This is a genomic window from Cryptosporangium japonicum, assembly GCF_039524755.1.
Lineage (GTDB): Bacteria > Actinomycetota > Actinomycetes > Mycobacteriales > Cryptosporangiaceae > Cryptosporangium > Cryptosporangium japonicum.
The window spans coordinates 1-115,343 of sequence record NZ_BAAAGX010000037.1 but is presented as its reverse complement, the minus strand read 5'-3'; the positions used below and the strand labels follow the sequence as shown (position 1 = coordinate 115,343).

Genomic DNA, 115,343 nt, shown 5'->3' with positions numbered 1-115,343 from the left:
TCCGCGTTCGTCGCGGTCGAGGAGGAGAGGCTGGCCCAGCGGAAGTGCCAGACGGACGTCTGGACGTCGCCGATGATCGTCAACGGCTTGAGCGACTCCTGGTAGATCGCCTCCGCCCGGTCGGCGATCCGCTTCATTTGCACCAGGCTGACCCCGCCGATCAGCACCGCGACGGCCAGCGCCACGGCCGCGGTGATCAGCATGTTGCCGCGGATGCTCATCCGGTGCAGCGAGAACGCCGCCATCGTCTCTCCTCGTTCCTGCGGTGACCTGGTCGACTCATCGGCGCGATCGTGCCGTTGTTGAGTGGTCGCGGGCGGGCGATAGGGTGCCGGGAGCACCGAGCCCCCTCGAGGAGAGGCACGCAGTGGCGACCAACGAAGCACCAGGCACGGCAGGAGCGGACTACGCCGAGCGGCTCCGGCGGCTGGAAACCGCCCGCTGGAAGCAGGTGCTGAACGTCCAGGCCCCGTACCGGTGGAACCTGCGCCGGCTCCGGCTCGGCCGCACGCTCGACGTCGGCTGCGGCATCGGCCGTAACCTGTCGCACCTCAAGGACGGCAAGAACCCGGAGCCGGTCGGCGTGGACCACAACGCCACCTCGATCGAGATCGCCCGGCAGCGCGGGTTCACCGCGTACACGGTGGACGAGTTCCACGCCTCGGCGGACGCCAAGCCCGACGCGTTCGACGCGATCCTCGCGTCCCACCTGGTCGAGCACCTGCTCGAGCCGGAGGCGAAGGCCGTCGTCGAGTCCTACCTGCCGTACCTGCGCTCCGGTGGGCGCATCGTGTTCATCACGCCGCAGGAGAAGGGCTACACCACCGACGCGACCCACGTGCGGTTCAGCGGGTTCGACGAGGTCTCGGCGCTGGCCACCGACGTCGGCCTGGCGGTGGAGAAGACGTACTCGTTCCCGTTCCCGCGGTTCGCCGGGAAGTTCTTCGCGTACAACGAGTTCGTCACCGTGGGGCGCAAGCCCTAGGTCCGGGGCCGCTACGGTGACCGCGTGAAGATTCGACCCCTGAGCATCGACGGCGCGTGGGAGATCACGCCGGTCCAGCACGGCGACCCGCGTGGGCTGTTCACCGAGTGGTACCGGTTCGACCATCTCGCCGAGGCGGTGGGGCACCCGCTGCGGCTCGCGCAGGGCAACCTGTCGGTCTCGGCGCGGGGCGTCGTGCGGGGGATCCACTTCGCCGACGTGCCGCCGAGCCAGGCCAAGTACGTCACGTGCGTGCGTGGTGCCGTGGTCGACGTCATCGTGGACCTGCGGGTGGGCTCGCCGACGTTCGGTCAGCACGAGCTGGTGCAGCTGGACGAGACCGACCGGCGCGCGGTGTACATCGCCGAGGGGCTCGGGCACGGGTTCTGCGCGCTCACCGACGACGCCACGCTCACCTACCTGTGCTCGGAGACGTTCGCGCCGACGCGTGAGCACGCGATCCACCCGCTCGACCCCGATCTGGGCATCCAGTGGCCCGTGGACGAGCCCCAGCTGTCCGCGAAGGACGCGGCCGCCCCGTCGCTCGCGGCGGCGCGTGCGGACGGGGCGCTGCCCGACTACGAAGAGTGCAAGCGCTACTACGCGTTGCTGAACCAGGGCTGAACCGAAACGGAGAGCGACTGTCCTACGGGGTAAATCGGGCACGCTCGCTGTTGCCGGGTGCGGGCGTGCAACGACGGCTAATGTTCAATCATGGAGCGGCGGATCTTCGGTCTCGAGACCGAGTACGGAGTCACGTGTACGTTCCGGGGCCAGCGGCGTCTCTCGCCCGACGAGGTGGCGCGGTACTTGTTCCGGCGCGTGGTGTCGTGGGGCCGGTCGAGCAATGTCTTTCTCCGCAACGGTGCCCGGTTGTATCTGGACGTGGGCTCCCACCCCGAGTACGCCACCCCGGAGTGTGACTCGGTCGCCGACCTGGTCACGCACGACCGGGCCGGCGAGCGCATCCTCGAAGGACTGCTGGTCGACGCCGAGCGCCGGCTGCGTGACGAGGGCATCGCCGGGGACATCTACCTGTTCAAGAACAACACCGACTCGGCCGGCAACTCCTACGGCTGCCACGAGAACTACCTGGTCTCGCGGCACGGGGAGTTCGCCCGCCTGGCCGACGTCCTGATCCCGTTCCTCGTCACCCGGCAGCTGATCTGCGGCGCGGGCAAGGTGCTGCAGACGCCGCGCGGCGCGGTGTACTGCCTCTCGCAGCGCGCCGAGCACATCTGGGAGGGCGTCTCGTCGGCGACCACCCGCTCGCGGCCGATCATCAACACCCGCGACGAGCCGCACGCCGACGCCGAGCGCTTCCGCCGGCTGCACGTCATCGTCGGCGACTCGAACATGAACGAGGTCACGACGCTGCTCAAGGTGGGCGCGGCCGACATCGTGCTGCGCATGATCGAGGCCGGCGTCACGATGAAGGACCTCACGCTGGAGAACCCGATCCGGGCGATCCGCGAGGTGTCGCACGACATCACCGGCCGGCGCACCGTGCGCCTGGCCAACGGCAAGGAGATCAGCGCGCTCGACATCCAGATGGAGTACCACTCCAAGGCGTCGGAGTTCGTCGAGCGCTACGGCGGCGGCCCGGCCGCGCGTCGCATCATCGACCTGTGGGGCCGCGTGCTCAAGGCGGTCGAGGGTGACGACCTGGCGTCGGTCGAGCGGGAGATCGACTGGGTCACCAAGCTCAAGCTGATCGAGCGCTACTCCGAGCGGCACGGCCTGTCGATGTCGAGCCCGCGGGTCGCCCAGCTCGACCTGGCTTATCACGACATCCGGCGGGGCCGGGGCGTGTTCCAGGTGATGGAGAAGCGCGGCGCGGTCGAGCGGGTCACGCGTGACCTGGACGTCTTCGCGGCCAAGTCGGTGCCGCCGCAGACCACGCGGGCCCGGCTGCGCGGCGAGTTCATCCGCAAGGCCCAGGAGCGGCGGCGTGACTTCACCGTGGACTGGGTGCACCTGAAGCTGAACGACCAGGCGCAGCGCACGGTGCTGTGCAAGGACCCGTTCCGGTCGGTGGACGAGCGGGTCGACCGGCTGATCGCGAGTATGTGAGGCCGCGCGCTACCAGTTGATGATGTCGGTCGTGGTCGGCTGGAGCGAGCCGACCAGGATCGAGCTCACCGGGAACCCGTTCCGCTCGACCGTCGAGAACCCGCTGAGCTCGGCCGGCGCGGTGCCCGAGCCCGGCGCCCCCACCCGGAACCCGTCGCCGCTCCGGCACCCGGTGGCGGTCGGCGGGCACCCGCGCCACTGCAGACCGGCGAACGCGGTCCGCTGCGGCTGAAGCGCCATCCCCACCGGCTTGCGCGGCTTGTTGACGTTCGTCGCCGGGACGCCCAGTAGCGTCCCGGCCTTCGTGAGCCCGACCGACGGCCACCCACTGAGCCCACACGTCTTCGTCCCGGTGTTACGGAGCGCGATCAGCCCGACGCCGGGAGCGTTCTTGCTGGTGCCGAGCTGACGGATGACCCGGATGTTCAGCCCCGCGGTTTTGCAGGGCGCGAGATTACCCGGCGCGGGCGGCGGCGCCTGCGTGGCCGGGGTCGGCAGAGCGGTGGCCCCGAGCGACGGCGGTGCGGTGGTGAGCACCGGCTCGAGCGGCTGCGAACTGGCCTGCTCTTCCTCGTCCGCCGGCGTGGTGAAAGGCGCGAGGCCACCGGGAGGACGCACGTTGGGCGTCCCGGAGCTGTCCGAGCCGCCGCACCCGGCGGCGGCGAGGAGCGCGCCCACCCCCACCAGCACTGCCCCCGTGCGTGTCCTCATGCGCCCACCCCGTTCGCCGCTGGTTGCCTGGCCCCTGATCAGCCACTGCGCGCTTCCGCTCAGCGTGCCTCCGGTCCGTGCCGAACCAACCCCGACGCGCCGGGGTCGCGCGGATATGTCCGCGAAAACCAGTAATAGCGACTAAACGAACATATCGTCAGTTAGTCGCCGTAAAAGACGAGGCCGGCGCGGTCACCGTTCATCGGCGTGCCACGAAGCTCTCGAGAGGACCCGTGAGATGCAGTTCGTTCACCTGGAGCGTCGCCGCGTCGGCGGCGCCGGTCTGTTGGCCGCCGGCGCCCTCCTCGGCGCAGTGCTGGCTCCGGTTCCCGCCGACGCCGCGGAGATCGTCGGCACGATCACGGTCAGCACACCCTCGAACGCGAGGATCGCCGCGGGCTCGGCGAAACAGGTGCTGGCCTTCTCGGTCTCCGGTAACGACGTGCCCGCGCTGTCCGAGGACAACGTCAACGACGTCAGCCTCAAAGGCAACAACGCCTCCGGCGTGGCGACGACCTGCGCGGTGACGTACGTGGTGACCAGTACGACCACCGTGATCGGCAAGACGGCTACGAACTGCGCGATCCTCGGGGCCGCCAGTCTCGTCGTCACGCTCGCCAACGGGAGCGGTACGGACACGCTGACCAAAGCGAATGCCCTGACGCTGGTCACGCCGCCGTCGATAGCCGATGTCACCGGGACCGTGCCGCCGGTGATCAACGACAACAGCGTGCTGTTGAACGCGGCGAATCAGACCGCGCGGTTCTCGGCGAGCGGCGGCCAGACCGTACGGGTCCGGGCCGGAGCGTCGTTCGGGTTCGACCCGACGACGGCCGCCGGGCTCGCCGTCACGATGAACGGCAAGGCGGGCTCCAACTTCAAGGTGTACACCGGGGCGACCGGTCTCGGGGCGCTCGTCCAGACCACGACGTCGTCCACGCCGGGCAACTCGATGACGTTCACGACCGGCGCCGGTATGACACCCGGTCCCGTCTCGCTCACGATCACCCAGGGCGGAATCAGCAAGACGTTCACGGCGACCGCCACGCCCAACGGGCCCACCCCGCTCGTCGTCAGCCTGCCGAACGTGTCCAGCCTGTCGGTCAGCGGCGGCCGTGCCTCCCAGCAGGTCTCGACCACGATCACCGGAACCGGTCTGCCCAGGGCGCTCGGGGACGCCCAGGACCCCTCGAAGTGGTTGATCACCTTCTGCGGCGCTGCCGTGGCGGGCAGCGACGTCACCGCGGTCAACGATTCGGGCACGTCGGTCACCGTCAACGTCCCGCCCGTCTCGGGTCTCAGCCCGGGTCTCGGGGCGGGCGTCTACGCCGGGATCTGCCCGGTGGCGGTCACCGACCTGACGCAGACCCCGCAGCAGACCAGCCCGATCGCTCTCGGGGCGTACTACACGGTGCTCGCGGAGTGAGCCCGAGGTGAGCGCGGCGGCCCGGTCTCAGTTCGAGGACCGGGCCGCGTCAATTTAAGTGACATATCGCCTAGAAAAGGACAAAAGCGGTGTTAGTCTCCGTGGGAACACGAGGCTCGTGCGGCCACCGTTCACCGGCGTGCCGCGCAGCACCCGAGAGGATTCTGCGAAAAATGTCATTCGCTCATTCGCGGCGGCTGCGCCGCGTCGTTGCTCCTGCGCTGGCGGCCGCTGCCGCCAGCGTTGTCGTCTCAGCGATCCTGCCTCCGGCGGCGGCCCAGGCCGCTGCCATCACCGGAACGATCACGGTCAGCTCGCCGACCAACGCCAAGGTCGCGGCGCTCACGAACAAGCAGGTCGTCAACCTGACGGTGGCCGGCGCCGCGGTCCCGGCGCTCTCCGAGGACAGCGTCGCCTCGGTCGGTCTGGGTGGGTCGCCGTGCGACGCCCTCACCACCTACGTGGTGACGAGTGCGACGACGATCTCCATCAAGACTCCGGCCACCTGCCCGGCCGGAACCGGGGACATCGTCATCACCTTCGCGAACGGCGACACGCTGACGAAGACCGGCGGCATCACGTTCGTCACGCCGCCCGCGATCGAGGCGGTCGCCAACCGCCCGCTGATCAACGACAACAGTGCGCTGCTCGCGACGGCCAACCAGTCGCGTCGTTTCGGCACCAGCGGCGGGCAGACCGTGCGGGTGAAGGCCGACCCGGCCTTCGCGTTCGACCCGCGGTCGACGTCCGGACTGGCGGTCACGCTCAACGGCAAGGCCGGTACGAACGTCAAGGTCTACGCCGACGCGACGTCGAGCACGCCGATCACCACCGTGGCCGGTGCGATCAGCGCGCTGAACGGTAACTCGTTGACCTTCACCACCGGGCTGGGTATGACGGCCGGTGACCCGGTGCTCACGATCACCCAGGACGGCGTCAGCAAGACGTTCCAGGTGGCGGCGACGGGCGGTGCGGTGGTTGCGGCCCCGATCGTCACCGGGCTGTCGGTGGAGGCCGGACGAGCGAACCAGACGAACCTGGCGACGGTCATCAGCGGCACGAACCTGCCCAAGGTGCTCGCCGACGCCAACGACTCGTCGAAGTGGCTGATCCGGTTCTGCAGCGCCACCGCGACCGCCACCGCGGCGAACACGACCGGTACGTCGCTCACGGTGACCGTGCCGAACAACCTGGCCGGAGACGCCGCCGGGCTGGGTGCGTCCACGTATTCGGGCACCTGCTCGGTCACGGTGACCGACGTCGCGGCCTCGCAGACAAGTGCGATCACCGCGGGCTCGCACTACGCGGTCCTCGCGGAGTAAGCAGGTCTGAGCGTGGCGGCCCGGTCCCGTTCGGGGGCCGGGCCGCTTCGTGCTCAGAGCAGGGAGGCGGCGTGACGCCCGCCGGCGGCGGCCGCGTCGAAGTAGACGCGGTCCTCGTCCAGGCCCCGGCCCATCGACGACAGCTTCACCGGCAGAGCACGCAGCGCCTCGTCCAGGCCGGTGATGTCCACCCGCACCAGACGGTGCCGGTCCGGGAGACCGGCCAGTTGCCCCTCGATCCGGCCCGCCGACGGCTCGGGCAGCGGTGACGGAACGACGAGGTCCGCCGGCGCCAGCGCCACCCGTCCGTAGGCGGTCAGCGAGTGGTGCGACACGCCGAGATGCCGCTCCCGCGCGTCCCCCGACGAGATGCGCAGCGACCCGATCGGACGCCCACCCAGCACCGACACCGCGTTCACCGCCTCACCCACGGCGACACCCGAGAACCCCCACGGCGTCCCCGTCCCCAGATTCCCCGGACCCTGGGCCACCACCGCGATATCGGCCGCCAGCACGTGACGAGCGGCCAGCAACCCCGTGTGCAGCGTCACCGCCTCCAGGTCGCCCCCGAAGGACTGGCCCACCGTCACGGTGCCCGCCAGCAAACCGGCCGAGCGCAGGGTGGCCACGGAGCGCGAGAACCACAGCGGCAGTGCGCCGCCGTCGGTCATCACGTACACCACGCGTCGGCCCGGTCCGATCCCGGCCAGGATCGCCGGCAACGCGGAGTGCAGGTCGGCGACCACGACCGGCATCCCGTCCAGCGTGACGTCGGACGCCAGCAACGAGTGGTGCGGCGAGTCCTGCTCGTCCACGCCCAGCACCGTCACCTGCTGCGGTGTGTACCGCCCCTTGACCATGTGCCCCGGCCCGTCGAGCACGTCCGGGTCCGGGGGCAACCGGTCCGGCAAGGCCACCACCAGCGCGTACCCACCCGTACCGAGGCCGAGTGACAGCGCCGTCGTGTTGAGGAGGACCGCGTCCCCGACGACCGGCGCCCCCACCAACGCCGGATAGGCCAGGGCGCGGACCGGAGAAGAATCCACTGTCACGGTCAGCTCGACCGCACCTTCCCACGAGCGCCCCACCGACGAAACAACCCCGCGCCGCCACCGAATCACGCCGCACACCGTAACGGGAGAACTCGTCAACAGGCGGCCGGGCCGCGCCACGCTGGTCGCAGAAGTGAAGTAGCGTCGTTCGGTGTGTCCCGTCGACGCACCGAACGCCTGGTCAACCTGCTGCTCTGCCTGCTCTCCACCCGCCGGTACCTCACCGCAGCGCAGATCGCCGCCATCGTGCCCGGGTACGAGCACGAGGAAGAAGACCCGAAATCGCACGAAGCGTTCCAGCGTATGTTCGAGCGCGACAAAGGCGAGCTTCGTGACCTTGGCGTGCCGCTGGAAACCGGCACGAACAGTGTGTTCGACACCGAACCCGGCTATCGCGTCACCCGGGGTGACTACGCGCTGCCCGAGGTGCACCTCGATCCGGAGGAGGCCGCCGCCGTCGGCATCGCGGCCCGGCTCTGGCACCACGCCGAGCTCTCCACCGCGGCCTCCAGCGGCTTGACCAAGCTGCGCGCCGGTGGCGTCGAACTGGGGGAGGGCCCGCCGCTCGGCATCGAGCCGGTGGTCAACGCGGATCCGGCGCTCACCCCGATGCTCGCCGCGATCGACGTCCGCCGCGCGGTGAAGTTCCAGTACCGCACCCCGCGTGACGATCAGCCGCGCCAGCGGCGGCTGCAGCCGTGGGGCGTGGTGTCCTGGCGTGGCCGCTGGTACGTGGTCGGGCACGACCTCGACCGCGGCGCCACCCGCTGTTTCCGCCTCTCGCGCATCGCCGGAGCGGTGAGCCCGTTCGGCGCGGCCGACGCGTTCGCACCCCCCGAGGACCTGAACCTCCTCGCCCAGGTCCAGGCCTTCGACCCCGAGCCCACCGAGCAGCGCGCCGCCCGCGTCCGCGTGCGGGTCGGCTCGGCGGCCGGCCTGCGCCGGTGGGCCGAGGACGTCCGCCCGGAGGAACACCCCCACCCCGAACTGCTCGATGCCGACGTCGATCGAGCCGTCCTCGACCACGAGGTCACCGTCGACGACCCGGCCGCGCCGCCGGCCCTGACCCCGCCGCCCGGGGAGGACGACGCCGACGAGTGCGGCGAACCCGCTCCCGACGCGAAAGCGGCCTGGGACGTCGTCACGCTGCGCTACTCCGACCCGGAGGCGCTCGCGGTGCGGCTCGCCGGGTACGGCTCCGCGGTGGTCGTGCTGTCACCCCCCGACGTCCGGCAGGCGGTCATCCGCCACCTGACCCGGATGGCGGCCGAGATCGCGCCGAACCGCCCGCCCGGCCTTCCGGGGAACCGCCGAAGCGCCGAGAACACGGAGCCCGTCCGATGAGCGGTACCGGAACCGACCGGCTCGCCCGCCTGCTCGCGCTGGTGCCGTACCTGCAGGCCCGGCCGGGCGCGCTGATCTCCGAGGTGGCGGCCGACCACGGCGTCTCCGAACGGCAGTTGCGCGACGACCTGCAGCTGCTGTTCGTCTGCGGGCTGCCCGGCTACGGCCCGGGCGATTTGATCGACATGTCCCTCGACGACGACACCGTCACGCTCACCTACCACGCCGAGCTCGACCGGCCGCTCCGGCTCACCGCCGACGAGGCCCTCGCGCTGATCGTCGCCCTGCGTGCGCTGGGGGAGACCCCCGGCGTCGACGGTGCCGCGGTCGGGCGCGCGCTGGCCAAGGTCGAGAGCGCGGCCGGGGAGGCCGGCCGCTCGGCCCAGCGGGTGGCGATCACCGGCGGTTACGAGGACACCGGCCTGGCCGCCCGGGTGCGCGGTGCCCTCGAACGCGGCCGCGCGCTGCGGATCGTCTACTACACCGCCGGGCGGGACGCGACGAGCGAGCGCGTCATCGATCCGATGCGGCTGCTCGTCGTGGACGGCCGCGCGTACCTGGAGGCCTGGTGCCGCCGGGCCGAGGCGGTCCGGATGTTCCGCCTCGACCGCATCGACGAGCTCACCGAGCTGACGGAACCGTCGGTGCCCGCCCGTGGGATCGGCGTGGCCGACGGCGGGTTCCGGCTCGCCGACGGCGCGGTGTTCGAACCACCGGCCGACAGCCCGCTCGTGACCCTCCGTGTCGGTCTCGGCAGCCGGTGGGTCACCGAGTACTACCCCTGCGAGGACGTCCGGGCCGAGCCGGGCGGCACCTGGCTGGTCACGCTCAAGGCCAGCGACCTGGAGTGGGCGCGGCGCATCGTGATGGGGCTCGGTGAGGACGCCGAGGTCGTCGGGCCGCCCGAGCTGGTGGAGCTGGTGCGCTCCGAGGCGCGCGCGGCGCTCGCCGCGTACAGCGTCTAGGGTGGCCAGCGTGACCCTTGCGAGCTGGATCGTCGTGGCGCTGGTGGTGCTGGGTGTCGTCGCGCTGGGCCTGGTGGCCGCGCCGCTGCTGCCCAAGCTGCGTCGTCTCAAGCGCGCCGGCGACGTGCTGAAGGGCCGGGCCGAGGAGGCGCAGACGCTCCAGGTCGAGCTCGAAACGCTCCAGGCGCGGGTGCTCGAGGTCCAGGCCAAGGTCGAGCGGGTCCGTCCCGCTCGCTGAGACCGAGCTGAGAGTGGGAGGGCCTGGTCGTTTCCCCTCGGTCCTAGGGCCTATCCTTCCGATCGGTGGGCCGGTGAGACGTACGATGAACCGGTATCCGATTCGAGAGGTGTCGTCATGGGTGCTCTCAAGCCCTGGCATATCGCAGTGCTCGTCGTCGTGCTGCTTCTGCTGTTCGGGGCGAAGCGTCTGCCCGACGCGGCGCGCGGCCTCGGCCGTTCGTTGCGGATCTTCAAGGCCGAGACCGAAGGCTTGATGAAGGACGACGTCAAGGGCAAGGCAGAGGCGAAGCACGAGCGTGCGCCGCTGACCGATGACCGCGTCGACCCGGCCGACCAGTTCGGCGAGCGGCAGAACCCGGTCGTCGATTCCCGGGTGGTCGACTCGCGGAGCGAGACCCGCGACCAGCGGTGAGCCCAGCGCTGCGGCTGCGCCGGCGGACGCCGAAGAGGCCGATCTCGCCGGACGGCTCGATGACGCTCATGGAGCACATCCGTGAGCTGCGTGACCGCCTGTTCAAGGCGTGCCTGGGGATTCTCCTCGGTCTGTGCATCGGTTTGTACTTCTCGAAACCGGTGGAGCGGTTCCTGACCGATCCGTACTGCGAGCGTTTCGCGGCCGGGTGTTCGTTCAACGCGGCCACCCCGCTCGAGCCGACGATCGTCCGACTGAAGATCGCGCTCTACCTGGGCCTGATCATCGCGTCGCCGATCTGGCTGTACCAGCTGTGGGCGTTCATCGCGCCCGGTCTGCACTCGCGTGAGCGCAAGTGGGCCTACGGGTTCATCGCGATCGCGGTGCCGCTGTTCGTCGCCGGCGCGGTGCTCGCGCACTTCGTCATCGCCAAGGGCATCCAGTTCCTGCTCCCGGTGGACGGCGACTACCAGCTCACCACGAACATCGCCGGCTACATCGACTTCGTCACCGGGATGTTGCTCATCTTCGGCGTCGGGTTCGAGTTCCCGCTGATCGTGTTCATGCTGAACCTGGCCGGTGTGGCGAGCGCGCGGCGCCTGCTCGGGTGGTGGCGGGCGGCGGTGTTCCTCACGTTCGCGTTCACCGCGGTCGTGACGCCCACGCCCGACCCGTTCGGCATGACCGCGCTCGGCGCCTGCATGACCGCGCTGTACTTCGCCGCGGTCGGCGCGGCGTTCCTCAACGAGAAGCGGCGCGCGAGGGCCGCGGCCCGGAGCTCGTACGCCGGCATCGACGACGACCAGGCGTCCGAGATCGAGACCGTGCTCGACCCGGTCGAGACCAGCGGTCCGGTGCGCAGGAGCGGCCCGGTCGAGCCCAGTGAGGCTCCGCGCCCGACGCGCGACGAAGACCTCTGACCCGCGATCCGCCCTCGCCGGCCGGCGAGGGCGGATTCGGCGTTAGAGTTCGCCGTGCCTCCCGACTACTCGCAACGCCTGGTGGTGCTCGCCCACCCGCGTGCCGGGCGCGGCCAGGTGGGGCGGCGTCTGCCGGCGGTGCTGGCGGCCCTCGGCCCGGCTGACCCGCTGCTCCTGCCGGCCACCACCCGGGCCGACGCCCTGCGCGCGGTCACCGAGGCCGTGGCGGCCGACGCCCGGGGCGTGATCGCGGTGGGCGGCGACGGCACCGCGCACCTCGCGCTCCAAGCCGTGGCCGGCACCCGGGTCCCGCTCGGCCTGGTTCCGCTCGGCACCGGCAACGACCTGGCCGACGCCGTCGGTGTGCCGGCGGACCCGCCGGCCGCGGCGCGCGCGATCCTCGCCGACCTCGACGCCGGCCGCACCACGACGATCGACGCGGTCCGGATCGACCGGGACGGCCCGGAGCGCTGGTACGCCGCGATCCTCTCGGTGGGCTTCGACTCCGCGGTCAACGCCCGCGCCAACCGCATGCGCTGGCCCCGCGGCCCCCGCCGCTACGACCTGGCGATCCTCGCCGAGCTGGCCCGCCTGCGCACCTATCCGCTGACGCTCCGGCTCGACGACACCACCGTCGAGACCCCGGCCCTGCTCGCCGCCGTGGGCAACACCCGCAGCTACGGCGGCGGCATGCGCATGTGCCCGGCCGCCGACCCCACCGACGGCCTGCTCGACGTCACCGTCGTCGAACCGGTCAGCCGCCTCGAGCTGATCCGCGTCAAACCCCGGCTCTACTCGGGCACCCACGTCGATCACCCGGCGGTCCGTACCTACCGCGCCGCCCGCATCCGGGTCGACGCACCGGGTGCCGCCGTGTTCGCCGACGGCGAGCCGTCCGGCGCGCTGCCGCTGCTGCTGGCCGCCGTGCCCGGCGCGGTGCGCCTGCTCGGGGCGTCGGGGCAACCCTCGAGCTGACCGTGAGACCGCTCAACTCCGACCACGGCGTGCCGATAGGGCGGTGAGCTACCCGAGAGGATGGATCCCGCCGTGCCCGTCAGACACCGCTGGAGCGCCGTGCGTGCCCGGGTGGGCGCCGCGCTGATCGGGCTCGCCGTGCTCCTCGGCGCGGTCGTCGCACCGCTGCCCGCGCAGGCCGACCCGTACTGGCGGGTCCGTGTCTACGTCGCCCCCGGGAAGTCGTCGTGCACCCTGCGGTGGGTCCGCAGCTACTGGGACGGCCCGGTCAACGCCTACAAGGTCTGGGTCGTGCCCCAGGAGGTCGGCCCCAACGCCCCGCAGACCTACCGGCAGATCAGCGTGACGCCGCCGCTCGCCGGGCGCGCCGCGAACGTCAGGGTCGGCGGGCTGACGCGCGGCGCCGCGTACGTGTTCTGGCTGCAGGCGTTCTACCCGAGCTACTTCCGCAGCGGGCCGATCAACATGCAGGTGGCCACGACCGAGGTGTGCGTCCCGACCTGAGAACTGTCGGCGGGGGATGCGAGGATGCATCCCGGCTGATCGGCGAGCGGGCGGGGGCGGGAACGGTGCTGGCGGACGTCGTCGATCGCCTGCGGTGCCCGCACTGCGCCGACGACGCGGTCGGCCTGGCGCTGAGCGGGCGCACCCTGCGCTGCCCCAACGGCCACTCGTTCGACGTGGCGAAGCAGGGCTACGTCAGCCTGCTCACCGGCCACGCCCCGCCGGTACCCGGTGACACCGCCGCGATGGTCGCCGCCCGCGAGGCCTTCCTCGCCGGCGGCCACTTCACCCCGATCACGTCCGCCCTGGTCACCGCCGTCGCCGGGGTCGCGGGATCCGCGCCGGGCGTTCACCTGCTCGATCTGGGGGCGGGCACCGGGCACTACCTCGCCGCGGTGCTCGACGAGGTGCCGGGCGGGGTCGGGGTCGCGGCCGACATCTCCGGCTACGCGCTGCGCCGGGCGGCCAGGGCACACGCGCGTGCGGGTGCCGTCCGCTGCGACGCGTGGCGGCCGCTCCCGCTCCGATCGGGCGCGGTGGACGTCGTTCTCAACGTTTTCGCACCGCGCAACGGCGCGGAACTGAACCGCGTGCTGAACCCCGGCGGGGTCGTCCTGGTGGTCGCCCCCACCGACCGGCACCTACGCGAGCTCGCGTCCGCGGTGGGCGCGGTCTCGGTCGATCCCCGCAAAGCCGACCGCCTGGACGCGGCGCTCGGCCCGTACTTCACCCGGGCCGGGGGCGAGGTCGTGGAGGCGAGCTTGCGTCTGACCCACGCGGAGGCGGTCACCGCGGTCGCGATGGGGCCGGCCGCGTGGCACGTGGAGCCGGCGGTGCTCGCCGCCCGGGTCGCGGCGCTGCCGGAGCCGGTGGACGTCACGCTCTCGGTGACGCTCAGTACCTACAGGAGGTGACGGTGGAGCTGTTCTCGCTGGCCGGACGAGTGGCCCTGGTGACCGGCGGTAGTTCGGGCATCGGCCGGGCGATGGCCTCGGCGCTGGTGCGCGCGGGCGCCCGGGTGGTGGTCGTGGCGCGGGGCCGGGAGGCGCTCGACGCGACGGTGGCGGAGCTCGGCGTCGCGGCCGTGAGCGCGGATCTCGGTGTGCGTTCCGAGGTGGTTCGCGCCGCGGACGAAGCCGCCGCCATCTACGGGGAACCCGACATCCTGATCACCGCGGCGGCGATCAACCACCGCCCCCCGATGGACGAGCTGACGCTCGACGACTGGGACGCCACGATCGAGCTCAACCTCACCGCGCCGTTCCTGCTCGGGCAGCGCTTCGGGCCGCGGATGGCCGAGCGGGGCTGGGGCCGGATCATCCACGTCGCGTCCCAGCAGGCCGTGCGGGCGTACCTGAACAGCGGCGCGTACGGCGCGTCGAAGGGCGGCGTGACCGCGCTGACCCGCTCGCAGGCCGAGGCGTGGTCGTCGCGCGGCGTGTGCGTGAACTCGGTGGCACCGGGCGTGGTGCGCACTCCGCTGACCGCCCCGGTCTTCGCCGACCCGTCGAAGGCCGCGGCGATGGCGGCACGCACGATGATCGGCCGCAACGGCGAGCCCTCCGACTACGAGGGCGTGGCCGTCTTCCTGTCCGGCGACGCGTGCGCCTACGTCACCGGCCAGACGCTCTTCGTCGACGGCGGCTTCTCCGTGCACTAGAACGGCGGGCCCCCGAAGGAGCCCGCCGCCCGGGTCAGCCGAGGTCGGTGTACGTGTACGTCGAGGCCGCCGTGATGCCCTGCGTCGCGCCGTTCGCCGGCGTGAAGTTCACCGTCACCGGTCCCGCCGTGCCCGCGGGGATGTTGGTGCAGGTGACCGTCGTGTCTTCCTTGCTGCCGCTCCCCGCGGAACAGGTCGCGCCGACCGCGTCGAACTGCCAGCCGGTGGCGCCCTTGAGGCCCACCCCGGTGATCGTGATGGCGGGCTTGTCGCTGGAGCCGGTCGTGCCGGCCGTGGGCCCACTGACCACGCTGAGCTTCGTCACGACGGCGACGTACTTGGCGTTGGACGCGTCGGGGGTGCCGGTGACGCCGTCGCTGAGCACCATCACCGAGACCGTGCCGCTGGTTCCGGTGGGTGTTCCGGCGGGCGCGGTGATCGTGAGCGTGTCGGTGGTCCCGCCGTAGGCGACCTTCGCGGTGGCGCCGTTGACCGTGGCGGTGATCTTCTTGGTGGTCACGTCTCCCGAGGAGGTGACGCCCGCGCCGGTGATGCTGGCGGTGAAGTTCGTTCCGCCCGCCGCGCTCAGCTTCGTGTTGGCGGGAACGGTGACGGTGATCGGCGCGATGTAGCTGAAGTTGTCGGTCGAGGTGTCACTGCTCGCTCCGTTGGCGTTCGTCACGAAGACGGACACCGCACCCGTTCCGGCCGGGGCCTTGACCGCGATCTGCGTGTCGGACAGGACGATGACGTTGGTGGCGGGCGTGCCGCCGGCCGCGGTGGCGCCGAACGTGACGCCACTGGACTCGTTGACGCCGTTGAAGCCCGTGCCGGTGATCAGGACCGCCGTGCCGCCGGACGTCGAGCCCTTGGTGACGCTGAGCGCCTTGACCGTCGGTTCGCCCGCGGCCTGGGCGATGTCCGCGAAGCCGAGGGCGCCGATCATGCCGCCGAAGGCCAGGCAACCGGCCAGCACGGTCGCCGTCGCGCGACGCGGACGGCAGGAGGTATCGAGCATCTCTGTCTCCATGCGAGAGCGGGGTGGTGTGTGCCGCGTCGATGCACGGCCGTAACTCGTCGCGAAACAGACAAACATGAACTAAAGGGCTTAACAACTACCGAGGTGGCGAATCGGCGCATCGCCGACCCCCGGGTGGGGTCGGCGATGCGAGCGGAGGGTCAGAGATCCGAGTACACGTAAATCGAGCCGGCGGTGACGCCCGCGACGCGGCCGTCGGTGAACGTCGGGAGCACCGGAGCGGCACCCGCCGTGCCGGCCGGCACGTTCGCGCACGTCCAGAGCGTGTCGTCCTTGCCGTTGACCGGCGCGCACGTCGCCTTGGCCGAGCCGATCGAGAACCCGGTCGCACCGCTCAGGCCGACGCCGGCGATCGTCAGCGCGGGCTTGCCGGCGACGCCCGGCGTACCGGAGACCTTGCCGGAGACGGCGCTGAGCTTGGTCACCACCGCCACGTACCGGGCGTGCGTGGTGTCCGCCGCGCCGGCTACGCCGTTGTTCAGGATCACGACCGAGACCTTGCCGCCGGTCTTCGTCGGGGTGCCGGCCGGGGCGACCAGGTCGACGTGCGTGGCGTCGACCCAGGTCAGGCCGGCAGCGTTCCCGTCGACCGTCGCGGTGATCTTCCTCTGTGCGAACGTGCCGGTCGACGTGCCGAGGTCGAGGGCCTTGGCGGTCAGCGTGACCCGGACGCTGGTGCCGCCGGCGGCGGAGAGACTCGTCTTGTCCGGAAGCTGGACGCTGATCGGCTCGAGGTAGGAGAAATCGTCGGCGGGGGTATCGGGGCTGGTGTTCGCGCCGTCGGTGACCGAGATCTGAACCTTCGTGCCGGTGCCCGCGGGCGCGGTGGCGGCGATCTGCGTGTCGGAGAGCACCAGGAACGTGCTGGCCGGGGTCTTGCCGAACAGCACCGCGGACTTGCTCTTCGGGTCGACGCGGCTGAAGCCCTTACCGGTGATCACGGTGTTCGTGCCGCCGGCCGTGTTACCGAAGGCGCTGCTCAGCCCCGAGATCGTGATCACCGCAGGAGCCGTGGCCGTCGGCTTGGGTGAGCCGCTGGGCTTGGGTGAGCCACTGGGCTTGGGCGTGGCGCTCGGTTTGGCGCTCGCCGGAGCCGTGGGCTTGGGTTTGGCCGACGCGGCGAGTGCGGGTGACGCGGTCGCGAGCGTGCCGACGCCGAGGGCACCGGTGCCGAGCAGGGCGACAACGGCGGCGGCGCGGCGGGCGCGGGTGTCGAGGGTCACGGGACGTCTCCTCCGGACGACAAGTGTCGGTTCGGAGAAGACGTCGGCGCCCGCCGGTGCCGCCGGGTGCTCAGCCGGTATCAGCCGGGGAGCGGCCCCGCCCCGCCCCCGATCCGCACCTCGGGCGGTACACCGGCGAGCGCCAGCACCGCGGCCAGGCCGTGCACCGCACCGGGCGGGCTGGCCGGCAGGACGAGCGCGGGCATCTCCACCTCGACCGCCCCCGCGTCGGCCGTCGTGTCGCCCACCATCAGCGCCCGCTCCGGCTCCACGCCCAGCTCCTCGCAGGCCACGCGGAAGATCTTCGGGCTCGGCTTCATCGCGTCGACCTCGTACGAGAACACGAACGCGTCGACGAACCGCGTCAACCCGTGGTGGTCGAACGTCGGCCGCAGATCGTGGGCGATGTTGCTGACCACCGCGATCTTCACCCCGTGAGATGCCAGCGCGGACAGCACCGGTTCGGTGTCCGCGTACGGAACCCAGGCCTCCGGCGGGAACATCGCGTCGTACAGCGCCGACGCCAGCCGCGGGTCCGGCAGGTCGGCGCGCGCCATCAGCGCGGTGTACGCGTCGCGGTGCTGCTCGACCGACAGATCACGCGACGCGTACGCCTCGATCAGCGCGCCGGTCAGGTCGGACGGGGCCGGGCCGCCGGGCCGCCCGGCCCACAGCAGCCGCTCGACCAGCGCGGACGACTCGGCGTCGGTGAAGGCCAGGCCGAGCGGGCCGGCGGCGCGGCGCAACCAGTCCGCGGGCGGCTCGACCGCCAGCAACGTTCCGGAGAAATCGAACAGGACGGCGTCGATCGGACGAAGAGACACGCCTCAATTTATCTCTCGCGTTCTCGCGTAGCCTTGGCCGCATGAGCAGCCCCGCCGAGCAGTACGCGGCGGCACGTCGGCGCGCCGGCCACCCGGCCTACACCGACTTCACCGCGCAGCTGTCGTTCGATCTTGATGACTTCCAGCGGGAGGCGTGCGAGGCGCTCGAAGACGGGCGCGGGGTGCTGGTGTGCGCCCCGACCGGTGCCGGCAAGACCGTCGTCGGTGAGTTCGCCGTGCATCTGGCCCTCCGTCAGGGCACCAAATGCTTCTACACGACGCCGATCAAGGCGTTGTCGAACCAGAAGTTCAACGACCTCGTCGCCCGCTACGGCGCCGACAAGGTCGGCCTGCTGACCGGTGACAACGCGATCAACGGCGACGCGCCCGTGGTGGTCATGACCACCGAGGTGCTGCGCAACATGCTGTACGCGAACTCCGCGACGCTGGAGCACCTGGCCTACGTGGTGATGGACGAGGTCCACTACCTGGCCGACCGCTTCCGCGGCGCGGTCTGGGAGGAGGTGATCATCCACCTCCCCGAGTCGGTGTCGCTGGTCTCGCTCTCGGCGACGGTCAGCAACGCCGAGGAGTTCGCGGAGTGGCTGGTCACGGTCCGGGGCGACACCGCGGTCGTCGTCTCCGAGCACCGCCCGGTGCCGCTCTGGCAGCACGTCCTCGTCGGCCGCCGGATGTTCGATCTCTTCACCGAAAAGAAGACCGAGAACCTCACGAACAAGGACGTCGATCCGGACCTCACCCGGTACGTCCGCGAGCAGCTGCGCAAGGTCCAGTACACCCGTTCCGGCCGCCCGATCCGGGCCAAGAACCTGGTCCCGTTCCGATCCGACGTCATCGAGCGCCTCGACCGCGAGGGCCTGCTCCCGGCGATCACGTTCGTGTTCAGCCGCGCGGGCTGCGACGCCGCGGTGCAGCAGTGCATGGCCGCGGGGCTGCGTCTGACCACACCGGACGAGCGGGCCGAGATCCGCGCGATCGCCGAGGAGCGCACCCGCGACCTCGCCGCCGAGGACCTGCAGGTGCTGGGCTACTGGGAGTGGCTCGACGGGCTGCAGCGCGGCCTGGCCGCCCACCATGCCGGGCTGCTGCCGGTCTACAAGGAGGTCGTCGAGGAGCTGTTCGTCCGCGGCCTGGTCAAGGCGGTGTTCGCCACCGAGACGCTCGCGCTCGGCATCAACATGCCGGCGCGTTCCGTCGTCCTCGAGCGGTTGGTGAAGTTCAACGGCGAGACCCACGTCGACCTGACCGCGGGGGAGTACACGCAGCTCACCGGCCGCGCCGGGCGCCGCGGCATCGACGTCGAGGGCCACGCGGTCGTGGTCTGGTCGCCGGAGATCGACCCGCGTCACGTCGCCGGCCTCGCGTCCACCCGCACGTACCCGCTGCGCAGCAGCTTCCGGCCGTCCTACAACATGGCCGTGAACCTGGTCGGTTCGGTCGGGCGGGAACGCGCCCGCGAGCTGCTGGAGACGTCGTTCGCCCAGTTCCAGGCCGACCGGGCCGTCGTCGGCCTGGCCAAGCAGGCCCAGCGCCAGCACGACGCGCTCGACGCCTACCAGGAGTCGATGACCTGTCACCTCGGTGACTTCGCCGAGTACGCGGCGCTGCGCCGCCAGATCAAGGACCGCGAGAACGCGCTGGCCCGGCAGGGCGCCAACCAGCGCCGGGCCGCGGCCGCCGATTCGCTGGAGAAACTGCGCATCGGCGACGTCATCATGGTGCCCACCGGGCGCCGGTCCGGCCTCGCGGTCGTGCTCGACCCCGGGGTCCAGCCGCTCGGCGAGGCCCGCCCGCTCGTGCTCACCGCCGACCGCTGGGCCGGGCGGCTCTCCCTGGCCGACTTCACCGCCGAGATCGACGTCCTCACCCGGATGCGGGTGCCGAAGCACTTCAACCACCGCTCGCCGCAGGCCCGCCGGGACCTGGCGTCGGCGCTGCGCACGGCCGGGTCCGACCTGACCGGCGTCCGGAAGCGGAAGGGGCGCGCCGCCGCCGCGGACGACGAGCTGCTCGGGGAGCTGCGCACCGCGCTCCGGCGCCACCCCTGCCACGGGTGCAACGACCGCGAGGAGCACGCGCGCTGGGCCGAGCGCTTCGACCGGCTCTCGCGGGAGACCCACCAGCTCGAACAGCGTGTGCACAACCGCACGAACTCGCTCGCGCGCACGTTCGACCAGGTCTGCGGCCTGCTGGAGAGCCGCGGCTACCTGGACGGCGAGCGGGTGACCGACGCCGGGCGCGGGCTGGCCCGGATCTGGTCGGAGTCCGACCTGCTGGTCGCCGAGTGCCTGCGCGCCGAGGTCTGGGAGGGCCTGTCCGCGCCGGAGCTGGCCGGAGCGGTGTCCGCGCTGGTGTACGAGGCGCGGCGCGCCGACGAGAGCCCCACCCCGGTGCCCAACGGCCCGCTGCGTGATTCGCTCGCCGTCGTCGGCCGGCTGGCGTCCGAGCTCGCCCGCGACGAGGGGGAGCGCGGCCTGTCCCTCACCCGCGAGCCCGACTTCGGGTTCGTCTGGCCGGCCTACCGGTGGGCGCGTGGTGAGCCGCTGGAGCGGGTCCTCACGTCCGTCGCCGGGATCGAGGGCGAGATGCCGGCCGGTGACTTCGTGCGCTGGTGCCGTCAGGTGCTCGACCTGCTCGACCAGATCGCGTCGGCGGCTCCGGCGGGCAGCGGCCTGCGCTCCACGGCCCGCGCCGCGATCGACGCCACCCGGCGCGGAGTGGTCGCCTACACCGCCTTGTAGCGCGCCGATCGCCCGGTTAATGCCGTTTCTTGTGCTTTGATTCCGGCGTTCCGGGCGATCGGCGTTCCTACTTGACAGGGGGTTCGGTGCGGCACGAGGGCAGTGGGCAGAACGGACACGACCGCACTTTCCTCGCAGACAGTGCCCGCGAGTCGGCGGACGGTGTCGACATCGCCGCGGACCACGCGGCGTTCTCGGCCGCGTTCGCGGCTCCCCGGGAGCACCACGACTTCATCGACGACTTCGTCGATCTGGTCGGCCACCACCTGCGGACGCCGCTGACCGCGATCCGCACCCTGCTCGAGCTGCTCGCCGACGACAGCGGCGGCGGCCTCGACCCGGCGACCGCCCGGCGGCTCGTCGGCGCGGTGCAGGCGAACTCCGACCGGATGCTGCGCGTGATCGACACGCTGCTGCTGCTCGCGCGGGCCCGGCACGCCGAGTCGGCGCGTGACCACGTGCCGGTCGACCTGGCGGCGGTCGTCGACCGGGTCGGCTCGGCGATGGCGCCGGCCGCCGACGGCAGCGGCATCTCGATGACCGTGGAGGCCACCGATCCGGTGTGGACGGTCGGCGACCCGGTACTGCTCGAACGCGCGATCGGGCACCTGGCCGGCAACGCGCTGCGCTTCACCGACCGCGGCGGCCGGCTCAGCCTGCGTGCGCTGGCCGAGCCCCGTCCGGCGATCGAGGTGCAGGACACCGGCGTCGGCATCCCGCCCGAGCGTCAGCCGGGCCTGCTGCGGCCGCTCGTGCTCACCGCGGGAACCGGCGCCGACGACGACGCCCACCTGGGGCTCGGCACGGTCAGCGCGATCGCCCGGGCCCATCGGGGCGACATCGACGTCCGGTCGGCGCCCGGCCGCGGGACGACGTTCCGGATCACGTTCCCGACAGCGCCTTCGTGAGGCGGCCGATCGCGCTCTCGAGCCCCCACCGCTCCGCCAGGGCTTCGACCCGCTCCGGGTCGACCGGGGTGCTCGGGAGCGCGTCGGTGACCGGCGGGATCGGGACGTTCCGCGCCACCCGCACGACGTCCGGCGCGACCGCCAGGTACTCCCGGGCCGCGTCCAACCGCTTCCACGACGACGCCGGCAGCGCCGCGTTGCGCGCGTCGACGGCCGCGAGCAGCCCGGTCAGGTCGCCGAACCGCCCCAGCAGACCGGCCGCGGTCTTCTCCCCGATCCCGGCCACGCCGGGCAGACCGTCGCTCGGGTCGCCACGCAGCGTCGCGAAGTCGGCGTACTGGCTCGGCTCGACGCCGTACTTGGCCCGCACCGCCGCCGCGTCCATCTCCTCCAGCTTCGCCACGCCCCGGCCGGTGTAGAGCACCCGCACGCCGCTCGTGTCGTCGATCAGCTGGATGAGGTCGCGGTCACCGGTCACGACGTCGACCGGACCGGGGCCGCGGGTGGCCAGCGTCCCGATCACGTCGTCGGCCTCGTAGTCGGCGGCGCCCACGCTCGCGATGCCGACCGCGGCGAGCACCTCGAGCAGCACCGGCACCTGCGGGCTCAGCTCGTCGGGGATCTCCTCCTCGTCGGGTGCGCCGGCCACCCGGTGCGCCTTGTACGAGGGCACCAGCGCGACCCGCCAGGCCGGCCGCCAGTCCTCGTCCAGGCAGGCCACCAGCCGGCGCGGCCGGAACCTCGTGATCAACGTGGAGGTCATGTCGAGGAAGCCGCGCACGGCGTTGATCGGCGTGCCGTCCGGCGCCGTGATCGACGTCGGCACGCCGTAGAACGCCCGGAAGTACATGCTTGCGGCGTCGATGAGCATCAGTGAGCCGGGTGTCGTGATCACGGGGTCAGCCTGCCAGACTTCGCCTCACCGGTCGCGCAGGGACAATGGGACGCATGGACAACGTGAAGATCAGCGACGCCCCCGACGAGAGCCGGTACGAAGCGGACCTCGACGGTGCACTGGCCGGTGTGGTCGAGTACCAGCTCGACGGCGAGACCATCGTGTTCACCCACACCGGGGTTCCGCCGGAGTTCGAGGGCCGCGGCATCGCCTCCCAGCTGGCCCGGCACGTGCTCGACGACGCCCGCCGCCGTGGCCTGCAGGTCTTACCGCGCTGCCCGTACATCGCCGGCTGGATCGCCCGCCACCCCGACTACCTGGATCTGGTCCCCGAGGCGTCACGCGCGCGGTTCAAGTTGCCCGCTTCGTCCTGAGGGCCGCGTTCCTGTCGGGGGTCCGTCGTACTGTGAACGGCATGTCTGACGCCCTCTACCCGTCCGACCGGCTCCGGGTGGCCCAGCGGGCCGCGGCCGCGGCCGGTCTGGACGCGCTCCTGCTGACGCCCGGCGCCGACCTGCGTTACCTCACCGGCTACGACGCGCACGCGCTGGAGCGGCTGACCTGCCTGGTGCTGCCCGCCGACGGCGACCCGGTGCTGGTCGTGCCGGCCCTCGAGGAGGCGGCCGCGAAGGCGTCACCGGCCGGCGGCCTCGATCTGGAGATCCGCGCCTTCGCCGAGGGCGCGGACGCGTACGGGCTGATCCGCGATCTGATCCCGGCGTCGCGGCGTCTCGGCCTCGCCGACCGGATGTGGGCCGAACAGGTGCTCGCGTTCCGCGCGGCCTTCCCGGCCGCCGAGCAGGTGCTGGCCGGCGGCGTGCTCCGCCCGCTCCGGGTGCGCAAATCCCCGGCCGAGGTCGAGGCGTTGCGCCGCGCCGGCCAGGCCATCGACCGCGTCCACGAGCGGATGGGCGAGTGGCTCGTCGCCGGCCGCACCGAGGCCGCCGTGGGCCGCGACATCGCCGACGCGATCCTGAGCGAAGGGCACGCCACCGTGTCGTTCGTGATCGTCGGCTCCGGCCCGAACGGCGCCAGCCCGCACCACGCGGTGTCCGACCGGGTGATCGAGGACGGCGACCCGGTGGTCGTCGACATCGGCGGCGTCACCGTGGACGGCTACTGTTCCGACTCCACCCGCACCTACGTGCTCGGCGCCCCGCCGGAGGGGTTCGCCACCGCGTACGCGGTACTGCAGGAAGCCCAGGAGGCCGGCGTGGCCGCCGTCCGCCCGGGCGTCACCGCCGAGTCGGTGGACGCCGCCTGCCGCGACGTCCTGACCGCGGCCGGTTACGGCGACGCGTTCATCCACCGCACCGGTCACGGGATCGGCCTGGAGGAACACGAGGAGCCCTGGATCATCGGCGGGAACCCGACGGTGCTGGAGGAGGGGATGGCCTTCAGCGTGGAGCCGGGCTTCTACCTGGCCGGGCGCTACGGGGCGCGCATCGAGGACATCGTGGTGTGCGGCGCCGACGGCCCCGATCGCCTGAACGTGACGCCCCGCACGCTGACGTTGCTCTGAGCCCGCGGGAGTGGGCCGTCGCCGACGTCAGAAGAGCCAGCGGTCGAGCACACCGGGCCAGAACTGCCGCTCGTGATCGCCGTCGGCGATGGCGGCCGGATCGATGGCTTCGATCCGCCGGAGCAGCTCGGCGAGTTCGGACAGTGCCTGCGCCTCGGCCTCGGCGCTCTCCTCCCAGCGGTCGAGGACTGCGGAGTCGGCGAGCCAGCGGCCGACCAGGTGCAGCGAGCACAGCCATAGGCTGATCGAGGAGTTGACGAAGGAACTGGCTCCAGCTTTCGACCAGAGGCGAACCTCGCCGGTCTCCGGTGCGGCACCGAACTCCCAGGTCGTGTGCCCGAGCGTGGCGTCTTCGTCGCAGTGCCGAGCGAGCCGGTACCTGGTGGGCTCGGCGCGAAAGGAGACCTCGACGACGAGGTCGTCGACGAGCGGGACGCCGGTGAAGATCAACGCGTCCTTCGCTGATTCCGGGAGCGCCCAGGCCTCGATGCCGGTCGGGGTCGCCCGTCGGACACGCCCGCGGCCGGCCCATGACTCGAGCTCCTCCGCCGTGGGCGGCGTCAGAGGCGGATCAGAGAACACGTTCCGACGATAGTTCGACGGCTTCCTCCGCTGGGCGTCTGCGGGGGTTCCACTCATCTACGCGAAACCGGATCCTCGTTGCCACGGCTGCCGCCAGCGCCATGACCACCCGAAACTCGGCGCCCTGCGTGCCTGTGTCGTGCGTGCCAGCGCTGTGCGTTTGTGCCCGTGGCGCACGTGCCCGTGCCGTATGCGCCTGTTCTGTGCGTGCCTGTTCTGTGCGTGCCTGTTCTGTGCGTGCCTGTTCTGTGCGTGCCTGCGCTGTGCGTGCCCGCGCTGTGCGTGCGTGCCCGCGCCTGCGTGCCCGCGCCGTGCGTGCGCGTGTGCCAGCACCGTGCGTGTGTGCCAGCGCGCTTCAGGAGCGCGCGGCGGCAGGGCGTCGGCAAATGCCGGTCGCTTCCGACCGAGGAATCTTCATGGATCTGCTCACGCGAGGCGGGCCGGGCGGGGAGCGCTTGGAGGAGGCGCTTTCCAGGACTCACGGCGCCCTTGGAGGGCTGGAGGGGCGATGCGCAGGGCTTGAAGGTGCGCCGGTGGGCGGGCAATCGCAGCACTCTGAGCAACCTCGGCAGGGCGCGAGTCAGCTCGGCGTCGCGCTCGCATCTTCACCGTGGACCTGCTCGCGCGAGCCGGGCCGGGCGGGAGTGCTTGGACGAGATACTTTTCCCTGCTTCGCGGCGCCCTGGAGGGGTGAAGCGGCCACGCGAAGGGCTTGAAGGTGCGCCAGTTGGTAGGCAGCCGTAGCGCTCTGAGCAACCCCGGCGCGGTGAGAGGCGGGTAGGTCGCATCTTCACCATGGATCTGCTCGCGCGAGCGGGGCCGGGCGGGAGAGCTTGGGAGAGGCGCTTTCCAGGCCTCGCGGCGCCCTTGAGGGCTGGGGGTCATGCGTAGGGGCTTGAAAGGCCGCCGGCGGGCGGGCGATCGCGGCGCTCCGCGCAACCTCGGCAGGGTGCGAGCCAGCTGGGCGTAGTGCTCGCATCTTCACGATGAGGCTGCTCGCGCGAGCCGGGTCGGGCGGGAGTGCTTGGAAGAGGTGCTTTCCCAGCCCGCGGCGCCCTTGAGGGGTGAAGCGGCCACGCGCAGGGGTCGGAGGTGCGCCGGTGGGCGGGCAATCGCGGCGCTTCGAGCGACCCCGGCAGGGTGGGAGACAGCTGGGCGTAGTGCTCGTATGCGAGCGGGCACCTCTGTGCATCCAGGGCCATCTGCGCGGCTGTCGGGGGCCGGAGGGAGCAGCGTCACGTCAGGCCTCGGTCGCGGGCGTAGAGGGCGGCCTGGGTGCGGTCGCGGAGGCCCAGGCGGCTGAGGATGTTGGACACGTGGTTCTTCACGGTGCCCTCGCTGACGACCAGGGCGGCCGCGATTTCGCGGTTGGTGGCGCCTCGGGCGAGGCAGCGGAGGACGTCCACCTCCCGGGCGGTGAGGCCGTCGGGGGCGGGGGACGGGAGCGGGCCGCCTCGGTCGGCCACGGCGAGCAGGCGGGCCGTGACCGCCGGGTCGAACTGGTCGACGCCGGCGTGGGCCATGCGAACCGCGCGGGCCAGCTCCGCCGCGGGGAGATCTTTGAGCAGGTATCCGTTGGCGCCGGCCCGCAGTGCCCGCACGACGTAGTCCTCGTCGTCGAAGGTCGTGAGCATGACGACGCGACTGTCGGGCGCCTGCCGGCGTACCGCGGCGGTGGCTTCGACGCCGTCGGAGGCCGGCATGCGTACGTCCATGAGGACCACGTCCGGCCGGAGCCGCACGGCCAGCGCGACCGCTTCCCGCCCGTCAGCGGCCGTGCCGATCACCGAGATGCCGTCTTCCAGCTCGAGCAGCGACGCCACCCCCTCACGAACCAGCCGCTGATCGTCGACCACGAGCACCCGAGTCAGACCGACCACGCCCCGGTCGCCGCTCGAGCCCGCCCCGCCGCTCGAGCCCGCCCCGCCGGTCAAGCTCACGTCGCTGGTCATGCCCGCCCCGCTGGTCATGCCCGCCCCGCCGGTCATGCCCGCCCCGCCGGTCATGCCCGCCCCGCCGGTCAAGCTCGCCCCGCTGGTCATGCCCGCGTCGCTGGTCGGGCTCGCGTGACCGGTCGGGCTCGAGTGATCGGTCGGGTTCGTCACACCGGCTCCGGTCGGGCCGCGGTGTGCGTCGGGATGCGTGCGGTGAGCGTGGTGCCCGCTCCGATCGGCCCGTCGACCTCCAGCGCCCCGCCGACCGCACTCACCCGTTCACGCAACCCGACCAGCCCGAACCCCGAACCACCCCCGGCCCCGCTCGCCGGGGTGGACGCGAGTAGGCCGGAGCCGTCGTCGTGGACGGCCAGCGTCGTGGCGTCGGCGGCGAAGTGAACGGTCACCGAGATCGACCGGGCACCCGAGTGTCGCAGTGCGTTCGTGAGGCCCTCCTGCGCGACGCGGAACAGCACGTCCTCCGACCCCGCCGGGCACGGTGCCGCGCCGGACGCAGCGCAGGTGACCGCGACCCCCGTCGACCCCAGCCGCGCGACCAACTCGCCCAGCCGCCCCACCAGCGCCTCCGCCGCCCCTCCGCGCTCGGAATCCGCCCGCTCGGCCCACACCGGCGCCGCGGCCCGCGCCGCGAAGAGATCCGGCGCCGCGGCCGACGCCGCGACCAGGGTTGACGCCGCGACCGGGTCCGACGCCGCGACCGGGTCCGACGCCGCGACCGGGTCCGACGCCGCGACCGGGTCCGGAGCGCGGGGCTCGGGCGGTGGGGCGCGCAGGGCGGAGACCGAGCGGCGGACGTCGGCCAGAGCCTCGCGGGCCGACGCGCGCGCGTCGGCGACCGCCCGGTCGGCCACGCCGGGGTCACGCGGGCGGTACGCGGTGGCCTTCTCCAGCTGGATCGTCACCGCGGTGAGGTGGTGGCCGAGGCTGTCGTGCAGGTCGCGCGCGACCCGGTTGCGTTCGTCGGCGGCGGCGAGTGCGGCCACCCGTTCCCGGGACGCGGCCAGCTCACCCACGAGCCGCTCGGCGCGGGCCCGGTCGGTGTCCGCCGCGACGGTGGCCGCCGCCATCGCCACCGCCAGCACCAGCCCGACCGCGAACATCACCAGGTCACCGAGCGCCTCGCGGTCGGACGACCAGCCCGGCTCGGCGAACGTCCACCACGCGACCAGCGCGACGCCGCAGCCCGCCGCGGCCAGATGACCCGCCCGCCGGCCCCGGGTGAGGTAGACGGCGAACGGCACCAGCAGGAACAGCACCCGTGCGAGCCCGGACGTGTCGGCCGCCACCACGGCCACGATCAGTGCCGCCCGGCCGAGCAGCGTGGCCCGGCCGGAGCGCTCGAGGGCGACCAGCGCCAGCAGCCCGACGACGAACACCGCGGCCCGCCACGGCACGACCGGCGCCAACCCGGCGACCCCGAAGTACAGCCCGCCGGCCAGCACGGTGCCGTACAACGTGGACGCCACCTGAGCCAGCCGCATGGGTTCACGCTAACCGGACCGCGACCTGCGGAGAATCCGTCGAACGGCATAGGTCGGCAGTCACGGGCACCCGTGCCGTCCGGCGTCGGGATGCGCCCGGCGACACTGCCGCCGGCCGCCGCCGCGTCCCTACCGTCGAGGCTCCTCGACCACAAGGAGCGCTTCGATGACCGACTCCGCCCGCTACCGGCTGGCCGGTGCCGCCGGCCTGCTCACCGGCGTCCTGCTGCTCGTCAACGACCTGCGCCGGGAGGACCTCCTGCCGGAGAACGCGGTCACCGAGAGCATCGCGCCGGTGCCCGCGGTGCTCGCACTCTTCGCCCTGACCGGCCTCTACCTCTGGCAGCGGCACACCGCGGGCACGCTCGGCCTGGTGGGCTACGCGCTCAACCTGGCCGGCGTCGCGGGCCTGCTGATCGCCGAGTTCGCGAGCCACTTCCTCTTCGCCGACCTCACCACGGCCGAGGTCGAGGCGCTCGTGGACGGCCGGGCCCGGGTGGGCTTCCTGGTGATCGCGGCGGTGTTCGCGCTCGGCACGGTGCTGTTCGCGATCGTGTCCTGGCGGGCGTTCCCCCGGTGGGCGGTGGCGCTGTACGCGGTCGGGTTCCTGCTGGCGGCGCTGCGCGGAGCGGTCCCCGACGTCGTGGTCTCGGTCGGTTTCCTGCTCGGCTCCGCGGGGCTTCTCGGGCTCTCCTGGACGCTCTGGCGCGCGTCGTCGTCCGCACCGGCGCGCGTGGTGGCCGCCCCGGCGTGACCCGGCCCACCCGGTCCGACGCCGGGCGGGAACTGTCGGGGGCGGGGAGCACAATGACCTCCATGGCGACGCTCTACCGCAACGGCGAGGTCTACAGCCCCGCGGATCCTTTCGCGACCGCGCTGCTGGTCGAGGGCGACCGGGTGCTGTTCGTCGGCTCCGACGACGCGGCCGAGGCCGCCGCGTTCGGCGCCGACGAGGTCGTCGACCTGGCCGGTGCACTGGTCGTGCCGGGTTTTGTCGACGCACACGTGCACACCACCCAGACCGGCATCGGCCTGCTCGGTCTCGACCTCGCCGGCACCCCGTCGCTCACCGCCGCGCTGGATGCTCTCGCGCGTCACGTCGCGGCGCATCCCGGCGTCGTACTGGGCCACGGCTGGGACGAGACGGCGTGGCCGGAGGGCCGCCCGCCCACCACCGCCGAGCTCGACCGGGCGGCCGGTGACCGCCCGGTCTACCTAGCCCGGGTCGACGTGCACTCGGCCGCGGCGTCCAGCGCGCTGCGGTCGACCGTGCCCGGCCTCACCGGCCTTCCCGGGTACGACGCCGAGCAGCCGGTCACCCGCGACGCCCACCACGCCGTCCGGGGCATCGCGCTGGCGTCGGTCACCCCCGCCCAGCGGGCCGACGCCCAGCGCGCCACCCGCGCGCACGCCGCCGCGCGGGGAATCGTCGCGCTGCACGAGTGCGGCGGGCCCGACATCGGCGGCGAGGACGACTTCACCGGCCTCCTCGCGCTGGCCGCCGAGGAGCCCGGCCCGGACGTCTACGGCTACTGGGGCGAGTGGCGCGCGGCGGCGAAGGCCCGCGAGCTCGGCGCGGTCGGCGCCGGGGGAGACCTCTACGTCGACGGGGCGCTCGGCTCACGCACGGCTGCGCTCTCCACGCCCTACGCCGACGACGCCGGCACCAGCGGCCACCTCTACGCCGACGCCGACCAGATCGCCGAACACCTGGTCGACTCGGTGCGCCACGGCACCCAGGCCGGCTTCCACGCCATCGGCGACCGGGCGCTGGCCGCCGTCGCGGAGGGATTCGCGCTGGCGGCCGGAACCGTCGGTCTCGACCGGCTGCGCGTCGGGCGGCACCGGGTCGAGCACGCCTCGATGCTCGACACCGCGCTGATCAAGGCCCTGGTCAACCACGGGGCCGTGGCGAGCATGCAGCCGGCGTTCGAGGCCGCGTGGGGTGGCCCCGGCGGCATGTACGTCCAGCGGCTCGGTGCGGAGCGGGCCGAGACGCTGAACCCGTACGCGGCCCTGGCCGGGGTCGGCGTTCCGCTCGCGTTCGGTTCGGACGCCCCGGTCTCGCCGCTCGACCCGTGGGGCACCGTCCGCGCGGCCGCGTTCCCGCACCACCCGCGCCACGCGATCAGCGTCCGGGCGGCGTTCGCCGCGCACACCCGGGGCGGCTGGCGCGCGCTCGGCCGGGACGACGGCGGCATGCTGGTGCCGGGCGCGGTGGCGTCGTTCGCGGTCTGGGCGGTGGAGGAACTCGTCATCCAGGCCCCCGACGACCGCGTCGCCCGGTGGAGCACCGACCCGCGCGCCGGTGTGCAGGGCCTGCCCGCGCTGGGCGAGGGCGCCACCCCGCCGCGGTGTCTGCGCACGGTCGTCCGCGGCTCGACGGTGTTCACCGGCGAGTGAGACCACGGAGCGGGATGACACGCCGGTTGTCCGTTTTGTCTGATTCAGCGGGGCGGATTTCCCTTCGTCACGGTTGACCAGGCATGATGTCCGTACTGTCGGCGAAAGCCGGTATTGACAGGAGACGGACGGCAATTACGGTGTCCAGGTGACTTCCTCGGGCATCGGACGGCGACGGAACGTGCCTTTGCTAGCTGGGCAAACGCGGTGGCGCCACCGCAGGGGCCAGGTCCAGCCGGTGAAGGGTGGCGGGACGACGACGGTCGCGGCCGGTGCCAGGTCGCGGTGATGGTGGTGACGGAGGGTCAGTAGACAACGTCTGGCGTAGCGGGCAGCCAGCCGCTCCGCAGTCGGTCCGAAGGTCCTCCCGAACTCCTCCCGTACCGGTCGGGGAGCTCCGAAGCAGGGGCGCGGCGTGCACGCCGCGCCCCTGTGGCTTGTTCTGAGCGGCGTTACCACAGTGGGGTCGGTCGCATTGGTCGCCCCACCCGGCCCCGGATCGTCGGGGGAGTGGGCACAATCGTTGCCAGGACACGACCCTCCCGGGTCGGGAGGGAGGTTCGGTGCTGCCACGAAGCGACGCGGAGAGCGGTTCGCCCGCCGCCGTGGTCCCCGGCCCGCCCCCCGCAACCGACGCCGCCCCTGCCGCCGCGCCCCCGGCCGCCGCGCCCCTCAGCGCCGCGCCCCCGGCGAAGGACGCCCCGGCTGCCGCGCCCCCGAGCGCCGCGTCCCTGAGCGCCTCGCCCCCGGCGACGGACGCACTGGCCGCCGCGTCCCCGAGCGCCGCGTCCCCGAGCGCCGCGTCCCTGAGCGCCGCGTCCCCGGCAACGGACGTCCCGGCCGACGAAGCCCCGCCCACCAAGACCACGCCGGACACGATCCCCGCTGACGCCCCGACCGGCGACGGTGCGGGCGAGACCGCGCCCGCTAGTGGGCGTGGACGGCGGCGGTGGCGGCCCTGGAGCACCGCGGACCTCGACCCCGAGCGGCCGCCGCTGCGGGGCTGGGTCGCCGCGCTGCTCGCGATCGCCTCCGGCGCGCTGCTCGTGCCGGCCTTCCCGCCCCACGACCTGTGGTGGCTCGCGCCGGTCGCGGTCGCGATGCTGGCCGCCGCGGTGCACCGCCAGCGGGCCCGCCGCGGCGCCTGGCTGGGGCTGCTGCACGGCCTGGTGTTCTTCGTGATCCTGCTCGAGTGGGTCGGCATCTACGTCGGCGAAGCGTTCGTCTATCTGCTGGGGGCGGTGGAGGCGGCGTACGTCGCCGGGCTCGGTGCGCTGCTCGCCGCGAGTTCGCGGGCCGTCGACCGGTACCGCTGGAGCTGGCCGCTCGTCGTCGGCGCCGGCTGGGTCACGCAGGAGGCGGTGCGCGGGCGCTGGCCGTTCGGCGGCTTCCCGTGGGGCCGGCTCGCGTTCGCCGAGACCGACGGCCCCCTGCTGCACCTGGCCTCGGTCGCCGGTGCGCCCCTCGTCACGTTCGCCACCGCCGCACTCGGTGGCCTCCTCGTCGCCGCCCTCTGGCGCCGCTGGCCCCTGACCGATTACCCGCTCGCCCGACGCCTCCTCGCGGCCACCCCACCTCCCCACCAGAGGCCACCCGCCGCCGCATCGGCCGGCTCGCCCCTTGCCGCGTCGGCCGGCTCGGCCAGATCGGCCGGCTCGGCCGTCGCCGGTTCGGCCGCGGCGGACGCCCGCGCGTCCCGCGGGCGGCGGGCGGGGGTGCGGGCGGCGGCCTGGCTCGGGGCCGTCGGTGTCGTCCTGCTCGCCGCCTGGTTCCTCCCGACGCCGAAGGCCGACGGCCGGAACGTCACGGTCGCCGTCATCCAGGGCAACGTTCCCCGCCTCGGGCTCGACTTCAACGCCCAGCGGCGCGCGGTGCTCGACAACCACGTCACCCGCACGCTCACGCTCGCCCGTGACGTCGCCGCCGGCCGGGCGAAGCAACCCGATCTGGTCATCTGGCCGGAGAACGCGTCCGACATCGACCCGCTGATCAACGAGGACGCCCGCGCGGAGATCGACGAGGCGGCCACCGCGATCAAGGCGCCGATCCTGGTCGGCGCGGTGCTGCGCGGCCCCGGCGAGTACCTGACGAACGCCGGCCTGGTCTGGGTGCCCGGTGAGGGCCCCACCGACCGGTACGAGAAGCGTCACCCGGTGCCGTTCGGTGAGTACATTCCGCTGCGGTCGCTCGCCCGGAAGATCACCACCAAGGTCGACCTGGTCCGCCGTGACTTCAAGGCCGGCACGGAGATCGGCACGGTCGGCATGCCGACGCCGACCGCGGGCACCGTCCAGGTCGGCGACGTGATCTGTTTCGAGGTCGCCTACGACGGCCTGGTGACCGACACGGTCAACGCCGGCGCGCAGATCCTCGCGGTGCAGACGAACAACGCCACGTTCGGCCTGAGCGGCGAGAGCCCGCAGCAGGTCGCGATGGCGAGGCTCCGTGCGGTCGAGCACGGCAAGTGGTCGGTCGTCGCGTCGACGAGCGGGATCTCCGCCACGATCGGCCCGAACGGGCACATCTACGACCACGCGGGTCTCTTCTCGGCCGGAACGCTGATCCGGTCACTCGCGTTGTCAGAGGACCGTACGCTGGCCACCGCAGTGGGCCAGTGGCCGGAAGCGGCGTTCTGCACGCTCAGTGGGGTCGCGTTGGTCGCGGCCGCTGCGCTGCGGCGACGTCGAGCGGCCGGCGTGGGACGAACGACGGAGGAAGGCTGACACCGATGACGGCCGAGAAGATGGAGCAGGGCCCCGGTCCGGCCTCGAATCGCGAGGAATATCCCGGTCTGGGAAACGTGGTCGTCGTCATCCCGACCTACAACGAGGCCGAGAACATCCGGCTGATCGTCACCCGGCTGCGCCGCGCGGTGCCCGAGGTCGAGGTGCTGGTGGCCGACGACGGGTCACCGGACGGCACCGGCGAGATCGTCGACGAGATGGCCGCCGCCGACCCGCGCGTGCACGTCCTGCACCGCACGAGCAAAGAGGGCCTCGGCGCGGCCTACCTGGCCGGGTTCGCCTGGGCGGCCGAGCACGGCGCGGACGTCATGGTGGAGATGGACGCCGACGGCTCCCACGACCCGGACGAGCTGCCCCGGCTGCTCAACGCGCTGCGCGACGCCGACGTGGTGATCGGTTCGCGCAAGGTGCCGGGCGGCAAGATCGTCAACTGGCCGATGTCGCGGGTGATGATCTCGCACGTCGGGAACCTGTATACGCGGCTCGCGCTGAGCATCCCGGTGAAGGACAGCACGGCCGGGTTCCGCGCCTACCGCGCCGAGGTGATCGCACCGGAGAACCTGGCCGGGGTCGCGTCGCAGGGCTACTGCTTCCAGATCGACATGGTCTACCGGGCCTGGCGCGCCGGCTACCGGGTCGTCGAGGTTCCGGTGACGTTCGCCGAGCGGGAGCGCGGCCACAGCAAGATGAGCTCGGACATCGTCCGCGAAGCGCTGTGGCGGGTGGGGCTGTGGGGTGTGCAGGCGCGCGTGGACGCCGCGAAGAAGGTCATCGACAAGCTGCGCTGAGAGGCCGCTGAGAGTTTCGGCCGGTGCGGCGGCCCGGTCGTACGCTTGACTCATGCGAGCCCTTCTCGCCGCGTTCGTCGTACTGATCGTGGCCGCCACCGTGGAGATCACCCTGCTCGTCCGCGTCGGCCAGGAGGTCGGGCTCGGATGGACGTTCCTGCTGCTCGTCGGCAGCGCGCTACTCGGTAGCTGGCTGTTGCGCCGGGAAGGCGCCCGGGCGTTCCGGGCGCTGCGCGAAGCCGCCGCGGCCGGGCGCACCCCGGCGAAGGAGACCGCCGAGGGCGCGGTCGTGCTGGCCGGCGGGCTGCTCATGATCCTGCCCGGCCTGATCAGCGACGTCGTCGGCCTGCTGCTGCTGGTGCCGCCGGTCCGTGCGCTCGCCGGGCGGTTGGTGCTGCGCTCGGCCGTGCGCCGCATGCCGCCGGATGTCAGCAGCGCGCTGCTGGGCCCGATGCAGGTGCGGTCGCGCCGGGTGAAGGCCGACGCCGCCGCCGCGCCGGGTCAGGGCGAGCCGGTGCCGCCGCGGGAGTTCTCACCCGGCCGCGGAACCGTCATCGAAGGCGAGATCGACCGCTGAGACACACGAGAAACCCGCCGTCCCCGAAGGGGCGGCGGGTTTCTCGTGTCGTCGGTCAGGCGGAGCGGCTCCGCCGACCTCGAAGGACCTCCAGGCGCTCGGCCAGGACCTCCTCGAGCTCGGCGACCGTGCGCCGCTCCAGGAGCATGTCCCAGTGCGTACGCGGCGGCTTGGCCTTCTTGGCCTCCGGCTCGTCACCGTCGATGATTCGCGCCACGGTACCGTCGGCCCGGCATTCCCACGTGATCGGGATTTCCGCGTCGGCGGCGAAAGGGACCGTGAACCGGTGACCACGCGGGCACAGGTACTCTCCCTGCTGGCGGGGCGCCAGCTCCGTGTTGCGGTCGGTCTCGTAGCTCACTGCTCCGAGCCGACTACCGCGCAGCGTGCGCTCACCCATCTGCATCAACCCCCTGGCGTCTGCGGTCAGCCACCGGTACCAACGACGATGACGGACAGAAGATTCCGCCGTCGCTGACTTATGTGCCCAGCAGCACACCACCGCATGCGCGTATGCGGCAACTCGTTACAAGGAGGACACGCGTGGAGCACACGAGCGAGGTTGGATCCCCCGCCGCCGATCGGTCCCGGCAGATCGTCCTCGCGGTCGCGCTTCTCCGCTTGGCCGTCGGCGCCGTGTCCACCGTCCAGCCTACTGCGCTACCTCGGGGAATGGGTATCGACAGCGCCACGGCGGCACGAGCGACGTTTATCACGCAAATGTTCGCAAGCCGGGAGATTGCGCTCGCGCTGGGGACGAGTTACGCGGTGGTGCGTGGCCGGAGTCCGCGGCCGTGGCTGCTCGCGTCGGCGCTGTCCGACGGGGCCGACGCGGTGACGCTGGTCACGGCCGCGCGTCAGGGCCGGGTCGCCAAGGTCGCCGCGTACGCCGCCGCGGCCGGCGCGGTGGTCGCGGTCGGCGCCTCCGTCTGGGCCGCCACCCGCCGCCCCTGATCCACCCCGCCCGCCAACACGCCCGGGTGCGCGCGGTCGGTGGGCTTCACGTGCGGTGACCGTCGCCGGGATCCGCTACCGTGCGCTCGGCCGGGTTACCCGGCCGACGGCTACGGAGAGACAGGCGGCGAGCATGGCGGTGGCGGGCGGGGACGAGTACGACGTGATCGTCGTCGGTGCCGGACCGGTCGGGGAGAACGTGGCCGACCAGGTCGTCCGCGGCGGTCTGAGCGCGCTGCTCGTCGAACGGGAACTCGTCGGCGGCGAATGCTCGTACTGGGCCTGCATCCCCAGCAAAGCGCTGCTGCGCCCGGCCGCTGCCCTCGCCGACGCGCGGCGCGTCGACGGTGCCGCCACCGCGGTGCGCGGCGGCCCGAACCCCGAGCAGGTCCTCGCCCGCCGCACCAGCTTCACCCACAACTGGTCCGACGACTCCCAGGTCGGCTGGCTCGACTACGCCGGCATCGCGCTGGTCCGCGGCACCGCCCGGCTGGTGGGGGAGCGGCAGGTCGAGATCCGCACCCGCGACGGCGGCGCGCGCCGGGTGGCCGCCCGGCAGGCCGTAGTGCTGGCCACCGGGAGCAGGGCCACCGTGCCCGACGTTCCGGGTCTGGCCGAGGCCGACCCCTGGACCAGCCGGGACGCGACGTCGGCGACCGCGGTTCCGGACGAGCTGGCCGTGCTCGGCGGCGGGGTCGTGGGCTGCGAGATGGCCACCGCGTTCGCCGCCCTGGGCAGCCGGGTGACGCTGATCGCGCGGGGCGAGCGTCTGCTGCCGCGGCTGGAGCCGTTCGCGAGCGAGGCCGTGCTCGCCGGGCTGCCGAAGGCCGGCGTCGACGTGCGGCTCGGGGCGACGGTCACCGCGGTCGAACGCGACGAGGCCGGCGTCCGGATCGACGTCGCGGACGCCGACGCGACCCGCACGGTCCGGGCCGACGAGATCCTGGTCGCGACCGGGCGGACGGCCGCGGTCGAGGGTCTGGGCCTGGAGACGGTCGGCGTCACCGAACTGCGGGTCGACGACAGCTGCCGGGTCGCGGGCGTCGACTGGCTCTACGCGGCGGGCGACGTGAACGGGCGCGCGCTGCTCACCCACATGGGCAAGTACCAGGCCCGGGCGTGCGGGGCGGCGATCGTCGCGCGGGCCGGCGGGGACGCCGCCGAACCCACGCCGTGGAGCCGGTACGCGGCCACCGCCGATCACGCGGCGGTGCCGCAGGCCGTGTTCACCGACCCGGAGGTCGGGGCGGTGGGGCTCACCGAGGCCGAGGCGCGCGACGCCGGGCTGCCGGTGCGCGCGGTCGAGTACGACCTGGGGCAGGTGGCCGGGGCGTCGCTGTTCGCCGACGGGTACGCCGGGCGGGCGAAGCTCGTCGTCGACACCGGGCGCGAGGTGATCGTCGGCGCCACGTTCGTCGGGGCGACGTCGGCGGAGCTCGTGCACGCGGCCACGATCGCGATCGTCGGCGAGGTGCCCCTGTCCCGCCTGTGGCACGCGGTGCCGAGCTTCCCGACGATCAGCGAGGTCTGGCTGCGCCTCCTCGAGGCCTACGGCCGGTGAGAAGGCGCGCCCCGGCGTGGGGCGCGCCTTCTCTGAAACAACTGCTCGCGGCCGACGACGTCAGGCGGCCGACGTCGCGAGCCGCTGGCCGATCTTGCGGCCGGTCTCCTCGGCGCTGGTGTGCGCGGACGAGAGCAGCTGGGCGGCGAGCGGGCGCAGCTCGGCCATCGCCGGGTTGACCTCGGCCAGCGTCAGCTCGGCCTCGACCACCTCGAGGTCCAGGCCCCAGATGTCGGCCAGCACGCGGCGCAGGTACGGCGTGTTGTGGTCCCAGCCCTCGCGGGGCGTGCCCGGGCTGTAGCCGCCGCCGCGCACGGTCACGAGCACGGCCGGGCGGCCGGCGATCGCCGACGGCGCACCGGGCGCGAACGCCGGCGTGGTGATCAGCGTGTCGACCCACGACTTCACGTGGTGCGGGATCGCGTAGTTATAGAGCGGGATCGCGAACAGGAACGCGTCCGCGGCGACGAGCTCGTCGGCCAGCGACGTGGCCAGCGCGACCGCGCCGTTCTGCGCCGGGGAGCGGTCCGCGGCCGGGGTCATGCCGGCGCCGACCGCGGTGGCCCACGTGCTCGCGGGCAGCGGGTCGATGCCCAGGTCACGGTGGATGATCCGGGCCTCGGGGTGCTCGGCACGCCAGGCGGACTGCACGGTGTCGGCGACCGCCCGGCTCACCGAACCCTCGGTGCGGATGCTGGCGTCGAGGCGGAACAGGGTCACGAGAACTCCTCGCAGATGTGTGGTGACACCACTGAGCTGTTGCCTAGATAGTATGTACAGCAGACGATCTGAATGACAACCCGTCTGTGATCCAGTCGGGAAAACTTCCCCCGGAGCCGTACGATGTGTCCCATGGCCGCGGTCCCCGCCCCCGAACGCCCGACCATCCCCCTCGGTGACGACCTGGGATGGGCTCTCGGCGTGCTGTTCCGGGCCTACGCGAAGGCCAGCGCCGCCGCGCTGGAGGGAGTCCCCGGCGGGCCGCGGGGCTACCAGGTGCTGGCCACGTCGGTCCGTGACACCCCGGGCACCCAGCTCGCGCTGGCCCACCAGCTCGGCGTCGACCGCACGGTCATGACGTACCTGCTCGACGACCTGGAGAAAGCCGGCCTGGTCACCCGGCAGCCCGACCCGGCGGACCGCAGGGCGCGGCGCATCGTCGCCACCGATCAGGGCCGGGAACTGCTCCGCGAGCTCGACGAACGGCTCTGCGCCGTCGAGGCGCACCTGCTCGAGGCGCTACCCGAGGCCGAGCAGGGGACGTTCCGCGCGCTCCTGCAACGGCTGGCCGGGCACGCCAACTCGGCCGACCCGCTCCACAACACGTGTCAGGCCGTCGCCGAACTGGCGACCTAGCGCGGCACGCTCCTCAGAGCGGCACCGCGAGCTGGCCCGCGGACGGCACCGCCGGGCCCAGGTCGCCGATCCGGTAGTGGCGCCGGCAGAGCACCTGGTAACGCACCTCGGCCTCGTCGGTGTCGGCGACGAGGATCTGGTCGCCGGTGCGGATCACGCTGCCGTCGACCACGCGCGCGTTCTGCTGGCCGGGGCGCCCGCACCAGCACAGCACCTCGACCTGCAGGCGGATCAGCTCGTCGGCGAGCTCGAACAGCCGGCGGCTGCCCGGGAACAGCTCGCTGCGGAAGTCGGTGGCCAGCCCGAACGCGTAGACGTCGATGCCGGCCCGGTCGGCCAGGTCGGCGGCCTGCTCGACCTGCTCGGGCTCGTAGAACTGCACCTCGTCGCAGATCAGGTAGTCCACGCGGCGGCCCGCGCGCCACTCGGCCCGCACGACGTCGTGCAGATCGGTCGTGGCGTCGACCTCGGTGGCGTTCGCGGTGAGGCCGACGCGGCTGGAGATCTTCGCCGACCCGGCCCGGTCGAGCTTCGTCAGCAGCAGCCCGTGGCGTCCCTGGCGGGCGTGGTTGTGGTTGATCTGTAACGCCAGCGTGGACTTCCCGCAGTCCATCGGCCCGTAGAAGAAACGGAGCGTTCCGGGGGGATCGAAGGGGAGGCGCGCTGCGGACACTAGAGCAGCTTAGGCGGGGTGTTTCCGGCCTCGACGATGGCCCGGCGGATCGGCACCGCGGCCAGCACCAGGAACCCGACCACGAAGAACACGATCAGCGACAGGATCGACACCCGGTAGCTGTCGGTGAGCTGGTAGGCCAGGCCGAACAGCAGCGGCCCCATCCAGCTCGTGCCCTTGTCGCTGATCTGGTACAGCCCGTAGTACTCGGCCTCCTTGCCGGCCGGGATCAACTGGCTGTAGAGCGACCGGGACAGCGCCTGGCTGCCGCCGAGCACGAGCCCGATGGCCGCGCCCAGCGCCACGAACGGCAGCGGCGCCCGCGCCGGCACGAAGTACGCCGCCGCCAGCACGAACGTCCACAGCACCAGGCTGAGCAGCACGGCCTTCCAGGCGCCGATCCGCTTGGCCAGCGCACCGAGCAGCAGCGCACCGCCGAACGCCAGGAACTGGATCATCAGGATCGTCGGCACCAGCGCGGTCTGTTCCAGCTCCAGCTCCTCGGTCGCGTACGTGGCCGAGAGCGTGATCACGGTCTGGATGCCGTCGTTGTAGATCAGGTAGGCGACGAGGAAGAACAGCGTCAGTTTCAGGCTGCCGAGCTCGCGCAGGGTGTGTCCCAGCTGGGCGAAGCCGGCGAACACCGACCGGCTCCGTGACGTCTCCACCGGCGGCCGGTCGACGAGCGGACGGATCGCGAAGTACGCGAACACCGCCCACCACACCCCGGCCGAGACGATGCTCCAGCGCGCGATCTCACCGGTCGACCAGCCCAGGCCGTCGCCGACGAGCACCGCGATGACGTTGAACAGCAGCAGCAGGCCGCCGCCGAGGTAGCCGATCGCCCACCCGCGGCTGCTCACCGCGTCCCGTTCGTCCGGGTCGGAGATCTGCGGCAGGTAGGAGTAGTACACGGTCTCGGCCGCGCCGAACAGCACGTTGGAGACGACCAGGAGCGCGCCGCCGAGCAGGTAGCGGTCGCCGGTGACGAACAGCATCGCGATCGTCGCCGCCGCCCCGAGCGCGGTGATCCAGGCGAGCAGGCGCTTCTTGTGCCAGGACCGGTCGGCGTAGGCCCCGACCAGCGGCAGCACCAGGACCTGCGCGATCACCGACAGCGACAGCACGTAGGCGAAGAACGAGCCGGGCGCCACCGGGATGCCGAGCGGGTGCAGGTCGACGCAGGTCGAACCCTCCTCGGCGCACCCGGCGGCCCGTTCGGCCAGCGAGGTCAGGTACGGGCCGAGGAAGACCGTGATGACCGTGGTGTTGTACGCCGAGATCGCCCAGTCGTAGAAGTACCAGCCGCGGCGTTCCTGCGGGGTGGACCTAGCAACCGTCTCGGTCGTCACAGGCGTCCTGATCGTTCAGGCGGCCCAGTGGCCGCGGGCGGTGAGGACGTCACGCAGGACGTCGATCCGGTCGGTCATGATGCCATCCACGCCGAGGTCGAGCAGCCGCAGCATGGTCGGCTCCTCGTCGACGGTCCAGACGTGCACCTGCAGGCCGAGCCGGTGGGCGGCGGCGACGAACCGGGCGTCGACGACCCGGACGCCGCGGTGGCGGATCGGCACCTGCGCGGCGCAGACCCCGGGTGCGAACCGGGGCCGGCGGCCGGTCAGCGAGGCCACCCGCAGCCGGGCCACGTCACGCGGGCCGAGCGAGGTCGCCACCGATGGGCATTCCCTCCGGAACCGGGTCAGTCGTCGATCGGAGAACGAACCGATGCACACCCGGTCGGACGCCCCGTGCCGCGCGATCGCCGCGGCCAGCGGCGCCACCGCCGCGTCGGCCTTGACGTCGATGTTGATCCGGAGCGACGGCCAGGTGTCGAGGAGCTCGTCGAAGAGCGGGACCCGCTCGGTGCCGCCGATCCGGGCGGCACGCACCTCACGCAGCGGCAGCGCGCCGATCCGCCCGGTGCGGTCGGTGACCCGGTCGAGCGTCCGGTCGTGGAACGCCACCAGCGCGCCGTCGCTGGTCGCGTGCACGTCGGTCTCCACGTAGCGGTAGCCGGCGTCGACCGCGCGGGCGAACGCCGTCATCGTGTTCTCGAGCCCCCGGGCCGCGCCACCACGGTGAGCGAACGCGAGGGGACGGGGAGCATCGAGAAACGGGAGCGGCACGCGATTCAGTATCGCGGTGCGTCGGGGAACCGACGATGCCCATCCGGCCTGTCGTACGGCACCGATAGGGTAATCGGCGAAAGGGGGAGCCTCATGCGCGTGCTGGGCATCGACTTCGGCACGTCGAACACGGTGGCGATGCTCCGCACGCCCGACGGCCGGGTTCGGCCGTTGTTGTTCGACGGTTCACCATTGCTGCCGTCCGCGGTGTACCTCGGTACCGACGGCCGGATGGTGGTGGGCCGGGACGCCGAGCGGAACGCGCGGGTCGACCCCGGGCGCTTCGAGCCGAACCCGAAACGACGGGTCGACGACGGCACGATCTTCCTGGGCGACCGGGAGATGCCGGTTCCCGACGTGTTCGCCACCGTGCTCGGCACGGTCGCCACCGAGGCCCGCCGCCAGCTGGGCGCGCTGCCCGACGAGGTGCGGATGACGCACCCCGCGCGCTGGGCCGAGCGGCGGCGCAACGTCCTGATCGAGGGTGCGGTCCGGGCCGGGTTACCGCGTCCGAAGCTGATCGCCGAACCGGTCGCCGCCGCGTCGTACTTCACCGCCGAGCTGCAGACCTCGGTGCCGGTCGGCCGTTCGCTGGCCATCTACGACCTGGGCGGCGGAACGTTCGACGCCACCGTGGTGCGGCGCACCGCGGCCGGCTTCGAGGTGCTCGCCGAGGGCGGCCTGCCCGACGTCGGCGGCGTCGACTTCGACCACGCGGTGATCGAGCACCTCGGGCACGTCTACTCGCGCACCAACGGCGATTTCTGGCAGCGCCTGCAGAACCCGCTGGACGCCACCGACCGGCGGAACCGGCGGATGCTCTGGGAGGACGTGCGCGGCGCCAAGGAGATGCTCTCGCGCACCACCAGCGCCGACATCCATCTGCCCGCCATGGAGATCGACGCGCACCTGACCCGCGACGAGCTCGAGCACCTGATCCGCCCGTACCTGGAGCGAACCGTGAACTGCCTCACGACGACGATCACCGAGGCGCACCTCAACCCGCGTGATCTCGTCGGCATCTTCCTGGTCGGTGGCTCGAGCCGCATCCCGCTGGCCGCGCACCTGATCCACAGCCAGCTCCAGGTGGCTCCCACCGCGCTCGAGCAGCCCGAGACGGTGGTGGCCGAGGGCAGCCTGCGTGTCGGTTCGCTGCCCGGTGAGGGCGGCGCACCCACCGGCCGCCCGGTGTCGGCGCCGGTGCCACCGCGTTCGGGCCCGCCGCTGCGCACCGGCGGCCCGCAGCTGTCCGGCGCGCAGCCGGTCAGCGCCCCGGCCCGGCCGGTGAGCGCTCCGCCGCCGCACGTCCAGGCGCGTCCGCTCTCCGGCCCACCGGCCAGCCCGGCCGGGCCGATGCGCACCCCGATGCCCCCGCGCGTCAACAACCCGATGCCGCCCCGGCCCGCGGCGATGCCCGCGAAACCGGCGGAGACGAAGAAGAGCTGGTACCAGGAACCAGCGGTCGTGGTGACGCTGATCGTCGCGCTGGTGTTGCTGCTCGGCTTCTTCATCATCCTGTGCCTGGCGATCGGCAGCAGCTGAGCCCGGTTCACCTGACCTCGGAGGGGGGAGATGGCTGAACACACCCCCGCCGGTGTGTGGGAGCCGATCGTCACGCCGTGGCACCTCGACGAGGTGCTCCCGGCCTTCCCCGTCCCGGTCACCGCGACGCAGGTGTCGTCCTCGCCGACGCCCGCGACCTCGACCCCGCCGAGCGGGAGGCCCTCGACGCCAGCCGGGTTCGCCGTCTCTCCGCCGACCCGGCCGCGTTGGCCTCCGCCCTCGGTGACCTGGGTCCCGTCCCGGTCTACGTTCACCTCGACATCGACGTCATCGACGGCGCCGAGGTACCCGGCGCGCGCTTTCCGTCCGGGCCCGGGCCCTCCGTCAGTCAGATCGAGGAATGTCTCGCCGCGGTCTGCGCCGCCGCCGATGTGAGAGCCGCCTACCTCGCGTGCGCGTGGCTCCCCGACCGTATCGGCGACCTCACCACCCGGGGCACGATCACCCGGCTCGCCCGGGCGCTCGGTGCCGACCTGAGATGGCCCGAACCGACTGGCCCCTGACCGCGCCGGAGCGGCGGGCCCGGGGGAGCCCGGTCAGGCGGGTGGGCCCCAGAGGCGGGCCAGGTTGCGTACGGCGGGGTCGTCGCTGCCCACGAGCTCGCGGTAGGCGTCCCCGGTCGGGTCGCCGACCGACGGGGGCTCGCCGAGGGCGGCACGCAGGTCGTCCGACCCGCCCTCCGGAGTGGCCGGCACCGCGTCGCCGGTGACCGGTACGTCGGCGTCGCCGAGCAGGCCGGTGTCGACCCACGGCGGTCCGCCGGAGGGTTCCGGCACGTCGACGTCGGTCAGGTCGGGCAGGTCGAGCCAGGCGCCGTCGGTGGTGTCGGCGGCGGGGGCGTCGGGGTCGGCGCCGAGGCCGACGGGGGAGTCGTCGCCGACCGCGGGGACGTCCGGGTAGTCCGGGGAGTCCGCCGGGTCGGGGGCGTCGGGCTCGTCGGTGGGGAGGTCGGGCTCGACCGCCGCGGCGAAGTCCTCGTCGGTGAGGTCCAAGGTTTCGGCCGTGTCCGGCGGCCACGGGGCGTCGTCGGGCTGGTCGTCGGGGTCGTCGAGGTCGACGGTCCCGTGCTCCCAGGCCGGGTCGCCCACGCCGGGCAGCGCGTTGTCGTCCGGGAGGTCGTCCGGTCCGTCCGCCTCGAACCCGTCCGGGAAGTCGTCGCCCACGTGGCCGTCCATCGTGGCCTCACGCCTTCCCGGCCGCGGCCGGCGCCGCCTGATCCGCAGCCCCACCCGGAACCGCGCCCCCCGGAACCGCGCCACCGGCCCCAGCGCCCCCGGCACCGGCGCCGCCAGCACCCGCGCTCTTCGGAGCCGCCGTCTTCGGCGCCCCCGTCGGCACGGTGATCTTCGTCGCCGCTTTCGCCTTGCCCAGCACCTCGTCCAGCGACTTGATCCGCGCCCGGATCCCGTCCCGGTCACCCTGCAGCGCGGTGCGCTTCTTCGCCCGGTTCGCCTTGTCGTCGGCCAGTGCCTTGTCGATCTCGGCGATCTGCGCGTCGAGCTGCTCGACCCGGCGCTCCACCGCCTCGTCGAGCGCGACGGTCAGCGCGAACTGCAGGTCGGTGAAGCGGTGCGAGATCTCCTCGGCGATCGACGCTCTGGCCTCGTTCAGCACCTCGCGCAGCCAGATCTTCGCGGCCTGCCGGTCGTTGCCGACCCGGCGGCGGTAGAGCATGAACGCACCGGCGGCCAGACCGACGCCCAGGCCGATCACCGGCACCGCGAACCCGGCCGCGGTACCGGCCAGCAGCGCACCGGCACCGGTGGCGCTCAGGTTGCCCAGCAGCGACGCGGTACCCACCGCACCGGTGATGACCAGCGCGTTGTCGCCGCCGGCGCCGTCACGCTGGGGCCGCGCGGAGGCGACCGAGCGCAGCCGGGCGTTCAACCGGGCCAGGATCTGCGACAGCTCGGCGTCGGAGAAGACCTCGCGCAGGATCTGCGCGCCGATCACCCGGAACCGGCGCTCCATCTCGGCCGAGAGGCGCAGCGCGATCGCCTGCAGGGCCTGGTCGATGTCGGTCGGCAGGCGCTTGATGCGCTCGCCGTTGGCCTTCTCGACGATCGTCAGGTAGTGGTCCTGCGCCTTGCTGATCTCGTTGCGCAGCAGCGCGGTCGAGTCGACGCGGGCCCGCTGCACCTCGGTGTTGAGCGTCAGCGTCCAGGTGCGTGCGTCCTTGCGCTTGCGCTGGACGAACTCCGCCCGCTCGGCCTTGAGCTTCTCGGCCTGACCCGGGTCGGGGTCGACGGCACGCATCTTCTCGCCGATCTGGGTGTCCAGGCCGACGAGTTCCGAACGCACCGTACGCAGCAGGTTGGCCTGCACCAGCACGCCGTTGCGTACCGCGACCTGGCGGGCCAGCGCGGTGCGCAGGTCGGCGATGCGCGACTCCCGGCGCACCTCCTCGGCGGCCTCCGGGATCGGCATCTGGTCGGCCAGTTCGGCCAGCCGGGCCGACACCGGGAAGAACGCGGACTGCGCGAACCGCGGCGCGTGGGTGTGCAGCAGCGACTTGTCGTCGTCGAGCACGGTGCGCCAGCCGGGGAACGCGTCGGTCTTGGTCAGCGCGAACATCACCAGGTTGACGCGCTTGCTGGCCTCGAGCAGGAAGTCCAGCTCGGGCTTGGAGAACGGCGAGGACGCGTCGACGACGAACAGCAGCGCGGTGGCCCGCGCGACCGCGTCCAGCGCGATCTCGGCGTGGGTCGAGTCGAGCCCGCCGACGCCCGGGGTGTCGATGAGCGTGATGCTGTTGAGCAGCGGCGCGGTGTGGAACACCTGGATCCGCTGCGGCGGACGCCGTCCGTCGGGCAGCGTGCCCAGCACCGTGCCCCAGTCACGCAGCGCGTTGAGCCCGAGCGGGTGCGGCATCGTGTCGCCCGGCACGTGGGCGAGCGCCCGCGGCGGGTCGCCGGCCGAGAACTCCAGGTACGCGCTGGTCGCGACGGCGGCGTCCACCGGGGACAGGTTCGGCGTCGAGAGCAGGGCGTTGATCAGCGAGCTCTTGCCGCGTTTGGTCTCGCCGACGACGACCACGGTGGGCTGGGTGACCTCGGCACGGCGGAGCTGGTCGATGTCGGCGGCCAGGTCGGGGTCGAGGCGGCGCAGGTGCCCCAGGCCGGTGTCGATCGCACCGCGGATTTGCTCCTCGACCGCGCGCAGTGCGGCGGCGGGGTCGGGCTTGGCGGCGGGGGTGGTCATCGGGCCTCCGACTGGTAGACCGTGACGACCGGCGCTCGGACGATCTGCCCCCGGTCGGTGTAGCCGGAGATCTCGACCGCCGCGATGGTCCCGGAGAGCGCCGGGTCGGTGGTCGGGGTGGTACCGCCGGCTTCGTGCCGGGCGGTGTCGAACGGTTCGCCGGCCGGCCGGTCCTCGACGACGCCGACCTCGCTCAGCGCCCAGGCCAGCCGGTCGGCGATGGCCTTGCTGGTGGCGCGGTCACGCACGTAGATCGCGGTCTCGACGAGCGTCTGGCGTTCCCGGGTGAGCCGGCCGGTCTCCGGAGGGGCGTCGGTGAGCACCGCGTGGGCGCCGGTGGAGTGGCTCGCGCTGACCGGTTGCTGCTGCGGCGGCGGGCCGTAGCCCCCGTACGCCCCGCTGGACACCGGCTGCGCGGCGGCGGCCGGCGTGTCGGTGCGCGGCACGAACAGCGCGATCCCGGCGATGATGCCCCCGGTCACGAGCGCGCCGAGGAAACCGAAGACCGCGCTCAGTGCGTCGAAACCGCTGGCGCAGTTGTCGGTGGCCAGCGTGAAGGCCTCGTTGACGCCCGGCAGTCCGCCGTTCTCCGGCGGGGTACCGCCCGGCACGTCGACGTCGGGCTTGCCGCCGTCGTCGGACGGGGACGCCTCGCCCACCGGACCGCCGCCCGCCGTCGAGGGGCCGGTCGACGGGGCGGCCGACGACACGGAGGACGCCGGGGTCTGGCCGGTGTCGCCGCACCCTCCCGGTCCGCCAGCGACAAAACCGGTGACCAGGCCGGTGAGCACGGCCAGGACAAGGGTCAGCCCGGCCACGATGAGCCGGACGAAGCTGGTCGGCATGGTGGGGGTACTCCGTTCGCCGAAGGTCAGGACGCGTTCGCGCGGACGCGCTGGGACAGCAGGTAGAAGCCGCGGTGCGCCACGTGGGCGATCCGCGCCTGAGCGGGGCTGGCGCTGGCCACCGCGAACGTCCGCCACCGGGTGGCGGCCTCGAGCGCGGCCTGCGCGAGCTGGGGGACCGGCGCGCCGGCCAGGTTCAGGATCCAGCCGGGGTCGTCGGAGAGCGCGAGCCGGGTGAGCTCGGACTCCATCCCGGCCGGCAGCTCGACGGCGCCGGTGGTGACCTGCTGGGCCACCTCGAGCAGCCGCAGCTGGTGGTACTCGGGCTGCTGGAGGAGGCGCTCCACGGCGTCGCGGAGCAGTTCCCGGTCGGCCGGACGCTCGGCGCGCGCGGCGATCTGCTCCAGCGTCGTCAGCGCCCAGCCGGCCTTGATCGCGTCGGTGCGCCAGCGGAACGCCTGGTCGAGCGTCTGGCGCACGCGCGGGAACCCGGACGCGCGGTAGAGCCGGCGGATCAGCTCGCCGGTCGCCAGCGTCGAGTCGGCGGCGAGCGACGCGACCGCGAACTGGATGCCGTAGAGGTCGAGCAGGCGCAGCAGGCGCTCGCGCTGCTCGGCCGGCACCTCGCACTCGCGGGTGGTGAACAGGTCGACCGAGGCCATCAGCACCGCGCGGTCCACCGCGGGCAGCGCGGCCAGCGCGCGCAGGCTCTCGCAGTCCGCCGCGGTCAGCCGCCCGGCCTCGGTGGTCTCGGCGAGCAGGCCGACGACCGGCACGACGTCGGCGACCTGGCGGCGCAGCGCCTGGGCCTGCGTCTCGGCCAGCGGACCGGCGACCGGCCACGGGTCGCCCCCGCCGCCCAGTTTGTCCACTTTGTTGAAGAGGCCGAGTGAGTTGATCGGGTTCGACGAGAGCCGCGCGGAGATCGAGCGGAACGCTTCCAGCGCCTCCAAGTCGTCCTCGCGGACCGACTGGGTGAACACGTAGATGATCGCCTCGGCGCCGGAGAGCGCGCTCTGCGAGTCCGAGTCGAGGTCGTCGTCGACCGGGTTGTCGTTGAACAGGAACCGCCGCGTGCCCGCGCTGACCTGGGAGTTGGTCGAGCTCAGACCGGGGGTGTCGACGACCGTGAGGTCACGCAGCCGGTCGCTGGCCAGCGTGACGTCGACGTAGGACACCTCCTGGCGCGGGATGCCGAGGCGCTGCGGGATCATCCCCGACTCGTCGAGCGGCAGGCTGACCCGCAGCCCGTCGCGGCGGACCACGTCGACCCGGTCGGCCGGCCCGTACCGGAACTGCGTCACCAGCCGCGTGCACTCGCCGACCTCGGTGGGCGCCACCCGGCGCCCGATCAGCGCGTTGACGAGCGTCGACTTACCGGCCTTGAGCCGTCCGGCGATCGCGACCCGCAGCGGCTCGCCGAGCCGCCGGGACAGGTCTGCGACCGCCACACCGGTGCCGCCTCCGAGCCGGGGACCGACCTCCCGGCAGAGTCCGGCCACGCGCTGGCTCAGCGGACCTGGCGCCACTGTCTGCTCCCTGAAGTGTTCGGTGCTTTTCCTTGATCATGCCGCTGCCGGGCCCGCGGTGAGCCACGGGCCCGGCAGCCGGGTTGATCAGGCGCTGGCCAGGTCCGGGGCGCCGGTCTGGGTGCCGGACGGGGCCTGGGCCTGCGTGTCGAACTCGCCGTCACCGTCGGTGTCGGAGTACGCGACGTCGGCGGTGCCGTCGCCGTTGGTGTCCTGGTAGGCCACGTCGGCCACGCCGTCGCCGTCGGTGTCGGCCACCGCGGTGTCGATGACGCCGTCACCGTCCGTGTCGGCCGCCGCGTAGTCCGCGACCCCGTCGTGGTTGGTGTCGACCGCCACCGCGTCGATCACACCGTCACCGTCGGTGTCGACGCCCACCGCGTCGGCGGCGTTGTCGCCGTCGGTGTCGACCAGCACGGTGTCGTACGCACCGTCGCCGTCGGTGTCGAGGACCTCGTACTGCGAACCGTCGCTGTTGGTCACCAGGTAGCCGTCCTCCGTGCCGTCCTGGTTGTAGTCGACCGCCTGCGCGTCGTCCGGTGCGCCGGCGTCGAAGTTGGCGTCGGTTCCGTCGCTCATGGGAAATTTCCTCCTGTCGAAGTGACCCGTTCAGGGTGGCCTGAGTCGGAAGCGGCCTGCGACCTGTGTCGGGGGTTTGACTGTGCGGGATTCGCAGCACTGACCCTAGGCATATCCTTCGGCCGCACCATCCCTACTTCGTGCCACACCAGCCAGGGTTCGGACGGGGGGATCAGATCGGTTCAGTGCGGGAGGAAATGCGGTGGTCGACGCCGACGGGGGAACGCCGGCGATCCAGGACGGCCTCGACGCCCCGCTGGGACAGCCAGGGCTGGTGGTTCTGGCCGGTGGGCCGGGCATCGGCCGGACGACCGCGCTGCGTTCGCTCGCCGGGCGGTTCCGCGGCCCGGTGTTCACCGGTGGCGGGCTGGCCACGCTGCGTCACCTGCCGGGGATGGCGCTGTCGCGCGCGGTCCGCGCCCGCCTGCCCGAGCGTGACGTTCCGCTCGCCGCCGAGGCCGTGCGGGCCCGCGTCGGCGACGGTCTCCTGGTGGTCGACGACGTGCACCACGCCGACCCCCTGTCACTGGCTGTGCTCCCACTCCTGGCCGACGTCAGTCGGGTGCTGGTGGCGATCCGGACGCCGGGCGGGTTACCGCCGGAGACCGAAGCCGCGCTGCGTGCGGCGGCCACCCGGTGGACGGTGCTGCCCGGCCTGACCCCGGACGCGGCCAGGGAGCTGGCCCGGCAGGTGGCGCCGACGCTCGACGAGCGGGTGCTGGCCGCGGTGCTCGCCCGGGGCGGCGGGAACCCGCTGGCGATCCGGGTGCTGGCGGCCGGAGCGGCGGCGGGCGGGCTGACGCCGGTGCCGGGCGGGGAGCCGGGGGCCGGTGACGAGGACAGCGCCACCGGGGCACTCGACCGCGCGGTGGCGGCCGCGGTCGCCGATCTGCCCCGCCCCGCGCGGACCGCGCTGGCCGCGCTGGGGCTGCTCGGCCGTCCGGCGTCGCCGGCGTTGCTCGGGCCCGGGGTGCCCGAGCTGACCGAGGCCGGTTGGGTCACAGTGGACGGCGACGTGGTGGTGCCGCGGCCGCGGTACCTCGCCGAGGTGGCCGCGGCCGTGCTGCCGGTGGCCGAGCGCAACGGGCTGCACCGGCGGCTGGCCGACCTGCTCGGCGGGCCGGAGTCCGCGCGGCACAGCGCGGCCGGTGGCGACGCGGCGTCCGCGTACCGCACGGCGCTGGGGGTGGTGCGGTCAGCGGCCACGGTGGGGGACCGGGCGGCGGCGCTGCTGCTCGCGGTGGAGTCGGCGGTCACGGCCGGTGGGGTGCCCGCGGAGGTCGACGGGGGACGTCCCCGGTCCTTGGTCTCGCTGCGTCTGGAGGCCGCCGAGGCCGCGCTCGCCGCCGGCGACACCCTCGCGTGCCGCCGGGTTCTCCCGGTCTCCCCGGCCGAGGAGCCCTCGACCCCGGCCGAGGCGTTGCCGGCGCCGCCGGCCGAGGCTTCGTCGGCGCCGCCGGCCGAGGTGCTCGCGGTGGGCGACCGGGTGCGTGCGGCGGTGCTGCGCGCGGAGGCGTTGCTGCAGGCCGGCGCGGCCGGGGAGGCGCTGGCCGCGGTGCGCGCGGTGCCCGCCACCGGCGCGCCCGACGTGCTGCGTGCCGAGCACACCCGCGTGACGCTCCTGGCCGCGCTGTCGGCCGACGGCAGCGGATCGGCCGCGCGCGCCGTGCCCGTGCCGCCCGAGCTGGCCGCGTTCCCCGCGGTCCGGGTGGGGGTCGCCGCCCTGGCCGCCCGCGACCGGCGGGACGGGTGGATCGAGGGCCTCACCGCGGCGGCGAGCGCGGCGCTGGCCGACGGCCGGCCCGTCGACGCCTGGTGGAGCGGCTGGCTGCTCACCGAGCACCTGCTGGCCGACGGCCGGATCACCGAGGCCGGCAGCGTCGCCGCGCAGTACCGCGCCGCCTGCGCGGGCCAGCTCGCCTACAGCTGGGAGACCCGGTTCGCGGCCACCGAACTCTGGTGCGGCGCGCTGCTCGGGGCCGACCTCGACACGGTCGTCCGCGGCGCCGTCGACCTGCTCGACCGCACGCTGCCCGCGCAGGCACGCAGCTACGCGCTCGCGGCGGCGTCGCTCGCGCTGGCCGACACCGGTGCGCTGGCACCGGCACGCACCCGGCTGGACCGCGACCCGGCCGGTCGCACCGCCGCGGCCGGGCGCGGCCCCGGGTCCGAGGTCGTGCGCTGGGTGGACCGCGAGGTGTCCTGGCTCGACGGGCAACCCGACCGGGCCCTCGACCCGGACGGCACGCCCGGCAGCGGCTCGCTGGCCGGTGGGCTGGGCGCGGTCACCGCCCGCTGGGCCCGCCACGACCTCCGCCCCGCGCCACCGGTCCCCGGCGCCCCCGCGGTACCCGATCCGTCCGCCGAGGACGTGGGCACGCATCGGTTGTTGCCGGTGCGTGCGACGCTCTCGGCCTGGGCGGGCGTGGCGGACGGCACCGTCGTGGAGCACACCCCGCCGGCCACCGCCTTCGAGGCGGCCGCCGCGCTCTGGCAGGGCAGCGCGCTGCGTGAACAGATCCGCTGCCTGCTCGCCGCCGGCCTCTCCACCCCCGACGCCGATCGCGCGCTCCCGCCGCTGCTGGCCGCGGAGAAGTACGCCGAACACGCCGGCCTCACCGTGCTGCTGGGCCGGGTGCACCGGGCCCTGCGTCGTTTCTCGGTGCGCCGCGCCACGATCGACCGCTCCCGCACCAGCACGCTCACCGCCCGCGAGCGCGAGGTACTGGCCCTGGTCGCCGCGGGCGAACCCACCCGCCGCATCGCCGGGCAGCTGGGCATCTCCCGGGAGACCGTGGAGACGCACGTCCGCGCGGGCATGCGCAAGCTCGGCGCCCGCACCCGCACCGAGGCCGCGACGCTCGTGCTGGCCGGTGCCGAGTGAGCGGACGGCCGCTCTACGTGCTGCGGTCGGCCGCCGAGCTGGCCGCCGTGGTGCGTCGGCTGGCCGCGGACGGCTGGGCCGTCCGCACCGGGCTCGCCGTCCCCGACGAGCCGTGGGACCTCACCGCGTCGCGCACGGTCGTGACCGGCCCGGTCGCCGACGACGACGCGGTAGCCGGCGCGGTGCTGGCCGCGGCCCGCGGTGCCGGCGTGGTGGCGGTGGCCGACGCCGAGAGCGTGACCGGCCAGGCGCTGCTCGCCGACCTGGCCCGCATCGGACCGGTGCGACGCGCACCGCAGCCCGCGGACGGCGACGGGGCCCCGACCACGGCCGAGCCGGACGACGGCGGGGACGGGCTGCCGCTCACGGCCGAACAGCGGGCCCTGCTCGACCGGCTCGCGGCCGGTGACTCGATCGCCGCCGCCGCGTCGGCCGAGTTCCTGTCCCTGCGCACCGCCAACCGCCGGATCGCCGCGGCCCGTGAGGCGCTGAACGTCCGCACCACCCGCCAGGCGGTCATCGAGTACGTCAAACGGCGCTGATCACGCGCACGCGTGCCGGACGAACACCGCGACCGCTTCGGACAGGGCCGCGCTGAGGGTCGTCGTGACCTCGATCGAGCGGGTGGCGTCCGGCAGGGTCAGCGTCGTGCGTAACCGGAGATCGGTGTAGCCGAGTGCCTTGGCCTGCACGCAGTCGGTGATCGTCCAGCGCACGGTCGCCGCCGGGGTCACGCCGTCGGTGAAGCGCATCGGCAGCGTCGCGGCGACGGTGGCGGCCAGCCCGGACGCGGCGTTGCGGACGGCGCTCACCTCCCAGGTCGGGCTGCGGTTCGACCGGAACCGCACCGGGATCGTCAGGCCGTTGCGGTCGAGGCGCGCGGGCCCGGCCTCCTCGGCGGCGGCCCAGAGCGCGAAGTTGGCGTCCAGGCAGGTCTGGCGGGCGGAGCTGAGCAGGAGCGACGTGTCGTCGGAGAGGTCGATGCGCACGGTGCGGTCGGCACGGTCGGCACGGTCGCGGCGGGCCCCGCGGTCGCCGGTGGTGACGATCGCGTCGATGGCGGTGGGTGGGCGGGTGAGTCCGCCGCCGGCGCAGGCGCCGGAGACGTCCATCGAGATCCAGGCCTCCTTGCCGGCCGGGAGCGTGACGTTCCGGCTGACCGGGCGGAGGGAGGAGCGCAGCGGGGTGTCGGCGAGCGTCGCCGAGCGCAGGGTCAGCGTGGTCGCTCCGCGGTTGGCGACGACGAGGCGCAGCAGCCAGGAGTCGCGGCCCCGACCGCCGGGGCCGTCGATCGGGACGACGCGTGCGGTGAGCGCGACCGTGTCCCGCTTCGCCTGTTCGGCCAGCCGGTCGTCGTAGCCGTGCACCAGCAGCCCGCCCAGCACGGCGCCGACGAGCACCGCCACCACGAGCCCCCGCCGCCCGACCGCCCCACCACCCGGCACCCGCTTCACCACACCGTCGCCCGAGCCCTCGGCGTCCCCGCGGGCCGGGTCCTCGCCGGTCGGGTCGGAGCCGGAGACGCCGGCCGGGGTCGGGCCGGAGCCGGAGACGCCGGCCGGGGCCGGATCGGAGCCGGACCCGCCGGCCGGGAGGGGGTCGGCCTCGGCCGGGGAGCGGCGTAACCAGGCCCGGATACCCCGTGCCCCCGGAGAGACGCGCTCCGGCCCACCGACCCCGGACTCCAGCAGATCGGGCTCCGGCGGAGGGGGCCCGGCGTCCCACGGGCGCGGCAACGCGAGATCATCGTCCCCGGGGCCGTCGCCCCGGGGCGCCGCACCGCGCCGCCACCCCATACCGGCAGCGTAGAACCGTCGGGAGGAGCTCTCCAGTGGCCTTCGTGCAGTGGGATCCCGCGGTCTACCTGCGGCGCGCCCCCGAACGCTCCCGCCCCTTCGTCGAACTCGTCGCCCGCATCGGCGCCGACCCCGGCGAGGTCCGCGCGGTCGTCGACCTCGGCTGCGGGCCGGGCACGCTCACCGCGACGCTCGCCGACCGCTACCCGGCGGCGACGATCACCGGCCTGGACTCCTCCGCGGCCATGATCGCCGACGCCCCGGCCGGGGACCGGCTGACGTTCGGCGTGGTCGACGCCACCACCTGGCGCCCGGCCGCCACCGACGACGTCGTGGTCAGCAACGCGATGCTCCAGTGGATCCCGGGCCACGCCGATCTGGTGACCGAGTGGGCCACCGCGCTGCACCCCGGCGCCTGGCTGGCGTTCCAGGTGCCCGGCAACTACGACGCGCCCTCCCACGTCGCCGTCCGCGAGCTCAAGCGGCAGCGGCACCTCACCACCGACGAACCCGGCCCCGTCCTCGACCCGGCCGGCTACGCCGAACGTCTGCCGGGGTGCGCCGTCGACGCCTGGGAGACCACCTACCTGCACCACCTGCCGTCCGACGGCGACGCCCACCCGGTACGCACCTGGCTCGAGGGCACCACGCTCCGCCCGGTCGTCGCCGCGCTGCCCGCCGACGAGTACGCCGACTTCGCCGCCGCGCTCGACGACCGGCTGCACACCGACTACCCGGTCGCCGGCGGCCACGCCCGGTACCCGTTCCGCCGGGTTTTCCTCGTCGCGGCCACGCCGCGGCCGTAGGCTGGCACCGTGGGCGTTCTGCGCAAGGTCGGCCTGGTCCTGCACCCGGCCCGTGAATCCCAGCAGGCGATCGACACGATCATCGACTGGGCGAAGAGCAAGAGCGTCGAAGTGCTCGGTCTCAAGGACGAGGTCAAGCGGATCGACTGCGCCGCGGTGCCGGTGGACACCGACGAGCTGGCCGCCGCCAGCGACCTGGTCATCAGCCTCGGCGGCGACGGCACGATGCTGCGTGCGATGCGGATGATGCACGGGCACCACGGCGCGATCCTGCCGGTCAACCTCGGCCGGCTCGGGTTCCTCGCCGAGGTCGACGTGCCCGACCTGGCCACCGCACTGGGCCAGATCGACACGGGGGAGTACCGCGTCGAACCGCGGTCGGCGGTCACCGCGTCGGTGCCCGCGTGGTCGGAGCACCTGCTCGCGTTCAACGACATCGCGCTGGTCCGCACGCCGGGCCACGGGCTGGCGTCGGTCGAGCTGAGCGTCGCCGGCCAGCCGTTCCTGCGGTACGCCGCCGACGCGCTGGTGGTGGCCACCGCCACCGGGTCCACCGCGTACAGCTTCTCGGCCGGCGGCCCGATCATCTCCCCGACCGTCAAGGGCCTGGTCGTGACGCCGGCGGCGCCGCACTCGGCGTTCAACCGGTCGGTCGTGCTCGACTGCGCGGAGAGCCTGGCCCTCACCGTCGAGGACGGCAGCGGGGCGCTCGCGGTCGAGGTGGACGGCATCGTCGCCGGCACCGCCGAACCCGGCACGCGCCTGGAACTGCGCACCGATCCGGACGCCGCCCGCGTCGTCCGCCTCGGCGAAGCCACGTTCTACCAGCGGGTCCGCCGCAAACTCGGCCTGGTCGACGGCGCGTCGTACGCCGGCTGACCCACCGCGTGGAGCCCGCCCGACCGCGGCGGTGCGCCACGCGGATCCGGCGCGAGTGGCACTGCTGCCCCAGGACGCCATCTGACGCCGAAGACCCCCGCAGCCGGTGGCTGCGGGGGCTCTCGGTACTTCCGACCCCGGTCGGACGGAGGGGACGGCCCGGCCGGGATCGGTCTGTCTCCCGCCCCGGCCCGGCGGAGGGGACGGCCGGGCCGGAGCGGGAAGTTCATCTCAGGGGCGGTAGCCGCGCGAGGGGCGGACCAGGCGGATCAGCATCATCAGGGTCTGGAGCACGGTCACCACCGCGAGGAGCGACCAGCCGACGGTCAGCACCCGCTCCTGCAGCCAGAGCGGCGCGTGCAGCCAGCCGAAGACCGTCAGACCGGCGAGCACCGCCACGATCGCGACCGCGGTGATGATGCGGCCCGGGCCGTTGGAGGCGCCGCGCTCGGCGCGGGCCTGGTCCTCCCAGCCGTCACGCTTGATGCCGGCCAGCACGTTCGACCAGGACGCGGTGGTGCAGGCGAGCCGGAACCAGAGGTACGCCTCGACCGGGAGTAGCAACATCGCGGTGACGACGTCACCCATCGTGCGGTTGGGCATCGTCCACGCCACCCGGGCGTTGAGCAGCGACGCCACCACGGTCGGGGTGAGCCACCACCAGGACCAGACGAACTGGTGCACCATCAGCGAGAACGTCAGCAGGAAGAGGAACAGCAGCCGGGTGACGCCGTTGGAGAGCAGCGAGAGCTGCTGACGCCAGAGCGTCGCGGTCCACTTGGACAGCTGCGGCTTGGCGAGCAGGCGGGCCATGCCCTCGTCCCACTTGCGGCGCTGCGCCCAGAGCGAGCGGAACGTGAGCATCGCGCCGGCGTGGGCCCGGGCGTTCGGGGAGACCAGCGTCTCGTAGCGCATGCCTCGCAGGTCGCCGGTGAGCTGCATGTCCTCGACCTGCGCGGACGCGTCCCACGGGCCCGGGGTGTTGTTGCGCTCGGTGACCCGTCGTAAGGCGTCGGCGTTGAACAGCGACGCCTGGCCGCCGAGGACGTAGGTGGTGCGGTTCTTCTGCAGCGCGTCCATCGTCCAGCCGGCGAACTCCATGCGCTGCAGGCGGATCAGCAGCCGCGCCATCGGGGTGGTGCCCAGGCGCTGGTCGAAGGTGTACCGGGCCATCACGCCACCGGCGCGGGGCGTGTTGGCGAGCTCCTCCTCCAGGTGCTGGAGGCAGTCGGGCGCGAGCTGCGTGTCGGCGTCGATGCCGGCGATGAAGTCGTAGCCGGCCTGCCAGCGGCGCCAGGCCTGGTTGAGCGCGCCGACCTTGCGGTCGTGGTTGTCGACGGTCCGCATGACCGTCACCCCGCGGTAGCGGCGGGCGATCTTCTCGGTGTCGTCGGTGCAGTTGTCGGCGATGACGACGATCCGGTCCGGTACCCGGGACTGGGTGAGCAGCGCGTCCAGCGTCTTCGCGATCGTCGCTTCCTCGTTGTGCGCCGGGATCAGCACCAGCATGCGGGCGGTCCGGGCCCGCGGGGGGCGGTAGCGCAGCTCGTGGACGAAGCGGTCCACCGAGCGCTTGGTGTCGCCGAGGCGGGCGGCCATCCGGATGGCGAACGGCTCGTCGCTCAGGTCGGCGGCGGCGGAGCCGTAGGGCACCGGCCTCGGTGCGATCACGATCTCTTTGCCGGTCATGGAGTTCCCCTCTCCCAGTTCGTCGCGCTGGCGTGGCGCGCTGTCACGGACACAGACCCGCGAGACCGCCGGGAAATACGGGGTGTGACCGCCGTCACGGTCAGCGCTCTGCCAGCGTTTCGCCAGCGGGTGCCGCGACGGTGTGCGCATGACCGACGTACTCGTGATCGGAGCCGGCCCGACCGGCCTCACCCTCGCCATCGACCTGGCCCGCCGCGGCGTGCCGGTCCGCATCGTCGACGCCGCGCCCGGCCCCAGCGGGGCGTCCCGCGGCAAGGGCATCCAGCCCCGCACCCAGGAGGTCTTCGACGACCTCGGCGTGATCGACGAAATCCTCGCCACCGCGCGCCCCTACCCCCCGATGCGTGCCTACCGGGGCGACACCGTCGTCTGGGAGGGCACGCTCGGCGAACCACGCGCGGCCGCCCCCGACGTGCCGTACCCGGGCATCGTGATGCTGCCCCAGCAGCTCACCGAGCTGGCCCTGCGCAACCGCCTGGCCGCGCTCGGCGTCGCGGTGGAGTACGGGACACCGGTGGCCGACCTGACCCAGGACGACGACGGGGTCACCGCCGCGGGCATCCGCGCGACGTACGCGGTCGGCGCCGACGGCGGCCGCAGCACGGTCCGCAAAGCCCTGGACATCCCGTTCCTCGGCGACACGTTCGACACCGAACGCATGGCGCTGGCCGACGTGCGGTTCTCCGACGGCCGGCTCGACCGCGACCACTGGCACATCTGGGGTGACCTCGCCACCCAGGAGCTCAGGCTCGGGCTCTGCCCGCTTCCCGGCACCGACACGTTCCAGCTCACCGCCCCGCTGGCGCCCGACGAGGAGCCCGCGGACCTGCAGCGTTTCGTCACCGAACGCAGCGGCCGGGACGACCTGGTGTTCACCGAGGTGACCTGGCGCTCGCTGTACCGGGTGAACATCCGGCTCGCCGCGAGCTACCGGCGCGGGCGCGTGTTCCTGGCCGGCGACGCCGCCCACGCGCACTCGCCGGCCGGAGGCCAGGGCCTCAACACCGGGGTGCAGGACGCCTACAACCTGGGCTGGAAGCTCGCGGCCGTCCTCGCCGGGGCGCACCCCGACCTGCTCGACACCTACCAGGCCGAACGCCAGCCGGTCGCCGCCGACGTGCTCGGCCTCTCCACGCTGCTGCTCCGCGGCTCCCAGGACGCCCCGCGCCGCGGCCGGGACACCGACCAGCTCGACGTCCACTACCGCGACAGCGCGCTCTCGGTCGACACCCGCCGGGTTCCCGGCCCGCTCCGCGCCGGTGACCGGGCCCCCGACGCGCCGCTCGGCGACGGCACCCTCTTCGACCGCTTCCGCGGTCCGCACGCGACCGTCCTCGCCTTCCGGCCCGCTCCAGCCCTTGATCACGCCGTCGAGCTGAACACCGGAGCGCAGGCGGCGTACGGGTCCTACGGAATCGACCCGGAGGCCGGCGGCTACGTGGTCGTGCGGCCCGACGGGTACGTCGGTCTGCTGGCCGACGACGCCGACGCGGTGCGCGACTACCTGAGCACGGCGCTGGACCGGAGCCACTACAGTCCCGTGCCGTGACCGCCCCTCGTACCGCCTGGCCGGGCCGCCTGGTGTTCGCGGCCGCGCTCGTCCTCGGTGTCCTGCTGGTGCTCGACCTGGTGGTCTGCCGGCTGGTCTCACCCGCGCTGCTCGGCCTGGCGGCGTGCGTGATCTGGTACCGCTGGGGCCGGGCGGCCTTCGTGGTGCCGTTGCTGCTGGCGGGGGGGGGGGGGGACCTGGTTCGCCCTCTCGGTGTTCGGAGCGCTGCCGGGGCCCTCGAACACCGCGGGTCCGGTCCGAGACGGGCTCGACGGCGGCGCGGAGTACTCCACCGAGCTGCACCGGCAGGAGGAGGCCGAGCCGTACCGGGCCGGCGACGCGGAGGGCGCGACCGTGGTCCGGGCGTCGGAGGTGCCGGTGGCGCCGGTGGCACCGGTCCGGCTGGTGCCGGGCACCGATCCGGTCGGCGCGGCGGCCACCGTGCTCGCGCTCGCCGGAGTGGGCCTGGCCCGCCCCGGCTGGTTCTCCGACCGGCGCCGCCCGGCCTGGGACCTGCGCGAGATCGGCCTGCTCCTGGTCGCCGTGCTGCTGGTGTGGCTGGCCGGCTGGGTCTGGCCGGTCGCGCTCGGGCTGGCCGCGGTGGCGCTGTGGCTGGCCCGGGTCGGCCCACCGGACGTCCGTCCCCGCTGGCTCGCCGGTGCCACGCTCGGCGGCCTGGCCGCGGCGCTGCTGCTCGCCGCGGCCGGGTGGGCCGGCGCACCCCCGGACCACCGCACGCTCCTGACTCCGGCGCTGCTGGCCGCGGCGTTCGTCCTGGTGGCCACCGCTCCGCTCGGCACCGCGGCCCGCCGGGTCGGCCGCGCCAGTTTTGACCGGTAACGGTGTGGTGATTTGTCTTGAGTGGGGCCGGGCGCCCGCCGAACAGACACCTGAGTGGCGTTCTCAGGGGAAGGCACGGCATGGGCTGGTTCTCGCGGTCGGACTCGGGCCCCACGACGACGTTCGTCGTACCGCGTGACGTCGAAGCGCTCGAGCGGGTGTTGTCGGCGCTCGGGGACGGCGTCGAGAGCCTCGAGGACGCCAGTTCGAAGATCGTCCGTGAGCTGGTGCAGGCCCTGAACCTGGCCTACGGGGCCTGGTGGTCGAAGGAACCGAACGGCCAGTACGCGCTCAGCGCCGAGTACGGCGAGCTCGCGTCGACGCTGCACGCCGCGATCGGCGGCGCGGCCAGCATCCCGCCGGACGCCGGCCTGCTCGGCGTCGCGGTGAACAACCGGCGGCCGGTGATGACCAGCGAGGACCCGAACGCGGGGGACCGGTGCCTGCGCTGGGGCGCGGCCCACCGCGCCGGCATGATGCACGCGGCGTCGGTGCCGCTGCTGCAGGGCGGGAACGTCGTCGCCGTGCTGGAGTTCTTCGGCCGCGACCCGCTGCCGGCGTTCGGCAGCGAGAAGTGGGCCGCGATCACCCGCATCGCGCTGATCGCGCGGAACAACGCGATCGCCGCCGCCGCGCTCCGCGAGACGCTCGAGGACCGCGAGGCGGTCACGACCGTCGTGACGAAGATCGGCGAGTCGAACGACCAGGACATCGCGCTGCGGGTGGCCCTGGACACCGTGCGCTCCGCGTTCGGCTGGGCCTACGGCTCGTTCTGGCAGCTCGACGAGCAGGAGAACGTCCTGCGCTTCAAGGTCGAGTCCGGCTCGGCCGGTGACGAGTTCCGCAAGGTGACGCTGGCCGCCACGTTCGCCGAGGGCGTCGGGCTCTCCGGACGCACCTGGAAGGCCCGCGACCTGGTGTTCGTCCGCGACCTGGCGGAGATGACCGACTGCGTGCGCGCACCGGCCGCCCAGCGCGCCGGCGTGAAGTCCGGCGTCTGCTTCCCGATCCTCGACGGCGACCGGTTCCTCGGCACGATGGACTTCTTCACCACCCGCGAGATCGAGCTCTCGCCGTCCCGCGCCGCGGCGCTGCGCAACGTCCAGCTGCTGGTCTCGCAGCGGATGCAGATGCTGCGCCGGGCCGAGCACGACTACGAGAAGGCCCAGGCGCTCCTCGGCAGCATCAACGAGCTGCGCCGGGCGTCGATGGACGCCAGCTCGGTCGGCGAGCAGGCCATGCGCGGTGCCAGCGCGATGACCGTCGAGGTCGAGGCGCTCGGCAACGCGTCCCAGGCGATCGGTGACGTCATCCGCATCATCAGCGGCATCGCCGAGCAGACGAACCTGCTGGCGCTCAACGCGACGATCGAGGCGGCGCGCGCCGGTGAGGTCGGGCGGGGCTTCGCGGTCGTCGCGAACGAGGTCAAGGAGCTGGCGCGGGAGACCGCGGAGGCCACCCAGAAGGTGTCCGACCAGATCACCGGGATCCAGGCCAGCAGCCAGCAGGTGGCCGCGGGCATCCACTCCACCAGCCAGACGATCGGCGAGCTCGACACCGTCCAGGCGCGGATCAACGAGGTCCTGGAGGACCAGGCCCGCATGGCCCAGGCCTTCGAGACCTCCTGACCGCGGCCGCTCAGTACCCGGGCGGCGGGTAGCCCCCGGGCGGCGGCGGGTGGCCCCCGGGCGGCGGGTAGCCGCCGGGGCCCGGGGGAGTGCCGCCGGGGTGGTCGAGCAGGGCGCGGACGTCGTCGCGTCCGAGCACCGTCAGCGCCCAGATCCCGACCGGGATGCCGGCCGGGAAGCAGCAGGACACCGGCACCATCGCGGCGATCGCGCCGGCCCGGCCCAGCGTCCGGGCCCGGCCGCGCAGCAGCATGACGCCGGCCGCCAGCACCAGCGCGCCGATCGGTAGCGAGGCCACGGCCAGCAGCGTGTACGTGATGAACCCGGCGGCCTCGGCGTCGGACGTGAAACCGGTGTCGCCGCTCTGCCCGAGCCGGGCGACCCGGCCGCAACACGCGAGGACGGCGAACACCAGGTCGAGCGCGCCGACGACGATCAGCGCGATCGCGATCTGCCGGACGGCGGCCGGTGCGGGCGTGGACGACATCGGGCGACCCTATCGGCCGCGTCGAGCCGTGAACCTTCCGGCGTCCGGGGCCGTGCTCCTGCTGCTCCACTCCCGCTGACGCCGAGCGTCCACCGCACACTCGGCCGTTCGACCCATCGGATCGCCGTAGAGCCGCCGACGCTGCAATGCAATTCCCGCAGACGTACGGCACTACTGCGCTGTGCGCTTCGCGTCTACGTCAGTCGACCGATGTCTCGTTACGCAGAGTGGGCGAGCGTATTCACAGCGACGGACACACCCGCCGGGGCCGAGTCCGCGAGGAAGTGGAGCGCTGATGGCCATGTATTCGACTTTGACCGCCGCGTCGGCACCAGCCGCGGCTGACGTCTTCCGTCTCCCCGCGGCCCTGACCGAGCCGACCGTGGCGTCCGCACTGGCCGATCCGATCGTGGCGAGCAAGAGCTTCATCGAGTTCTCCCCGATGGGGCTCGTCGCGATGGTCGCGCTGACCGGTCTGGACCTGATCGGCAGCTACTGCGCGATCCGCTACATGGCCGACGGGCACCAGCTCTGGTGGTCGGCCGGCGCGATCGCCTTCCTGGGTGTGTTCGCCGTCTACGCCGCGAGTCTCCACTGGGCCGAGCTCGGCACCGTGACGCTCGGCTGGATCGTCGGCGTCCAGGTCGGAGTCCTGATCATGGACAAAGTGGCCAACGGCGTCGTGGTGCCCACCGGTAAGTGGTTCGCGATGGCCGCGATCTTCGCCCTGATGGCCTACATGATCTTCGCGCCCAACGGAAAGCCCACCAAATCCGTGTCGATCGCCCCCACCCCGAGCGCCGGCCCGTCCGGTGCGCCCGGCGGCTCGGCGGTCATCGGTGAAAGGACGGCGAACCGATGACCGCCGTTGCCCTGCCCTCGTCCGATCGCCCGGTCCTCTTCGACGCGGCGCACAGCGCGGCCCCGCTCGTCGACGCGATCCTCCACTACCGCGGCCTGGAGACCGGGGCGCTGCACGTGCCGGGGCACGCCGGTGGCCGCACCGTCGGTTCCGGCCTGCGTGCCCTGCTGGGGAACACGTTCCTGGCCTCCGACGTCTGGCTGACCCCCGCCGACGCGACGAACGCCCGCCGCGAGGCCGAGGCGCTGGCCGCGGCCGCCTGGGGCGCCGACACCGCGTTGTTCCTGCTCGACGGTTCGTCCGGCGGCAACCGGGCGGTGCACCTGGCCCAGCCGAGCCAGCACGTCGTCGTCGCACGCGACAGCCACACGTCCACGCTCGCCGGTCTGGTGCTCTCCGGCGCGACGCCGCACTGGGTCACCCCGCGCCTCGACGAGGGCGGCTTCGGCATCAGCCTCGGCATCGATCCGGCCGCGCTCGACGAGACGCTGACCGGCCTGTCCGCCCAGGGCCACCGGGCCGGGCTGGTGAGCATGGTCAGCCCGGGGTACGCCGGCGCGTGCTCCGACGTCCGCGCGCTCGCCGACGTGGCCCACCGCCACGGCACCCCGCTGATGGTCGACGAGGCCTGGGGCGCGCACCTGCCGTTCCACCCCGACCTGCCGGCGCACGCGATCTCGGTCGGCGCCGACGTGGCCGTCACGTCCGCGCACAAGATGCTGGCCGCGCCGTCCGGTGCCGCGATCATCTTCACCAAGGGCGACCGGTTCGACGCCGACCGGATCAGCCGCGTCGTGCAGATGACGCAGACCACCAGCCCGCTGCTGCCGGTGCTCGCCAGCATCGACGACGCCCGCCGGACGATGGTCAGCCGGGGCCGCGGGCTGCTCGACCGCACGCTGGAGCTGGTCGCGAGCGCACGGCGGCGCCTGGCCGCGATCCCCGGTGTCCGGGTGGCCGAAGCCGAGGACCTGGGCGTCCCGGCCGAGCGGTTCGACCCGCTGCGCCTGGTCATCAGCGTCGCCGGCCTGGGCCTCACCGGCCTGGAGATCGAGAAGCTGCTCCGGACGCCCGGCCCTGGCCTGGGAACCAGCGGGCTGCTGCACCCGGCCGTGGCCGTCGAGGGCGCCGACGAGAGCAACCTGTTCGTCGCGATCACCACGGGCACCTCGCCGGACGTCGTCGACGCGCTGGTCACCGCGCTGCGGACGCTGTCCTGCCGTCCGCGCCGGCTGCTGCGCCCGGCCTGGGACGGCCGGCTGGTCGAGGCGCTGCTCGCCCCGCGCACCCAGGTCTGCACGCCGCGCGAGGCCCACTTCGCCGCCACCGAGACCGTGCCGCTGGCGCAGTCGGTCGGGCGCACCAGCGCCGAGCCCATCACGCCGTACCCGCCGGGCGTCCCGGCGGTCATGCCCGGTGAGTGCCTCGACGGCGACGCGGTCGCGGCACTGACCCGCGCGGTCGCGAGCGGAATGCACATTCACGGCTCGGCCGACCCCACGCTCGCCACGGTCTGCGTCCTGCGCGACTGAGTCCGACCACCGACGGAGGTGCCAAGTGCGAATCGACCTCGCCGCGGCCGACCGGGGGCAGCTCACCGGTCCGACCATTCCGACTACCGAGCAACTGGCCTGGGCGGCCCGGGTGGCCTGGGCCAACGCCGACAAGGGCATCGGCCGGCTGCGCTGGCGCGGGCTGCACGTCCGTGACCTGCGTGGCGTCACCGATCCGGACGCGGTCGCCTCCGGGCTGGCCGAACACCTCCGGGTGGCCACCCGGGACGGGAAGATCCGCTCGGTCGCCACCGTGCTCGACCCGGCCGTGGAGATCCTCAACGACCAGCTCGTCGGCTACGCCGGCTACCAGCAGGCCGACGGCTCGGTCCTGGGCGATCCCCGCCACCTCGAGCTGACCACGCTGGCGCTGCGGGCCGGCTGGCCGGGCGGGCGCCCGGTCGACGGCGGCCGGCTCCTGCCCGGGCCGTTCGACGTGCTGCCGCTGCTCCTCCGCGTGCACGGCGGCCCGGTGATCGCCTACGAGCTCTCCCCGGAGCGGGTGCTCGAGGTCACCCTGGAGCATCCCGGCTACGCCTGGTTCGCCCAGCTCGGCCTGCGCTGGTACGCGGTGCCCGCGCTGGCCCGCCACCGGCTGCACTTCACCGACACGCTCGCCTACCCGGTCGCGTTCTCCGGCTTCTACGTCGCGTTCGAGATCGCCGGCCGCGAGCTCGCCGACCAGAACCGCTACAACGCGCTGCCGATGATCGCCCGCTGCCTGGCCCCGGAGGGTGCCCGCGCCGAGGGCTTCGCGCTCCAGGAGGCCGCGCGCGTGCTGCACCAGGCGATCCTGCACTCGTTCGGCCGGGCCGGCATGGTGCCGCCGACCGCGTCGGCGCGGCTGGAGATCTACCACCGCTACTTCCCGCGGCGTAAACCCGGTCCGCGGCCGATGTACCGGCCGATCGACGCGCCGTTCCCCTCCGGCGCGACAGCGGTGTCCGCCGGGTACGGGCAGCGCCGGCTCGAAGCGGCGGTGTGATCATGCGCCACTGGGTGTCCCACCGGCCGTCCACCGCCGACGTCCGCGTCCCCGACAGTCCATTGTGTCCGGTGTGCGGGTGCGCCCCGGAGGCCTACGTAGGTGCGCCGGTGCCCCGTCCGCGGGCGCTTCTTCGCGGCTACGTCAGTCGACCGATGTCTTCCGATCCGCGCTAGACGAGTCTTTTCCCAGCGAAGGAAGGGCGGGGTTGTCATGTCTGCGGAAGTAACCACCGGCCGCTCGGCGGACCGGAACGAACGGCGGGACCCCCGGACGCAGGAAACCCCGACCCAGCGGTGGAACCGGAACTACCTCGAGATCCTGCACGAGACGCGCGCCGCCCAGATCGGCACGCAGCTGCTGCTCGTGTTCCTGCTCACGCTGGCGTTCACGAGCCGGTTCGACGAGACGACCCGCTTCCAGCGGATGGTCTACGTCGTCAGCCTGGTGCTCGTCGCGGGCGCCACCTGCCTGCTGATCGCCCCGGCACCGTTCCACCGGCTGGTCTTCCGGCGCCGGCTCGAGGCGCAGCTGGTGAGGGCGTCGAGCCGGTTCGCGTTCTGGGGCGTCACGTTGATGATGCTGGCGGTCAACGGCGTACTGCTGCTGATCCTCGACGTCGTCATGGGCACCTCGTTCGCGCTACCCATCACCGGCGGAACCCTGCTGTGGTTCCTGACCTGGTGGTACTTCGCCCCGGGATGGACCCGGCGAGGACAGAAACGACGTCGGAAGGAGGCCACGATCGTGGCACTGGAGGTCGCTAGCGAAAAGCTCCGCAGCGAGCGGGTGCGCAGCGAGCGGGTGAACGGAGATCACCTGGCTCGAGCGCTGGGTGCTCCGGCTCCGGTGGGCGCCCCGGCGCTGAAACCACGGATGGTGGCCGGTCAGGAGCGGGTGCTGCCCGGGCCGCACCCCCCGCAGCTGCGCCCCGGCCCCACCTGGCCCGCGCCGCGGCTGCCGATGATGCCGACGCCGCAGCCGCCGCGGGCCAACTCCGACCAGCTGGGCTACCCCGGCGGCCGGTTGCCTGCCCTCGGTTACGACCGCCCGTCGCCGCAGCCCGGTGCGGCGACGGGCCCCAACGGCCCGTACCGTGCGAACGGCGGGCACGACCGGGGCGGCCCTTTCCCCGGCCCGGCCGCGCCGGTGAGCGGCGCCTACGGTGCCGGGCCGTCGATGCCGGTGAGCGGGGCCTACGGGCCGATGCCGGTGAGCGGCGCGTACGGCCCGAGCGGACCGGCCCCGGCCGGCGCCCCCGCCCCAGTGAGCGGCCCCGCCGGCAGCGTCGGCAACGGCCGCTTCGGCCTCGGGGGCCCCGGCGGAGCTGACGTGCCGACCGGCCCGTACGCGGCGATCGACCCGCTGGGCCCGATCGCGCTCGGGCAGTCCGGCCCGTACGGCACCACGTTCGACGGTGCGGCCGCGCAGCAGCCCGACGGCTCCGGGTGGACCGCACGCGCCGGACGTCACCACGGGATCTCGATGACCGACCTGCCCGCCGTCCACCACACCGGCGAGGTGCCGCTGCTGGGCCCGGAGCCGGGAACGCAGCACGGCCGGTCCGGTGACGGCATGCAGCACGGCCGGGCCGACGAGGGCGTCACCCAGTTCGGCGTCGCCCTGCCCCTCGGCCCGGCCCCCACCGGCCTCCCCGCCCCCGGCGGAGAGGCTGCTTCTACCCCGACCGGCGCGGTCGGTCCTGCCATTGCCGGCCCCGCCGTGGCAGGCCCCGCGCCGGTCGGTCTCACCGACACCGGATCGATCCCGGTGCTGGGGGAGGAGAACACCGACGGTGTCGTCGGCCGGGCCCGGGTGGCACCGCCCCACACGTCCGGCCCGAAGCACCACTAGACCCATCGCGGGGACCGAGGGACGGTTCAGCCGGGGATCACGAGGGGTGATCCCCGGCTGAGTCGTGTGTGGAGCCCGAGGCCGCTTAGGCGTCGGGCGAGCCCTCGTTGCGCCGGGCCGCCTCGCGCGCCAGGTCGATTCGCGAGCGCAAGTCCAGCTTGCTCAGGATGTGCGAGACGTGCGTGCTCACCGTCCGCGGCGAGAGGAACAGCTGCGCGGCGATCTGCGGGTTCGACATGCCCTGCACGACGAGCTCGGCGACCTTCGACTCGGTCGGGGTCAGGCTGTCCCAGCCGGACCGGGCCTGACGGTGCTTGACCCGCGGCGCCCGCCGGATGCCGTACTCCCGGAACCGGTTCTGCAGCCGGGCGGCGTCCCACTTGGCGCCGAGGACGTTGTAACCGTCGAGCGCGCGGCTGAACGCGGTACGCGCCTCCGCCCGCTCGCCGCGATCGGCGAACAGGCCGGCGGCGGCCTCGAGCGCACTGGCCCGCGGGTGGGTGCGCCCGGCGGCGAGGTACCGCTCGGCCGCCTGCAGGAGCAGCTGCGGGTCGTCGTTGATGAGGCCGCGGCAGTACAGCACGGTGCCGGACCGCCGGGGCAGGTCGGCACGGCGTTGCGCCTCCTCGGCCTGCCGGGCGATCTGTGCCAGCGCGTCCTGGTCGTCGAGCTCGCGCGCCAGGCGGGCGGCCTCGGGGAACAGGTCCTCGGCCTCGTCCATCTCCTCGGCGTGGTCGTCGAACCCGGTGAGCAGCTCGGCGAGCGCCTCCCGCGGGCGACCTTCCTGCTCGGCCAGGAGCGCCCGGGCCAGCGTGAGGGCTCCGATGATCCGCTCGCCCACCATGGAGGCGTGCGTCTCGGCTTCGGCCAGGCTGCGGACGCCGGTCTCGGTGTCGCCCCGGTGCAGCGAGATCATCGCCGTGATCGCCAGGTCCTGGCAGGCGGCGGCGTGCTCCTTGGCGTCGTCCGGGTTGGCGGACACGGCGGCGAGCGCGTCGTCCCACAGACCGTTCTCGAAGTACAACTCGCCCAGTGCGCAGTTGGCCTGGCCGAGCCGGACCGTACTGCCGACCCGGGCCGCGGCGTCGCGGACCTCGCGGGCGGCCTCCAGAGCCTCGGGGTACCGGTCGAGGTCTCCGAGCGTGACGGCCCGGTTGATCTGGAGCAGCAGCCGGAGGTCGGTGAGCGAGAGCTCGTCCGCGGTCACGGCCAGCGCCTGATCGAAGAGCGGGAGGCCGGCGGCGCCGTCGCCGCGCATGACCGTGACGATGCACAGGATGTGCAGGGCCCAGCCGAGCGCCCAGCGGTCATTGGACTCGCTCGCCGCGGCGCGCGCCTCCTCCGCCGCGCGCGAGGCGAGTTCGACCTGGCCGAGCATCCGGTGCACGCGCCCCACCGGGATCAGCAGGCGGGCGCGGTGGCGCGGCGTCAGGTCGGGGTTGGCCAGCGCTTTGTGCAGAGCGTCGAGCGCGGCGGCGGTTTCGCCGTACTGCATCTGCGCCTGGCTGTTGATCCAGTGCAGCTCGACCAGCAGATCGGGGTCGGTCACCCGGTCGAGCGCCGCGGTGGTGACCTGCATGGCCTCGGCCGGGCTGCCGACGCGGAACAACGCGTCGGCCAGCAGTGTGGAGAGCGCGTCGTTCGCCGCGCGGGCCGGCCAGCCGGTGGTGGCCCGGCGCAGCAGGTCGACGGCGGCCTGTGGGGCCTGGGCGACGAGCGCCGGACCGGCCTCGACCAGCCAGTCGAGCACCCAGGCCTCGAGCGGGCCGAGCCGCGGCGCGGACGGCGTGTCGGCGGAGAGCAGCTGCCGGGCCACCCGGTCGACCGGCGCGTGCGCCTCGGCGAGCGCGCGCCCGGCGTCGCGGTGCAGCGCGGACCGGACCGACGCCGGCAGTTCCTCGTACAGCGCGGTGCGGATCAGCGGGTGGCGGAAACCCAGCCCCTCCGGGATGTCGGCCAGCACGCCCGCGGCGATCGCCTCGTCCAGCGCCGGCAGCAGTTCGGTGACGCTCTGGTGGAGCACGAGCGCGAGGTCGTCCACGGCGAATCGCACCCCGAGCAGCGCCGCGGCCCGCAGAACCGTCCGGACCCGCTCGGAGAGGAACCCGAGCCGGTCGGCGATCGCCGCGGTCAGCGAGGCCGGCGCCGAGCCCTCGATCGCGTCGACCGTGCCGGGCTCGGTCTCCATCAGCAGCTCACCACGGGTGAGCGCGCCGACGAGCTCGGTCAGGTAGAGCGGGTTCCCGGCGGCCCCGTCGGCGAGCCGGGTGAGCACCGCGCCGGGACGGCCGCCGGTGAGGCTGACGAGCAGGGTCGAGACGTCCGGTTCAGCCAGCGGGCCGAGCCTGATCTGGTTCTCCGGGTCGACCGTGCGCCGTAAAGCCCGCAGGCCCTCGGTCTGCGGCGTCGGGCGGCAGATGCCGATCAGCAGCACGGGCAGGGGCAGCGGCAGCTGGCTGGCGGCCCGGGCGACCCGACCCCACAGCGCGGCGGTCGCCGGGTCGGCCCACTGCAGATCGTCGATGACGATGATCGTCGGCGCCTGCTCGGCGAGTTGCTCGATGAGCGCGAACAGCTGCTCGGAGACCGCGGTCACGACGTCGACCACGGATCCGGTCGAGAGGTCGCCGCGGAGCAGGCGGAGGACGGAGCGCCGACGCGGGTCGGACGTGGACTCGCGGATGTCCAACGCGTCGACGAACGGCAACAGGGGGAGTGCCTGGCCCAGTTCGTCTCCGGCGCCCCGGTACACGGAGAACCCCGCCTCGGCCGCGTGCAGGCCGATCGTCCGAACCAGAACGGATTTCCCGATGCCTGGTTCGCCTTCGATCAGGACGGCCCGACCCATGCCCTGCAGGCAGCCGGCGAGCCACTGTCCGGATTGTGCGATCTCCAGATCACGCCCGATCAGCGAACCCGGAAGCGGAGAGATCGTCACGTGATCAGGATAGGGGCGGGACGGAGAGTGAACAAGTGAGTCACGTTCCAGCGCGCGTGAACAACTCATGTCGTTAGGTTCAACTCCCCCTCATTTCGTGCAGAATTCGCCGAAGCGGTCCTATCGGAAACATGTTCCCGAATTGGCTGGGCACCGTCGCGCTGAGTATTGGGTGTCGCGGAGGGCTCGCCGGCGGGGCGGTCGGCCGAACCTTTCATTTTCCTTAAGAGGGTTGTGATTACGGCGAGGCGTGGAATGGTTACTCACGTCCTCGGAATTGCTCGAGAACACGACGCGTCGAAATCTTGTGAAACCCCTAGGGCACCCGAATTCAAATTTCGGTTCCCCACCAAGGAGAAGCCATGCGTATCGGGCGTCTTATCGCTGTCGTTGCCACTGCACTTTCCGCTGCGGTGACTGCGCTGATCGTCAGTGGTACCGGTGCCAGTGCCGTCGAGGCGATCAAGTTCATCTGATCGGACTTCGAATAAATTCCAGCCCGTTTTCCGGGCCTTTCTCGAGGAGGACGACCATGCAGCACGGCTGACCATTCCGGTCTCTTTCGGTTCCTGTCCCTGCGACGCTCTACCGCTGACCGCGCCTCCTGCGCCGGACCGGCCCCTCGCGGCCCAGGCGAACACGACGGCAGTCAGCCCCGGTCACCCGTCCTCGGGTGCGACCGACTCCGAACGGCTCCGGCCGTTCGCCGACGAACCCCTCCTACCGGGCTACGGCCCCTCCCACCTGAACAGGTGAGACGGTGGCCGGCCCGGTGGGGAGGGGGCGGTCGGTACGCCAACCGCATCACCCATGAGCTGCCGTGCGACGGCGAATCCCGCGAAGCACCTCGCCGCCGCACGGACGACAGGCCCCGGTCGACGACACGTCCTCCCCCGCAGGACGTGTACCAGTCGGCCGGGGTTTCTGCGTCTCCCGGCTCCCGCGCGGCCGCGCCCGACGTCCGGAAGTATTCCCGGATCCGTTCCTCGTGCCTTTCTCCGGCCCTTTCCCGCCGCGCCGGACTAGCCCTCGGAAAAGAACCGGTGGCGCCGCCTGGATGCCTCCGGCGGCGATTGTCGAGCCGCCGCAGGAAGTCTTCAGCGGCCTCTCTCCGTTCCGGCGGTCCGGATCATCGGCGAATTCCCGCCGTCCGGCGTCCGCCGGGGGTTCTCGGAGCGGCTCGGGCGGCCGATCCCGGGCGGTGCCGGGAGTCGATCGGGGTGTCACGGGAGGGTGGCCGGAGTAAAACCGGCCCCAGCATTTACGAGTCGCTCATCGTCCGTATTAAGAGCAGTTAAGTTTCGGCTCTTCTCGCAATTATTGAACTCCATTTAAAATGCAATCGGTTTTAAATCGGATTCAAACAGAGGGCCGGTCCGACGCCCTTCCGGCGCGGCCGGGAAGGGCGCGTTCCGCGCACCGTCCACAGTCCTTCGCGGGAGTCTCTCGTGCACGCAGAGTAACCGGCGTGGCATCCGGTTTGTCGTGTCGTGCTTCGTCCGCGGCATTCACCTCGGCTCACGCGCGCGGGGCGCCTCCACTGGCTGCCGCGACTCAGCGCAGTCGGAGTGGCCAATGACATCACCTGAAGTGACTACATCGGACCATCATTCGGAGGAGGTGAATGCCGTGAACGGGGACGCAAAGGCAGTTAGGACTCCGGAACGTCGCGGTGCAGCGCGTCCAACCAGGTCCGTGCCGACGCGTCCGACGGGGCCCGCCAGTCGCCGCGCGGCGAGAGCGACCCGCCCGCGGACACCTTCGGACCGTTCGGCAGCGCCGACCGCTTGAACTGGCTGAACGAGTAGAAGCGCTGCAGGAACACCTCGAGCCAGTGCCGGATCGCGGCCAGGTCGTAGGCGTTGCGGTGCTCGGCCGGGTAGTTCGGTGGCCACTCGCCGGCCTCGACGTCCCGCCAGGCGTGCAGCGCCAGGAACGCGATCCGGGCCGGGCCGAAGCCGTAGCGCAGGACGTGGAACAGCGAGAAGTCCTGCAGGGCGTACGGCCCGATCTTGGCTTCGGTGCTCTGCGGCGCCTCGCCGGCCCTGGTCGGCACGAGTTCCGGCGTGATCTCGGTGTCGAGCACCGCGTGCAGCACCTTGTTCACCTCGTCGGAGAACTGTCCCGAGGCGGCGACCCAGCGGATCAGGTGCTGCATCAGCGTCTTCGGCACGCCGGCGTTGACGTTGTAGTGCGACATCTGGTCGCCGACGCCGTAGGTCGACCAGCCCAGCGCGAGCTCGGACAGGTCACCGGTGCCCAGCACGATGCCGTTGCGCTGGTTGGCCGCCCGGAACAGGTAGTCGGTGCGCAGCCCGGCCTGGACGTTCTCGAACGTGACGTCGTAGACCTCCTCGCCCCGCCCGAACGGGTGGTCGAGGTCGGTGAGCATCTGCCTCGCGGCTGGCCGGATGTCGAGCGTCTCGAACGTCACGCCGAGCGCCTCGGCCAGCGCGACCGCGTTGTTGCGGGTGTGGTCGCTGGTGGCGAACCCGGGCATGGTGAACGCCAGGATGTCGGTGCGCGGGCGGTGCAGCCGGTCCATCGCCTTGGCCGCCACGATCAGCGCGTGGGTGGAGTCCAGCCCGCCGGAGACGCCGATGACGACCTTCGGCTGCCCGATCGCCCGCAGCCGCTGCTCCAGGCCCGAGACCTGGATGTTGTAGGCCTCGTAACAGTCCTGCTCCAGCCGGGAGACGTCGGCCGGGACGAACGGGTAGCGGGCCAGCGGCCGGCGCAGCCCGATGTCGCCCTCCGGCGGCTCGACCGCGAAGTCCACCCGGCGGAACCCGGCGAGCCTGCTGCCGTGGTGGCGGCGGTTGTCGTCGAACGTCCCCATCCGGAGCCGCTCGGCCCGGATCAGGTCGAGGTCGACGTCGGCGACCGCCCGGCGGGGCCCGTCCGGGAACCGGTCGCTCTCGGCCAGCAGCACGCCGTTCTCGAAGATCATCGTCTGCCCGTCCCAGGACAGGTCGGTGCTGGACTCACCCTCGCCGGCCGCGGCGTAGACGTAGGCGGCCAGGCACCGCGACGAGGCCGAGCGGGAGTACAGCTTCCGGTCCTCGGCGCGCCCGATCGTGATCGGGCTGCCGGACAGGTTGACCAGCACGGTGGCCCCGGCCAGCGCCGCCTCGGCGCTGGGCGGGATCGGCACCCACATGTCCTCGCAGATCTCCACGTGCAGCACGAACCCGGGCACGTCGACGGCGTCGAAGAGCAGGTCGGGGCCGAACGGGACCTCCACCCCGCCGAGCCGGAGCGTGTCGCGCACGTCGTCGCCGGGGGCGAAGTGGCGCCGCTCGTAGAACTCGCGGTAGGTGGGCAGGTACGACTTCGGGGCGACGCCGAGCACCCGGCCGCGGTGGATCACGACAGCGGTGTTGTACAGCCGGTTGCGGTAACGCAGCGGCGCACCGACGACGAGCACCGGCCGCAGCTCCGCCGAGGCGGCCGCGATCGTGCTGATCGCGCCCTCCACCGCGTCCAGGAGCGAGTCCGACAGCAGCAGGTCCTCGATCGAGTAGCCCGACAGCGTGAGCTCCGGGAACACCGCGAGGCCGACGCCCTCGTCGTGGCACTCCCGTGCGGTGGCGAGCACCGCGTCGGCGTTGGCGGCCGGATCGGCGATGACGGTGCGCAGAGTGCACGACGCCACGCGGAAGAAGCCCTGGTCGTAAGCAGAGTAGAAGTCCATCAGCAGCCAGTTTCGCAGAAGCCGGAACGTGCCCCCCGGGTAGGCACGCCCGACCCTGGCCAAACGCTGGTATCAAGGGCGCATGAGCCCCAGCGCCGAAGAAGAAGTCGTCGACCTCGCTCGCGACCTGATCCGGATCGACACCACGAACACCGGTGAGACCGCGACCAGCGCGGGGGAGCGGGCCGCGGCCGAGTACGTCGCGGCCAAGCTGGACGAGGTCGGCATCGCCGCGCAGATCTACGAGAGCGAGCCGGGCCGCGCGAGCGTCGTCGCGCGCATCGAGGGCAGCGACCCCGATCGCGGCGGCCTGGTGCTGCACGGCCACCTCGACGTCGTGCCGGCGAACGCCGCCGACTGGTCGGTCGACCCGTTCTCCGGCGAGATCCGCGACGACTACCTCTGGGGCCGCGGCGCGGTCGACATGAAGGACATGGACGCGATGATCCTGGCGCTGGTGCGCCAGTGGGCGCGCGAGGGCCGCAAACCACCGCGCGACATCACGCTGGCGTTCTTCGCCGACGAGGAGGCCGGCAGCATCCACGGGGCGCATTGGCTGGTGGAGAACCACCCGGAGTGGTTCGACGGCGCCACCGAGGCGATCAGTGAGGTCGGCGGGTTCTCCGTCAGCGTCACCGACGACCTGCGCCTGTACCTGATCGAGACCGCGGAGAAGGGCATCGAGTGGCTGCGTCTCACCGCCACCGGTAAGGCCGGCCACGGGTCGTTCACCCACGAGGACAACGCGATCACCACGCTGTCCGAGGCGGTCTCGCGCATCGGGCGGCACACGTTCCCGCTCGTGCTCACCGACACCGTCCGGCGCTTCCTCGAGGAGGCCAGCGACGCGCTGCAGATCGAGTTCGACCCCGACGAGCCGGAGCTGGCCATCGCCAAGCTCGGGCCGATCGCACGCATCATCGGCGCCACGCTGCGCAACACCGCCAACCCCACGATGCTCGACGCGGGCTACAAGGTGAACGTCATCCCGGGCTCGGCCACCGCCGCGATCGACGGCCGGGTGCTGCCGGGGCAGGAGCGCGAGTTCCTGGCGACGATCCGCGAGCTCGCCGGCCCCGGCGTCACGGTCGAGCCGACGATGGAGCAGATCCCGCTGGAGACCACGTTCGACGGTGCGCTGGTCGACGCGATGGCCGACGCGCTGCGCTTCGAGGACCCGGGGGCGCGCGCGGTGCCGTACATGCTCTCCGGCGGCACCGACGGCAAGGCGCTGTCCCGGCTGGGCATCCGGTGCTTCGGCTTCGCGCCGCTGCGGCTGCCCGCAGATCTCGATTTCGCCTCGCTGTTCCACGGTGTCGACGAGCGGGTGCCGATCGACGGCCTACGCTTCGGAGTGCGTGTGCTCGACCGCTTTCTCTCTCGTAGTTGACCGACGGCGCTGGGAGCTCAGGAATGTCTACCGAAGCCCAGATCGACGCGGCGCTGGAGGCGGTCGTCAGCGCCGCCCGGCACCATCGCGCCGTACTGCAGGCCGGTGCGCCCGAGGAACGGATCTGGCGGGCCTACGTGGCGCTGAACAACGCCACCGTCCGCTACGACGACCTGATCAGCGAGATCTACGACGAGGTCACCCCCTGGGACTGCGAGTACCTGGAGAGCGACGGGGAGCCCGAGGCACCGCCCGCGGCCCCGCCGGACCGGAGCCGGCCCACCGGCGGTGTCCCGGTCGGCGACGGCGCGCTGATGGTGTCGGTGCGTCACCGGCGCGACTACGTGATCCCGGAACCGGCCCGGCTGCTCTCGCTGGCCACCGAGGCCAGGGGCACGTCGTGGGCGGCGGTGGACTCCACCCACGCCGCCCGCCCGGTCACCGACGTCGGTGAGGCGGTCAACGAGCTGGTGCAGGCCGGCGACGGCACGGTCGCCGCGCTCGACGCCTACCCCGAGGACCTCGTCCCCGGCAACGGCGTGCTGCTGGTCAACGCACTGCACCGGCCGCTGACGTTCGCCGACGCACCGGCGTCCGGCGGCCCCGATCCGCTGCACCTCGGCCCCGACGAGACCCAGCTCTACCGCATGGACGAGGAGATCGTCGACGAGGAATCGCTCGACGACCCGGTGCCGACGCCCCGCGATCCGGTGAACGGGTCGGCGGCGCGCCTCTGGTAGCGCGGCGGCCGGCTACGGCCTGCGGAAGCTCCGCAGGCCGTCGGCCACCGCGCCGCCGGCCTTCGTGACGAGCTTGGCGAGCGGGTCGTTCGACGACGTCACCGCGTCCCGGTAGGCGCCGGCGGCGGCCTTGACCTCGGCGGTGAACGACGTGTCCGGGTCGTCCACCCGGCGCGGGTACTCGCCGCCGAGCACGGCCGTGTACTCGGCCGAGGTGGCCCACCGCTGCAGCTCGGCGGCGCGCAATGCCGGCAGCGGGTGCGACCGCCCGGACAGGTGCCCGAGCTTGAGGATGCTGTCGCGGATGTCCGCGGCGTCGTCGTACTCCTCGGCCTGCGCGAGGAAGTCGACGAGCGCGTCCGGCTCGGTGCTCATCGCGCCGGCCAGCAGCGCGTGGGTACGCAACGCCGCCGCCGGGTCCTGGCCGCAGAGCAGCCCGGCCCGGTCGCAGGAGAGCTCGGACTTGCGGAACCACTCCTCGAGCGAGAGCCGGATCGCCCGCAGCCCCCAGTAGCCGATCGGGAACCAGGCCAGGTTGAGCGACGCGCTGGTCAGGTGCAGCAGCAGCGTCCGGTAGACCGCGTGGCCACTGAGCACGTGGCCCATCTCGTGGCCGATCGTGAACCGCAGCCCGTCGGTGTCGAGCAGCTCGATCAGGCCGGTGCTCAGCACCAGGAACGGCGTGTCCATGCCGATCGCCATCGCGATCGGTTCCGGGTTGCGCAGGACGAACACCTCGGGCACCGGGCTGACCTCGAGCGTGGCCGCGCACTCCAGGCGCAGGGCCTGCACCTCGGGGAACTGCTTCGACGTGACCTTCACCGCCGAGGCGAGCAGCAGGAGCCGCTCCCGGCGTTCGCCGACCGCTCCGGACAGCGCACGCAGCACGGCCGGCAGACCGGGCACCGCGCGCAACGCGACGAGTGCGCCGCGGTCGGCCGGGTGCTCGTAGGCGCGGGGGCTGATGCCGGGGAACCGGCGGCGTTCGGTCGAGATCTCGATGGTCATCGATGGCCTCCCTCGAAGCTCTCGGAGGCCAGCCTAGAACTAGGTCGCCAGTGCGGGGCTGGACGAGGCGGTACGACGGCGGCGCAGGACGACCTTGCGAGTGCCGTCGGCGTAGAGCCGGACACGGGCCAGCTCCCAGCCGCCGTACTCGGCCCGGATCGTCAGCTCCACCTGGGCGGACACCCGGTCGGTGCCGGGCGGCAACCGCAGCGGTGCGTACTCGTAATCTGGGGGCACACCGCCATAGTGCCTCAATCCGCGCGCGGCGGCGGCGAACTCACCCACCGTCCCGTTCCGGGTACCCGAACTCGGGCGCCGAGACGTCGTCGAGCGCGCGGCGGATCTCGGCCGGCAGCGTGAGCGACTCGGTCTGCAGCGAGCCCATCAGCTGCCCGACGGTGCGGGCGCCGACCACCGGCGCGGTCACCGCGGGCCGGTCGCGGATCCAGGCCAGCGACACCGCCAGCGGCGAGACCCCGAGCCCGTCGGCGGCGGTGGCGACGGCCTCGACGACACGCGCCGACCGGTGCTCCAGGAACCGCCCGACGAACCGCTCGAAGTGCGGTGAGGCGCCGCGCGAGTCGGTCGGCGTGCCGTGCCGGTACTTGCCGGTCAGCACCCCGCGGCCGAGCGGCGACCAGGGCAGCAGCCCGATCCCGAGGTCCAGCGCGGCCGGGACGACCTCCCGCTCGACCCCGCGTTCGAGCAGCGAGTACTCGACCTGGGTGGAGATCAGCCGCGGGCGGCCGTGCGCGAGCTGCCAGGTGGCGGCCTTCGCGGTCTGCCAGCCGGTGTAGTTGGACATGCCCACGTAGCGCGCCCGCCCGGTGCTGACCGCGATGTCGACGGCCGAGAGCGTCTCCTCCAGCGGCGTGTGCGGGTCCCAGGCGTGCAACTGCCAGAGATCGACGTGATCGGTGCGCAGGCGCGCCAGCGAGGCGTCCAGAGCCGAGAGCAGGTGACCCCGGGACGCGTCGCGCCGCCGCAGCGCCGGCACCGCCACCGCCTTGGTGGCGATCTGCACCGCCGAGCGGGGGACGACCGGTCCGATCAGTTCACCCAGGAGCTCCTCGGCGCGACCGTCGGCATAGACGTCAGCCGTGTCGACGAGCGTCCCACCGGCGTCGGTGAACGCCTTGAGCTGCTCGGCGGCGTCGTCCGCTTCAGTGTCCCGCCCCCAGGACATCGTTCCCAGCGCGAGCCGGGACACCATCAGCCCGCTGTGGCCGAGGGCACGCAGTTCCATGGCAGCGGACGCTACCGTCGCCCCACCCCACACCGGAGCACCGACCCGCCGTTACGCTGCGCCGTGACCTCACACCGAGACGGGAGTGGCACGTGAAACTGGGGGTGAACCTCGGGTACTGGGGCGCGGGTAACGACGCCGCGAACCTCGAACTGGCCCGGGAGGCGGATCGTCTCGGCTGGTCGTCGGTCTGGGTGGCGGAAGCCTACGGATCCGACGCCGCCACGGTGCTGGCCTGGGTCGCGGCCCAGACCGAGCAGATCGACATCGGCTCGGCCATCTTCCAGATCCCCGGCCGCTCGCCGGCGATGACCGCGATGACCGCCGCGACGCTCGACACGCTCTCCGGCGGCCGGTTCCGGCTCGGCCTGGGCGTCTCCGGCCCGCAGGTCTCCGAGGGCTGGCACGGCGTGAAGTTCGACAAGCCGCTGGCCCGCACGCGCGAGTACGTCGACATCGTCCGGATGGCGCTGGAGCGCAAGCGCCGGGTGTCCTACGACGGCGCGCACTACACGCTGCCGCTGCCCGACGGGCCGGGCAAGGCGCTGATGCTGACCGTGCACCCGGTGCGCGACCACATCCCCACCTACCTGGCCGCGGTCGGCCCGAAGAACCTGGAGCTGGCCGGCGAGATCGCCGACGGCCTGCTGGCGATCTTCTACTCCACCGAGTTCGGGCCCGAGCAGCTCGAGCTGGTGCGCGCCGGCCGCGAGAAGGCCGGCAAGACGATGGACGGGTTCGACGTCGTCGCCACCGTCCCGGTCGTCGTCGGCGACGACCCGGAGGAGTGCGCGAACGCGGTGCGCTGGTACGCCGGGCTCTACGTCGGCGGGATGGGCAGCCGCGAACAGAACTTCTACAACCGGCTCGCGGTGCGGATGGGCTACGCCGACGAGGCCGCCGAGGTGCAGGAGAAGTACCTGCGTCGTGACTACGAGGGGGCCTACGCCGCGCTCCCGTTCGAGTTCCTCGACCGCACCTCGCTGCTCGGCCCGGTCGAGCGGATCGCCGAGGGGCTGCGTGCGCTGGCCGACGCCGGGGTCACCACCGTCGCGGTGGCCGCGTTCCCCGGCGAGCGTTCCGGCACCGAGACCCTGCAGGCAGTGGACGAGGCCTACCGCCTCGCCGGATTGGACGCCCCCGCTCAGTGAACATTTTTGAGGCAGTGCTCCTCGGCGCCGTCGAGGGGTTCACCGAGTTCCTGCCCATCTCCAGCACCGGGCACCTGACGATCATCGAGAAGCTGCTCGGCTACCGCATCGACGACCCCGACATCACCGCGTTCACGGTGATCATCCAGGTCGGTGCGGTGCTGGCCACGATCATCTTCCTGCGCGAGACGATCATCCGGATCATCGTCGGGTTCTTCGCCGGGCTGTTCGGCAAGCGGCCCAAGACCGATCCCGACTTCCGGCTCGGCCTCGCCGTGATCATCGGCTCACTCCCGATCATCGTCGTCGGCCTGCTCTTCCAGGACGCGATCGAGACGACGCTGCGCAGCCTCTGGTTCGTCGGCGCCGCGCTGATCCTGTTCAGCGGCGTGATGTGGTTCGCCGACCGGGCGGCCACCCAGCGTCGCCGCGAAGCGGACATCACCTGGAAGGACACGCTGATCATGGGGCTCGCGCAGTGCCTCGCGCTGATCCCCGGGGTCTCCCGGTCCGGCGCGACGATGTCGGCCGGTCTGCTCCGCGACATCGACCGGGTCACGATCACCAAGCTCTCGTTCCTGCTCTCGATCCCGGCGCTGACCGGCGCGAGCATCCTGCAGGGGGTGTCCGAGTACGACCGGATCTCCGGCGGCGTCGGCTGGACGAACACGCTCGTCGCGACGGCCGTCAGTTTCGTCGTCGGCTACATCTCGGTGTCGTGGCTGCTGAAGTTCATCGCCAAGCACAGCTACACGGTGTTCATCGTCTACCGGGTGGTGCTCGGCACGATCGTGCTTCTGCTGGTCGGAACCGGGGTCATCTCGGCGACGTAGGGTTGGAGCCTCCACCCCCCGGACTAAGGACGTCACGCATGCCGACGCTGGTGCTACTGCGGCACGGCCGGAGTACCGCGAACACCAGCGGGGTGCTCGCCGGCTGGTCGCCCGGCGTCGACCTCGACGAGCACGGCCGCGCGCAGGCCGACGCGGTCGCCGAGCGGCTGCGCCCGGTGCCGCTCGCGGCGATCGTGGCCAGCCCGCTCGACCGGTGCCGGCAGACCGTGGCGCCGGTACTGGCCGGCCGGGACGTCGCCCCGGTGACCGACGAGCGTTTCGGCGAGTGCAGGTACGGCGACTGGACCGGCCGCAAGCTCACCGACCTGGTGAAGGAACCGCTCTGGAAGGTCGTCCAGCAGCACCCGTCGGCCGCGGTGTTCCCCGGGCCGGAGGGTGAGGGGCTGGCGGCCACCCAGGCCCGGGCCGTCGCCGCGGTGCGCGAGTGGAACGCGAAGGTCGAGCAGTCGCACGGCAAGGACGCGATCTGGCTCGCCTGCAGCCACGGCGACGTGATCAAGGCGATCCTGGCCGACGCCTACGGCATGCACCTCGACCTGTTCCAGCGCATCGTGGTCGACCCGTGCTCGGTGAGCGTGGTCCGGTACTCCGAGACCCGGCCGTTCGTGGTGCGGGTCAACGACGTCGGGGGCGATCTGACCGGGTTGCTCCCGCCGCCGAAACAAGCCGGTGACACCGGGTCGGCCGACGAGTCCGACGCGGTGGTCGGCGGCGGCGCCGGCACCGCCTGACCCGGGGACCTCGTGGAGGCAGCCCGCGCCCGGACCGCGTAGGGTCGAGGCATGGCAGGTCAGGTCTACGCGTTCGAACGCCCCGAGAGGTTCGTCGCCGGGACGGTTGGGGAGCCCGGCGACCGCACCTTCTACCTGCAGGCCACCGACGAGAGCCGCACCGTCAGCGTCGTGCTCGAGAAGACCCAGGTGGCGCTGCTGGCGGAGCGGCTCGTCGAGCTGCTCGAGGAAGCCCAGCGCCGGCTCGGCGCCGACACCGGCGACGAGCCCGACGACGTCGACACCGCGCCGCTGACGGCGCCGGTGGAGGAGGAGTTCCGGGTCGGCACGCTCTCGCTCGCCTGGGACGCCGAGTCCTCCACGGTCATCGTCGAGGCCACCGCGCAGTCCGACGACGAAGAGGAGCCGGAGGAGGAGCTCGACAGCCTCCGGGTGCGGCTCACCGCCAACGAGACCAGGGCGTTCGTCGCCCGGGCCGTGCGGGTGGTGGCGGCCGGGCGTCCGCCGTGCCCGTTGTGCGGGCTGCCGCTGGAGGCCGGCGGGCACGTCTGCCCCCGTCAGAACGGGTACCGGCGCTGAGCACAGCAGAACAGCCGGCGGCGCTCGATCCGGCCGAAGCGCTCGTCCTGCTGGCCACCGGTGAGCTGACGATCGAAGGCCGCCTGGTCGACGCCAGCAACGCGACGCTGCTCGCCACCGTGAGCGCCGGCGACGTCAGCGCGGCGTGCGTCTACAAGCCGGTGCGCGGCGAGCGGCCGCTCTGGGACTTCCCGGACGGCACGCTGGCCGGGCGCGAGGTCTCCGCCTACCTGGTCGACCAGGCGCTCGGCTGGGACCTGGTGCCGCCCACCCTGCTGCGGGACGGGCCGTTCGGGCCCGGCATGTGCCAGCTCTGGATCGAATCCGAGTCCGTCGACGAACTCGTCGACCTGCTGCCCGAGAACACCGTTCCGAAGGGCTGGTTCCCGGTGTTCGGCGGCGTCGACGGCGGCGGCCGCGACGTGGTCGTGGCCCACGCCGACGACCGGCGTCTGCGCCGGCTGGCCGTGCTCGACGCCGTCACCAACAACGCCGACCGCAAGGGCGGGCACCTGCTGCTCACCGCCGAGGGACACCTCTACGGCGTCGATCACGGCCTGTGCTTCCACGAGGAGACGAAGCTCCGCACGCTGCTCTGGGGCTGGGGCGGCGAGCCGCTCGACGACGACGAGGTCGAGGCGCTCACCCGGGTGCGCGGTGAGCTGGGCCCCGACGGGCCGCTCCGGCAGGCGCTCGAGGAGCACCTGACCGTCACCGAGGTCGACACCACGGTCGCCCGCGTCGATCGTCTCCTGCGCTCCCGCCGTTTCCCGAGGCCGGCCGGCCACCGGCACGTCGTCCCCTGGCCGCCGTTCTAGGCCTTGTCCGGTAAGTCTCGCTGCGAGCGAGACTTAGGACAGGGCCTAGCCTCCAGGGCCGAGCCGCGACGTCCGAAGAGGGGGCGCGCGAAACAGGCCGTCACCACTACTGTGCCCTCCGTTGCCGTCGGGAGGGGCCGACAGTGGGGCGGGCGACCGGGGCAGCCCGGGTCTTGTCGCGGTGGGGAACGGTGCCGCTGGTCGGCGTGCTGCTCGCCGGAGCCGTCGGTGTGGTGCTGCTGGGGCGCGGTGAACGCGCCGCGACGCTGGGCGTCGGCTCCAGCGGCACGTGGCTCGCGACGCCCGGACGTCTCGTCCACGTCAGCGCGCTGAGCGGCCGGGCGGACGCGGGCATCGACGTCCCGGGCGCCGGTCCGGACCTGACCGTGGCCACGGCCGGCGACACCACGCTGGTGACCGAACCCCGCCGCGGGCTCGTCCACGTCGTCGACGGGTCCCGGCTGGTGCTGGGGGCCACGGCCTCGTTCGGCCGCGGGCCGATGACCACGCTCGTCGACGGCGACCGCGCGTACGCGGTGCTCGGCGAGTCCGGGCTGGTCGTCCCGTTCGATCCGCGGACGCTGCGCCGGCGGGGTGACCCGGTGCGGGCCGGCGACCGGATCTCCGACGCGCTCCTCGGGCCGGAGGGCACCTGGCTCGCGGTGCCCCGGCGCGGCGCGGTGCTCGCACCGTCCGGACGCGAGATGCCGGTGGGCTCGGCACGCACCGGCGTGCGCCTCGGTCGCGCCGGCGACGACGTCGTGGCGCTCGACCCGGCCGCCGGCACGCTCACGCCGCTCTCCGCGCGCGGGCGCGGCCGGGTGATCCGGTTACCGGCCACCGCACCCGACCTGGTCGCGGCCTCCCGTGCGCCCGGCCCGGTGCTCCCGGTCGTCACCGGTGCGCGGGGCACCCTGCTGCTGGCCGACGTGCGGACCGGCACCGTGCGATCGGTCGCGCTGCCGGTCCGCGGGCGGCTCGGGCGGCCGACGGTGGCCGGCGGCACGGTGCACGTGCCCGACCTCGACCACGGCACGGTGCTGCGGGTCGGCGTCGCCGACGGCCGGGTCCGGCAGCCGGTCCCGGTGACCGGGAAGGCCGCGCCGCTGACCGCGCGGGCCGAGGGGCGCCGGGTGTGGGTCGACGACCCGTCCGGGCGGTTCGCGGTGGTGATCGAGGGGGAGACGGTCCGCCGGATCGACAAACTGCGGACGCCGCCGACGAGCAGCGCCACCCCCGATCCGCGCGTGCTGGCCGCCGGTTCGCGCCGCCCGAGCACGCGCCCGTCCCCGACGCCCCGGCCCCGGCGCAGCTCCAGCCCCAGCCCGGGCGTGCGCGGGAGCCCGACGCCGGGCACCGGTTCCCGGTCCGGCGGAACCCGCGCCGGCACGCCCGCACCGGCGTCACGGACACTCGGCGCCGCCGTGACGTCCGGGCCGGGGTACGTCGACGTCCAGGTGCGGCCGACGCTCGGCGAACCGCCCGGTACCTACGCGGTGGAGGTGACGCCGGCGGACGGCAGCGCCACCGTCCCCACCGGCCCGACCACGTTCCGGGTCACCACCGACGACTGCGCGCTGCGCACCTACGTGGTCCGTGACGTCGGCGGCAACCTGACGTCCCGGCCGTTGACCGCGCGCGGCTGCGTGGCGGCGGGTGCGCCGCTCAACCTGAGCTCGCAGTCCGACGGCGGCAACTACATCACGTTCAGCTGGGAGCCGCCCGCCGAGGACGGCGGCCTGATCGAGGGATACAACGTCGGCTTCGACTTCAACGAGGGCCTGCCGGAGTCGATCCGCCAGCTCGACGCCGCGACGCTCAGCTACCAGGTCGGGCCGCTCATCCCCGGCACGGTCGTCGACTTCCACGTCAACGCGAAGAACGCCGCGGAGTGGGGCGAGTCGGCGGAGGGGACGGCGACCGCACCGCGGCCGTGCGACTCCTGCAACTACCACCACAGCGAGGACCCCGTTCCGCTGTTCGCGGCCCCGGCCGAGGGCCCGCTGGACGTCTCGCTGCCCCCGGTGCCGGGCACCGACGTCGGCGAGGAGGTGGAGATCCTCTGCCAGGTGCGCGGCCCGAACGCCCAGGAGGTGGACCTCGCCGGCCTCGGACCCGGGTCCGAGATCTGGGACCGCGTCCGCTACCAGGGAGTCGTCGGCTACGTGTCGGACTACTACCTGAGCACCCCGAACTCCTACATCGGTGAGTTCTCACCCGGCATTCCCCGCTGCTGATCGGAGACGGAGCACCGCATGACCGATGACGTTGCCGGGTTCGCGACCGACTTCGCCGCCGCCGCCGACGCGGTCGAGCGCGTCGTCTACGGTCGGCGCGACGCGGTCGAGAACGCGTTGATCTGCCTGTTCGCCCAGGGCCACCTGCTGATCGAGGACGTGCCCGGCGTCGGGAAGACCTCGCTGGCGCGCAGCCTGGCCGCGACCGTCGACGTCGAGTGCAAACGGATCCAGTTCACCCCGGATCTCCTGCCGTCCGACATCACCGGCGTCTCGGTGTTCCGGCGCGAGCGCGAGGACTTCGTGTTCCGCCCCGGGCCGGTGCTGTCGCCGGTCGTGCTCGCCGACGAGATCAACCGGGCGTCACCGAAGACGCAGGCCGCGCTGCTCGAGGTGATGGAGGAGCGGCAGGTGACGGTGGACGGCACCGCGCACCCGGCGCCGCGTCCGTTCCTGGTGATCGCGACCCAGAACCCGATCGAGATGGACGGCACCTACCCGCTGCCCGAGGCGCAGATCGACCGCTTCCTGATGCGTATCCGGATGGGGTATCCCGACCACGACGCGGAGACGCGGATCCTCCGCCGCATCCGGGCGGCCACTCCGTCCGAGCCACCGGAGCCGGTGCTCGGCGCCGAGCGGCTCCGGGCCCACGGCCGGCTGGTGGCCGGCATCCACGTCGAGGACGTGATCGACGACTACCTGGTGCGGCTGGTCGCGGCGACCCGCACCGGGAACGACCCGGAGATCGCGCTCGGCGCGAGCCCGCGCGCCACCCAGGCGCTGATGCGTGTCGCGCAGGTCCGCGCGGCCGCCGACGGCCGGGACTTCGTCGTGCCCGAGGACGTCAAGGCGGGCGCGGAGCCGGTGCTGGCCCACCGCCTGCGTCTGCGGCCGGAGGCCGAGCTGTCCGGCGTGACCGGCTCGGACGTCGTCGCCCGGCTGCTCGACGAGGTGCCGGTGCCGGACCTGGTGGCGGCGGGTCGGGGCGCGGTGCCGGGCCCCGGCGCGTCGAGCTGAGCGCCGTGTCGTCCGGGTTCCCGCGGCTGACGTCGTCGGGCCGCGCGCTGGTCGCGGTGGTCGGGTTCGGCGCGGCCGCCGCGTACGGCACCGGGTGGGCGGCGCTCGCCGCGGTCACGGTGGCGGCCGCGGTGCTGCTCCTGACCGCGCTGCTCGTCGTCGCCCGCCCGGCCCGCCCCGCCGGGACCGTCCGGCTGGAGCAGCCCCGGGTGCGCCGGGGTGACCCGGCGTTCGCGGTCGTCGAGGTGGCCGGAGCGCGCGGCGCGTCGACCGTGACGCTGGAGGGCGCGGTGGACCCGGAGCACGCGGTGCTCGGCCCGGTCCGCACCGGCGCCACCCGGGTGCCGGTGCGCACGTCCCGGCACGGGCGGTTCGCGGTCGGCCCGCTCACCGTCCACCGCCGCGACCCGTTCGGGCTGGCCGAGCGGCGCACCGGGATCGCGGACGCGTCGACGCTGCTGGTCACGCCGCGCCCGGTGCCGGTGCGCGGCCCGGCGCTCGGCCGGATCGCGACCTCGGACCCCGACGACGCCGGCGCGGAGGCCGGGGACGGCGTCGCCGACCATTCGCTCCGCGAGTACGTGCCGGGCGACGACCTGCGCCGGGTGCACTGGGCCACGCTGGCGCGGACCGGAACGCTGCACGTGCGTCCGCAGCTCGCGCCGGTCGGGCTGGCGCACGTCGTGCTGCTGGACACCCGGCCGGACGCGTTCGACGACGACGAGTCGTTCGAGGCGGCCGTCGACGTCGCGGCCTCGGTGCTGCTGGCGGCCGGGCCGGTCCGGTCGCGCGGGACGTTGCGGACCGGGTCCGGCCGGACCGTCGAGTACCGCGACCGGCGACGCGCGGACGACGTGCTGGATCGCCTGGCCCTGGTCGGCGCGGAGCCCGGCGACGCCCCGCTCCGGGCCGGTACCGGCCGGGCCGCGCTGCTCACCGTGGTGACCGGCCTGGTGGAACGGGGGCAGGCGGGTGAGGTGGCGCGCTGTTCCGAGCGCTACGGCCGCACCGTCCTGGTCCGCGTCGGGGTGTCGGCCGAGCGGCGCACGGTGACCGGTCAGGGCGACGTGACCACGGTGGTGGCCCGGGGAGCGGCCGACGCGGCGGCGGCGTGGGAGAGGGCGGCGGCACGATGAGAGCGTTCCGGTCCGGCGTCGACCTGGTCCTGGCCGCGGGCACGGCGGCCGCCGCGGGCCTGGTGTTCACCCGCGCGTTCGCCGCCGGGCTGCCGGCGGTCGTGGTGGCCGCCGCCGCGGTGGGTGTCCTCACCACGGCGTTGGCCGCGGGCTGGTGGCGGTGGCCGCCGGTGGCGTCGCTGGTGTTCTCCGCCGTGGTCGCGGTGCTGGTGGCCGCGGTCCGGCTCGGCGGCCCGGGCCCGGTGGGCGACGGGTTGCTCAACGGCTGGGCCCGGCTGCTCACGACGACGCTGCCGGTGCCACCGCGCCCCGACCTGCTGCTGGTCCCGGCCGCCGTCACCTGGCTCGCCGCCGCGGCCGGGGCCGAGCTGGTCGTGCGGCGGGCGGGTCCGGTCCTGGCGATCGCGCCGGCCGGCGTCGCCTACGTGGTGGCCGTCGGGTTCTGCGTGCCGGCCGACGGCTCCCTGCTGCTGCCGACCGCGGTGCTGGTCGCCGGGGCGGGCGCACTGCTGCTGACGCGGGGCGCCGGCACCGTCGCGGCGCGGGCGAGCGGCGTCGCCGTGCTGGCCGTGGCCGTGGTGGTGGCCGGCACGGTCGTGGTCGCGCTGCCGTCGGACGGCGCGGTGTTCGATCCGCGCGCGGCGTACCGGCCGCCGGTCCGGGCGGTGCCGGCCGACGATCCGCTGGAGCGGGCCGGGGCGTTCCTGGCCGAGCCCGACCGGGTGCTGTTCCGGGTCGAGGCCGACGCACCGGCCCGCTGGCGGCTGGTGACGCTGCCGCTCTACGACGGGGTGCGGTGGCGCACCGCGGCCCGCTTCGACGCCGCCGGGCTGGCGGTGCCGCCGGCCCGGACGTCGTCGGGCCGGCCGTCGTCGGGCCTGCCGTCGTCGGGCCTGCCGTCGGGCCGGTTGTCGTCGGGCCGGACCGGGCCGGTGATCCACCAGCGGATCACCGTGCGCGCGCTGCCCGGCGCGCTGGTGCCGGCCGCCGACCGGCCCGCCGCGCTGCCGTCGGCCACCGGCCTGCTCGTCGACGCCGACAGCGGCGCGCTGCTGAGCACCCGGCCGCTCCGGCCCGGCCGGACGTTCACGCTCACCTCCGCACCCCCGGCGGCACGCACCGCCGAGGCCCTGCTGGCGCTGCGTGCCGCCCGCCCGGAACCGGACGAGGTCGCGGTACCGGCCGAGCCGCCGGCCGGGTTGCGCCGGCTCGCCGACGTGGCCGGCCCGGCCACGGATCCGCCGTACCTGCGGGCGTACCGGATCGAGCGGGAGCTCCGCCGCTCCTACGCCAACGATCCGCGCGTCCCGCCGGGTCAAACGCTCGGCCATCTACGCACGTTCCTGGACGGCACCCGCCGGGGGAGCACGGTGCAGTTCGCGGTGGCGTTCGCGCTCGCCGCCCGGCTGGCCGGCCTTCCCACCCGGCTCGTCGTGGGGTTCGCCCCGAGCAGCGTGTGGCCGGCGTCCGGGGTGCAGGACGTCCGCGGGCGCGACGTGCTGGTGTGGGCGCAGGTGCGCTTCGACGGCGCCGGGTGGCTGTCGTTCCTGCCGACGCCGGGGGAGAGCCGGGGAAGCGGGTCGGGCTCCGTGCCCGTGCCGGGCGAGGACACCGCCACGGCCGCCGCCGCGCGGGCCGCCGAGCAGCGGTACACCGCGGCGCCGCGGGGCCCGGCCGTCGACGCCGCCGTGCGTACCGGGCCGGAGCCGGTCACGTCGTCGTCGTGGGGTGGCGCGTTCCGTGCGGGCGGGACGGCGCTGCTGGTGCTGGTGCTCGGCTACCTCGTGCTGGTCACGGCCGTGCCGGTCCGGCGGCGCCACCGGGGACGCCGGGCCGGTCCGCAGGCCCAGGTCGTCGCCGCGTGGGCCGCGGTGCTCGACGAGCTGGCGTGGCTCGGCTGGCGTCCGTCGCCGTCGGCGGGCGCGACCGAGGTCGCCAGGGACGCCGAGCCGCGGGTCGGGCCCGCGGGGGTGGTGGCGCTGCGTGAGCTGGCCCGGGCCGCGAACCGGGCCCGGTACGGCGGCACCGCGCCGCAGACGCACCAGGTCCGGGGGGCCTGGCTGCGCAGCGCCGCGGTGCGGCGGGCCGCCCGGCGCCACGCGGGCCTGCGACGGCGGCTGATCGCGGCCGTCCATCCCCGCCGGGCCCTGCCCCGACACCGGTTCAGGGACACGGCGGTCGGTACCCGCGGTCGGGGACGTACATCCGCCACTCGGCCCGGGTGACGGGTTCGCCGACCGTTCCGCACGAGACGGTGATCGCCGGTTCGACGCTGGTGTCCCAGATCGTCAGCCCGGCCGGGGACTGCCCGATCAGCAGCCGGCCGTCGGGGCTCAACCCGGCCGGGGCCGCGCCGCCCGGGTAGCTCAGCAGCCGCACCGGACGGTCGAGGTCGGCGACGTCCCAGAGCCGGAGGCCCCGCTCGCCGCCCACCGTGACCAGGCGACGCGAGTCCCGGCCGAACACGACCTGGTTGGCGGTCGTGAACCCCGGCCGGCGTGCCTCCGAGCCCGGGAGCGCGGCCGTGGGCGTCAGCGTGTCGCCGTCGACGCGGTGGAGCCGGACGCCGCCGCGGCTCGCGGTGGCGACCGCGTGGCCGTCCGGGCTGACGGCCAGCGCGTCGACCCCGAACCCGTCGGTCGCGATCCGGCGGAACCCCGGTCCGCCGATCCGCCAGACCCCGAGCGCGCCCGGACCGGTGCCGAAGACCAGGTGGTCGGCGCCGAGGAACCCGATCGGGCCGACGTCGCGGGCCGCGACGCGGGCGAGGCGTCGCGGTGCACCGGACACGTCCCAGACCTCGACGCCGCCCGAGGACGTCAGCGCCAGCCGCGCACCGTCCGGCCGGAGCGTCAGCCGGAACGTCGGCGTCCAGAGCGTGCCCGGAACCGTGAACGCGGTGCGCAGCGCGAGGCGGCCGCGGCCGGGCCCGGCGTCGAAGATCCGCACCGCGGCGGGGGCGCCCAGCTGGTCGGGCCCCTCGGCCGCGGTGGAGGTCACCAGCCGCGTCCCGTCGGCGGAGAACGTCGTGCCGAGCGCGCGGTCGATCGGTGCGCACCCGTCCGGGGTGGCGACGGGCCGGCGGAGGTCGCCGACCGCGACGACGCACACCTGCTGGGACGACACGGTGGCGATCCGCTCGTGCGCCGGATCCACCGCGGCCGGTGCCGCGTTTCCGCTCAGCGGTGAGTCGTAGGGGAGCGCGGCGAGAGCGCCCTGCTGAGCGGGGGTGGCCAGGTCCCACTGCTCGAGCCCGGGGCCGCCCGGCTCGCCGACCAGCAGCGTCGAGGTCCCCGGCCGGTAGCGCAGCGCGGCGAGCGGCGCGTACTCGTCGGCCCGGGCGATCGTCAGCGGCGGCCGGGACCGTGGTTCGTAGGGGTCGGTGAGGTCCCAGAGCCCCACCGTGTCCGTGCCCACCGCGACGGCGAGCGTGCGCCCGTCGGGGGCGAGGGCGACGAAGCCCGACGCGCCCGTCCCGAGCGACCAGCTCACCACCGGGCGCGTCGGCACGGTGCCGGCGGCGAGGTCCCAGAGCCGGGCGGCGCCGGTACTGGTCGCGGTGACCAGCGTGGTGCCTTCCGGGCCGAACTGCAGGCCGGAGACCGGCGCGGTCCCGCCCGGCAGCGCGCCCCGGCGGGTCAGCGCGCCGGCGCCGTCCGGCGTCCAGAGCGCGACCCCGCCGGTGTCGTCGGCGACGGCGACGGTGCGGCCGTCCGGCGCGTACTCGACCGTCCGTGCCGGACGGCCGCCCGCGCGCACCGGCCCGGCGACCGGGTTCGCCGGGTCGCTGACGTCGACCGCCACCACGCCACCACGCGTCCCGCCGACGACCACGGTGTGCCCGTCCGGGCTCATCGCCACCGCGCTCGGCGTTTCGCCCGGGAACAGGCCGGTCACTCCGCGCACGCGGGTCAACCGGCCGTCGCCGACCCGCCACAGCTCCAGACCGGTGCTCCGGGCGAGGACCACGAGCGTCCCGGACCCGCCGTAGGCCAGCCCGACGACCTCGTCGGGGCCCTCGAGCGCCAGGTCGGCCACGGTCCGGCGCCGGACCAGGTCACGGACGACGACACCCGGCGTCGACGTGCCGTACCGGACCGCCAGGTACCGGCCGTCCCGGCTGAACCGGGGGGAGCGGGCCGGGCCGGGCAGCACGATCGTGCCGGGCCGCGGCGCGGTGCTCAGCACGGCCGCGGCGGCTTCGGTCGTCGGCCACTCCCGGTACGCGACGATCGCGATCTGTTTCGCGAGGTCGGCGTCCGTCTCACCGATCTCGACGGACGCGGCGGCCAGCTGCCGCGACCGGGCCACGTGCTCGGCGCGGACCGCGGCCGCCCGCTCCTCCCGCGCGGAGCGGGTCTGCGCGACGGCGACGGTGGCCAGCGTGACCGACAGCACGGTCAGCACGGCGAGCCCGGCGATCGCGAGCCGCCGGAGCCGGTGGAACACCTGCCGCTGCCGTCGTTCCTCGCCGGCGATCTCCTCCGGGTCGACGTCGTGCAGACGTCCGGAGAGCTTCGCCAGTTCGGTGCTCCAGCGCGGGTCGGCCAGGTCCTGCCGGTCCACGCCGCGCAACCACGACAGGTCGACGACGAGCTGCTGGGCCACGGTGTCGCGCAGCTGCTCGGGGACCCGGTCGGCCATCGTGCCGTCCGGGCCGCCGGCGTCGCGCGGCGCCAGGTCGGTGGAGACGACCACCAGGCGGTCGGGCGAGCCGCCGTGGGCCAGCCAGTGCCGCACCTCGAACGCCATCCAGACCGACGTCGCCGCCGGCCGGCTCGCCAGCACGATCAGGAAGTCCGAGCGCTCCAGCTTCTCGGCGATCGTCGCCTCGACGTCGCCACCGGCGGCGAAGTTGGTCTCGTCGAGGCAGATGCGTAACGCCGCGAACCGGTACCAGGGCCGCGCGTACCGTTCGAGCGCGTGTTTGACCGCCCGCGCCCGCCCGTCGTCCGCCGCCCGAGCGTACGAGAGGAAGCCGTGGTACCGCACGTGCGTCATCACAGCACAGTGGAGCGTGCCCCGGCGGCCTCCGAACGGCCCGCGCCGGGGCCCGACGGCCCGGTGCCGGTGGTCACGGCGGGGCCGCGACCACCGGCACCGCGGCCGGCTAGTTCCCGTGCGTCGAGCTGCTGCGGTAGTCCGTGTAGGTGTACGGGTTGTCGAGCACCTTCGTCTCCGGGATGTCGGGGTTCATGCCGGCCGCCCAGGCCTCCTCGCCCAGCGTCGCCTGCAGGTACTCGACGGTCGACTCGATGGCGCTGCGTGCCGCGCCCAGGTCGATGCCGACCAGCTTGCCGTCGCTCTTGACGACCTTGCCGTCGACCAGGACCGTGTGGACGTCGCCCCGCTGGGCCTGGAACGCGACGTGCCCGTACGGGTTCAGCAGCGGGAACATCACCGGCGAGCTGTCGTTCTTGATCAGCACGACGTCGGCCTTCGTGCCGGGCGCGAGCTGACCCAGGTCGTCGCGGCCCAGCGCCGCCGCCCCGCCGCGGGTCGCGTACTCCACGACCTGGTCGGCGCGCAGGTGCGAGTGGGTGACGGTGTCGCCGTTCTTGTGCGCCTCGAGGTGCTCGCGGGAGCGGTCGGCGCCGAGCGTCGCCCGCATCGCCGAGAACAGGTCGCCGCTCCACCAGACGCTGGTGTCCATCGAGAGCGAGACCGGGACGTTGTGCTTGCGCAGCACCCAGGTGGGCGGGTAGCCCTGGCCGCAGCTCTGCTCGCTCTCGGTGGAGACCGACACCGAGCCGCCGGTCGCGGCGATGCGCTGGTACGAGTCGTCGGAGAGCGTGGCCGCGTGCACGTAGACGTTGCCCGGCGTCATGAAGCCGTTGTCGTACATCAGGCGGATGCCGTCGTCGTTCGTCGCGCCCCACACCCCGGCGTGCGTGGTGACGTTCGCGCCCAGGTCACGGGCGACCTCGAACGCCGCCTTCTCCGGGAACGCCGGGTCGCCGGTGACGTCGAACGCCAGCTGGAAGCCGAGCATGTCGCCGCGGTGCATGCGCCGCTCGACGAAGTCGCGGAACTCCGGTGTGGTGGCCCACTCCCACGCGCCGCCCTGGATGTTGCCGTAGGCGAACACGAACCGGCCCGGGACCGCCTCGAGGGCGTCGACCGCGGCGTCGGCGTGCTGGGTGGTGTGGTTGTTGTGCGACCAGTCGACGGTGGTGGTGACGCCGGCGTCCAGGGCCTCGATCGCGGACAGCAGGTTGCCGGCGTAGATGTCCTCGGGCCGGAACGACTTGCCGTGCTGGAGGTAGTAGAAGACGAAGTACTGGGTGAGGGTCCAGTCGGCGCCGTAGCCGCGCATCGCGGTCTGCCACATGTGCCGGTGGGTGTCGATCATGCCGGGCATGACCAGACCGCCGGTGGCGTCGATCTCCGCCGTTCCTTCCGGAACGCTCAGGTTCGGGCCCACGGCCTCGATCTTGTCGCCGACGACGAGCACGTCGGTGTCGCGCAGCACCGATTTGGAGGCGTCCATCGGAAGGACGGTGCCGCCGCGCAGCACGATCGGGCGGCCGGGCTGGAACTGGTCGCTCATGGGTGTTCGACTCCTTCGTCGTCCCGGTACGAGCTATGTCCGGACGTATGTCCGCACAGTGAGCGCGGAGATGCTGACTGAACCTTGGTTCGCGAACGGTGACGTGTCAACCCCTGGCCGATCAGCGGACAGTCGTCCGCAAAGTGGTCGTTCATTGCGGCGCTAATCCCGGTTACGCTCGGGGAATGCAGAGCTGGCCGCACCCTGACGTGCCCCTTCTCCCCGGAACCGGCGTGCCGCTGCGGCTGCACGACTCGGCCACGCGCGAGGTCCGGCCCACGTCCCCCGGGCCGGTCGCCCGGATGTACGTCTGCGGGATCACCCCCTACGACGCCACGCACCTGGGCCACGCCGCCACGTACCTCACGTTCGACCTGGTCAACCGGGTCTGGCGCGACAACGGCCACGACGTCGTCTACGTCCAGAACGTCACCGACGTCGACGACCCGCTGTTCGAGCGGGCCGACCGCGACGGCGAGGACTGGATCGTCCTCGGCATGCGTGAGACCGCGCTCTTCCGCGAGGACATGACCGCGCTGCGGGTCATCCCGCCGGCGCACTACGTCGGGGTCGTCGAGGCCGTCGAGGAGATCGCCGAGCTGGTCGAGAAGCTGGTGTCGATCGGGGTGGCGTACCAGCTCGACGACGGCACCGGCGACGTGTACCAGGACGTCGCGGCCGCCCGGCGCTTCGGCTACGAGTCGGGGTACTCCGCCGACACGATGGCGCGGTTCTTCGCCGAGCGGGGCGGCGACCCCGACCGGCCCGGGAAGCGCAACACGCTCGACCCGCTGCTCTGGCGCGGTGCCCGCGACGGTGAGCCGCGCTGGCCGTCGCCGGTCGGGCCGGGGCGCCCCGGCTGGCACGTCGAGTGCGCGGCGATCGCGGTCAACCGCCTCGGCCTGGGCATCGACGTCCAGGGCGGCGGCTCCGACCTCATCTTCCCGCACCACGAGATGTCGGCACTGCACGCCGAGGCGGCCGCGGACCAGTGGCCGTTCGCCAAGCACTACGTCCATGCCGGGATGATCGGCCTCGACGGCGAGAAGATGTCGAAGTCGCGGGGAAATCTGGTGTTCGTGTCGCGGCTGCGCGGCGACGGCGTCGACCCGATGGCGGTGCGGCTCGCGCTGCTCTCCGGGCACTACCGGTCGGACCGCTCCTGGACCGCCGACGCGCTGATCGAGGCCCAGACCCGGCTGGCCCGCTGGCGTGACGCCACCGCGCTGGCCACCGGCCCGTCGTCGGTCGAGCTGCTCGACCAGGTGCGTGAGCGGCTCGCCGACGACCTCGACTCCCCGGGCGCGATCCGCGCGGTCGACGAGTGGGCCGACGCCGCCCTGCGCGACGGTGGCCCCGACCCGTCCGCCCCGGCGCTGGTGCGCTCCACCAGCGACGCGCTGCTCGGCGTCGCGCTCTGAGTGCGGCCGGGTCCGGCGGCCCGCCGGACCCGGCCCCTCTCAGCCCAGCGCCGCGACCGGGGCGGTCTTCGACGCCCGGCGCGCGGGCGGCAGCGCCGCGAGCACACCGATCACCGCGGCGCCCACCAGTACGCCGGCGATCATCCGCACCGGCAGCGCGATCAGCAGATCGTCCTGCACCCCGAACGCCGCGAGCGTGCCGGCGATCCCCAGGCCGATGCCCAGCGCCGTGCCCACCACCGCCGCGAGCAGCGCCATGATCGCGCCTTCCAGCGTCAGCGTCGTGTACAGCTGGCCGCGGGTCAGGCCGAGCGCACGCAGCACCGCGATCTCCCGGCGACGCTCCAGCACCGACAGGGTCAGCGTCACCATCACGCCGAGCACGGCGATGAACACCGCCATGCCGATCAGCAGGCCACCGGCCGTGAGGTAGCCGTTGATCTGCGACTCCAGGTCGGCCAGCAGGCCCGCGAGGTCCTGCACCTCGACGTCGGGCAGCGCGGCGATCGCGTCGTCGATCGCGGCCCTGGCGTCGGCGGCGTCGACGCCGGATTTCGCCCAGATCAGCAGGCCGGTCGGGCCGGCGGAGCCGTACCAGCGGTCGAAGTCGGACGGGTCGAACGTGAGCGGGCCGAACGGCGAGCTGTACCCGCCCTCGACGACCGCCGCGACCCGCACCGCGGTGTTCTCGATGCGCACGGTGTCACCGGCGACGAGCCCGCCGAGGTCCTTCGCGGCCTTGGCCGTGACGACGACGCGCCCGGGACCGAAGTCACGCAGGTCCCCGGAGAGCGTGAACTTCGACGGCAGGTGCGCGCGCAGCGCGTCCGGGCCGAGCGCGAGCACGCTGGTGCCGAGCGTCGCGTTCTTCCCGGTGATCCGGTCGACGTCGTGGGAGCGCACCGGCACCGGCGTCTGCAGCGGCGATCTCTCCGCCAGTGCGGCGGCCAACCCGGTGGGGAGCGTCGCCGGCGCGGGCGCCACGCTGGTGAGCGTGAAGTCGGCCGAGTAGCTCCCGGTCAGCTGCGCGTTCGCGGTCTTCTCCAGCGACGCGAACCCGACCAGCATGACGGTGGCCAGGCCGATGCCGATCGTCAGCGCGTTGGTCACCGCCGCGGTCCGCCGCGGGTTGCGTGCACCGTTGGCGGCGGCCAGGTGCCCGGCGGCGCCGGCCAGCCGCCCGGGGAACCCGACGATCCGCACCAGCGGTCCGACGACGACCGGCCCGAGCGCCAGGAGCGCGAGCATCACCAGGAAACCGCCGCCGATGCCGGTCCAGCTGTCGCGCTGGTCGGCCGCGTACCAGGCCAGCGCCGACCCGATGGCGAGCAGCAGCACGCCGGCGGCGAGCCGGACCCGGCCCACCCGGGCGTCCTCGATCAGCTCGCCCTGGTCGGACAACGCACGCACCGGCGCGACCCGGGTCGCCGACCAGGCCGGAAGCACGGCGGCCAGCACCGAGACCGAGACGCCGACGATCAGCGCGACCCCGGCGGCGACCGGGGAGAACGTCACCCGCAGGCTGTCCGGCGCGAGCCCGGCCGAGGTCAGCCCGTAGGTCGCGACCGCGGTCAGGCCCTGCCCGGCGACGTAACCGGCCACCGCGGCGACCAGGCCGGCCACCCCGGCCTCGAGGACCGTCGCGCGGAACACCTGGCCGCGGCCGGCGCCCACGCAGCGCACCAGCGCCACCTCGCGCCGTCGCTGCGCCAGCACGATGCCGAACGCGTTGTAGGCCACCGCGACGGCCACCGCGACCGCGACCCACGCGAACAGCTTCAGCCCGTCGATGATCGCGGTGATCGAGCCGCCGAGCTGCGCGGACGCCAGCTGGTCGGCGTACTCGGCGCCGGAGACGACGGTGGCCGGACCGAGTGCCGTGCGCACGGCGTCGGGAGTCACCGGGCCGGTGACGTCGAGCGCGGACCACTCGCGCACACCCAGCAGCGACGAGTAGTCGGCCGGGAGCAGACCGGCGACACCCGCTTCGACCCGGCCGTCGACGGTGCCGGTGATCGTGAACCGGTGCCTGCCCCGGTCGGTGTCCAGGACCTGGAGGGTCGTTCCGGGCTTCCAGCCCCGCTCGTCGGCGAGCGCCTTCGGGACGACGAGCTCGCCGGATCTCGCCGGGAACCGCCCCGCGGTGAGCTCGCGCTCGGACAGGACGGGGTCTACCGGTGCCACGAACGCGGACAGGATCGGCTGCCCCGGCACGCGCACCACCGTCCCGTCCGACTGGAGCAGGGTGATCGTGCCGAAGTCCGCGCGCGGCTGGACCGCGGTGACGCCCGGGAGCGCCGCCACGGCCCGCACTGTCGCGTCGGTGAACGGGGCGTCCCCCGGCGTCGCGTGCGCGGCGACGTGCGCGGCCTGGGCCGCGGTTTCCCGGTAGACCGCGGCGCGGATGGCGTCGCCCAACGTGAACGACGCCGCGATGAACGCGACGGCGGCCGCGACCGCCAGCGAGACGAGCAGGAGGGACCCGAACTGGTAGCGGATCCGGCTGAGTGCGACGCGCAGCATCAGGCCGCCCGCGCTTCCAGCCGGCCCACCCGGTCGAGCACGACCTCGGGGGTCGGGTCGGTGACCTCGTCGACGATCCGGCCGTCGGCGAGGAACACGACGCGGTCGGCGTAGCTGGCCGCGCGCGGGTCGTGGGTCACCATGACCACGGTCTGGCCGAGCTCACGGACGCTGGCCCGCAGCAGGCTCAGCACCTCGGCGCCGGAGCGCGAGTCCAGGTTGCCGGTCGGCTCGTCCGCGAACACCACCGACGGCCGGGTGATCAGCGCACGCGCGACCGCCACCCGCTGCTGCTGTCCTCCGGAGAGCTGGTTGGGGCGGTGGTGCATCCGGTCGGCCAGGCCGAGCAGGTCGATCACCCGGTCGAGCCAGTCACCGTCCGGGCGGCGCCCGGCCAGCCGCAGCGGCAGCAGGATGTTCTCGGCCGCGGACAGCGTCGGCAGCAGGTTGAACGACTGGAACACGAAACCGACGGCTTCGCGGCGCAGCCGGGTCAGCCGCCCGTCGGCGAGCCCGTCGAGCTCCGCGGTGCCGATGCGCACCCTCCCCGACGACGCCTTGTCCAGACCGGCCAGGCAGTGCAGGAGCGTCGACTTGCCGGAGCCGGACGGTCCCATGATCGCGACGAACTGGCCGTGCGGCACCGCGAGCGAGACACCGCGCAGGGCGCTGACTCTGGTGTTGCCGGTGCCGTAGACCTTGGTGAGCTCGGTGGCGGTGACCGCGGCGGTGTTGTCCATGCCCTCGACGCTACGAAGAGTGAACGCCGGAATCGTCTGGCTGACGTCGCGTCCGCCGTAGGTCGTTCGATGTACCCGCCTACCGCTCGAGACCTACCAGCCCCGACTGGTAGGCGAGCACGACGGCCTGCACCCGGTCGCGGACACCGAGCTTGGTGAGCACCCGGCTGACGTGCGTCTTCACGGTTCCCTCGCTGAGGAACAGGGCCGCGGAGATCTCCAGGTTCGACAGCCCTTTCGCGAGCAGCACCAGCACCTCGCGTTCGCGGGCGGTGAGCTCGGCGAAGACGTCGGCCGAGTCGGCCTGCGGCCCGGGAAGGTGCGGGAGGAACCGGTCGAGAAGGCGGCGGGTCGTCGACGGGGCCACCACCGCGTCACCCTCGTGCACCGCCCGGATCGCGCTGACCAGCTCGTTCGTCGGCACGTCCTTGAGCAGGAAGCCGGCCGCACCGGCGCGGAGACCCGCGAACGCGTACTCGTCGAGGTCGAACGTCGTCAGCAGCAGCACCCGCGGCGGGTCGGGGAGCGCGGCGATGCGCTCGGTGGCCCCCACGCCGTCCAGCCGCGGCATCCGCACGTCCATCACGACGACGTCCACGCCGCCGGCCCGGACGCGGTCGACCGCCGCCTGGCCGTCCCCGGCCTCGTCGACGACCACCAGGCCGTCCTGGGCGTCGAGCACCATCCGCAGCCCGCTGCGTACCAGCTCCTGGTCGTCCACGAGCAGAACCCGGATCATCGTGCCACCTCACTGGAGGTCCGTACGGACGGGACGCCGCTGGCCGGCAGCCAGGCCGTGACCGCGAAACCGCCGCCCGCGCGGGGACCGGCGGTGACCTCGCCACCGACCGCCGCGGCCCGTTCACGCATGCCGAGCAGCCCGAGCCCCGCCCCGTCGTTCGCGGCGGCGGCGCCGCGCCCGTCGTCGACCACCGAGACCGAGAGCCCGTCGGGCTCGACCGCGAGGCCGACCGCGGCCGACGCGGACGGCCCGCCGTGCTTCACGGTGTTGGTGAGCGCCTCCTGCACGATCCGGTAAGCCGACAGGCCGGCACCGGCCGGCACGCTCCCCAGGTCACCGGACACCTCCAGCGTGACCGGCAGGCCGGACTCGCGGACCTGGCCGACGAGCGTCTCGAGCTGCCCCAGGTCGGGCTGGGGTGCCCGGGACGCGGCCTCCGGGCTGCGCAGCACACCGAGCAGCCGGCGCATCTCCGCGGTGGCCTCGCGCCCCGTCCGCCCGATCGTCTCGAGCGCCACCGCGGCCCGCGCCGGATCGGACTCCAGGACGTGCCGGGCCCCGTCCGCCTGCAGCACCACCACGGAAAGGCTGTGGGCGACGACGTCGTGCAGGTCACGGGCGATGCGGCCGCGCTCTTCGACCACGGCGAGGCGGGCGAGCGCGTCGCGTTCGCGTTCGAGCCGTGAGGCCCGGTCCAGCGCCTCCTGCAGGTACGCGTGCCGGGCGTGCACGACCCCACCCCACAGCCAGGCCATGACCAGCGGCGCGCTGCACACCCCGATGCTCACCGCGAGCGCGATGATCTGGTTGCGCGCCGCGAGATCGGTCAGCGTGTACGAGGTCCCGGTCAGGCTGAGCACCAGATACGACCACTTCACCCCACCGATGACGCCGAACGCGACGCTCAGCACCAGCGCCGCCCGAGCGTGCGGACGAGGCGCGTACGCGGCCGCCGAGTAGGCCATGACGATGCCCGCGTAGAGGATCGCCGGGTGCGGGAAGTCGAACGTGGCCAGGCTGACCAGCCCGAGGACCGCGGTGGCGTAGAGGGCACCGACCTGGAACCGGCTACGCAGCGCGACCGGCACCACGAAGGTGACCGGGAAGACCGCCTGCCACCAGTACCCCGAGTTGGTCACCCCGGGAAACAACAGAAGCGCCAGCAGCGCGACGACGGTGGCAGCGAGCCCGTCGAACACCCGGGGATGTCCCCGGAGCCACAGATGCACGTGCCGCATGCCTGCCGAGAGTAGCCGTGGCCCGCGCCCCCGGCGCGGGACGCTCTCAGTCGCGGTCGCCCAGGAAGGCGATGATCTTGAGGATGGCCGGCACGCCACCGCCGAAGACGAGGAACCCGACGGTGACGGCCTGGACGCCGCTGCTGCCACTGGCCGCCGTGAGGATGCCCGCCCACTGCGCCAGCACCGCCGCCGCGAGCACGGTGACGAGCAGCAGCAGCCATCGCGGCACCCGGGAGTCGCCGTCATCCTGCCGATTGCCGCCGGTTGTCTCCTGAATAGCCATTGTCCGCTCCCTGCCCTGGTACCCGGCGACGAATGGGTACGACCGAAATGACGTCAGCCCGCGTGCTGTTCGAACACTCCGGTCGATCGAGCTCGATGGCCTAAAAAAAGCGTAGACGGCGCCGGAGTCGGCGTGAGGATGTCATCAACCCGCCAGCTAGCGCGGCGCCGCCTGCATCGAGCGAGCGTCGCGGTGCATGTTGTGCGCTGCACGAAAATAAGCGTCCACGAGAACCGAGCACGTTGCAGAATTACGGACGGTGGTCGATGGTGGACTGTAGGCTATCGGCCTGTTGGCTGATAGCGAGGTAGCTACTCGCGTGCCGACTCTGCCGGGGGAGGGTCCAATGGACGCGCGCAGAATCGACCCTGCTGTCCTACGGCGTCGGATTCGGGCGACGTTACGGTCGGCGCGTGAGCAGGCCGGTATGACGCAGCGCGGTGTCGCGCGCGAGATGGACTGGTCGCTGTCGAAGCTCATCCGTATCGAGAGCGGCATCGTGAACATCTCGACGAACGACCTGCGTGCCCTGCTCAGGCACTACGGAGTCACCGAGCCGGCCCGGATCGACGAGCTGGTCGCCATGGCCCGGGCGGCGCGCAGGCCCTCCGACTGGGACATCTACAAGGACGTCGTTTCGTCGGAGTTCCGAACCTACTTGGCCCATGAATCCGCGGCGACGGTAATTCGGGGATTCGAGTCTTTTGCTGTCCCCGGCCTGTTACAAACCGCCGATTACGCGCGGGCGGTGATGGCCGGAGCGGCGATTTCCCTCGAAGAAGATCGGCTGCAGAAGCGTCTGGAATTACGCCTCGATCGACAGGAGTTACTGCTGGGATCGGACGGGCCAAAGTTGTTCTTCATTGTCGATGAAGCGGTCATCCGCCGTGCGGTGGGTGGCCCCGGTGTCATGCGCGAACAACTGCGCCACCTACTCGATCTGATTCATTCCGAAGCGGCCACGATCTATGTCGTGCCATTCGTGGCGGGCTTCTATCCTCTGCTCCGTTGGCCCACGATCCTGTTGGAGTTCGCCGATCCCGACGAGCCCTATCTGCTCTACGTCGAACGGCCCGAAGGGGAGCGGCTGACCCGTGAAGACGCGCACGGTTCGGATGTCGTCGGCAGCCCGGCGGCCTACCTCGATGCGTTCTTCGAGGCGGAGAACCTCGCGCTCGATCAGTCGACGACCGCGCTCATCGAACAGGCCCTCGGCACTCTTGAGCGACCGTGAGGCGCGGAGCTGATCAGCGAGAGCGGACGAGCCGCAGGAAATCGCTCCACGCCGCGGGCGTCACCGACAGGCGGCGGCCGTCCGGGTCCTTGGAGTCACGCACCCGCACCGTCTGACCATCGGTGGAGACCTCGACGCAGTTGCCCTCGAAGCTGTAGCTGCTTTTCCGCCACGCGGGCCCCGCGCATCGAGAGACGGTCACGGTGCTTCGGCTCCTTGATCAGGAAAAGAGGAACGGCTACGCACTATATGCCCGAATAGTCAGAAAGTCGTGCGGGTCGGTCAGACGGCGGGGCCGCCGGGGCCGGCGGTGCCGCCGCGGCGACGCAGGTACTTCTCGAACTCGCGCGCCAGATCCTCGCCCGACGCCTGCGGGAGCGGCTCGTCGCCGTCCCGCTGCTCCAGCGTCCGGATGTACTCGGCCATGTCCGCGTCCGACGCCGCCAGTTCGTTCACCTGCGACTCCCAGGCCGCGGCGCGTTCGGCGAGCTCACCCATCGGCACCCGCATGTCGAGCACGTTCTCCAGCGTGTGCAGGAGCGCCAGCGTCGCCTTCGGGTTGGGGGCCTGGGCGACGTAGTGCGGCACCTGCGCCCAGTACGACAGCGACGGGATCTCGGCGCGCACGCACGCGTCGTGCAGGACGCCGACGATGCCGGTGGGGCCCTCGTACTTGGTCTGCTGGACGTCGTACCGGTTGGCCATCTCCGGGTCGGACGCCGAACCCGTCACCGGGAACTGGCGCGAGTGGGGCGTGTCGGCGAGCAGCGCGCCCAGCAGGATCACCTGCTCGACGTCGAGGGCGTGGAACAGCTCCAGGATCTCCTCGCAGAAACCCCGCCAGCGCATGTTCGGCTCGATGCCGCGCACCAGCACGACGTCGCGCTCGGCGCCGGGGGGCGTGCAGGTGGAGACCCGCGTCGTGGGCCACTCGATGCGCCGTCCACTGGGGTCTTCCGACATCGAGACCAGCGGGCGGTTCACCTGGAAGTCGTAGTAGTCGTCCGGATCGATCTCGGCGACGGGCTTGGCCTGCCACTCCAGCTCGAGGTGCTCGACCACCGCGGTCGCCGCGTCACCCGCGTCGTTCCAACCCTCGAACGCCGCGATGACGATGGGGGAACGCAGCACAGGTAGTCCGTCGAACTCGGTCACGGAACCACCCTACGCGGGACGCAAGTCGAAGGGGGCGGAGCGGCCGAGGGCACCCGATATGCCCTGATGGCTCTGCGGAGCCCGGTCACCGTTCACGGTAAGCTTGACAACATGGTGTCCATCCTGCGGAGCACGCCGGCCACTGCCCTCACGTCCGCGCTCAACGAGCGGGTCCTCGTCTCCGACGGAGCGATGGGCACGATGCTGCAGGCCGCGGACCTGACGCTCGACGACTTCGAGGGCCTCGAGGGCTGCAACGAGGTCCTGAACGCCACCCGCCCCGACGTCGTCGCGACGATTCACGAGGCGTACTTCGCGGCCGGTGCGGACCTGGTCGAGACCAACACGTTCGGCGGGAACTTCGCGAACTTCGCGGAGTACGACATCGTCGACCGGATCTTCGAGCTGAACGAGAAGGGCGCGCGCATCGCGCGTGAGGTCGCCGACGGCTTCAGCACCGCCGACCGGCCCCGGTTCGTGCTCGGTTCGGTCGGTCCCGGAACGAAGCTGCCGACGCTGGGCCACGCGCCCTACGCCCAGCTGCGCGACGCGTTCCAGATCCAGGCCGAGGGCCTGCTCACCGGCGGCGCCGACGCGTTCATCGTCGAGACCTGTCAGGACCTGCTCCAGGCCAAGGCCGCGATCATCGGCGCCCAGCGCGCGATGGCCAAGCTGGGGAAGCGGATCCCGCTGATCTGCCACGTCACCGTGGAGACCACCGGCACGATGCTGCTGGGCAGCGAGATCGGCGCCGCGGTCACCGCGCTCGAGCCGCTCGGCGTCGACTACCTGGGCCTCAACTGCGCCACCGGCCCGGCCGAGATGAGCGAGCACCTGCGCTACCTCTCGCAGCACGGCCACGTCGGCCTGAGCGTCATGCCGAACGCCGGCCTGCCGGAGCTCGGCCCCAACGGCGCGGTCTACCCGCTCGGCCCGGCCGAGCTGGCCACCGCGCTCACCCGGTTCGTCACCGAGTACGGCGCGCAGCTGGTCGGCGGCTGCTGCGGCACCACGCCGGAGCACATCCGCCAGGTCGCCGACGCGGTCAAGGACCTCACCCCGGCGGTCAAGAACCCCGACGACGAGCCCAGCGTGGCGTCGATCTACCAGTCGGTGCCGTTCCGTCAGGACGCCAGCGCGCTGATGATCGGCGAGCGCACCAACGCCAACGGCTCGAAGAAGTTCCGCGAGGCCATGCTCGACGGCCGCTGGCAGGACTGCGTCGAGATCGCCCGTGAGGCCACTCGCGACGGTTCGCACCTGATCGACCTCTGCGTCGACTACGTGGGCCGCAAGGGCGCCGACGACATGCGTGAGCTGGCCGGCCGCTTCGCCACCGCGTCGACGCTGCCGATCATGCTCGACTCCACCGAGATCGACGTGATCGAGGCCGGCCTGGAGTCGCTCGGCGGCCGCTCGATCGTCAACTCGGTGAACTTCGAGGACGGCGACGGGCCGGAGTCCCGCTACGCACGCATCATGCCGATCATCCGCGAGCACGGCGCCGCCGTCGTCGCGCTGACGATCGACGAGGAGGGCCAGGCCCGCACCGCCGAGCACAAGGTCCGCATCGCCGAGCGGCTGATCACCGACCTCACCCAGAACTGGGGGATGGCCGAGTCGGACATCGTCGTCGACACGCTGACGTTCACGATCGCGACCGGCCAGGAGGAGAGCCGCCGGGACGGCCTGGAGACGATCGAGGCCATCCGCCTGCTCAAGCAGCGCCACCCGGCCGTCCAGACCACGCTGGGCCTGTCGAACATCTCGTTCGGCCTCAACCCGGCCGCCCGGCAGGTGCTCAACTCGGTCTTCCTGCACGAGTGCCGTGAGGCCGGGCTCGACTCGGCGATCGTGCACGCCAGCAAGATCCTGCCGATCAGCAAGATCCAGGAGGAGCAGCGCGAGACCGCGCTGGACCTCATCTACGACCGCCGCCGCGAGGGCTACGACCCGCTGCAGCGTCTGCTGGAGCTGTTCGACGGCGTCGACGCCAAGTCCACCAGCGCCTCCCGCGCCGAGGAACTCGCGGCGCTGCCGCTCGAGGAGCGACTGCAACGGCGCATCGTCGACGGCGAGCGCAACGGCCTCGAGGCCGATCTGGACGCCGCGCTGCAGCAGAAGTCGGCGCTCGACATCATCAACGACACGCTGCTCTCCGGCATGAAGACGGTCGGCGAGCTGTTCGGCTCCGGCCAGATGCAGCTGCCGTTCGTGCTCCAGTCGGCCGAGGTGATGAAGACCGCGGTCGCGCACCTCGAGCCGCACATGGAGAAGAACGAGGACGACGAGGGCAAGGGCACGATCGTGCTCGCCACCGTCAAGGGCGACGTCCACGACATCGGCAAGAACCTCGTCGACATCATCCTGAGCAACAACGGCTACAACGTCGTCAACATCGGCATCAAGCAGCCGGTGAACGCGATCCTCGACGCCGCGGAGGAGCACCGGGCCGACGTCATCGGCATGTCCGGTCTGCTGGTGAAGTCCACCGTGGTCATGAAGGAGAACCTGGCCGAGATGAACACGCGCGGGGTCGCCGCGCGCTGGCCGGTGATGCTCGGCGGCGCCGCGCTCACCCGCGCCTACGTCGAGAACGACCTGGCCGAGATGTACGCCGGCGACGTGCGGTACGCCCGGGACGCGTTCGAGGGCCTCCGGCTGATGGACGCGCTGATGCTGGCCAAGCGCGGCGGTGTCGCGCCGGAGGAGAGCGCCGAGGAGACCCGCAAGGCCGCCGAGCGCAAGGCCCGGCACGAGCGGTCGGCCCGGATCGCGGCCGAGCGCAAGGCCAAGGCCGGCCCGGAGATCTCGGTCGACGACGAGAGCGTGAAGTCCGACGTCGCCACCGACAACCCGGTGCCGACGCCGCCGTTCTGGGGCGACCGGGTGGTCAAGGGCATCCCGCTGGCGGAGTACTCCGGGCTGCTCGACGAGCGGGCGACGTTCCTCGGCCAGTGGGGCCTGCGTGGCGCCCGCGGCGGCGAGGGGCCGTCCTACGAGGAGCTGGTGGAGACCGAGGGCCGGCCGCGGCTGCGGTACTGGCTCGACCGGCTGCTCGCCGACAAGGTGCTGGAGGCCGCCGTGGTCTACGGCTACTTCCCGGCGGTGTCGGAGGGCAACCAGCTGATCGTGCTGGAGTCGTCCGACCCGGCGTCGGCCGAGCGGGTGCGGTTCCGCTTCCCGCGGCAGGTCCGCGACCGGCGGCTCAACCTGGCCGACTTCTTCCGCTCGCGGGAGGCCGCGACCGCGGAGGGGCGCACCGACGTCGTCGCGTTCCAGGTCGTGACGATGGGCAACCGGATCGCCGAGTACGCCAACGAGCTGTTCGCGGCCAACTCCTACCGCGACTACCTCGAGGTGCACGGGCTCTCCGTGCAGCTCACCGAGGCGCTCGCCGAGTACTGGCACCAGCGGGTCCGGGGCGAGCTGGGCTTCGGCGACCAGGACCCCGCCAAGGTGGAGGACTTCTTCGACCTGCAGTACCGCGGCGCCCGGTACTCGTTCGGCTACCCGGCCTGCCCCGACCTGGAGCAGCAGGAGCAGCTGTTCGAGCTGGTCAAGCCGCACCAGATCGGCGTCAAGCTGTCGGAGGAGTTCCAGCTGCACCCGGAGCAGTCGACGTCGGCGATCGTCGTGCACCACCCCGAAGCGAAATACTTCGCGGCCCGATGACGCCCCCTCCCGACGCGGCCCTTCCCGACGCCGTCCTCTTCGACATGGACGGCACCCTGTTCGACAGCGAGAAGCTGTGGGACGTCGGCCTGGACGAGCTGGCTCACCACCTCGGTGGTGAGCTCTCCCCGGCGGCGCGGACGACGATGATCGGCGCGCCGCTGGCGATGTCGATGGAGATCCTGCACGCCGACCTCGGGCGCCCGGATCTCGACGTCGCGACGAGCGGCGCCTGGCTCGAGGACTACATGCGCACGTTGTTCACGACGTCGCTGGTCTGGCGGGCCGGTGCGCAGGAGGTGCTGAAGGCGGTCCGGGCGGCGGGGATCCCGGCCGCGCTGGTCACCGCGACCCGGCGCAACCTGGTCGAGGTCGCGCTCGACACGCTCGGGCGGGAGAACTTCGACGCGGTGGTGTGCGGTGACGAGGTCACGCACTCGAAGCCGCACCCCGAGCCGTACCTGCGTGCGGCGTCGCTGCTGGGCGTGAACCCGGAGGCCTGCGTCGCGATCGAGGACTCGGTGAACGGCACCGCGTCGGCGGAGGCGGCCGGGTGCCCGGTGCTGGTCGTGCCGAGTGAGGCACCGGTGCCGTCCGGGCCCCGGCGCGTCCACCGGGAGTCCCTTGTGGGCGTCGGCCTTCCGGAGCTCGCCGCCGTCCTGACGGCTGTTGCGTCCTGACCCGTCAGCGGGTCTAGAGTGCCTCGCGGGGTCGATGAGACCTGCAACCAACGGGGAGACGTGATGCAACCACAGGGCTACGGCGGCCAGGCCGGCCAGGCACCGTTACCGGGCTACGGTCAGCCCGCGTCGCACCAGCAGCCGTGGGGTGCCCCTCCGCCGGGGTACGGCCCGCCGCAGCCGGGTCACCCGCAGAGCGCGCCGCCGCAGCAGGGTCATCCGACCAGCGCGCCGCCCCAGCCGGGCTACCCCCAGCCCGGTTACTCCCAGCCCGGCTATCCGCAGGCCGGTTACCCGCAGGCCGGTTATCCGCAGCCGGGGTACCCCCCACCCGGCTACCCGCAGCCGGGGTATCCCCAACCCGGCTACCCGCAGCCCGGGTACCCGCAGCAGCAGAACTTCGCCGCTCCCGCCGCCGGAGCCGGCCTCTGGAACCGTCCCGGCACGAAGCTCGTCGTCGGCAGCGCGGTGTTGTTCGTGGTGGGCATCGCCATCACGGTCGGCACCTTCGCCTTCGCCGACCCGGGCGGCCACTTCCTCGTCGCCACCGGCCCGATGATCTTCGGCGTGATCGGCGTCATCAAGGGCCTGATCCAGATGGCGAAGGGCTGAGCGGGAACCCGCTTGCCCCGCTGGTCTACCGTCGGAACCGCGGCACGGTGCCGGGGTGACGCCTGCTGCTGTTGATCACGAGCGGCCGTCCGAGCGCGAGGGGTGCGCGGACGGCCGCCGTGCTTTCTCCGCCCACCTGCGACGGCCGGGCGGGGAGACTCCCCGCCCGGCCGGAACCGCCGTACCGCGCCGACCTACTCGTACGAGATGGCCGCCAGCACGTTCAACCGAGCCGCACGCAGCGCCGGCAGCAGCGCCGCGATCACGCCCACGAACACCGACAGCACCAGGTAGGTGCCCATCTGGCCCCAGGGGAGGGCGAACTCGCTCAGCCCCTGCGACTTGAGCGCCTGCACCACGGCCGCGCCCAGCCCGACACCGACCACGATACCCAGCAGTGCGCCGAACACCGAGATCACCACCGATTCGACAGTGATCATCCGGGTGGTCTGCGAGCGCCGCAGACCGATCGCCCGCAGCAGGCCGAGCTCCCGCGTCCGCTCGATCACCGACAGCGCCAGCGTGTTCACGATGCCGAGGATCGCGATCAGGATCGCCAGCGCGAGCAGGATCTGCACGAAGGTCAGGATCGTGTCGAACTGCCCGGTGATCTGGTCGATGAACGCGCTCTGGTCCTGCACGTTCACCTCCGGGCTGTCGGCCAGCAGCGTCTTGATCTCGGCCTCGACGTCCTTGACCGACGCGCCGTCCTCGACCTTCACGAACGCCTGGGCGGGCTGGGCGACCTGGAAGTTCTTCGCGGCGTCCTCGCCGGCCATGAAGCCGCTGAAGGCGTCGTTCTGCTCGTAGACGCCGACGATCTCGTAGTTCTCGGCGCCACCCTTGACCTGCTGGACCGGCACCTGGTCGCCGACCGAGAGCCGCTGGTCCTTCGCGGTGTCCTCGTCGACGACGATCTGGTTGGGGCCGATCCGGTCGATCTCGCCGGACTTCACCTTCAACCCGATCAACTCGCGCGTCGCCGCCGGGTCGCTCGCAGCGGCCAGGTAGCTCTGCTTGTTGTTGATCTGCGCCGGGCCGACGTAGAACGCGGCGACCTTGTCGACGCCCTCGGCCTGCTCCATCTTGTCCAGCGTCGCGACGTCGAACGTCGGCGGCTGCGGCCCGGTCTGTTGCCCGGAGACGATCAGCTCGGCGTTCAGCTGGTCGCCGACCGCCGACGAGATGCTCTTGCTGGCCGACGCGACGATCGTGCTGACGCCGGTGACCAGCGCGATGCTCACCATCAGGGCCGCCGCGGTGATCGCGGTGCGGCGCGGGTTGCGTGCGGAGTTGCGCCGCCCGAGTTGACCGGGCACCGACCAGGCGAAGATCCGCCCGATCACCGAGACGATCGGCCGGCTGACGATCGGCGTCAGCAGCGCGACCCCGATGAACACCAGAAGCACACCGCCGAGCAGGGCCCACAGCGAGCCGTTCTCGGTCAGCCCCCACGCCATCAGCGCGCCACCCACGATGAAGATCGCGCCACCGATCGACGTGATCTTGGTGAGCGGCTTGTCCGGCGTGGCGGCGTCACGCATCGCGGCGATCGGCGGGATCCGGGAGGCCCGGACCGCCGGGAACAGCGCCGCGACCAGCGTCACGCCGATGCCGACGACGAACGACGCGATGATCGCCGAGAGCGGAACCGTGAGCTGCAGGTCGATGTTCGCGCCACCGAAGTTGCTGAACACCGAGCCCAGCGCGAACCCGATCCCGATGCCGAACAACAGCCCGACGACCGACGCGATCACGCCGATCACCAGCGCCTCGAAGAGCACCGACCGGATCACCTGTCCCCGTGCGGCACCCATCGCGCGGTACAGCGCGAGTTCGCGCGTCCGCTGGGCCACCAGCATCGAGAACGTGTTGAGGATCAGGAAGATGCCGACGAACAGCGCGACACCGGCGAAGCCCAGGAAGATGTAGTTGACGAAGCTCAGCGCCTGCTGGATGTCCTGGGAGTTGGCCTCGTTCACCTCGTCCCGGGTCTGCACGGTGTAGCCGCTGCCGAGGACACCCTCGATCGTCTTCTTCAGCTCGGTCTGGCTGACGCCGTCGTCGGCCTGCAGCTGGACATCGGTGTAGACGTCCTTCTGGCCGAGCATCAGCTCCTGCGCGACCGGCAGCTGCCAGGCGACGACCTGCGAGCCACCGAGCGTGTCCCGGTCGCCGCTGTAGCCGAAGATGCCGACGAGCGTGAACTCCTTCTTCGGCTGCAGCGTCAGGATGCCGATCGTGTCGCCGACCTTGAAGTTCAGCGCCTTCGCGATCGAGGCGTCGACGACGACCTCGTTCGGTGCGTTCGGGCCGCGGCCCTCGCGCAGCTGGATCAGGTCGTCCTCGCCGGTCCAGTTGCTCCCGAACCGTGGGGCGAAGCTCGGAGCGACCTTGCCGTCCTTGCCGATCACCCGGGCACCGTCGGCGAACACGTTCGCGGTGGCCTTCGCGACGCCGGGCGCCGACTCGATCTTCGCGATCTCCGACGCCGGGATCAGCGCGCTGGCCGTATCCGAGCCGGAGTTCTCGAGTTTCGGCTTCGCGGTGACCTGGACGTCGATGTTCTTGTTGATGCCCTGGAACATCGCGTCGAACGACTTCGCCATCGACGAGGTCATGACGATCGAGCCGGCCACGAACATCACGCCGAGGACGACGGCGAACGCGGACAGCGTCAGCCGCAGTTTCCTCGACAACAGGCTCTTGAGGGTCGCGCGGAACATCACGCGGCCCCGAACGTGTCCAGGGTCTTCATCTTCTCCAGCACCCGGTCGCTGGTGGGCTCGAAGATCTCGTCGACGATCTGGCCGTCGGCGAGGAACACGACCCGGTCGGCGTACGAGGCCGCGTTCGGGTCGTGGGTGACCATCACGATCGTCTGGCCGAAGTCGCGGACCGAGTTCTGCAGGAACTGCAGCACCTCGGCGCCCGAGCGGGAGTCGAGGTTGCCGGTGGGCTCGTCGGCGAAGACCACGTCGGGCTTCGAGACCAGCGCACGGGCGCACGCCACGCGCTGCTGCTGACCGCCGGAGAGCTGCGTCGGGCGGTGCTTGAGCCGGTCGCCGAGACCGACGGTCTTGATCACCGTGGCCATCCACTCCGGGTCGGGCTTGCGCTTGCCGATGTTCAGCGGCAGCAGGATGTTCTCTTCGGCGGTGAGGGTCGGCAGCAGGTTGAACTGCTGGAAGATGAAGCCGACCTTCTCCCGGCGCAGCAGCGTCAGGCCCTTGTCCCCGAGCGTGTCCACCCGGGTGCCGCCGATCCAGACCTCACCGCGGGAGATCGAGTCCAGCCCGGCCAGGCAGTGCATGAGCGTCGATTTGCCGGACCCGGAGGGCCCCATGATCGCGGTGAACTTGCCCCGCTCGAACTCGGCGCTGACACCGGCGAGCGCGTTCACCCGGGTGTCCTCGGTAGTTCCGTAGACCTTCCACACGTCGACTGCCCGCGCGGCGGCAGTGCTGCCGGTCGCGTCGGCTGTCGATGAGTCGGTCATCGGCGTCGTCACAGCCCTCTCCATCCCCTGATTTCGGCGCGGCCGCAAGCGGTTCACAGCCGTGCCACATCCCCGTGTGCTGTCGTGATGCAGCGTCCACCCCAACGTAAGGGGAGGCTCAAGGCGTATTCGTCGTCGCCTGGTCTGGTCCGCACGTACGACCTAGGGGGGACACCGACCCCGGGAGCGCTCTCAGGGTTCCCCTGAGCTGTACTCCCTCTGGGGTACTACCGCTGGCTCAGCGCCTCGGCGATCACGGGTTCGACTGTCGTCTTCGTGACACCGAGGCCGGTGAGCAGACCGTCGCCGTTCTCGTGCTCGAGCAGCGCGAGCAGGATGTGTTCGGTGCCGACGTAGTTGTGGCCGAGCCGCAGCGCTTCGCGGAACGTCAGCTCCAGGACCTTCTTGGCGTTGGCGTCGAACGGGATGAGCGCGGGCAGGTCCTCCACGGCCGGCGGCAGCGTCGCGGTGGCGGCGGCCCGCACCGCGTCCAGCGTCGTGCCGCTGGCGACGATCGCCTTCGCCGCGATCGCCTCGGGCTCGGCGAGCAGCCCGAGCACGAGGTGCGCCGGCCCGATCTCCGGGCTCCCGGCGCGGCGCGTCTCCTCCTGCGACTGGACGACGACGTTGCGCGCCCGGGGCGTGAAACGGGCGAAGTTCTGGTCGGGATCGCCGGGCACGAACCGCTTCTGGGCGGCCTGCTTCGTGACGCCCATGCTCCGGCCGATGTCGGTCCAGGACGCGCCGGCGCGGCGGGCCTGGTCAACGAAGTGCCCGATCAGGTGGTCGGCGACGTCACTGACGGCCTCGGCGGTGAGCACCGCGGTGGAGAGCTGCTCGAGCGGGTCGCTCTGGGCTTTCTTGATGCCGGCGATCAGCGCGTCGAGTCCGATGCCGGGGGGAAGCTGGGGTGTGGTCATGCGTCAACCCTAGGTTGACGACTTCCGATCGTCAACTTCAGGTTGACGCCTTCAGGAGCGCGGCCGGACCAGGCCGGTCTCGTACGCGAAAATCACCGCCTGCACCCGGTCGCGGATGCCCAGCTTCGTCAGCACGTGCCCGACGTGGGTCTTCACCGTCGTCTCGCTGACGAACAGTTCGCGCGCGATCTCCCCGTTCGACTTGCCCCGCGCCATCAGCGTGAGCACCTCCTGCTCCCGGTCGGTGAGCACGCTCAGCGGGCTCCGCGGGTCGACGCCCGGCTCGGGCAGCCGGTCGGCGAACTGGTCGAGCAGCCGACGCAGGATGCGCGGGGTGACCACCGCCTCGCCCGCCGCCACCGTGCGGATCGCCGCGATCAGGTCCTCGGCCGGCACGTCCTTGGAGAGGAAACCGCTGGCCCCGGCACGCAACGCGCCCACCACGTACTCGTCCAGGTCGAACGTGGTCAGCACCAGCACCCGGGTGGGCAGACCGGCGGCGACGATGGCCCTGGTCGCGGCCACCCCGTCCAGGCGGGGCATGCGGACGTCCATCAGCACGACCGACGGCAGCAGGCGCCGGGTGAGCTCGACCGCCTCCACCCCGTCACCGGCCTCCCCGACGACGTCGAGGTCGGCTTCGGCGCCGAGCACCATCCGGAAGCCCGTGCGCAGCAGCGGCTGGTCGTCGGCCAGGAGCACCTGGATCCGTCGTGGTTGCGCCGGTTCGGTCACCGTCACCCTCTCTCCTCGTCAGGCCGACGCCCGGGAGGCGCCGTCCAGGGGTAACCGGGCGTAGACCCGGAACCCGCCACCGGACCGTGCACCGGTCCGCAGCGTGCCACCGTAAAGGGCGACACGCTCACGCATCCCCACCAGCCCGTGGCCCAGGTGGTCGTCGCCCGGCGCCGGACCGTGCCCGTCGTCGGTCACCGTGATGCGTACGCCGTCGACCGCGAACTCCACCGTGATCACGGCGTGCGTGGCGGCCGCGTGCTTGAGCGTGTTCGTGAGCGCCTCCTGCACCACCCGGAAGACGGTCAGGTCGAGGCCCGGATCGAGCTGGGGTGCCGCGCCGGAGACCGTGAGCTCCACGTCGAGCCCGGCCTCACGCACCTGCTCGGCCAGCTGCTCGAGGCCGGCGACCCCCGAGGCGGGCGGCGGCTCGTCCGGGGCCCGTTCGTCGTCGGTACGCAGGACGTCGAGCAGGCGGCGCATCTCACGCAGGCTGGCCCGCCCGGTGTCCTCGATCGTCTTGAGGGCCTCGTCGGCGGAGTCGGGGTCGCGGCGCAGCGTCCGCCGGGCGCCGGTGGCCAGCACCCCCATCACGCTGACGTGGTGGGCGACCATGTCGTGCAACTCACGCGCGATGCGCCGACGCTCGTCGAGGACCGCCTGCCGCGCGGCGGCCTCCCGGTTGAGCTCGGCCACCCGCGCCCGCTCCTCCAGCGCCGCCGTGTACGCCCGCCGGGTGAACACGGTCCGCCCGAGGAAAAAGCAGGCCAGCAACGCGACGACGCCGAACGTGGTCGCCGCCCACCGCTCCGCGTCGGGTTCCGGCCCCACCAGCCCCACCGCGCTCCCGCAGAACCCCAGCGCCGCCGTGGCCAGCACGGCCCGACGCACCGGGGCGAGCGCCGCGCGCGTGTAGGTGACGACGAGCCCCGCGACCGTGGTCGCCGCCACCGCGTCGGCGTGCCACTCGGTGAGGAGCAGCGACACACAGACCAGCCCGACCGACGGCAGCGGCGCCACCCGGCGCAGCGCGACCGGGAGGATCGCGAAGGTCGGCAGCAGGAACCACCACGCGGTTTCGGTGGTGGCCCGGCTGGGATCGGGCCCGACCGGACCGGCCGCGACGGCGAACAGGGCGAGAATCGTGAGAGCAAGGGCCGAGTCGACGCCGAGCGTCCGCCAGGTCGAGCGTGGTTTGGCGGGGTCGTGCTCGGGCGGCGGCGTGTTGAACCAGCGCCGGGTGGCGGTGGCTTCGTCGGGTCGCGGTCGGCCGAACCACCGACGTGCGGAGGCGTCCCGCCCGCTGAACCACCGGCGTGTGGCGTTGTCCCGTTCGGGTTGCTGTCGGCTGAACCAGTGGGGTGCGGAGGGGCTCCGTGGGCTGAACCAGCTGTGTGCGGAGGGGCCTTGTCGGCCGAACCAGCGGTGTGTGGAGGGGGCCTGGTCCGACCGCGGAACGAGCCCGAAGCCGCCGAAGCGACGACCCGCGCCGGAGCGGGGCCGCCCGTCGATCAGAGGCAACGGAAAGCGCACGGCGTTCATTGTGTCCGACCGGCCCCCCACCCCGCGCCGCCCGCGACCGCTGCGCCCCATGCGACCACGGGGTCGGGCGTGACTGTGGGGCCGGGCGTAGCTGTGGGGTCGGGCGTGGCTGTGGGGTCGGGCGTGGCTGTGGGGTCGGGCGTGGCTGTGGGGTCGGGCGTGGCTGTGGGGTCGGGCGCGGCTGTGGGGTCGGGCGTGACTGCGGGGCCCGGGCGTGACTGCGGGGTCCGGGCGTGACTGCAGGGTCGGACGGGGCTGCTGTGTCGGGCACGACTGGTGTGTCTGCGACCTGCGTGCCGATTGCGACTGCTGTGTCTGGTGTGACTCGATACCGGATCGCGACCCCCGTGCCTGGCGTGACATGTTGCCGGGTCGCGACCGCTGATCTGGTGCCACCTCGGTTTGGCCTGGCTGGGGTGCCCGGTGCGGCTGCGGTGCCCGGTGCGGCTGCGGTCCGGTACGACCGTTAATGGTGGGGCTGCAGTGGCTGGCGCGCTGGTTGTGTCTGCCATGCTCGATACGCCTGCTGCATCTGCCGCACCCGCCGTCTGTCCTGCTCTTATGGCGCCACGCGTGTGGTGCGTTGCTGCCACGCCGCTAATCCCGCATTCGCAGCGCTCTGAACCGGCGGCGTTCTGGACCGGCAGCCCTCTGGACCCGCGGCGCTTCTACAACTGCAGCGCGGTTTGGTGCCCGCGGGCCTGGTGTGTTCAGTGCGCACGGTGTGGTTGGTGCGTGCGCACATCTGCTGCAGTCGCTGTGTCTACCGCGCTTGGTCCGCCGGGCTCGCAGTCCTTATCGGTCTGCGGGCTCTGCGGGCTCTGCGGGCTCAGCGGGCTCAGCGTTACGCAAATTGCGCGGCGTTGCGGGTGACACGGTAGGTGCAGGGATCAGCAACTGCAGCAGGCGGCTGCGAGGAGCTAGGCATATCGAGCGCAAAACTTGCCGAGCGCGGGACGACAGCGAGCACACATGGCACCGCAGGTGTGGAATGCGCCACCAGTGCGCGGCCATCGCCAGTCAGGGAGGCGCGTAGGTTCACGCGCCGCAGATGGAGGGCGCCGCAGATGGAGGGCGCCGCAGATGGAGGGCGCCGCAGATGGAGGGCGCCGCGGGCACAGGTGGCGGTGCGCCCAAGAGACACCGCCAGCGGACTGCGTGGAGCCCAGTGCCACTTCATCCCGCGGGCAGGAGCGCTTGGTGATGGATCGTCGGGGGAGGCGCACCGTGGCCACCGGAACCGGACGCGAATGTGTCGTGTGCGGCGGCGAGTGCCCTGCTTGGCCGAGCTGATAGTCGCCGCACTCGGCAGCATCGGCACGGCTGGTAGATCTCCGCCGCTCGAGGCCGGCGTTCGACCGGGAAGTTGCTCCGCGATGATCCCGAAAACGGTCAGACCGGGCTCGCCGCTGGGCTACCACGGCAACGCAGGCAAAAGTGTGTCACTAGCCGCGCAAGCGAAGTGACCTCGCGCCCGGCGCCCCGGTGAAACTCGGGCACCCCGATCCGCGACTGACTTCGTGCGCCCGCAGAGTGCCGATGCACCCGGCTGACCGGCGAGGCTGCTGGCCCCGCTCCGCTCCGGCCCGCCTGGCCCCGCTCCGCTCCGGCCCGCCTGGCCCCGCTCCGCTCCGGCCCGCCTGGCCCCGGCCCGCCTGGCCCCGGCCCGCCTGGCCCCGGCCCGCCTGGCCCCGGCCCGCCTGGCCCCGGCCCGCCTGGCCCCGGCCCGCCTGGCCC

The 115,343-nt window shown here is 72.9% G+C and carries 97 protein-coding genes (1 of these 97 running past the window's edge); 55 read left to right on the top strand and 42 right to left on the bottom strand.

All coding sequences use genetic code 11. From position 1 onward, the window contains the following. Window positions 1–245, bottom strand: partial view of a methyl-accepting chemotaxis protein gene (locus tag ABD437_RS38790; RefSeq protein ID WP_344653974.1) — the start only. It extends 1,348 nt beyond the left edge of the window; the window shows 245 of its 1,593 coding nt (coding positions 1–245); the start codon lies at window positions 243–245; its stop codon lies off the left edge, out of view. Between the two features lie 122 nt (window positions 246–367). Between ABD437_RS38790 and ABD437_RS38785 the strand changes: the two genes are divergently transcribed. From ABD437_RS38785 to pafA, 3 genes are all read left to right on the top strand, one after another. Further along, window positions 368–985, top strand: coding sequence for a class I SAM-dependent methyltransferase (locus ABD437_RS38785; RefSeq protein WP_344653973.1), 618 nt, complete (start codon window positions 368–370; stop codon window positions 983–985). A 24-nt stretch (window positions 986–1,009) separates the two neighbouring features. Next, window positions 1,010–1,609 (top strand): dTDP-4-dehydrorhamnose 3,5-epimerase family protein, encoded by a 600-nt coding sequence (locus ABD437_RS38780; RefSeq protein WP_344653972.1) that lies wholly within the window; start codon window positions 1,010–1,012, stop codon window positions 1,607–1,609. Window positions 1,610–1,699: 90 nt separating this feature from the next. Beyond that, the gene (gene pafA / locus ABD437_RS38775; protein WP_344653971.1) at window positions 1,700–3,058 is read left to right on the top strand and encodes a Pup--protein ligase; all 1,359 of its coding nucleotides are present in this window, start codon (window positions 1,700–1,702) and stop codon (window positions 3,056–3,058) included. Between the two features lie 9 nt (window positions 3,059–3,067). Here pafA and ABD437_RS38770 read toward each other — a convergent pair whose 3' ends face one another. Continuing rightward, window positions 3,068–3,769 (bottom strand): DUF4232 domain-containing protein, encoded by a 702-nt coding sequence (locus ABD437_RS38770; protein WP_344653970.1) that lies wholly within the window; start codon window positions 3,767–3,769, stop codon window positions 3,068–3,070. 238 nt (window positions 3,770–4,007) lie between these two features. Between ABD437_RS38770 and ABD437_RS38765 the strand changes: the two genes are divergently transcribed. Then, window positions 4,008–5,195, top strand: coding sequence for a hypothetical protein (locus ABD437_RS38765; protein ID WP_344653969.1), 1,188 nt, complete (start codon window positions 4,008–4,010; stop codon window positions 5,193–5,195). Between the two features lie 173 nt (window positions 5,196–5,368). Continuing rightward, entirely contained in the window at window positions 5,369–6,517 is a 1,149-nt protein-coding gene (locus ABD437_RS38760; RefSeq protein WP_344653968.1) for a hypothetical protein, read from the top strand. Window positions 6,518–6,570: 53 nt separating this feature from the next. Here the strand turns inward: ABD437_RS38760 and ABD437_RS38755 are convergent, their stop codons facing one another. Continuing rightward, on the bottom strand, window positions 6,571–7,638 hold the full coding sequence (locus tag ABD437_RS38755; RefSeq protein ID WP_344653967.1) for a DUF3866 family protein: 1,068 nt from the start codon (window positions 7,636–7,638) through the stop codon (window positions 6,571–6,573). 84 nt (window positions 7,639–7,722) lie between these two features. Between ABD437_RS38755 and ABD437_RS38750 the strand changes: the two genes are divergently transcribed. The 9 genes from ABD437_RS38750 to ABD437_RS38705 all read left to right on the top strand — a co-directional run bounded on the left by ABD437_RS38750 (window position 7,723) and on the right by ABD437_RS38705 (window position 14,589). Then, entirely contained in the window at window positions 7,723–8,913 is a 1,191-nt protein-coding gene (locus ABD437_RS38750) for a helix-turn-helix transcriptional regulator (RefSeq protein ID WP_425558344.1), read from the top strand. Continuing rightward, complete coding sequence (locus tag ABD437_RS38740) at window positions 8,910–9,878, top strand: helix-turn-helix transcriptional regulator (RefSeq protein ID WP_344653966.1); 969 nt, start codon at window positions 8,910–8,912, stop codon at window positions 9,876–9,878. The genes ABD437_RS38750 and ABD437_RS38740 overlap by 4 nt, the downstream gene beginning before the upstream one ends. A 10-nt stretch (window positions 9,879–9,888) precedes the next feature. Next, complete coding sequence (locus tag ABD437_RS38735) at window positions 9,889–10,116, top strand: hypothetical protein (RefSeq protein WP_344653965.1); 228 nt, start codon at window positions 9,889–9,891, stop codon at window positions 10,114–10,116. A 117-nt stretch (window positions 10,117–10,233) separates the two neighbouring features. Next, window positions 10,234–10,530 (top strand): Sec-independent protein translocase subunit TatA, encoded by a 297-nt coding sequence (gene tatA / locus ABD437_RS38730; protein ID WP_344653964.1) that lies wholly within the window; start codon window positions 10,234–10,236, stop codon window positions 10,528–10,530. Window positions 10,531–10,589: 59 nt separating this feature from the next. Then, the gene (gene tatC, locus ABD437_RS38725) at window positions 10,590–11,450 is read left to right on the top strand and encodes a twin-arginine translocase subunit TatC (protein ID WP_344653998.1); all 861 of its coding nucleotides are present in this window, start codon (window positions 10,590–10,592) and stop codon (window positions 11,448–11,450) included. Window positions 11,451–11,504: 54 nt separating this feature from the next. Further along, window positions 11,505–12,425: a diacylglycerol kinase family protein gene (locus tag ABD437_RS38720; protein WP_344653963.1), complete on the top strand. Its 921-nt coding sequence runs from the start codon at window positions 11,505–11,507 to the stop codon at window positions 12,423–12,425. Between the two features lie 72 nt (window positions 12,426–12,497). Beyond that, window positions 12,498–12,929, top strand: coding sequence for a hypothetical protein (locus ABD437_RS38715; RefSeq protein ID WP_344653962.1), 432 nt, complete (start codon window positions 12,498–12,500; stop codon window positions 12,927–12,929). Next, window positions 12,914–13,843, top strand: a complete 930-nt coding sequence (locus tag ABD437_RS38710) for a putative RNA methyltransferase (RefSeq protein ID WP_344653961.1) — start codon at window positions 12,914–12,916, stop codon at window positions 13,841–13,843. The genes ABD437_RS38715 and ABD437_RS38710 overlap by 16 nt, the downstream gene beginning before the upstream one ends. Window positions 13,844–13,845: 2 nt before the next feature. Continuing rightward, window positions 13,846–14,589 (top strand): SDR family NAD(P)-dependent oxidoreductase, encoded by a 744-nt coding sequence (locus tag ABD437_RS38705; protein ID WP_344653960.1) that lies wholly within the window; start codon window positions 13,846–13,848, stop codon window positions 14,587–14,589. Window positions 14,590–14,623: 34 nt separating this feature from the next. Here the strand turns inward: ABD437_RS38705 and ABD437_RS38700 are convergent, their stop codons facing one another. The 3 genes from ABD437_RS38700 to ABD437_RS38690 all read right to left on the bottom strand — a co-directional run bounded on the left by ABD437_RS38700 (window position 14,624) and on the right by ABD437_RS38690 (window position 17,675). Further along, window positions 14,624–15,607 carry an IPT/TIG domain-containing protein gene (locus tag ABD437_RS38700; protein ID WP_344653959.1) on the bottom strand — a complete coding sequence of 328 codons (984 nt, stop codon included), beginning with the start codon at window positions 15,605–15,607 and terminating at the stop codon, window positions 14,624–14,626. A 161-nt stretch (window positions 15,608–15,768) separates the two neighbouring features. Then, complete coding sequence (locus ABD437_RS38695; RefSeq protein WP_344653958.1) at window positions 15,769–16,851, bottom strand: IPT/TIG domain-containing protein; 1,083 nt, start codon at window positions 16,849–16,851, stop codon at window positions 15,769–15,771. Between the two features lie 80 nt (window positions 16,852–16,931). Beyond that, entirely contained in the window at window positions 16,932–17,675 is a 744-nt protein-coding gene (locus ABD437_RS38690; protein ID WP_344653957.1) for an HAD family hydrolase, read from the bottom strand. A 41-nt stretch (window positions 17,676–17,716) separates the two neighbouring features. Between ABD437_RS38690 and ABD437_RS38685 the strand changes: the two genes are divergently transcribed. Further along, entirely contained in the window at window positions 17,717–20,437 is a 2,721-nt protein-coding gene (locus ABD437_RS38685; RefSeq protein ID WP_344653956.1) for a DEAD/DEAH box helicase, read from the top strand. Window positions 20,438–20,523: 86 nt separating this feature from the next. Beyond that, on the top strand, window positions 20,524–21,345 hold the full coding sequence (locus ABD437_RS38680; RefSeq protein WP_344653955.1) for a sensor histidine kinase: 822 nt from the start codon (window positions 20,524–20,526) through the stop codon (window positions 21,343–21,345). Here the strand turns inward: ABD437_RS38680 and ABD437_RS38675 are convergent. Further along, the gene (locus tag ABD437_RS38675) at window positions 21,320–22,216 is read right to left on the bottom strand and encodes a 5'-3' exonuclease (RefSeq protein ID WP_344653997.1); all 897 of its coding nucleotides are present in this window, start codon (window positions 22,214–22,216) and stop codon (window positions 21,320–21,322) included. The two genes, ABD437_RS38680 and ABD437_RS38675, sit on opposite strands and share 26 nt — an antisense overlap. Before the next feature lie 77 nt (window positions 22,217–22,293). Here ABD437_RS38675 and ABD437_RS38670 point away from each other — a divergent pair, with 77 nt between their 5' ends. Then, window positions 22,294–22,614 carry a GNAT family N-acetyltransferase gene (locus ABD437_RS38670; RefSeq protein ID WP_344653954.1) on the top strand — a complete coding sequence of 107 codons (321 nt, stop codon included), beginning with the start codon at window positions 22,294–22,296 and terminating at the stop codon, window positions 22,612–22,614. A 41-nt stretch (window positions 22,615–22,655) separates the two neighbouring features. Continuing rightward, window positions 22,656–23,762, top strand: a complete 1,107-nt coding sequence (locus tag ABD437_RS38665; RefSeq protein WP_344653953.1) for a M24 family metallopeptidase — start codon at window positions 22,656–22,658, stop codon at window positions 23,760–23,762. A 27-nt stretch (window positions 23,763–23,789) separates the two neighbouring features. Here ABD437_RS38665 and ABD437_RS38660 read toward each other — a convergent pair whose 3' ends face one another. From ABD437_RS38660 to ABD437_RS38650, 3 genes are all read right to left on the bottom strand, one after another. Continuing rightward, a complete protein-coding gene (locus tag ABD437_RS38660; protein WP_344653952.1) occupies window positions 23,790–24,344 on the bottom strand; it encodes an SUKH-4 family immunity protein in 555 nt (184 codons plus the stop codon). A 1,235-nt stretch (window positions 24,345–25,579) separates the two neighbouring features. Then, window positions 25,580–26,296, bottom strand: coding sequence for a response regulator (locus tag ABD437_RS38655; protein ID WP_425558345.1), 717 nt, complete (start codon window positions 26,294–26,296; stop codon window positions 25,580–25,582). Between the two features lie 149 nt (window positions 26,297–26,445). After that, window positions 26,446–27,780: a sensor histidine kinase gene (locus tag ABD437_RS38650; RefSeq protein ID WP_344653951.1), complete on the bottom strand. Its 1,335-nt coding sequence runs from the start codon at window positions 27,778–27,780 to the stop codon at window positions 26,446–26,448. Between the two features lie 166 nt (window positions 27,781–27,946). Between ABD437_RS38650 and ABD437_RS38645 the strand changes: the two genes are divergently transcribed. The 5 genes from ABD437_RS38645 (at window position 27,947) to ABD437_RS38625 (ending at window position 34,292) form a co-directional block, all read left to right on the top strand. Next, on the top strand, window positions 27,947–28,534 hold the full coding sequence (locus ABD437_RS38645) for a hypothetical protein (RefSeq protein WP_344653950.1): 588 nt from the start codon (window positions 27,947–27,949) through the stop codon (window positions 28,532–28,534). 53 nt (window positions 28,535–28,587) lie between these two features. Further along, a complete protein-coding gene (locus ABD437_RS38640) occupies window positions 28,588–30,183 on the top strand; it encodes an amidohydrolase (protein ID WP_344653949.1) in 1,596 nt (531 codons plus the stop codon). Window positions 30,184–30,746: 563 nt separating this feature from the next. Continuing rightward, complete coding sequence (gene lnt / locus ABD437_RS38635) at window positions 30,747–32,906, top strand: apolipoprotein N-acyltransferase (protein WP_344653948.1); 2,160 nt, start codon at window positions 30,747–30,749, stop codon at window positions 32,904–32,906. Window positions 32,907–32,926: 20 nt separating this feature from the next. Continuing rightward, window positions 32,927–33,715: a polyprenol monophosphomannose synthase gene (locus ABD437_RS38630; RefSeq protein ID WP_344653995.1), complete on the top strand. Its 789-nt coding sequence runs from the start codon at window positions 32,927–32,929 to the stop codon at window positions 33,713–33,715. A gap of 52 nt (window positions 33,716–33,767) precedes the next feature. Continuing rightward, window positions 33,768–34,292, top strand: a complete 525-nt coding sequence (locus ABD437_RS38625) for an FxsA family protein (protein WP_344653947.1) — start codon at window positions 33,768–33,770, stop codon at window positions 34,290–34,292. 55 nt (window positions 34,293–34,347) lie between these two features. Here ABD437_RS38625 and ABD437_RS38620 read toward each other — a convergent pair whose 3' ends face one another. Beyond that, a complete protein-coding gene (locus tag ABD437_RS38620) occupies window positions 34,348–34,692 on the bottom strand; it encodes an RNA polymerase-binding protein RbpA (RefSeq protein WP_035856302.1) in 345 nt (114 codons plus the stop codon). A 320-nt stretch (window positions 34,693–35,012) separates the two neighbouring features. Here ABD437_RS38620 and ABD437_RS38615 point away from each other — a divergent pair, with 320 nt between their 5' ends. Beyond that, entirely contained in the window at window positions 35,013–35,246 is a 234-nt protein-coding gene (locus ABD437_RS38615; protein ID WP_344653946.1) for a hypothetical protein, read from the top strand. A gap of 133 nt (window positions 35,247–35,379) precedes the next feature. Continuing rightward, a complete protein-coding gene (locus tag ABD437_RS38610; RefSeq protein WP_344653945.1) occupies window positions 35,380–36,807 on the top strand; it encodes a dihydrolipoyl dehydrogenase family protein in 1,428 nt (475 codons plus the stop codon). A 60-nt stretch (window positions 36,808–36,867) separates the two neighbouring features. Here ABD437_RS38610 and ABD437_RS38605 read toward each other — a convergent pair whose 3' ends face one another. Further along, window positions 36,868–37,527: an FMN-dependent NADH-azoreductase gene (locus ABD437_RS38605; protein WP_344653944.1), complete on the bottom strand. Its 660-nt coding sequence runs from the start codon at window positions 37,525–37,527 to the stop codon at window positions 36,868–36,870. Window positions 37,528–37,659: 132 nt separating this feature from the next. Between ABD437_RS38605 and ABD437_RS38600 the strand changes: the two genes are divergently transcribed. After that, window positions 37,660–38,163 carry a MarR family winged helix-turn-helix transcriptional regulator gene (locus tag ABD437_RS38600; protein WP_344653943.1) on the top strand — a complete coding sequence of 168 codons (504 nt, stop codon included), beginning with the start codon at window positions 37,660–37,662 and terminating at the stop codon, window positions 38,161–38,163. 13 nt (window positions 38,164–38,176) lie between these two features. Here the strand turns inward: ABD437_RS38600 and ABD437_RS38595 are convergent, their stop codons facing one another. The 3 genes from ABD437_RS38595 to ABD437_RS38585 are packed head-to-tail and all read right to left on the bottom strand — an operon-like array spanning window position 38,177 to window position 40,962. After that, complete coding sequence (locus ABD437_RS38595) at window positions 38,177–38,836, bottom strand: thymidine kinase (protein ID WP_344653942.1); 660 nt, start codon at window positions 38,834–38,836, stop codon at window positions 38,177–38,179. Then, window positions 38,836–40,188: an MFS transporter gene (locus tag ABD437_RS38590; RefSeq protein WP_344653941.1), complete on the bottom strand. Its 1,353-nt coding sequence runs from the start codon at window positions 40,186–40,188 to the stop codon at window positions 38,836–38,838. Before ABD437_RS38590 ends, ABD437_RS38595 begins: the two co-directional genes overlap by 1 nt. A 15-nt stretch (window positions 40,189–40,203) precedes the next feature. Next, entirely contained in the window at window positions 40,204–40,962 is a 759-nt protein-coding gene (locus tag ABD437_RS38585) for a glycerophosphodiester phosphodiesterase family protein (RefSeq protein WP_425558343.1), read from the bottom strand. A gap of 93 nt (window positions 40,963–41,055) precedes the next feature. Here ABD437_RS38585 and ABD437_RS38580 point away from each other — a divergent pair, with 93 nt between their 5' ends. After that, window positions 41,056–42,504, top strand: a complete 1,449-nt coding sequence (locus ABD437_RS38580) for an Hsp70 family protein (protein ID WP_344653940.1) — start codon at window positions 41,056–41,058, stop codon at window positions 42,502–42,504. Window positions 42,505–42,581: 77 nt separating this feature from the next. After that, a complete protein-coding gene (locus ABD437_RS38575) occupies window positions 42,582–43,028 on the top strand; it encodes an arginase family protein (protein WP_344653939.1) in 447 nt (148 codons plus the stop codon). Between the two features lie 33 nt (window positions 43,029–43,061). Here ABD437_RS38575 and ABD437_RS38570 read toward each other — a convergent pair whose 3' ends face one another. The 5 genes from ABD437_RS38570 to ABD437_RS38550 form a co-directional block, all read right to left on the bottom strand. Further along, entirely contained in the window at window positions 43,062–43,700 is a 639-nt protein-coding gene (locus ABD437_RS38570; protein ID WP_344653938.1) for a hypothetical protein, read from the bottom strand. 7 nt (window positions 43,701–43,707) lie between these two features. Continuing rightward, window positions 43,708–45,726 carry a dynamin family protein gene (locus tag ABD437_RS38565; RefSeq protein ID WP_344653937.1) on the bottom strand — a complete coding sequence of 673 codons (2,019 nt, stop codon included), beginning with the start codon at window positions 45,724–45,726 and terminating at the stop codon, window positions 43,708–43,710. Next, window positions 45,723–46,571 carry a nucleotide exchange factor GrpE gene (gene grpE / locus ABD437_RS38560; protein WP_344653936.1) on the bottom strand — a complete coding sequence of 283 codons (849 nt, stop codon included), beginning with the start codon at window positions 46,569–46,571 and terminating at the stop codon, window positions 45,723–45,725. Before grpE ends, ABD437_RS38565 begins: the two co-directional genes overlap by 4 nt. 26 nt (window positions 46,572–46,597) lie before the next feature. Beyond that, window positions 46,598–48,022, bottom strand: coding sequence for a dynamin family protein (locus tag ABD437_RS38555; RefSeq protein ID WP_344653935.1), 1,425 nt, complete (start codon window positions 48,020–48,022; stop codon window positions 46,598–46,600). A 165-nt stretch (window positions 48,023–48,187) separates the two neighbouring features. Beyond that, window positions 48,188–48,679, bottom strand: a complete 492-nt coding sequence (locus ABD437_RS38550; RefSeq protein ID WP_344653934.1) for a hypothetical protein — start codon at window positions 48,677–48,679, stop codon at window positions 48,188–48,190. Window positions 48,680–48,881: 202 nt separating this feature from the next. Between ABD437_RS38550 and ABD437_RS38545 the strand changes: the two genes are divergently transcribed. Beyond that, complete coding sequence (locus ABD437_RS38545; protein WP_344653933.1) at window positions 48,882–51,563, top strand: helix-turn-helix transcriptional regulator; 2,682 nt, start codon at window positions 48,882–48,884, stop codon at window positions 51,561–51,563. Next, a complete protein-coding gene (locus ABD437_RS38540) occupies window positions 51,560–52,105 on the top strand; it encodes a LuxR family transcriptional regulator (RefSeq protein ID WP_344653932.1) in 546 nt (181 codons plus the stop codon). The genes ABD437_RS38545 and ABD437_RS38540 overlap by 4 nt, the downstream gene beginning before the upstream one ends. On the opposite strand, the gene ABD437_RS38535 is transcribed toward ABD437_RS38540, so the two are convergent. After that, window positions 52,106–53,359 carry a hypothetical protein gene (locus ABD437_RS38535; protein ID WP_344653931.1) on the bottom strand — a complete coding sequence of 418 codons (1,254 nt, stop codon included), beginning with the start codon at window positions 53,357–53,359 and terminating at the stop codon, window positions 52,106–52,108. 35 nt (window positions 53,360–53,394) lie between these two features. Here ABD437_RS38535 and ABD437_RS38530 point away from each other — a divergent pair, with 35 nt between their 5' ends. Together ABD437_RS38530 and ABD437_RS38525 are read left to right on the top strand one after the other, a co-directional pair. Then, entirely contained in the window at window positions 53,395–54,165 is a 771-nt protein-coding gene (locus ABD437_RS38530) for a methyltransferase domain-containing protein (protein WP_344653930.1), read from the top strand. Window positions 54,166–54,183: 18 nt separating this feature from the next. After that, window positions 54,184–55,044 (top strand): NAD(+)/NADH kinase, encoded by an 861-nt coding sequence (locus ABD437_RS38525; protein ID WP_344653993.1) that lies wholly within the window; start codon window positions 54,184–54,186, stop codon window positions 55,042–55,044. A gap of 231 nt (window positions 55,045–55,275) precedes the next feature. Here the strand turns inward: ABD437_RS38525 and ABD437_RS38520 are convergent, their stop codons facing one another. After that, window positions 55,276–56,733 carry a glycosyltransferase family 2 protein gene (locus ABD437_RS38520; RefSeq protein WP_344653929.1) on the bottom strand — a complete coding sequence of 486 codons (1,458 nt, stop codon included), beginning with the start codon at window positions 56,731–56,733 and terminating at the stop codon, window positions 55,276–55,278. A gap of 148 nt (window positions 56,734–56,881) precedes the next feature. Between ABD437_RS38520 and ABD437_RS38515 the strand changes: the two genes are divergently transcribed. From ABD437_RS38515 to ABD437_RS38505, 3 genes are all read left to right on the top strand, one after another. After that, entirely contained in the window at window positions 56,882–58,303 is a 1,422-nt protein-coding gene (locus ABD437_RS38515; RefSeq protein ID WP_344653928.1) for an FAD-dependent oxidoreductase, read from the top strand. Window positions 58,304–58,516: 213 nt separating this feature from the next. After that, entirely contained in the window at window positions 58,517–59,143 is a 627-nt protein-coding gene (locus ABD437_RS38510; protein WP_344653927.1) for a hypothetical protein, read from the top strand. Between the two features lie 80 nt (window positions 59,144–59,223). Further along, complete coding sequence (locus tag ABD437_RS38505) at window positions 59,224–60,771, top strand: methyl-accepting chemotaxis protein (protein ID WP_344653926.1); 1,548 nt, start codon at window positions 59,224–59,226, stop codon at window positions 60,769–60,771. 10 nt (window positions 60,772–60,781) lie between these two features. Here ABD437_RS38505 and ABD437_RS38500 read toward each other — a convergent pair whose 3' ends face one another. Continuing rightward, window positions 60,782–61,258, bottom strand: coding sequence for a hypothetical protein (locus tag ABD437_RS38500; protein ID WP_344653925.1), 477 nt, complete (start codon window positions 61,256–61,258; stop codon window positions 60,782–60,784). Between the two features lie 301 nt (window positions 61,259–61,559). On the opposite strand from ABD437_RS38500, the gene ABD437_RS38495 reads away from it, so the two are divergent. From ABD437_RS38495 to ABD437_RS38480, 4 genes are all read left to right on the top strand, one after another. Then, entirely contained in the window at window positions 61,560–62,120 is a 561-nt protein-coding gene (locus ABD437_RS38495; protein WP_344653924.1) for a hypothetical protein, read from the top strand. After that, window positions 62,117–63,652 (top strand): aminotransferase class I/II-fold pyridoxal phosphate-dependent enzyme, encoded by a 1,536-nt coding sequence (locus ABD437_RS38490; protein ID WP_344653923.1) that lies wholly within the window; start codon window positions 62,117–62,119, stop codon window positions 63,650–63,652. Before ABD437_RS38495 ends, ABD437_RS38490 begins: the two co-directional genes overlap by 4 nt. Before the next feature lie 25 nt (window positions 63,653–63,677). After that, window positions 63,678–64,658, top strand: a complete 981-nt coding sequence (locus ABD437_RS38485; RefSeq protein ID WP_344653922.1) for a nitric oxide synthase oxygenase — start codon at window positions 63,678–63,680, stop codon at window positions 64,656–64,658. A gap of 213 nt (window positions 64,659–64,871) precedes the next feature. Then, entirely contained in the window at window positions 64,872–66,512 is a 1,641-nt protein-coding gene (locus ABD437_RS38480; RefSeq protein ID WP_344653921.1) for a DUF6328 family protein, read from the top strand. Window positions 66,513–66,597: 85 nt separating this feature from the next. Here the strand turns inward: ABD437_RS38480 and ABD437_RS38475 are convergent, their stop codons facing one another. Further along, a complete protein-coding gene (locus ABD437_RS38475) occupies window positions 66,598–69,450 on the bottom strand; it encodes a helix-turn-helix transcriptional regulator (RefSeq protein WP_344653920.1) in 2,853 nt (950 codons plus the stop codon). Window positions 69,451–71,101: 1,651 nt separating this feature from the next. After that, entirely contained in the window at window positions 71,102–73,144 is a 2,043-nt protein-coding gene (locus ABD437_RS38470) for an NAD(+) synthase (protein ID WP_344653919.1), read from the bottom strand. 82 nt (window positions 73,145–73,226) lie between these two features. On the opposite strand from ABD437_RS38470, the gene ABD437_RS38465 reads away from it, so the two are divergent. Both ABD437_RS38465 and ABD437_RS38460 read left to right on the top strand, forming a co-directional pair. Further along, a complete protein-coding gene (locus tag ABD437_RS38465; RefSeq protein WP_344653918.1) occupies window positions 73,227–74,534 on the top strand; it encodes a M20/M25/M40 family metallo-hydrolase in 1,308 nt (435 codons plus the stop codon). 23 nt (window positions 74,535–74,557) lie between these two features. Beyond that, complete coding sequence (locus tag ABD437_RS38460; protein WP_344653917.1) at window positions 74,558–75,274, top strand: hypothetical protein; 717 nt, start codon at window positions 74,558–74,560, stop codon at window positions 75,272–75,274. 12 nt (window positions 75,275–75,286) lie between these two features. Here the strand turns inward: ABD437_RS38460 and ABD437_RS38455 are convergent, their stop codons facing one another. The 3 genes from ABD437_RS38455 to ABD437_RS38445 are packed head-to-tail and all read right to left on the bottom strand — an operon-like array spanning window position 75,287 to window position 77,528. Beyond that, window positions 75,287–76,282, bottom strand: coding sequence for a M48 family metallopeptidase (locus ABD437_RS38455; protein ID WP_344653916.1), 996 nt, complete (start codon window positions 76,280–76,282; stop codon window positions 75,287–75,289). A 39-nt stretch (window positions 76,283–76,321) separates the two neighbouring features. Further along, on the bottom strand, window positions 76,322–76,519 hold the full coding sequence (locus tag ABD437_RS38450; RefSeq protein WP_035856278.1) for a DUF5703 family protein: 198 nt from the start codon (window positions 76,517–76,519) through the stop codon (window positions 76,322–76,324). A gap of 40 nt (window positions 76,520–76,559) precedes the next feature. Further along, entirely contained in the window at window positions 76,560–77,528 is a 969-nt protein-coding gene (locus ABD437_RS38445; protein ID WP_344653915.1) for an aldo/keto reductase, read from the bottom strand. 92 nt (window positions 77,529–77,620) lie between these two features. Between ABD437_RS38445 and ABD437_RS38440 the strand changes: the two genes are divergently transcribed. From ABD437_RS38440 to ABD437_RS38400, 9 genes are all read left to right on the top strand, one after another. Then, entirely contained in the window at window positions 77,621–78,679 is a 1,059-nt protein-coding gene (locus ABD437_RS38440) for an LLM class F420-dependent oxidoreductase (RefSeq protein WP_344653914.1), read from the top strand. Then, complete coding sequence (locus ABD437_RS38435; protein ID WP_344653913.1) at window positions 78,676–79,512, top strand: undecaprenyl-diphosphate phosphatase; 837 nt, start codon at window positions 78,676–78,678, stop codon at window positions 79,510–79,512. The genes ABD437_RS38440 and ABD437_RS38435 overlap by 4 nt, the downstream gene beginning before the upstream one ends. 38 nt (window positions 79,513–79,550) lie before the next feature. Continuing rightward, window positions 79,551–80,264 (top strand): histidine phosphatase family protein, encoded by a 714-nt coding sequence (locus ABD437_RS38430; RefSeq protein ID WP_344653912.1) that lies wholly within the window; start codon window positions 79,551–79,553, stop codon window positions 80,262–80,264. A 51-nt stretch (window positions 80,265–80,315) separates the two neighbouring features. Then, window positions 80,316–80,843, top strand: coding sequence for a DUF3090 family protein (locus tag ABD437_RS38425; RefSeq protein ID WP_344653911.1), 528 nt, complete (start codon window positions 80,316–80,318; stop codon window positions 80,841–80,843). After that, window positions 80,840–81,661, top strand: a complete 822-nt coding sequence (locus ABD437_RS38420; protein WP_344653992.1) for an SCO1664 family protein — start codon at window positions 80,840–80,842, stop codon at window positions 81,659–81,661. The genes ABD437_RS38425 and ABD437_RS38420 overlap by 4 nt, the downstream gene beginning before the upstream one ends. A 191-nt stretch (window positions 81,662–81,852) precedes the next feature. After that, a complete protein-coding gene (locus ABD437_RS38415; RefSeq protein WP_344653910.1) occupies window positions 81,853–83,898 on the top strand; it encodes a fibronectin type III domain-containing protein in 2,046 nt (681 codons plus the stop codon). Window positions 83,899–83,916: 18 nt separating this feature from the next. Next, window positions 83,917–84,918, top strand: coding sequence for an AAA family ATPase (locus tag ABD437_RS38410; protein WP_344653909.1), 1,002 nt, complete (start codon window positions 83,917–83,919; stop codon window positions 84,916–84,918). A gap of 5 nt (window positions 84,919–84,923) precedes the next feature. Further along, the gene (locus ABD437_RS38405; RefSeq protein ID WP_344653908.1) at window positions 84,924–86,054 is read left to right on the top strand and encodes a DUF58 domain-containing protein; all 1,131 of its coding nucleotides are present in this window, start codon (window positions 84,924–84,926) and stop codon (window positions 86,052–86,054) included. Next, window positions 86,051–88,279, top strand: a complete 2,229-nt coding sequence (locus tag ABD437_RS38400) for a transglutaminase TgpA family protein (RefSeq protein ID WP_344653907.1) — start codon at window positions 86,051–86,053, stop codon at window positions 88,277–88,279. Before ABD437_RS38405 ends, ABD437_RS38400 begins: the two co-directional genes overlap by 4 nt. On the opposite strand, the gene ABD437_RS38395 is transcribed toward ABD437_RS38400, so the two are convergent. Together ABD437_RS38395 and ABD437_RS38390 are read right to left on the bottom strand one after the other, a co-directional pair. Continuing rightward, complete coding sequence (locus ABD437_RS38395; RefSeq protein ID WP_344653906.1) at window positions 88,218–91,055, bottom strand: toll/interleukin-1 receptor domain-containing protein; 2,838 nt, start codon at window positions 91,053–91,055, stop codon at window positions 88,218–88,220. The two genes, ABD437_RS38400 and ABD437_RS38395, sit on opposite strands and share 62 nt — an antisense overlap. Window positions 91,056–91,164: 109 nt before the next feature. After that, a complete protein-coding gene (locus ABD437_RS38390) occupies window positions 91,165–92,604 on the bottom strand; it encodes an amidohydrolase family protein (RefSeq protein WP_344653905.1) in 1,440 nt (479 codons plus the stop codon). 185 nt (window positions 92,605–92,789) lie between these two features. Here ABD437_RS38390 and mshC point away from each other — a divergent pair, with 185 nt between their 5' ends. Then, window positions 92,790–94,025, top strand: coding sequence for a cysteine--1-D-myo-inosityl 2-amino-2-deoxy-alpha-D-glucopyranoside ligase (gene mshC, locus ABD437_RS38385; RefSeq protein WP_344653904.1), 1,236 nt, complete (start codon window positions 92,790–92,792; stop codon window positions 94,023–94,025). 39 nt (window positions 94,026–94,064) lie between these two features. Here the strand turns inward: mshC and ABD437_RS38380 are convergent, their stop codons facing one another. The 5 genes from ABD437_RS38380 to ABD437_RS38360 all read right to left on the bottom strand — a co-directional run bounded on the left by ABD437_RS38380 (window position 94,065) and on the right by ABD437_RS38360 (window position 99,554). Further along, window positions 94,065–96,548: an FtsX-like permease family protein gene (locus ABD437_RS38380; protein ID WP_344653903.1), complete on the bottom strand. Its 2,484-nt coding sequence runs from the start codon at window positions 96,546–96,548 to the stop codon at window positions 94,065–94,067. Beyond that, a complete protein-coding gene (locus ABD437_RS38375) occupies window positions 96,548–97,288 on the bottom strand; it encodes an ABC transporter ATP-binding protein (protein ID WP_344653902.1) in 741 nt (246 codons plus the stop codon). Before ABD437_RS38375 ends, ABD437_RS38380 begins: the two co-directional genes overlap by 1 nt. Before the next feature lie 79 nt (window positions 97,289–97,367). After that, window positions 97,368–98,027: a response regulator gene (locus tag ABD437_RS38370; protein WP_344653901.1), complete on the bottom strand. Its 660-nt coding sequence runs from the start codon at window positions 98,025–98,027 to the stop codon at window positions 97,368–97,370. Beyond that, entirely contained in the window at window positions 98,024–99,268 is a 1,245-nt protein-coding gene (locus ABD437_RS38365) for a sensor histidine kinase (protein ID WP_344653900.1), read from the bottom strand. Before ABD437_RS38365 ends, ABD437_RS38370 begins: the two co-directional genes overlap by 4 nt. Before the next feature lie 46 nt (window positions 99,269–99,314). Then, window positions 99,315–99,554 carry a hypothetical protein gene (locus ABD437_RS38360; protein ID WP_344653899.1) on the bottom strand — a complete coding sequence of 80 codons (240 nt, stop codon included), beginning with the start codon at window positions 99,552–99,554 and terminating at the stop codon, window positions 99,315–99,317. Between the two features lie 346 nt (window positions 99,555–99,900). Here ABD437_RS38360 and ABD437_RS38355 point away from each other — a divergent pair, with 346 nt between their 5' ends. Beyond that, window positions 99,901–100,788 carry a helix-turn-helix domain-containing protein gene (locus ABD437_RS38355; RefSeq protein WP_344653898.1) on the top strand — a complete coding sequence of 296 codons (888 nt, stop codon included), beginning with the start codon at window positions 99,901–99,903 and terminating at the stop codon, window positions 100,786–100,788. 13 nt (window positions 100,789–100,801) lie between these two features. Here ABD437_RS38355 and ABD437_RS38350 read toward each other — a convergent pair whose 3' ends face one another. Together ABD437_RS38350 and ABD437_RS38345 are read right to left on the bottom strand one after the other, a co-directional pair. Then, entirely contained in the window at window positions 100,802–100,990 is a 189-nt protein-coding gene (locus ABD437_RS38350) for a DUF397 domain-containing protein (protein WP_344653897.1), read from the bottom strand. A gap of 80 nt (window positions 100,991–101,070) precedes the next feature. After that, entirely contained in the window at window positions 101,071–101,943 is an 873-nt protein-coding gene (locus ABD437_RS38345) for a PAC2 family protein (protein WP_035856257.1), read from the bottom strand. A 111-nt stretch (window positions 101,944–102,054) separates the two neighbouring features. On the opposite strand from ABD437_RS38345, the gene metH reads away from it, so the two are divergent. From metH to ABD437_RS38330, 3 genes are all read left to right on the top strand, one after another. Further along, a complete protein-coding gene (metH, locus tag ABD437_RS38340) occupies window positions 102,055–105,618 on the top strand; it encodes a methionine synthase (protein ID WP_344653896.1) in 3,564 nt (1,187 codons plus the stop codon). Beyond that, window positions 105,615–106,298, top strand: coding sequence for an HAD family hydrolase (locus ABD437_RS38335; RefSeq protein WP_344653895.1), 684 nt, complete (start codon window positions 105,615–105,617; stop codon window positions 106,296–106,298). The genes metH and ABD437_RS38335 overlap by 4 nt, the downstream gene beginning before the upstream one ends. A 63-nt stretch (window positions 106,299–106,361) precedes the next feature. After that, a complete protein-coding gene (locus ABD437_RS38330) occupies window positions 106,362–106,910 on the top strand; it encodes a hypothetical protein (protein WP_344653894.1) in 549 nt (182 codons plus the stop codon). A gap of 194 nt (window positions 106,911–107,104) precedes the next feature. On the opposite strand, the gene ABD437_RS38325 is transcribed toward ABD437_RS38330, so the two are convergent. The 5 genes from ABD437_RS38325 to ABD437_RS38305 all read right to left on the bottom strand — a co-directional run bounded on the left by ABD437_RS38325 (window position 107,105) and on the right by ABD437_RS38305 (window position 113,597). Next, window positions 107,105–109,636: an ABC transporter permease gene (locus tag ABD437_RS38325; protein WP_344653893.1), complete on the bottom strand. Its 2,532-nt coding sequence runs from the start codon at window positions 109,634–109,636 to the stop codon at window positions 107,105–107,107. Continuing rightward, entirely contained in the window at window positions 109,636–110,409 is a 774-nt protein-coding gene (locus ABD437_RS38320; RefSeq protein WP_344653991.1) for an ABC transporter ATP-binding protein, read from the bottom strand. The genes ABD437_RS38325 and ABD437_RS38320 overlap by 1 nt, the downstream gene beginning before the upstream one ends. A 227-nt stretch (window positions 110,410–110,636) precedes the next feature. After that, window positions 110,637–111,329, bottom strand: a complete 693-nt coding sequence (locus ABD437_RS38315; protein WP_344653892.1) for a Clp protease N-terminal domain-containing protein — start codon at window positions 111,327–111,329, stop codon at window positions 110,637–110,639. A gap of 51 nt (window positions 111,330–111,380) precedes the next feature. Continuing rightward, window positions 111,381–112,070 (bottom strand): response regulator, encoded by a 690-nt coding sequence (locus tag ABD437_RS38310; protein ID WP_425558342.1) that lies wholly within the window; start codon window positions 112,068–112,070, stop codon window positions 111,381–111,383. Window positions 112,071–112,082: 12 nt separating this feature from the next. Then, on the bottom strand, window positions 112,083–113,597 hold the full coding sequence (locus ABD437_RS38305) for a sensor histidine kinase (RefSeq protein ID WP_344653891.1): 1,515 nt from the start codon (window positions 113,595–113,597) through the stop codon (window positions 112,083–112,085). Window positions 113,598–115,343: the final 1,746 nt, after the last annotated feature.

Excerpts from the sequence above, each read along its gene's own strand:
- ABD437_RS38620 (WP_035856302.1), bottom strand. The coding sequence starts at position 34,692 with ATGGGTGAGCGCACGCTGCGCGGTAGTCGGCTCGGAGCAGTGAGCTAC.
- ABD437_RS38675 (WP_344653997.1), bottom strand. The coding sequence starts at position 22,216 with ATGCTCATCGACGCCGCAAGCATGTACTTCCGGGCGTTCTACGGCGTG.
- ABD437_RS38500 (WP_344653925.1), bottom strand. The coding sequence starts at position 61,258 with ATGTCGTCCACGCCCGCACCGGCCGCCGTCCGGCAGATCGCGATCGCG.
- ABD437_RS38355 (WP_344653898.1), top strand. The coding sequence starts at position 99,901 with ATGGACGCGCGCAGAATCGACCCTGCTGTCCTACGGCGTCGGATTCGG.
- ABD437_RS38565 (WP_344653937.1), bottom strand. The coding sequence starts at position 45,726 with ATGACCACCCCCGCCGCCAAGCCCGACCCCGCCGCCGCACTGCGCGCG.
- ABD437_RS38330 (WP_344653894.1), top strand. The coding sequence starts at position 106,362 with ATGCAACCACAGGGCTACGGCGGCCAGGCCGGCCAGGCACCGTTACCG.
- ABD437_RS38390 (WP_344653905.1), bottom strand. The coding sequence starts at position 92,604 with ATGAGCGACCAGTTCCAGCCCGGCCGCCCGATCGTGCTGCGCGGCGGC.
- ABD437_RS38665 (WP_344653953.1), top strand. The coding sequence starts at position 22,656 with ATGTCTGACGCCCTCTACCCGTCCGACCGGCTCCGGGTGGCCCAGCGG.
- ABD437_RS38375 (WP_344653902.1), bottom strand. The coding sequence starts at position 97,288 with ATGGACAACACCGCCGCGGTCACCGCCACCGAGCTCACCAAGGTCTAC.
- ABD437_RS38505 (WP_344653926.1), top strand. The coding sequence starts at position 59,224 with ATGGGCTGGTTCTCGCGGTCGGACTCGGGCCCCACGACGACGTTCGTC.
- ABD437_RS38480 (WP_344653921.1), top strand. The coding sequence starts at position 64,872 with ATGTCTGCGGAAGTAACCACCGGCCGCTCGGCGGACCGGAACGAACGG.
- ABD437_RS38580 (WP_344653940.1), top strand. The coding sequence starts at position 41,056 with ATGCGCGTGCTGGGCATCGACTTCGGCACGTCGAACACGGTGGCGATG.
- ABD437_RS38550 (WP_344653934.1), bottom strand. The coding sequence starts at position 48,679 with ATGAGCGACGGAACCGACGCCAACTTCGACGCCGGCGCACCGGACGAC.
- ABD437_RS38630 (WP_344653995.1), top strand. The coding sequence starts at position 32,927 with ATGGAGCAGGGCCCCGGTCCGGCCTCGAATCGCGAGGAATATCCCGGT.
- ABD437_RS38670 (WP_344653954.1), top strand. The coding sequence starts at position 22,294 with ATGGACAACGTGAAGATCAGCGACGCCCCCGACGAGAGCCGGTACGAA.
- ABD437_RS38640 (WP_344653949.1), top strand. The coding sequence starts at position 28,588 with ATGACCTCCATGGCGACGCTCTACCGCAACGGCGAGGTCTACAGCCCC.
- ABD437_RS38740 (WP_344653966.1), top strand. The coding sequence starts at position 8,910 with ATGAGCGGTACCGGAACCGACCGGCTCGCCCGCCTGCTCGCGCTGGTG.
- ABD437_RS38615 (WP_344653946.1), top strand. The coding sequence starts at position 35,013 with ATGTTCGCAAGCCGGGAGATTGCGCTCGCGCTGGGGACGAGTTACGCG.
- ABD437_RS38515 (WP_344653928.1), top strand. The coding sequence starts at position 56,882 with ATGACCGACGTACTCGTGATCGGAGCCGGCCCGACCGGCCTCACCCTC.
- ABD437_RS38360 (WP_344653899.1), bottom strand. The coding sequence starts at position 99,554 with ATGGCTATTCAGGAGACAACCGGCGGCAATCGGCAGGATGACGGCGAC.
- ABD437_RS38470 (WP_344653919.1), bottom strand. The coding sequence starts at position 73,144 with ATGGACTTCTACTCTGCTTACGACCAGGGCTTCTTCCGCGTGGCGTCG.
- ABD437_RS38425 (WP_344653911.1), top strand. The coding sequence starts at position 80,316 with ATGGCAGGTCAGGTCTACGCGTTCGAACGCCCCGAGAGGTTCGTCGCC.
- metH (WP_344653896.1), top strand. The coding sequence starts at position 102,055 with ATGGTGTCCATCCTGCGGAGCACGCCGGCCACTGCCCTCACGTCCGCG.
- ABD437_RS38370 (WP_344653901.1), bottom strand. The coding sequence starts at position 98,027 with ATGATCCGGGTTCTGCTCGTGGACGACCAGGAGCTGGTACGCAGCGGG.
- ABD437_RS38655 (WP_425558345.1), bottom strand. The coding sequence starts at position 26,296 with ATGACCAGCGACGTGAGCTTGACCGGCGGGGCGGGCTCGAGCGGCGGG.
- ABD437_RS38645 (WP_344653950.1), top strand. The coding sequence starts at position 27,947 with ATGACCGACTCCGCCCGCTACCGGCTGGCCGGTGCCGCCGGCCTGCTC.
- ABD437_RS38460 (WP_344653917.1), top strand. The coding sequence starts at position 74,558 with ATGTCTACCGAAGCCCAGATCGACGCGGCGCTGGAGGCGGTCGTCAGC.
- pafA (WP_344653971.1), top strand. The coding sequence starts at position 1,700 with ATGGAGCGGCGGATCTTCGGTCTCGAGACCGAGTACGGAGTCACGTGT.
- ABD437_RS38700 (WP_344653959.1), bottom strand. The coding sequence starts at position 15,607 with ATGCTCGATACCTCCTGCCGTCCGCGTCGCGCGACGGCGACCGTGCTG.
- ABD437_RS38600 (WP_344653943.1), top strand. The coding sequence starts at position 37,660 with ATGGCCGCGGTCCCCGCCCCCGAACGCCCGACCATCCCCCTCGGTGAC.
- ABD437_RS38570 (WP_344653938.1), bottom strand. The coding sequence starts at position 43,700 with ATGGACGGCCACGTGGGCGACGACTTCCCGGACGGGTTCGAGGCGGAC.
- grpE (WP_344653936.1), bottom strand. The coding sequence starts at position 46,571 with ATGCCGACCAGCTTCGTCCGGCTCATCGTGGCCGGGCTGACCCTTGTC.
- ABD437_RS38465 (WP_344653918.1), top strand. The coding sequence starts at position 73,227 with ATGAGCCCCAGCGCCGAAGAAGAAGTCGTCGACCTCGCTCGCGACCTG.
- ABD437_RS38610 (WP_344653945.1), top strand. The coding sequence starts at position 35,380 with ATGGCGGTGGCGGGCGGGGACGAGTACGACGTGATCGTCGTCGGTGCC.
- ABD437_RS38535 (WP_344653931.1), bottom strand. The coding sequence starts at position 53,359 with ATGGGGTGGCGGCGCGGTGCGGCGCCCCGGGGCGACGGCCCCGGGGAC.
- mshC (WP_344653904.1), top strand. The coding sequence starts at position 92,790 with ATGCAGAGCTGGCCGCACCCTGACGTGCCCCTTCTCCCCGGAACCGGC.
- ABD437_RS38380 (WP_344653903.1), bottom strand. The coding sequence starts at position 96,548 with ATGCTGCGCGTCGCACTCAGCCGGATCCGCTACCAGTTCGGGTCCCTC.
- ABD437_RS38335 (WP_344653895.1), top strand. The coding sequence starts at position 105,615 with ATGACGCCCCCTCCCGACGCGGCCCTTCCCGACGCCGTCCTCTTCGAC.
- ABD437_RS38770 (WP_344653970.1), bottom strand. The coding sequence starts at position 3,769 with ATGAGGACACGCACGGGGGCAGTGCTGGTGGGGGTGGGCGCGCTCCTC.
- ABD437_RS38410 (WP_344653909.1), top strand. The coding sequence starts at position 83,917 with ATGACCGATGACGTTGCCGGGTTCGCGACCGACTTCGCCGCCGCCGCC.
- ABD437_RS38495 (WP_344653924.1), top strand. The coding sequence starts at position 61,560 with ATGTATTCGACTTTGACCGCCGCGTCGGCACCAGCCGCGGCTGACGTC.
- ABD437_RS38650 (WP_344653951.1), bottom strand. The coding sequence starts at position 27,780 with ATGCGGCTGGCTCAGGTGGCGTCCACGTTGTACGGCACCGTGCTGGCC.
- ABD437_RS38685 (WP_344653956.1), top strand. The coding sequence starts at position 17,717 with ATGAGCAGCCCCGCCGAGCAGTACGCGGCGGCACGTCGGCGCGCCGGC.
- ABD437_RS38325 (WP_344653893.1), bottom strand. The coding sequence starts at position 109,636 with ATGTTCCGCGCGACCCTCAAGAGCCTGTTGTCGAGGAAACTGCGGCTG.
- ABD437_RS38320 (WP_344653991.1), bottom strand. The coding sequence starts at position 110,409 with ATGACCGACTCATCGACAGCCGACGCGACCGGCAGCACTGCCGCCGCG.
- ABD437_RS38765 (WP_344653969.1), top strand. The coding sequence starts at position 4,008 with ATGCAGTTCGTTCACCTGGAGCGTCGCCGCGTCGGCGGCGCCGGTCTG.
- ABD437_RS38490 (WP_344653923.1), top strand. The coding sequence starts at position 62,117 with ATGACCGCCGTTGCCCTGCCCTCGTCCGATCGCCCGGTCCTCTTCGAC.
- ABD437_RS38445 (WP_344653915.1), bottom strand. The coding sequence starts at position 77,528 with ATGGAACTGCGTGCCCTCGGCCACAGCGGGCTGATGGTGTCCCGGCTC.
- ABD437_RS38760 (WP_344653968.1), top strand. The coding sequence starts at position 5,369 with ATGTCATTCGCTCATTCGCGGCGGCTGCGCCGCGTCGTTGCTCCTGCG.
- ABD437_RS38400 (WP_344653907.1), top strand. The coding sequence starts at position 86,051 with ATGAGAGCGTTCCGGTCCGGCGTCGACCTGGTCCTGGCCGCGGGCACG.
- tatA (WP_344653964.1), top strand. The coding sequence starts at position 10,234 with ATGGGTGCTCTCAAGCCCTGGCATATCGCAGTGCTCGTCGTCGTGCTG.
- tatC (WP_344653998.1), top strand. The coding sequence starts at position 10,590 with ATGACGCTCATGGAGCACATCCGTGAGCTGCGTGACCGCCTGTTCAAG.
- ABD437_RS38365 (WP_344653900.1), bottom strand. The coding sequence starts at position 99,268 with ATGCGGCACGTGCATCTGTGGCTCCGGGGACATCCCCGGGTGTTCGAC.
- ABD437_RS38315 (WP_344653892.1), bottom strand. The coding sequence starts at position 111,329 with ATGACCACACCCCAGCTTCCCCCCGGCATCGGACTCGACGCGCTGATC.
- ABD437_RS38455 (WP_344653916.1), bottom strand. The coding sequence starts at position 76,282 with ATGACCATCGAGATCTCGACCGAACGCCGCCGGTTCCCCGGCATCAGC.
- ABD437_RS38395 (WP_344653906.1), bottom strand. The coding sequence starts at position 91,055 with ATGACGCACGTGCGGTACCACGGCTTCCTCTCGTACGCTCGGGCGGCG.
- ABD437_RS38625 (WP_344653947.1), top strand. The coding sequence starts at position 33,768 with ATGCGAGCCCTTCTCGCCGCGTTCGTCGTACTGATCGTGGCCGCCACC.
- ABD437_RS38520 (WP_344653929.1), bottom strand. The coding sequence starts at position 56,733 with ATGACCGGCAAAGAGATCGTGATCGCACCGAGGCCGGTGCCCTACGGC.
- ABD437_RS38430 (WP_344653912.1), top strand. The coding sequence starts at position 79,551 with ATGCCGACGCTGGTGCTACTGCGGCACGGCCGGAGTACCGCGAACACC.